The 113,655-nt window shown below is 69.5% G+C and carries 110 protein-coding genes (2 of these 110 cut by a window edge); 60 read left to right on the top strand and 50 right to left on the bottom strand.

The genetic code is table 11. From position 1 onward, the window contains the following. From IG75_RS0101150 to IG75_RS0101135, 4 genes are all read right to left on the bottom strand, one after another. A protein-coding gene (locus tag IG75_RS0101150) for an ABC transporter ATP-binding protein (protein ID WP_030519238.1) crosses the window boundary here: on the bottom strand, window positions 1-570 show its 5' portion. It extends 186 nt beyond the left edge of the window; only the first 570 of its 756 coding nucleotides appear in the window; it begins with the start codon at window positions 568-570; its stop codon lies off the left edge, out of view. After that, a complete protein-coding gene (locus IG75_RS0101145) occupies window positions 557-1,651 on the bottom strand; it encodes a FecCD family ABC transporter permease (protein WP_030519237.1) in 1,095 nt (364 codons plus the stop codon). Before IG75_RS0101145 ends, IG75_RS0101150 begins: the two co-directional genes overlap by 14 nt. Continuing rightward, window positions 1,632-2,702: an ABC transporter substrate-binding protein gene (locus IG75_RS0101140; RefSeq protein WP_162183758.1), complete on the bottom strand. Its 1,071-nt coding sequence runs from the start codon at window positions 2,700-2,702 to the stop codon at window positions 1,632-1,634. The genes IG75_RS0101145 and IG75_RS0101140 overlap by 20 nt, the downstream gene beginning before the upstream one ends. A 180-nt stretch (window positions 2,703-2,882) precedes the next feature. Continuing rightward, complete coding sequence (locus IG75_RS0101135) at window positions 2,883-4,964, bottom strand: MMPL family transporter (protein WP_081876560.1); 2,082 nt, start codon at window positions 4,962-4,964, stop codon at window positions 2,883-2,885. 92 nt (window positions 4,965-5,056) lie between these two features. On the opposite strand from IG75_RS0101135, the gene IG75_RS0101130 reads away from it, so the two are divergent. The 3 genes from IG75_RS0101130 (at window position 5,057) to IG75_RS0101120 (ending at window position 6,706) form a co-directional block, all read left to right on the top strand. Then, window positions 5,057-5,569 carry a MarR family winged helix-turn-helix transcriptional regulator gene (locus IG75_RS0101130; RefSeq protein ID WP_030519234.1) on the top strand — a complete coding sequence of 171 codons (513 nt, stop codon included), beginning with the start codon at window positions 5,057-5,059 and terminating at the stop codon, window positions 5,567-5,569. 146 nt (window positions 5,570-5,715) lie between these two features. After that, the gene (locus tag IG75_RS0101125) at window positions 5,716-6,042 is read left to right on the top strand and encodes a hypothetical protein (RefSeq protein WP_030519233.1); all 327 of its coding nucleotides are present in this window, start codon (window positions 5,716-5,718) and stop codon (window positions 6,040-6,042) included. Window positions 6,043-6,049: 7 nt separating this feature from the next. Then, a complete protein-coding gene (locus IG75_RS0101120; protein ID WP_030519232.1) occupies window positions 6,050-6,706 on the top strand; it encodes a UdgX family uracil-DNA binding protein in 657 nt (218 codons plus the stop codon). A gap of 15 nt (window positions 6,707-6,721) precedes the next feature. Here the strand turns inward: IG75_RS0101120 and IG75_RS0101115 are convergent, their stop codons facing one another. Continuing rightward, window positions 6,722-8,323: a Na+/H+ antiporter gene (locus tag IG75_RS0101115; protein WP_245713130.1), complete on the bottom strand. Its 1,602-nt coding sequence runs from the start codon at window positions 8,321-8,323 to the stop codon at window positions 6,722-6,724. Window positions 8,324-8,577: 254 nt separating this feature from the next. Here IG75_RS0101115 and IG75_RS0101110 point away from each other — a divergent pair, with 254 nt between their 5' ends. Genes IG75_RS0101110 through IG75_RS0101095 form a run of 4 tightly spaced genes read left to right on the top strand, consistent with a single transcriptional unit; the run spans window position 8,578 to window position 13,333 of the window. Beyond that, on the top strand, window positions 8,578-10,428 hold the full coding sequence (locus IG75_RS0101110) for an SCO2524 family protein (RefSeq protein WP_030519230.1): 1,851 nt from the start codon (window positions 8,578-8,580) through the stop codon (window positions 10,426-10,428). A gap of 9 nt (window positions 10,429-10,437) precedes the next feature. Further along, complete coding sequence (locus tag IG75_RS0101105; protein WP_030519229.1) at window positions 10,438-11,352, top strand: SCO2523 family variant P-loop protein; 915 nt, start codon at window positions 10,438-10,440, stop codon at window positions 11,350-11,352. Next, complete coding sequence (locus IG75_RS0101100) at window positions 11,353-12,354, top strand: SCO2522 family protein (protein WP_030519228.1); 1,002 nt, start codon at window positions 11,353-11,355, stop codon at window positions 12,352-12,354. A gap of 1 nt (window position 12,355) precedes the next feature. After that, window positions 12,356-13,333 (top strand): SCO2521 family protein, encoded by a 978-nt coding sequence (locus tag IG75_RS0101095; protein ID WP_030519227.1) that lies wholly within the window; start codon window positions 12,356-12,358, stop codon window positions 13,331-13,333. Window positions 13,334-13,355: 22 nt separating this feature from the next. Here the strand turns inward: IG75_RS0101095 and IG75_RS37120 are convergent, their stop codons facing one another. Next, complete coding sequence (locus tag IG75_RS37120; RefSeq protein WP_051714068.1) at window positions 13,356-14,177, bottom strand: hypothetical protein; 822 nt, start codon at window positions 14,175-14,177, stop codon at window positions 13,356-13,358. A 17-nt stretch (window positions 14,178-14,194) separates the two neighbouring features. Further along, complete coding sequence (locus IG75_RS0101080; RefSeq protein WP_030519225.1) at window positions 14,195-14,656, bottom strand: GNAT family N-acetyltransferase; 462 nt, start codon at window positions 14,654-14,656, stop codon at window positions 14,195-14,197. A 242-nt stretch (window positions 14,657-14,898) separates the two neighbouring features. Here IG75_RS0101080 and IG75_RS0101075 point away from each other — a divergent pair, with 242 nt between their 5' ends. The 3 genes from IG75_RS0101075 (at window position 14,899) to IG75_RS40570 (ending at window position 17,044) form a co-directional block, all read left to right on the top strand. After that, window positions 14,899-15,492, top strand: a complete 594-nt coding sequence (locus IG75_RS0101075; protein WP_030519224.1) for an NADPH-dependent FMN reductase — start codon at window positions 14,899-14,901, stop codon at window positions 15,490-15,492. Between the two features lie 159 nt (window positions 15,493-15,651). Then, window positions 15,652-16,296 carry a transcriptional repressor LexA gene (lexA, locus tag IG75_RS0101070; RefSeq protein ID WP_030519223.1) on the top strand — a complete coding sequence of 215 codons (645 nt, stop codon included), beginning with the start codon at window positions 15,652-15,654 and terminating at the stop codon, window positions 16,294-16,296. A gap of 52 nt (window positions 16,297-16,348) precedes the next feature. Continuing rightward, a complete protein-coding gene (locus IG75_RS40570) occupies window positions 16,349-17,044 on the top strand; it encodes an NUDIX hydrolase (RefSeq protein WP_030519222.1) in 696 nt (231 codons plus the stop codon). Window positions 17,045-17,345: 301 nt separating this feature from the next. On the opposite strand, the gene IG75_RS0101060 is transcribed toward IG75_RS40570, so the two are convergent. The 7 genes from IG75_RS0101060 to IG75_RS0101030 all read right to left on the bottom strand — a co-directional run bounded on the left by IG75_RS0101060 (window position 17,346) and on the right by IG75_RS0101030 (window position 22,692). Next, window positions 17,346-17,633, bottom strand: coding sequence for a hypothetical protein (locus IG75_RS0101060; RefSeq protein WP_051714353.1), 288 nt, complete (start codon window positions 17,631-17,633; stop codon window positions 17,346-17,348). 64 nt (window positions 17,634-17,697) lie between these two features. Continuing rightward, complete coding sequence (locus tag IG75_RS0101055; protein ID WP_051714067.1) at window positions 17,698-18,426, bottom strand: hypothetical protein; 729 nt, start codon at window positions 18,424-18,426, stop codon at window positions 17,698-17,700. Beyond that, window positions 18,426-19,265 carry an SDR family oxidoreductase gene (locus IG75_RS0101050; protein ID WP_051714065.1) on the bottom strand — a complete coding sequence of 280 codons (840 nt, stop codon included), beginning with the start codon at window positions 19,263-19,265 and terminating at the stop codon, window positions 18,426-18,428. Before IG75_RS0101050 ends, IG75_RS0101055 begins: the two co-directional genes overlap by 1 nt. 9 nt (window positions 19,266-19,274) lie before the next feature. Next, complete coding sequence (locus IG75_RS0101045) at window positions 19,275-20,363, bottom strand: NAD-dependent epimerase/dehydratase family protein (protein ID WP_036512039.1); 1,089 nt, start codon at window positions 20,361-20,363, stop codon at window positions 19,275-19,277. 101 nt (window positions 20,364-20,464) lie between these two features. Next, entirely contained in the window at window positions 20,465-20,944 is a 480-nt protein-coding gene (locus IG75_RS0101040; protein WP_030519217.1) for a hypothetical protein, read from the bottom strand. Window positions 20,945-21,100: 156 nt separating this feature from the next. Beyond that, a complete protein-coding gene (locus tag IG75_RS0101035; RefSeq protein ID WP_036512036.1) occupies window positions 21,101-21,616 on the bottom strand; it encodes a carboxymuconolactone decarboxylase family protein in 516 nt (171 codons plus the stop codon). Further along, window positions 21,613-22,692: an NAD(P)H-dependent amine dehydrogenase family protein gene (locus tag IG75_RS0101030; RefSeq protein ID WP_030519215.1), complete on the bottom strand. Its 1,080-nt coding sequence runs from the start codon at window positions 22,690-22,692 to the stop codon at window positions 21,613-21,615. Before IG75_RS0101030 ends, IG75_RS0101035 begins: the two co-directional genes overlap by 4 nt. A gap of 217 nt (window positions 22,693-22,909) precedes the next feature. Between IG75_RS0101030 and IG75_RS0101025 the strand changes: the two genes are divergently transcribed. Then, entirely contained in the window at window positions 22,910-23,365 is a 456-nt protein-coding gene (locus tag IG75_RS0101025) for a hypothetical protein (RefSeq protein ID WP_162183757.1), read from the top strand. Continuing rightward, complete coding sequence (locus IG75_RS0101020; RefSeq protein ID WP_030519213.1) at window positions 23,362-24,579, top strand: flavin-dependent oxidoreductase; 1,218 nt, start codon at window positions 23,362-23,364, stop codon at window positions 24,577-24,579. Before IG75_RS0101025 ends, IG75_RS0101020 begins: the two co-directional genes overlap by 4 nt. Window positions 24,580-24,614: 35 nt before the next feature. On the opposite strand, the gene IG75_RS0101015 is transcribed toward IG75_RS0101020, so the two are convergent. Beyond that, the gene (locus tag IG75_RS0101015) at window positions 24,615-25,439 is read right to left on the bottom strand and encodes a YceI family protein (RefSeq protein ID WP_030519212.1); all 825 of its coding nucleotides are present in this window, start codon (window positions 25,437-25,439) and stop codon (window positions 24,615-24,617) included. 101 nt (window positions 25,440-25,540) lie between these two features. Next, window positions 25,541-26,317 carry an AraC family transcriptional regulator gene (locus IG75_RS0101010; RefSeq protein WP_030519211.1) on the bottom strand — a complete coding sequence of 259 codons (777 nt, stop codon included), beginning with the start codon at window positions 26,315-26,317 and terminating at the stop codon, window positions 25,541-25,543. A gap of 71 nt (window positions 26,318-26,388) precedes the next feature. Between IG75_RS0101010 and IG75_RS0101005 the strand changes: the two genes are divergently transcribed. The 6 genes from IG75_RS0101005 (at window position 26,389) to IG75_RS0100975 (ending at window position 32,252) form a co-directional block, all read left to right on the top strand. Next, window positions 26,389-27,264, top strand: a complete 876-nt coding sequence (locus IG75_RS0101005) for an alpha/beta fold hydrolase (protein WP_030519210.1) — start codon at window positions 26,389-26,391, stop codon at window positions 27,262-27,264. A gap of 461 nt (window positions 27,265-27,725) precedes the next feature. Continuing rightward, on the top strand, window positions 27,726-28,505 hold the full coding sequence (locus tag IG75_RS0101000; RefSeq protein WP_030519209.1) for a DUF72 domain-containing protein: 780 nt from the start codon (window positions 27,726-27,728) through the stop codon (window positions 28,503-28,505). 140 nt (window positions 28,506-28,645) lie between these two features. Next, window positions 28,646-29,620 carry a TIGR03557 family F420-dependent LLM class oxidoreductase gene (locus IG75_RS0100995; RefSeq protein ID WP_030519208.1) on the top strand — a complete coding sequence of 325 codons (975 nt, stop codon included), beginning with the start codon at window positions 28,646-28,648 and terminating at the stop codon, window positions 29,618-29,620. A gap of 107 nt (window positions 29,621-29,727) precedes the next feature. Further along, window positions 29,728-30,810 carry an Rv2629 family ribosome hibernation factor gene (locus tag IG75_RS0100985; protein WP_030519207.1) on the top strand — a complete coding sequence of 361 codons (1,083 nt, stop codon included), beginning with the start codon at window positions 29,728-29,730 and terminating at the stop codon, window positions 30,808-30,810. 44 nt (window positions 30,811-30,854) lie between these two features. Next, the gene (locus IG75_RS0100980; protein WP_030519206.1) at window positions 30,855-31,043 is read left to right on the top strand and encodes a hypothetical protein; all 189 of its coding nucleotides are present in this window, start codon (window positions 30,855-30,857) and stop codon (window positions 31,041-31,043) included. Between the two features lie 78 nt (window positions 31,044-31,121). Beyond that, window positions 31,122-32,252 (top strand): serine hydrolase domain-containing protein, encoded by a 1,131-nt coding sequence (locus IG75_RS0100975; protein WP_036512031.1) that lies wholly within the window; start codon window positions 31,122-31,124, stop codon window positions 32,250-32,252. Between the two features lie 57 nt (window positions 32,253-32,309). Here IG75_RS0100975 and IG75_RS0100970 read toward each other — a convergent pair whose 3' ends face one another. Next, a complete protein-coding gene (locus tag IG75_RS0100970; RefSeq protein WP_036512030.1) occupies window positions 32,310-33,107 on the bottom strand; it encodes a VOC family protein in 798 nt (265 codons plus the stop codon). 322 nt (window positions 33,108-33,429) lie between these two features. On the opposite strand from IG75_RS0100970, the gene IG75_RS0100965 reads away from it, so the two are divergent. From IG75_RS0100965 to IG75_RS0100950, 4 genes are read left to right on the top strand one after another with little or no spacing between them, the layout of a single operon-like run. Next, a complete protein-coding gene (locus IG75_RS0100965) occupies window positions 33,430-34,908 on the top strand; it encodes a GntP family permease (RefSeq protein WP_030519203.1) in 1,479 nt (492 codons plus the stop codon). Window positions 34,909-34,931: 23 nt separating this feature from the next. Continuing rightward, a complete protein-coding gene (locus tag IG75_RS0100960; RefSeq protein ID WP_030519202.1) occupies window positions 34,932-36,173 on the top strand; it encodes a CaiB/BaiF CoA transferase family protein in 1,242 nt (413 codons plus the stop codon). Beyond that, window positions 36,170-37,108 carry a hydroxymethylglutaryl-CoA lyase gene (locus IG75_RS0100955; protein WP_030519201.1) on the top strand — a complete coding sequence of 313 codons (939 nt, stop codon included), beginning with the start codon at window positions 36,170-36,172 and terminating at the stop codon, window positions 37,106-37,108. Before IG75_RS0100960 ends, IG75_RS0100955 begins: the two co-directional genes overlap by 4 nt. 44 nt (window positions 37,109-37,152) lie before the next feature. Continuing rightward, the gene (locus IG75_RS0100950; protein WP_051714352.1) at window positions 37,153-38,100 is read left to right on the top strand and encodes a 2-hydroxyacid dehydrogenase; all 948 of its coding nucleotides are present in this window, start codon (window positions 37,153-37,155) and stop codon (window positions 38,098-38,100) included. On the opposite strand, the gene IG75_RS0100945 is transcribed toward IG75_RS0100950, so the two are convergent. The 3 genes from IG75_RS0100945 to trpB form a co-directional block, all read right to left on the bottom strand. After that, window positions 38,075-38,905, bottom strand: a complete 831-nt coding sequence (locus IG75_RS0100945) for an IclR family transcriptional regulator (protein WP_051714060.1) — start codon at window positions 38,903-38,905, stop codon at window positions 38,075-38,077. The genes IG75_RS0100950 and IG75_RS0100945 overlap by 26 nt on opposite strands. A gap of 154 nt (window positions 38,906-39,059) precedes the next feature. Continuing rightward, window positions 39,060-40,523 (bottom strand): MDR family MFS transporter, encoded by a 1,464-nt coding sequence (locus IG75_RS0100940; protein WP_030519198.1) that lies wholly within the window; start codon window positions 40,521-40,523, stop codon window positions 39,060-39,062. 288 nt (window positions 40,524-40,811) lie between these two features. Next, a complete protein-coding gene (trpB, locus tag IG75_RS0100935; RefSeq protein WP_030519197.1) occupies window positions 40,812-42,053 on the bottom strand; it encodes a tryptophan synthase subunit beta in 1,242 nt (413 codons plus the stop codon). A gap of 339 nt (window positions 42,054-42,392) precedes the next feature. On the opposite strand from trpB, the gene IG75_RS0100930 reads away from it, so the two are divergent. The 4 genes from IG75_RS0100930 (at window position 42,393) to IG75_RS0100910 (ending at window position 46,603) form a co-directional block, all read left to right on the top strand. Next, complete coding sequence (locus IG75_RS0100930; RefSeq protein WP_081876705.1) at window positions 42,393-43,763, top strand: NAD-dependent succinate-semialdehyde dehydrogenase; 1,371 nt, start codon at window positions 42,393-42,395, stop codon at window positions 43,761-43,763. Then, complete coding sequence (locus tag IG75_RS0100925; RefSeq protein WP_030519195.1) at window positions 43,760-44,821, top strand: tartrate dehydrogenase; 1,062 nt, start codon at window positions 43,760-43,762, stop codon at window positions 44,819-44,821. Before IG75_RS0100930 ends, IG75_RS0100925 begins: the two co-directional genes overlap by 4 nt. A 157-nt stretch (window positions 44,822-44,978) precedes the next feature. After that, a complete protein-coding gene (locus tag IG75_RS0100920; RefSeq protein WP_030519194.1) occupies window positions 44,979-45,185 on the top strand; it encodes a hypothetical protein in 207 nt (68 codons plus the stop codon). 452 nt (window positions 45,186-45,637) lie between these two features. Next, complete coding sequence (locus IG75_RS0100910; RefSeq protein WP_030519193.1) at window positions 45,638-46,603, top strand: glycerate kinase family protein; 966 nt, start codon at window positions 45,638-45,640, stop codon at window positions 46,601-46,603. Between the two features lie 146 nt (window positions 46,604-46,749). Here the strand turns inward: IG75_RS0100910 and IG75_RS0100905 are convergent, their stop codons facing one another. Then, window positions 46,750-47,217, bottom strand: a complete 468-nt coding sequence (locus IG75_RS0100905) for a PPOX class F420-dependent oxidoreductase (protein WP_030519192.1) — start codon at window positions 47,215-47,217, stop codon at window positions 46,750-46,752. Window positions 47,218-47,970: 753 nt separating this feature from the next. On the opposite strand from IG75_RS0100905, the gene IG75_RS0100900 reads away from it, so the two are divergent. Genes IG75_RS0100900 through IG75_RS38835 form a run of 4 tightly spaced genes read left to right on the top strand, consistent with a single transcriptional unit; the run spans window position 47,971 to window position 50,191 of the window. Beyond that, window positions 47,971-48,300: a membrane protein gene (locus IG75_RS0100900; protein WP_030519191.1), complete on the top strand. Its 330-nt coding sequence runs from the start codon at window positions 47,971-47,973 to the stop codon at window positions 48,298-48,300. Window positions 48,301-48,307: 7 nt separating this feature from the next. Next, window positions 48,308-49,768: an aminotransferase class I/II-fold pyridoxal phosphate-dependent enzyme gene (locus IG75_RS0100895; protein WP_030519190.1), complete on the top strand. Its 1,461-nt coding sequence runs from the start codon at window positions 48,308-48,310 to the stop codon at window positions 49,766-49,768. Window positions 49,769-49,828: 60 nt separating this feature from the next. Then, window positions 49,829-49,963, top strand: coding sequence for a hypothetical protein (locus IG75_RS40565; protein WP_281181592.1), 135 nt, complete (start codon window positions 49,829-49,831; stop codon window positions 49,961-49,963). A 42-nt stretch (window positions 49,964-50,005) separates the two neighbouring features. Further along, entirely contained in the window at window positions 50,006-50,191 is a 186-nt protein-coding gene (locus IG75_RS38835) for a hypothetical protein (protein ID WP_063045257.1), read from the top strand. Between the two features lie 247 nt (window positions 50,192-50,438). Here IG75_RS38835 and IG75_RS35895 read toward each other — a convergent pair whose 3' ends face one another. Beyond that, window positions 50,439-51,959 (bottom strand): serine/threonine-protein kinase, encoded by a 1,521-nt coding sequence (locus IG75_RS35895; RefSeq protein WP_156511109.1) that lies wholly within the window; start codon window positions 51,957-51,959, stop codon window positions 50,439-50,441. 65 nt (window positions 51,960-52,024) lie between these two features. Continuing rightward, window positions 52,025-52,726, bottom strand: a complete 702-nt coding sequence (locus tag IG75_RS0100875) for a methionyl-tRNA formyltransferase (protein ID WP_210436749.1) — start codon at window positions 52,724-52,726, stop codon at window positions 52,025-52,027. 275 nt (window positions 52,727-53,001) lie between these two features. Between IG75_RS0100875 and IG75_RS0100870 the strand changes: the two genes are divergently transcribed. Continuing rightward, window positions 53,002-53,820 (top strand): APH(3'') family aminoglycoside O-phosphotransferase, encoded by an 819-nt coding sequence (locus IG75_RS0100870; protein WP_051714056.1) that lies wholly within the window; start codon window positions 53,002-53,004, stop codon window positions 53,818-53,820. 52 nt (window positions 53,821-53,872) lie between these two features. On the opposite strand, the gene IG75_RS0100865 is transcribed toward IG75_RS0100870, so the two are convergent. Then, entirely contained in the window at window positions 53,873-54,679 is an 807-nt protein-coding gene (locus IG75_RS0100865) for an aminoglycoside 3'-phosphotransferase (RefSeq protein WP_030519186.1), read from the bottom strand. Window positions 54,680-54,915: 236 nt separating this feature from the next. Between IG75_RS0100865 and IG75_RS0100860 the strand changes: the two genes are divergently transcribed. Next, window positions 54,916-55,806, top strand: coding sequence for an IclR family transcriptional regulator (locus tag IG75_RS0100860; protein WP_081876556.1), 891 nt, complete (start codon window positions 54,916-54,918; stop codon window positions 55,804-55,806). Continuing rightward, window positions 55,803-56,585, top strand: coding sequence for an IclR family transcriptional regulator (locus IG75_RS0100855; RefSeq protein WP_030519184.1), 783 nt, complete (start codon window positions 55,803-55,805; stop codon window positions 56,583-56,585). Before IG75_RS0100860 ends, IG75_RS0100855 begins: the two co-directional genes overlap by 4 nt. 14 nt (window positions 56,586-56,599) lie before the next feature. On the opposite strand, the gene IG75_RS0100850 is transcribed toward IG75_RS0100855, so the two are convergent. From IG75_RS0100850 to IG75_RS0100795, 12 genes are all read right to left on the bottom strand, one after another. Beyond that, the gene (locus tag IG75_RS0100850; protein ID WP_030519183.1) at window positions 56,600-57,340 is read right to left on the bottom strand and encodes an SDR family oxidoreductase; all 741 of its coding nucleotides are present in this window, start codon (window positions 57,338-57,340) and stop codon (window positions 56,600-56,602) included. A 32-nt stretch (window positions 57,341-57,372) separates the two neighbouring features. Then, entirely contained in the window at window positions 57,373-59,094 is a 1,722-nt protein-coding gene (locus tag IG75_RS0100845; protein ID WP_030519182.1) for an IlvD/Edd family dehydratase, read from the bottom strand. Next, window positions 59,084-59,983, bottom strand: a complete 900-nt coding sequence (locus IG75_RS0100840; RefSeq protein WP_030519181.1) for a beta-keto acid cleavage family enzyme — start codon at window positions 59,981-59,983, stop codon at window positions 59,084-59,086. Before IG75_RS0100840 ends, IG75_RS0100845 begins: the two co-directional genes overlap by 11 nt. Beyond that, complete coding sequence (locus IG75_RS40030; protein ID WP_030519180.1) at window positions 59,980-60,609, bottom strand: DAK2 domain-containing protein; 630 nt, start codon at window positions 60,607-60,609, stop codon at window positions 59,980-59,982. Before IG75_RS40030 ends, IG75_RS0100840 begins: the two co-directional genes overlap by 4 nt. 32 nt (window positions 60,610-60,641) lie before the next feature. Next, window positions 60,642-61,640, bottom strand: coding sequence for a dihydroxyacetone kinase subunit DhaK (locus IG75_RS40025; RefSeq protein WP_030519179.1), 999 nt, complete (start codon window positions 61,638-61,640; stop codon window positions 60,642-60,644). Then, window positions 61,637-62,071: a hypothetical protein gene (locus IG75_RS0100825; protein ID WP_030519178.1), complete on the bottom strand. Its 435-nt coding sequence runs from the start codon at window positions 62,069-62,071 to the stop codon at window positions 61,637-61,639. The genes IG75_RS40025 and IG75_RS0100825 overlap by 4 nt, the downstream gene beginning before the upstream one ends. After that, entirely contained in the window at window positions 62,071-62,499 is a 429-nt protein-coding gene (locus IG75_RS0100820; RefSeq protein ID WP_156058543.1) for a hypothetical protein, read from the bottom strand. Before IG75_RS0100820 ends, IG75_RS0100825 begins: the two co-directional genes overlap by 1 nt. Next, entirely contained in the window at window positions 62,496-63,386 is an 891-nt protein-coding gene (locus IG75_RS0100815; protein WP_030519176.1) for a 3-keto-5-aminohexanoate cleavage protein, read from the bottom strand. The genes IG75_RS0100820 and IG75_RS0100815 overlap by 4 nt, the downstream gene beginning before the upstream one ends. Continuing rightward, window positions 63,379-64,134, bottom strand: coding sequence for an SDR family NAD(P)-dependent oxidoreductase (locus IG75_RS0100810; protein WP_030519175.1), 756 nt, complete (start codon window positions 64,132-64,134; stop codon window positions 63,379-63,381). Before IG75_RS0100810 ends, IG75_RS0100815 begins: the two co-directional genes overlap by 8 nt. Further along, window positions 64,131-64,679, bottom strand: a complete 549-nt coding sequence (locus IG75_RS0100805) for a VOC family protein (protein WP_030519174.1) — start codon at window positions 64,677-64,679, stop codon at window positions 64,131-64,133. The genes IG75_RS0100810 and IG75_RS0100805 overlap by 4 nt, the downstream gene beginning before the upstream one ends. A 134-nt stretch (window positions 64,680-64,813) precedes the next feature. After that, on the bottom strand, window positions 64,814-66,166 hold the full coding sequence (locus tag IG75_RS0100800; RefSeq protein ID WP_036512383.1) for an MFS transporter: 1,353 nt from the start codon (window positions 66,164-66,166) through the stop codon (window positions 64,814-64,816). A 291-nt stretch (window positions 66,167-66,457) separates the two neighbouring features. After that, a complete protein-coding gene (locus tag IG75_RS0100795; protein WP_030519172.1) occupies window positions 66,458-67,366 on the bottom strand; it encodes an MBL fold metallo-hydrolase in 909 nt (302 codons plus the stop codon). Between the two features lie 337 nt (window positions 67,367-67,703). Here IG75_RS0100795 and IG75_RS0100790 point away from each other — a divergent pair, with 337 nt between their 5' ends. Then, window positions 67,704-68,582, top strand: a complete 879-nt coding sequence (locus tag IG75_RS0100790) for an acetaldehyde dehydrogenase (acetylating) (protein WP_030519171.1) — start codon at window positions 67,704-67,706, stop codon at window positions 68,580-68,582. Further along, complete coding sequence (dmpG, locus tag IG75_RS0100785) at window positions 68,579-69,628, top strand: 4-hydroxy-2-oxovalerate aldolase (protein ID WP_030519170.1); 1,050 nt, start codon at window positions 68,579-68,581, stop codon at window positions 69,626-69,628. Before IG75_RS0100790 ends, dmpG begins: the two co-directional genes overlap by 4 nt. Here dmpG and IG75_RS0100780 read toward each other — a convergent pair. Together IG75_RS0100780 and IG75_RS38830 are read right to left on the bottom strand one after the other, a co-directional pair. Then, entirely contained in the window at window positions 69,598-70,812 is a 1,215-nt protein-coding gene (locus tag IG75_RS0100780; RefSeq protein WP_210436748.1) for an FAD-dependent monooxygenase, read from the bottom strand. The genes dmpG and IG75_RS0100780 overlap by 31 nt on opposite strands. Before the next feature lie 637 nt (window positions 70,813-71,449). Continuing rightward, the gene (locus tag IG75_RS38830; protein WP_156058541.1) at window positions 71,450-71,731 is read right to left on the bottom strand and encodes a hypothetical protein; all 282 of its coding nucleotides are present in this window, start codon (window positions 71,729-71,731) and stop codon (window positions 71,450-71,452) included. 277 nt (window positions 71,732-72,008) lie between these two features. Between IG75_RS38830 and IG75_RS0100770 the strand changes: the two genes are divergently transcribed. The 6 genes from IG75_RS0100770 (at window position 72,009) to IG75_RS0100745 (ending at window position 79,720) form a co-directional block, all read left to right on the top strand. Continuing rightward, window positions 72,009-74,174, top strand: a complete 2,166-nt coding sequence (locus IG75_RS0100770; protein WP_081876703.1) for an acyltransferase family protein — start codon at window positions 72,009-72,011, stop codon at window positions 74,172-74,174. Between the two features lie 178 nt (window positions 74,175-74,352). After that, window positions 74,353-75,003: an ABC transporter permease gene (locus IG75_RS0100765; RefSeq protein WP_030519166.1), complete on the top strand. Its 651-nt coding sequence runs from the start codon at window positions 74,353-74,355 to the stop codon at window positions 75,001-75,003. Next, a complete protein-coding gene (locus tag IG75_RS0100760; protein ID WP_051714052.1) occupies window positions 74,996-76,171 on the top strand; it encodes an ABC transporter ATP-binding protein in 1,176 nt (391 codons plus the stop codon). Before IG75_RS0100765 ends, IG75_RS0100760 begins: the two co-directional genes overlap by 8 nt. Continuing rightward, window positions 76,168-76,947, top strand: coding sequence for an ABC transporter permease (locus IG75_RS0100755; protein WP_030519164.1), 780 nt, complete (start codon window positions 76,168-76,170; stop codon window positions 76,945-76,947). The genes IG75_RS0100760 and IG75_RS0100755 overlap by 4 nt, the downstream gene beginning before the upstream one ends. Next, the gene (locus tag IG75_RS0100750; RefSeq protein ID WP_030519163.1) at window positions 76,944-77,921 is read left to right on the top strand and encodes a glycine betaine ABC transporter substrate-binding protein; all 978 of its coding nucleotides are present in this window, start codon (window positions 76,944-76,946) and stop codon (window positions 77,919-77,921) included. The genes IG75_RS0100755 and IG75_RS0100750 overlap by 4 nt, the downstream gene beginning before the upstream one ends. A 23-nt stretch (window positions 77,922-77,944) precedes the next feature. Further along, window positions 77,945-79,720, top strand: coding sequence for an FUSC family protein (locus IG75_RS0100745; RefSeq protein ID WP_030519162.1), 1,776 nt, complete (start codon window positions 77,945-77,947; stop codon window positions 79,718-79,720). Window positions 79,721-79,765: 45 nt separating this feature from the next. Here the strand turns inward: IG75_RS0100745 and IG75_RS0100740 are convergent, their stop codons facing one another. The 3 genes from IG75_RS0100740 to IG75_RS0100725 form a co-directional block, all read right to left on the bottom strand. Beyond that, the gene (locus IG75_RS0100740) at window positions 79,766-80,500 is read right to left on the bottom strand and encodes a maleylpyruvate isomerase N-terminal domain-containing protein (RefSeq protein WP_036512028.1); all 735 of its coding nucleotides are present in this window, start codon (window positions 80,498-80,500) and stop codon (window positions 79,766-79,768) included. A 61-nt stretch (window positions 80,501-80,561) separates the two neighbouring features. Continuing rightward, on the bottom strand, window positions 80,562-81,167 hold the full coding sequence (locus IG75_RS0100735; protein ID WP_030519160.1) for a TetR/AcrR family transcriptional regulator: 606 nt from the start codon (window positions 81,165-81,167) through the stop codon (window positions 80,562-80,564). Window positions 81,168-81,276: 109 nt separating this feature from the next. Beyond that, window positions 81,277-82,500, bottom strand: a complete 1,224-nt coding sequence (locus IG75_RS0100725; RefSeq protein ID WP_030519159.1) for a cytochrome P450 — start codon at window positions 82,498-82,500, stop codon at window positions 81,277-81,279. Window positions 82,501-82,607: 107 nt separating this feature from the next. On the opposite strand from IG75_RS0100725, the gene IG75_RS0100720 reads away from it, so the two are divergent. The 9 genes from IG75_RS0100720 to IG75_RS0100670 all read left to right on the top strand — a co-directional run bounded on the left by IG75_RS0100720 (window position 82,608) and on the right by IG75_RS0100670 (window position 93,961). After that, window positions 82,608-82,952 (top strand): YnfA family protein, encoded by a 345-nt coding sequence (locus IG75_RS0100720; RefSeq protein ID WP_030519158.1) that lies wholly within the window; start codon window positions 82,608-82,610, stop codon window positions 82,950-82,952. Window positions 82,953-83,178: 226 nt separating this feature from the next. Further along, window positions 83,179-84,504, top strand: coding sequence for a bifunctional o-acetylhomoserine/o-acetylserine sulfhydrylase (locus IG75_RS0100715; RefSeq protein WP_030519157.1), 1,326 nt, complete (start codon window positions 83,179-83,181; stop codon window positions 84,502-84,504). A 173-nt stretch (window positions 84,505-84,677) separates the two neighbouring features. Further along, window positions 84,678-85,109, top strand: coding sequence for a hypothetical protein (locus IG75_RS0100710; protein WP_030519156.1), 432 nt, complete (start codon window positions 84,678-84,680; stop codon window positions 85,107-85,109). Between the two features lie 707 nt (window positions 85,110-85,816). After that, window positions 85,817-85,906: a potassium-transporting ATPase subunit F gene (locus tag IG75_RS37810; RefSeq protein WP_063045258.1), complete on the top strand. Its 90-nt coding sequence runs from the start codon at window positions 85,817-85,819 to the stop codon at window positions 85,904-85,906. After that, window positions 85,907-87,577, top strand: a complete 1,671-nt coding sequence (kdpA, locus tag IG75_RS0100690) for a potassium-transporting ATPase subunit KdpA (RefSeq protein WP_030519155.1) — start codon at window positions 85,907-85,909, stop codon at window positions 87,575-87,577. It abuts the gene before it with no gap. After that, entirely contained in the window at window positions 87,577-89,724 is a 2,148-nt protein-coding gene (kdpB, locus tag IG75_RS0100685) for a potassium-transporting ATPase subunit KdpB (RefSeq protein ID WP_030519154.1), read from the top strand. Before kdpA ends, kdpB begins: the two co-directional genes overlap by 1 nt. Before the next feature lies 1 nt (window position 89,725). Further along, window positions 89,726-90,664, top strand: coding sequence for a potassium-transporting ATPase subunit C (locus IG75_RS0100680; RefSeq protein WP_030519153.1), 939 nt, complete (start codon window positions 89,726-89,728; stop codon window positions 90,662-90,664). 28 nt (window positions 90,665-90,692) lie between these two features. After that, the gene (locus IG75_RS0100675; RefSeq protein WP_030519152.1) at window positions 90,693-93,242 is read left to right on the top strand and encodes a sensor histidine kinase; all 2,550 of its coding nucleotides are present in this window, start codon (window positions 90,693-90,695) and stop codon (window positions 93,240-93,242) included. Beyond that, on the top strand, window positions 93,242-93,961 hold the full coding sequence (locus IG75_RS0100670; protein WP_051714051.1) for a response regulator: 720 nt from the start codon (window positions 93,242-93,244) through the stop codon (window positions 93,959-93,961). The genes IG75_RS0100675 and IG75_RS0100670 overlap by 1 nt, the downstream gene beginning before the upstream one ends. A 185-nt stretch (window positions 93,962-94,146) precedes the next feature. Here IG75_RS0100670 and IG75_RS0100665 read toward each other — a convergent pair whose 3' ends face one another. Further along, window positions 94,147-95,970 (bottom strand): alkyl/aryl-sulfatase, encoded by a 1,824-nt coding sequence (locus IG75_RS0100665; RefSeq protein ID WP_030519150.1) that lies wholly within the window; start codon window positions 95,968-95,970, stop codon window positions 94,147-94,149. 481 nt (window positions 95,971-96,451) lie between these two features. Here IG75_RS0100665 and IG75_RS0100660 point away from each other — a divergent pair, with 481 nt between their 5' ends. Continuing rightward, window positions 96,452-96,682 (top strand): lipopolysaccharide assembly protein LapA domain-containing protein, encoded by a 231-nt coding sequence (locus IG75_RS0100660; RefSeq protein ID WP_030519149.1) that lies wholly within the window; start codon window positions 96,452-96,454, stop codon window positions 96,680-96,682. 58 nt (window positions 96,683-96,740) lie between these two features. Here IG75_RS0100660 and IG75_RS0100655 read toward each other — a convergent pair whose 3' ends face one another. The 4 genes from IG75_RS0100655 to IG75_RS0100640 all read right to left on the bottom strand — a co-directional run bounded on the left by IG75_RS0100655 (window position 96,741) and on the right by IG75_RS0100640 (window position 99,525). Continuing rightward, on the bottom strand, window positions 96,741-97,397 hold the full coding sequence (locus IG75_RS0100655) for a GAP family protein (RefSeq protein ID WP_030519148.1): 657 nt from the start codon (window positions 97,395-97,397) through the stop codon (window positions 96,741-96,743). A gap of 9 nt (window positions 97,398-97,406) precedes the next feature. Then, the gene (locus tag IG75_RS0100650) at window positions 97,407-97,832 is read right to left on the bottom strand and encodes a DUF7144 family membrane protein (RefSeq protein WP_036512373.1); all 426 of its coding nucleotides are present in this window, start codon (window positions 97,830-97,832) and stop codon (window positions 97,407-97,409) included. Window positions 97,833-97,915: 83 nt separating this feature from the next. Further along, window positions 97,916-99,043: an AI-2E family transporter gene (locus IG75_RS0100645; RefSeq protein WP_036512370.1), complete on the bottom strand. Its 1,128-nt coding sequence runs from the start codon at window positions 99,041-99,043 to the stop codon at window positions 97,916-97,918. A gap of 107 nt (window positions 99,044-99,150) precedes the next feature. Then, a complete protein-coding gene (locus IG75_RS0100640) occupies window positions 99,151-99,525 on the bottom strand; it encodes an SHOCT domain-containing protein (protein WP_030519145.1) in 375 nt (124 codons plus the stop codon). Between the two features lie 221 nt (window positions 99,526-99,746). On the opposite strand from IG75_RS0100640, the gene IG75_RS0100635 reads away from it, so the two are divergent. The 3 genes from IG75_RS0100635 (at window position 99,747) to IG75_RS0100625 (ending at window position 103,750) form a co-directional block, all read left to right on the top strand. Continuing rightward, the gene (locus IG75_RS0100635; protein ID WP_030519144.1) at window positions 99,747-102,380 is read left to right on the top strand and encodes a winged helix-turn-helix domain-containing protein; all 2,634 of its coding nucleotides are present in this window, start codon (window positions 99,747-99,749) and stop codon (window positions 102,378-102,380) included. A gap of 113 nt (window positions 102,381-102,493) precedes the next feature. Further along, a complete protein-coding gene (locus tag IG75_RS0100630; protein ID WP_030519143.1) occupies window positions 102,494-102,691 on the top strand; it encodes a hypothetical protein in 198 nt (65 codons plus the stop codon). A gap of 186 nt (window positions 102,692-102,877) precedes the next feature. Continuing rightward, window positions 102,878-103,750, top strand: coding sequence for an aldo/keto reductase family oxidoreductase (locus tag IG75_RS0100625; protein WP_030519142.1), 873 nt, complete (start codon window positions 102,878-102,880; stop codon window positions 103,748-103,750). Between the two features lie 7 nt (window positions 103,751-103,757). On the opposite strand, the gene IG75_RS0100620 is transcribed toward IG75_RS0100625, so the two are convergent. Next, the gene (locus tag IG75_RS0100620) at window positions 103,758-104,777 is read right to left on the bottom strand and encodes a polysaccharide deacetylase family protein (protein WP_036512023.1); all 1,020 of its coding nucleotides are present in this window, start codon (window positions 104,775-104,777) and stop codon (window positions 103,758-103,760) included. 118 nt (window positions 104,778-104,895) lie between these two features. Here IG75_RS0100620 and IG75_RS0100615 point away from each other — a divergent pair, with 118 nt between their 5' ends. The 3 genes from IG75_RS0100615 (at window position 104,896) to IG75_RS0100605 (ending at window position 109,134) form a co-directional block, all read left to right on the top strand. After that, entirely contained in the window at window positions 104,896-106,488 is a 1,593-nt protein-coding gene (locus tag IG75_RS0100615; RefSeq protein ID WP_030519140.1) for a putative glycoside hydrolase, read from the top strand. Window positions 106,489-106,590: 102 nt separating this feature from the next. Next, complete coding sequence (locus tag IG75_RS0100610; RefSeq protein WP_051714049.1) at window positions 106,591-108,366, top strand: cutinase family protein; 1,776 nt, start codon at window positions 106,591-106,593, stop codon at window positions 108,364-108,366. A gap of 270 nt (window positions 108,367-108,636) precedes the next feature. Continuing rightward, entirely contained in the window at window positions 108,637-109,134 is a 498-nt protein-coding gene (locus IG75_RS0100605; protein ID WP_030519138.1) for a nucleoside deaminase, read from the top strand. 13 nt (window positions 109,135-109,147) lie between these two features. Here IG75_RS0100605 and IG75_RS0100600 read toward each other — a convergent pair whose 3' ends face one another. The 3 genes from IG75_RS0100600 to IG75_RS0100590 all read right to left on the bottom strand — a co-directional run bounded on the left by IG75_RS0100600 (window position 109,148) and on the right by IG75_RS0100590 (window position 111,191). Then, on the bottom strand, window positions 109,148-109,792 hold the full coding sequence (locus tag IG75_RS0100600; protein WP_030519137.1) for a methyltransferase domain-containing protein: 645 nt from the start codon (window positions 109,790-109,792) through the stop codon (window positions 109,148-109,150). Next, window positions 109,789-110,457, bottom strand: a complete 669-nt coding sequence (locus IG75_RS0100595; protein WP_030519136.1) for a TIGR04282 family arsenosugar biosynthesis glycosyltransferase — start codon at window positions 110,455-110,457, stop codon at window positions 109,789-109,791. Before IG75_RS0100595 ends, IG75_RS0100600 begins: the two co-directional genes overlap by 4 nt. A gap of 62 nt (window positions 110,458-110,519) precedes the next feature. Beyond that, window positions 110,520-111,191, bottom strand: coding sequence for a glycosyltransferase family 2 protein (locus tag IG75_RS0100590; protein ID WP_030519135.1), 672 nt, complete (start codon window positions 111,189-111,191; stop codon window positions 110,520-110,522). A gap of 114 nt (window positions 111,192-111,305) precedes the next feature. Between IG75_RS0100590 and IG75_RS0100585 the strand changes: the two genes are divergently transcribed. The 3 genes in view from IG75_RS0100585 to IG75_RS0100575 are tightly spaced (at most 7 nt apart) and all read left to right on the top strand, a layout consistent with a single transcriptional unit that may run on beyond the window. Beyond that, window positions 111,306-112,712 (top strand): hypothetical protein, encoded by a 1,407-nt coding sequence (locus tag IG75_RS0100585; protein ID WP_030519134.1) that lies wholly within the window; start codon window positions 111,306-111,308, stop codon window positions 112,710-112,712. Window positions 112,713-112,719: 7 nt separating this feature from the next. Further along, window positions 112,720-113,469 (top strand): histidine kinase dimerization/phospho-acceptor domain-containing protein, encoded by a 750-nt coding sequence (locus tag IG75_RS0100580; RefSeq protein WP_051714046.1) that lies wholly within the window; start codon window positions 112,720-112,722, stop codon window positions 113,467-113,469. 4 nt (window positions 113,470-113,473) lie between these two features. Further along, window positions 113,474-113,655, top strand: partial view of a polysaccharide deacetylase family protein gene (locus IG75_RS0100575; protein WP_030519132.1) — the start only. The gene runs 727 nt beyond the window's last position; only the first 182 of its 909 coding nucleotides appear in the window; its start codon is at window positions 113,474-113,476; its stop codon lies beyond the right edge, outside the window.

Below are 113,655 nucleotides of genomic sequence, written 5' to 3'. Positions count from 1 at the left end.
CAGGGCGTGGTCGGGATGGTGGGTGGTCATGACGACCGCCATCCCCTCGTCGGCCAGCGCGCGGAGCACGGTCAGCACCTGGGCCTGGTTGCGCAGGTCCAGGGCGGCCGCCGGTTCGTCGAGCACGATGGTGTCGCAGTCGGAGACGAGCGCCCGGGCGATGAGCACCAGCTGACGCTCGCCCCCGCTCAACGCGGTGTAGTCGCGGTCGGCGAGGTGCGGTATGCCCACCCGGCGCAGCGCCTCCCGGGCGGCAGCGCGATCGACGGCCGTGGGCGTGCTGTAGATCTTCACCGTGCGGGCCCGGCCCATGAGGACGATATCGAGCACCGAGAACGAGAACACGACCGAATGGCTCTGCGGGACGTACCCGACCGGGCCGGAGGATTCGACCGAACCGGAGACCGGCCGGAGGAGACCCGCCAGGCATTTGAGCATGGTGGTTTTGCCGCGTGCGTTCGGCCCGAGCACGGCGAACACCTCGCCCGCGGCGGCGCGGACCGATACGTCACGAAAGATCCACGGCCCCTTGGCCGAATAGCGGTAACAGAGCGAACTAGCCTCGAGCATCGGCACCCCACAGGCGGGAACGGTTGCGGATCAGCAGCACCACGAAGAACGGGGCGCCGATGATGGCGGTGAGGATCCCGATCGGGATCTCGGCGGTGCTCAGGGTGCGCGAAAGGGTATCGATCGCGGTCAGATAGGCGGCCCCGAGCAGCGCGCTGACCGGCAGCACCATCCGGTTGTCGGTACCGACCATCATGCGCACCAGATGCGGGACCACCAGGCCCACCCAGCCGATCACCCCGGCCACCGAGACCGAACCCGCGGTGATCAGCGCGACGCACAGCAGCAGGAAATTGCGCAGCCGCGCGGGATTCAGGCCCAGTGCGGTGGCGTCCCCGTCGCCCATGGCGAGGATGTTCAGCCGCCAGCGCAGGGCGAGCACCACCAGACCGGCCGCCAGGATCGGGATCGCGGCGGTGAGCACCTTGGTGTAGGTCGCCGTCGCCAGCGAACCCATGAGCCAGAACACGATCGAGGGCAGTTCGCTGTAGGGGTCGGCGATATAGGTGATGAACGAGACCATCGCCTGGAACATCGCGCCCACCACGGTGCCACCGAGCACGATCATCAGCAGCGGCGCGCCGGGTACCGCCCGGGCGATCGCCACCACCAGCACCAGCGCCAGCACGCCACCCAGGAAGGCGCCGCCGACCAGTGCGGCGCCGCCGAAACCGGCGAGCAGGATCAGCACACCGCCGAAGGACGCGCCGGAGGACACCCCCAGCACCTGTGCGCTGGCCAGCGGATTACGGAACACGGCCTGCATGACCGCGCCGGTGAGCGCCAGGCCGGCGCCGAGCAGGATCGACAGCAGCACCCGGGGCAGCCGCACATCGAGCACCACGGTGCGTTCCTGCGCGTACCAGGTCTGTTCCAGCGGAAAGACCTGGCCCAGCAGGATTCGCACGATTTCGTTCGGCGGCACGGTGTAGCGGCCCACCGCGAGCGCGGCGAGGGCCACCACGATCAGCAGGACCAGGAATCCCGGGATGGCGAGGAGGCGACGGTCGAAGCGCGCGCGGCGCGGCGCCGGAGCCTCCGGCGCCGCGACCGCCGCCGGGTCAGCGGAGGAACTGGTCATAACCCGCGGCGTCCTTGTTCAGGTCCAGGCGCAGCACCTGATCGATCTCCTCGTCGGAGATGCGGTACGCGAACAGGTCGTCGAAGGCGGCGCGGATATCGGCGCGGAACTGCCCGTCGCGCGCGGCCGGGTACAGGACCTGGTGCATCCACTGCCACATCAGCGGTGATTCCGCGCTCGGCACCTGCCACCGGTAACCGCCGAGCGGGGTCTTGTAGACGCGTTTGTTCTGCACCGCGCTGACGCCGGCCAACCTCGGGTCGGCGTAGATATCGGCGGGTGTGCTCTGGTCGAATCCGCTGAGCATGATGACCTCGGGGTTCCAGGCCAGGATCTGCTCGGGGCTCACCTGCCCGGACTCGGAGACGAAACCCTTGGTCACCAGATCGGCGCCCACGAGATCGAATTGGAAACCGTCGTAGCCCTTGGCACTGGTGGTGCTGTAGGTGTCACCGGTCCGGGACAGGATCATCGCCCGGGGCCGCGGTGCCGTCTGCGCGGCCACCTGCGCGCGCATCTCGGACTGTTCGGTGCGCTGCCAGTCGATGAGTTCCTGGCCGCGTTCGGGTTTACCCGCGATCTGCGCGAACAGGGTGATCCACTGCTCGAGATCGTCCTGGGTGCCGTACTTCAGGCCCACGACGGGGAATCCGGCCGCCTCGATCGGCGCCGTGACCTCGGATCCCCGGTCGCCCCACTGAACCACCACATCGGGATCGAGTTGCAGCAGGGTTTCCACGTTGGGCACGAAATCGTTGCCCGCGACCACGGCCGAATCGGCCGAGCCGGGGAACATGGTGGCGAACATGCCGCCCCGGTTCGCCACCAGGGTCGACTGATTGATGCCGACGATGCGGTCGTAGCCGCGGTCGACGGCGGCGAAGATCGACGGCGCCGGCATCACGGTGAACGCCACCTTGTCCGCCGGACCGGCCAAAGTGACGGTCTCACCCCGCTGATCGACGATGGACAGCGCGCCGGTGGCGGCCGTTTCCTCGGTCTGCGCTTCCCGGGTCGAGCACCCGGCGGTCAGCGCGAGGGCCCCGATCATGCCGGCGACCATCCATTGCCGTGGCGGCAAGCTCCGCTTCCACCGCCGTGCACGCTGCATATTCGATGCCATGCGCTCTACCGTCCTGCCTCTGAATCGTACAAACAGGATTCAGGTTAGCCTTACCTATCAGGACGGTGTGAATCAGGGGTGGCTCACTTATCGGCGGCCGATCCTCCGCTACTGCCGCTGTTCCACGAGTTCGGTGACGGGCGCCGGATGGCCGTTGCCGCCGAAACCGCTGGGCCACCACACCTTCGGACCCACCAGGGCGAACAGCGCGGGAATGACGACGGTGCGCACCAGGAAGGTGTCGAGCACGATGCCGATGCCGACGATGATGCCGAGCTGGGTGAGCGTGATCAGCGGCAGCACACCCAGGACGCAGAACACCGCGGCCAGGACGATTCCGGCACTGGTGATCACCGCGCCGGTCGCCGAGACCGCGCGCACCATACCGTCGACGGTGCCGTGGCCCGGGGTTTCCTCCCGGGCCCGGGTCACCAGGAAGATGGTGTAGTCGATACCGAGTGCCACCAGGAAGAGGAATGCGAACAGCGGCACCGTGGTATCCAGCGCGGGGAAGCCGAAGAGATGCGTACTCACCAGGCTGCCCAGCCCCAGCGCGGCCAAGGCGCTCAGCACGGTGACGCCGATCAGCAGGACCGCGGCGGGCAGCGCTCGCAGCAGGATGAGCAGCACCGCGAAGACCACCACCAGGATCAGCGGGATCACCAGTAGCTGGTCGTGCCGGGCGGCGTCGCGGGTGTCGAGCGCTTTCGCGTCGCTCCCGCCGACCATGGCCTCGGCGCCGGGTATCGCGGCCAGGGTGCCGCGCAATTGTTCGATCGTCGTATAGGCCGCCTCGGATTCGGGAGCGGCCTCGAGGGTGACCATCCACCGGTCCGAGCCCTCGTGGCCACCCGCGGGCACCACAGCGGAGACGCCCGGGGCGGCCTCCAGCACCGGACGGACCGCCGCGGCGGCGTCGTGCCGGGTGAGCACGACGGTCGGATCGGAAGCGCCCGAGGGGAAATGAGCGGCAAGGGTATCCAGGCCATCCACCGATTCGGCCCGGACCCGGAACTGTTCGGTCTGCGACAGCCCGATATCCGCGCCGGTCAGACCCGCCGCACACACGACCAGCAGCGCGATCGCCCCGCCGGCGACCACGGCCGGCCGGGCCACCACCCTGGTGGCGATCCCATGCCAGACACCGTGCGCCGCGGTCCCGTCGGCACTCGCGTGCGGAACGAAGGGCCAGAAGATCTTCCGGCCACACAGAGCCAAGGCGGGCGGCAGCGCCAGCAGGACGAAGACCACCGCGACCAGCAGGCCGGCGGCCGCCATCAGGCCGAGCGAACGAGTGTTGGGCAGTGTCGCGAGCAGCAGCGTGCACAGGGCGAGCACCACAGTCACATTGCTGGCGAGAATCGCCGGCCCGGCGCGGCGAACAGCCTCATGCAGCGCGGCGCGGTGGTCGCGGTTCCCGTGCAGTTCGTCGCGATAGCGGGATACCAGCAGGAGCGCGTAATTGGTGCCCGCGCCGAACACCAGCACGCTGGTGATGCCCGCGGTGGAGCCGTCGAAGGAGAGGTCGGTGACGCGGGCGAGCGCCGTGCCGATGCTCGTGGCGGTCCGGTCGGCGAGACCGATCACCAGCAGCGGTACCAGCCACAGCACCGGCGAGCGGTAGGTGACGATGAGCAGTAGCGCGACCACCAGCGCGGTGACGGCCAGCAAGGTCACGTCCGCACCGGCGAAGGAGTCGGCGATATCGGCGCCGAACGCCGGGCCGCCGGTGACCTGCACGGTCAGGCCGGGGGGCGCGTGCTCGGCGGCCACCTGGCGCAGCCGGTCGATCTCGGTGGCCAGGTCCGCTCCGTTCAGGTCGGCGGACACCGTCGCGCGCCCCAGTGCCGCCTTCCCGTCCGGCGCGACCACGAGCGCGTCCGCGCCGGTACCGGAGACCTCCTGAACCGTCTTCGTGGCGGCGGCGCGGTCGGCATCGGTCAGTTCCGCGCCGTCGGGCCGGGTGATCACGAGGATCGCCGGTGCGTCCCGGCCGCCCGGGAATTCCGCCACCGCGGCGTCGACCCGCGCGGCTTCGGAATCCCGCGGCAGCGAGGTCGGCGCCTGACCCGCGTCGTCGTTTCCACCGACGCCCACGATCACCGCGCAGGCGGCGGCGAGGACGGCGAGGAGCAGGACCCACGAGCGGCGGCCGGTGACCACGGTGGCGAATCGTTCCCAGGCATTCACCCGGCAACTATTTCAGAAACTGAAATAATCGGCAAGGCCGGCGCCCGCGGCACCTACACTCTTGCGAGCGGGATCAGGAAAGGACGGCGTAGGTGAGAGACGAACCCTCGGCGAAAACGGACAGCGCGCCCCGGGAGCACGCCGAAACCGAGATCGCCACCGATATCCGCGCGCTGACCGCGGTATCCGAGCAGATCGGGCATCTGTTCGCCCATTCGCATTCCCTGCGCAGCACCGATTTCCGTGCGCTCATGCACGTCGCCACCGCCGAAGCCGAGGGCCGGCCGCTCACCGCCGGACAACTGCGCGAACTCATGGGCCTGTCCCCGGCCGCGATCACCTACCTGGTCGAACGGATGATCGCCTCCGGTCATATCCACCGCGAAACCGATCCCGGCGACCGCCGGCGGGTGCTGCTGCACTACTCCGATCACGGCATGTCGGTGGCCGGCGAATTCTTCCACCCACTGGGCAGGCGCACCCGTTCGGCGCTCGCCGGCCTGCCCACCACCGATCTCGCCGCCGCCCACCGGGTGCTCTCCGCGGTCATCTCCGCCATGCGGGACCACCATGCCGCACTGACCCGGGAGCCGGGCGGGCGGTAATCGGGACACCGACACGCCGAAGGCTCGGACATACTCTGCATACTGCCGCGCGGCCTGGGTAGGACGCCCCACGACCCGCGGACGACCCGCATGCTGATTGCCCCGGCTGTACGCGGGTACACGGCCGGGCAGACAGGAGGTGTGTCATGCCGAAGGAATGGACCGACAAACAAGAACGGCAGTACGAGCACATCAAGGATTCCGCCGAGGATCGCGGGGCGAGCACCAAGCGTGCGAAGGAAATCGGTGCGCGGACGGTCAACAAGAACCGCGCCCAGGCCGGTCAGACGAAGACCGCGAGCCGCTCCTCGACCCGCGATATGTCACCGCAGCGGCGCGGCGGCCTGCGCTCGGGCACCGACAAGCCCAAGGGCCGGACCCGCGACCAGCTGTACAACGAAGCCAAGAGCCGCAATATCAAGGGCCGCTCCAAGATGACCAAGAACGAATTGGCCGAAGCCCTGGGCAAGTAGACCGCCGATGAGCCCCGCCGCCCGCGCGGCCACGAACAGCCGCCGGGCACCGAAACCGGTCGGCGCCGCCGAGTTCGTTCCCGGCGGCGCCGACCTCGGGCGGGTCCGCGCGGCGGCGGCGGAGTGCCGCGGCTGCGGCCTCTACCGCGACGCCACCCAGACGGTGTTCGGCGCCGGACCGGCGCACGCGCCTGTCGTGATGGTCGGCGAACAGCCCGGCGACCAGGAGGATCTGCGCGGGGAACCGTTCGTGGGACCCGCCGGGCGGCTGCTGGACCGCGCGCTGGAAGAAGCCGGATTCCAGCGCGAGGAGCTCTACCTCACCAATGCGGTGAAACATTTCAAGTTCACCGAACGCGGCAAGCGCCGGATCCACAAACAGCCCAGCCGGACCGAGGTCGTCGCATGCTCGGCCTGGCTGGCCACCGAACTGGATCTGATCGGCCCGGATCTGGTGGTCTGCCTGGGCGCGGTGGCGGCGAAAGCGGTACTGGGCCCCTCGGCCACCGTCGGCCCGCTGCGCGGACGCACCGTCGAACGCCCGGACTTCCGGGTGACCGGTACGGTGCATCCCTCGTCGGTGCTGCGCGCCCCGGATCGCGAGGCGGCGTATACCGAGTTCTTGGCAGACCTCACCTACGTCCACGACTCCGCGCGGCGGTGACCCCCGGCGCGCGGATCACCGGCCCGGCCCCAGATCGAGACGCCGGGTCACCCGGTCGACCAGGTCCGGGGGCATACCTGGTTCACGGCGGGCGGCCTGCGCTTCCCGCCGACCTGCCTCGGTGACCTCGGCGCGGATACGCCTGACGGCGACGGTCATCCGTGCCTCCCGCTCGGCGCGGGCGCGCGCGTCCTCGTCGGCCGCTTCCGGGTCGGCCCGGGCCAGCCGGCGACGGATACCTTCCCGCAGCCGCTCATGGAGTTCCTCGGGTACCTGCTCGGCGTCGGCCAGTTCCTCGAGGCGGGCCAGTTCGGCCCGGACCACCCGCTCCCACAGTTGCCGTTCGAGCCGGCGTTCGGCGAGGGTGTCGGCGCGGACACCGGTGAGCCGGACGACCAGCGGCAACGTCGGGCCCTGCACGAGCAGAGTGAACAGGACCACCGCGAACGCCGTGAACAGGATCTCGGTGCGTCCCGGAAAATCCGCGCCCGCCTCGGTCGACAGCGGTATGGCCAGCGCCAGCGCCACCGTGGCCACCCCGCGCATACCGGTCCACCACGTCACCACCGTTTCCCGCCAGGTGTAGGGCTCGTCGGCGTCCTCGTCGTGCCACCACTTCCCGCGCAGCCACCAGGTCGTCATCAGCCAGGCGAGCCGCAGCCCCACCACGACGGCCAGTACCGCGCCCGCGCCCCCGAGCAGTTGCGGCCAGCTGTTCCCGGTGGCCGCGAGCACCGCACTCAGCTCCAAACCGATCAGCCCGAAGGCGAAACCGCTGATCAGCAGCTCGGTGATCTCCCAGAACGAGTTGCCGACCACACGGTAATCGGCGTCGGCGAATTCGGTGACCGCGTCGGTCAGGTACAGCGCGCACACCAGCACCGCCAGCACTCCCGAACCACCCCAGGACTCCGCGAGACCGTAGGCCGCGAAGGGCAGCAGCAGGCTGAGCGCGACCTGCGCGCTCGCTTCGGCCAGATAACGGGTGAGTCTGCTTCCCGCCATACCCAGCGCCAGGCCGACCGCCAGGGCGACCACGGCCGACACCACGAACTCGCCCGCCGCACGCGGCCCCGAAAAATGTCCGGTGAGCACCGCGTCGACCGCGACCGAGTAGACGACGATCGCGGTGACGTCGTTGAAAAGTCCCTCGCCGCCGAGTACGACCACGAGCCGGCGTGGCAGTCCGAGACGACCGGCCAGCGCGGTCGCCGCCACCGGGTCCGGCGGTGCGACGATCGCCCCGAGCACGACGGCCGCAGCCACCGGCAGGCCCGGATACCAGGCGTGGAACACCGCCGCCACCGCCGCCACCGTGGCCAGGACCAGTCCGACGGCCCGTAATACGATGGGCTCCCAGCTCTCCGCGAACTGCCGCCACGAAGTACGCCGGGCCGCGGCGTAGAGCAGCGGGGGCAGGACCAGCGGCAGGATGAGGTGCGGGGGTATCGCGATCTGCGGTACGAACGGCAGCAGCGCGAGCACCACACCGAACAGTGTCATCAGGACCGCCGAGGCGACACCGATCCGCCGCCCGATCGCCTCGGCGAGCACCGCGGCGAACAGGATCACGAATGTCAGCACCAACTGGTCCATGACATACCAGTCTGCTGCCACCCACGCGTTCTGGACCCGCGCAATGCCGAGCGCGGACCGATCGAGCCGGGGAACCCGGGGTGGCGAGGCGACGGGGCCGGCCGCGGACCGCGCGCCGGATCTCCGGCGGGGACGATCGGAAGCGATTGCCGCGCAAGTTATCCCGCGGCAAACGTGGAACCGGCCGAATAGTTGTCCCGGCGAACGAATTCGGGGCACACTCTAGGTGACGACGTTCGACGCGCCGATCGAACGCGGGGGCGAGGACACGGAATATGAGAATTAGGCCGCGGCAACAGCTGCTGGACCTGTGGCGGGCCGTGCTCGCCTGTTCCTATCGGGGTGGCACCTGGACCTGGGGCGGCCGCGACGGCAGCAATTCGATCAGCGACGCCGAACAGTTGCTGTGCCTGCTGTACCCGGCGACCGAACTCGAGGCCTTCGCCCTGGACCAGCCCGACGATATGGCGGCCGACGCCCGCCGGGCATTGGACCCCTTCGGCGAGGAGACCCGCATCGGCGGCGCACTGGTCGGCCTGCTCGAGGACTACCTGCGGCGCTACACCGGCCCCGACGGGCAACCGGTCTTCGCGGCCGGCTCCTACCTGCGCGCGGCCGGTGATCGCCCGCTCACCGAGGAACAGCTCGCCCTGGGGATCGTCGACTCCTATTCCATGTCGCTCAGCCTGTGTATCGCGGCGCTGCGTTTCCTGCGCGGATTCCAGCGTTTCGTCGGCGGTGAGGTGCGGCGCGAGGCACGGCAGTTGAGCGAACGCATTCCGCTGGTGATCGATGCGGTCGGGATCCGGCTCACCGCCGCGATGGCCGGTCTGGTGCGCAGTTTCGTCATCCACACGCCCGAGCCGAAATCCGAGGCGGGGCAGGCGATCCTGCATATGATCAACCAGAACCACGCCCCCGCCGACGAGGTGATCCGGCGCCTGTCGGCACGGCTGGAACGGCTGCGGGTCCAGGCGGCCAACGAGGTCCGGCTCAGCCAGACCGCCGAGGTGGACGTCGCCGACGACGAGCGACTCTTCGAATGCGGCTGGGGCTGGGGCATCGTGCGCACCGCCGAACCCATCGAGTTCGTCCCCGGCGAGGTCGGCCACGCGGCCGGGCACGCCGAACCCCGTCCCTACCTGTACTTCACCGCCGTCGCCCTCGACGGCATCATCGATTTGTCCTCCCAGCGCATCCGGGAGCTGGACCTGCTGACCGACGAGCAGCGCAAACTCGCCGACGCCCTGCAGTTGCGGTTCGAACTGGCCCGCAACTACTGGTCCACGGTGGCCCGGTTCGGCGGCGGCCGCTGGCCGCTGGAGGACATTCCCTGGCGCACCTCCGACGGCGAGGAATCGGACTACTTCAGTCTCACCGTCACCGCCATCCTCATCCAGGACCTGGTCTACCGGGACAGCACCGAGGACCTGGCCCGGACGGTGGCGGTGTTCGATCAGCTGGCCCGCCGGGGCCGGATCACCAGCCGTCTCACCGCCGGGGACGCGGCCGCGGTCCTGCACTTCCCGGGTGTCCGGCTGGGTCTGGCCGGGAGCGAGGACATCGGCGGCGGCTCCGTACTCGAATGGTATGTCCCGGATTTCGTGACCATGATGCTCAAACGCTGCCTGCAGGCGGCGCGCCTGCGCACCGATGTGGACACCCGGGATCAATTGATGGCGCTGGCCGAGGCGGCGATGGACCATCTCGACGGGCGAATTCAGCGCGACGGCCCGGCGGCCGGTCTGTGGGATGATCCGGCGGCCCTGCTCGGCCCGGAGTTCGCGGTCCCGGCCGGCCCGTCCTGGTTCGTCACCGAGCGCGTCATGGAATGTCTGGTGATCGCCTACGACACCTTCCGCGAACCCCCGCTGGCCCCGGCGACCATGGTCGCCCGCGCCGTCGATCTGCTGAGCGAGGCGGAACATCTGCTCAATCAGGAGGAGCTCGAGGTCGAAGGCGATGACCTGACCCCGAAGCAGGCGGCGGTGAACCGTATCCGGCAATCACTGGACCGGGCCCGCGGGGTGCTGCACGAGCGTCCGGGCACCGCCTACAGTCTGGCCACCCAGGCGCTGATCCAGCTCGACGAACTGGCGTACGCGCGCCAGGACGCGACGCGGTAGGGGGTCCGGGTGCTCGTATTCTCCACCTCCGACAAGGGCGGCACCGGGCGTTCGGTGACCAGCTGCAATATCGCGTACCGGTTGTGTATGTCGGGCCGGAACGTCGCCTATGTGGATTTCGACTTCGGGTCACCGACCGCAGGCGCGCTGTTCGAGATCGGCACGGTCGAGCGGGGCGTCGCCGACGGCGGGGTGCACTCCTATCTGCTCGGACAGACCGGGACGGCGGCCCGGGTCGATGTCGGCACCGCCACCGATCGCTCCGAACTCAAACGGGTCGCTCCCCGCTCCGGACGGCTGGTCCTGTTCCCGGGCGACGAGGGCGGCGCCGAATTCCTCACCGCCGACGACGCGGTGGTGACCCGCTGCGCCGAACTGCTGGTGGCGCTGGAACAGGAGTTCCGGGTGGTGTTCGTCGATCTGAGCGCGGGCCGGTCGGTCGCGCTGGAGATCGCCCTGCAGGCGACCGCGCTTCCGCAGTTGCGCCGCCGGACGGCGCGCTGGCTGATCTTCCACCGCTGGACCCGCCAGCACATCCTGGCGGCAGCCGGGTTGGTCTACGGTCCGCACGGGCTGCTGCAGACCGGCGCCGCCTGCGGGCACGATCCCGACGAACTGCTGGGCTCGACCCGCTATATCCGCACCGCCGTACCCGCCGCCAACTCGCATCTCACCGCGCAGCGCGCGGCGCAGGCGGCCTGGCTGCAGGAACAGGATGTCGCGCTGCGCCGGCTGGCCACCGCCAACCGGCTGGGCGCGACCGCGGTACTCGGCGCCACGCCGATGGAACCGGTATTGCAATGGCGGGAGCAGCTGATCCTCGACAGCGATGTCAACGCCCATATCGCCAACCACGAAACGGCACAGGCCTACACCGAACTCGCGCGGCGCCTGATGGACGTCGCCAGCTGGGAGAGGCTCTAGATGCGGGACAGGCAGGTCTACACCGAGGCCACCGAACAGCCCTGGGTCGCCCCGGTTCCGCTCTCGCATCTGTCCATCGAGGTCGGGCACTTCTATCTCAACGACCTCCTCGGCGATCTCGGACGGGTGACAGAGGAATTCCGCCGGATAGTGCCGCTGGTCGCGGCGTTCACCGAATCCGCCCGCGTCCGGTTCGGCCCCGACGTCCGGGTCAGCACGTGCTACCTGATCGACGACTACTTCCAGCCCGATACCGATCCCGCGGAAATCCTCGGCAAACTCCTCACCGCCGCCGACGCGGCCGGGCTCACCATCGACTATCTGGCCCGCGAGTCGGGCTGCTGGCAGACCTCGCAGTTCATGGACGGCGTGCCGCTGGGTGAGCCGATACCGGTGGCCGAGATGGTGGCTGCGCGGATCGTCGCCGAACCGGCGCCGCCCGATACCGGGCGCCGGCCGCCGACCGCGCAATCCGGGTGGCTGTGCAACGGCCGCCGGTCCTCCGAACACGAACCGGCCCAGGCCATGCGCGGGCGGACCTACGAACCGCCCGAGGAGTTCGGCCGCCGCGAGCATTCCATCTTCCTGGACGTGCAGTTGTGGAGCACCCAGCTCGTCGACGGCGTCACGGTGACCCGCTGGTCCTGCCCGTTCCTGGCCGCGGTCTGGCATCTGCTGCGGCTGGGCATGCTGCGGTATCACGGGGCTGCGGTGGTGGATCCGCAGCAGTGGCACGGGGAGCCGTGGCCGCGCCGCTGGCACGAGGTGCCGCCGGTCGTGCAGCTCACCCCGGACGCGGCGCCGTTCGCGGCGTACCAGACCCTGTCGATGCTGCCCAAACGCTATCTCGGTATCGAACACGCGGTACGGCTGGTGCTCGACCATCTCGACCTGGACGAGGACGTACTCGCGCAGGTCATCGCGACCGGTGCGGCCGAGGACGTGATGGTCTCGCGCAAGATCAGCGAGCGGCTGTCCCACCTGCTACTCGACGGGTCCTGAGATGGCCGCGACCGCGCCCCTGGTCGTCCTCGGTGAGGTACGCACCTGCCTGCTGCCCTCGGCCACCGCGCTGACCCGAGCCGAGGCCGGGGAACTGCTGGCCCTGCTACCCGGCTGCGGCGTGCGCTGGCGGGAGCGACCGGGCACGCTGGGCCTGTCCCCGACCACGGCGGTGGGGGTCGATTGCGATCTCCGGCTGGGTGAGCAGCCCGCCCGGATCGTCGGCACCGTGGCCACCAGTCTCGCGCTGGCCGGCGGGCGGGTACTGCAGTCCTCGGCGCGCACCCGGGTGGTGCGGGCCGCGGAACGCCGCCGCCAGACCTGGTCCCACTACATCAGTCAGAAGGGGGTCACCGAGGTCGTCACCCGGATTCCCGAGCGGATGGCGGCCGGGAACGTCCTGGCCGACAGCTATCTCGCCGCCGACCCACTGCCGGGGACGGCCCCGCTGGACCTGGCGTCGATCAGCGAACGGCTGCTGGCCCGGGTCCGCGCCGACTCCCGGCTGGACCAGAACCCACCGGTGCAGGCCGGGACGACCCGGCTGCGCTGGACGGCCCGGGTCGGCGGCAGCAGCGGTCCGGCCGCGACCCTGCACCTCGACGACGACACCGTCCGCTCGGTGCGGCTGATCGTGCGCGACGAAACCGATCTGGAGGCGGCGCAACGATTCTGCGAGGATCTGGCCGCGCACGACTGGCTGCTGACCGTACTGGCCGACGCGCTCGACGAAGCCGACCGGTTCGCCCCGCACAGCCGCGAACGGATCGATATTCTCGCGCCCGCCCTCGAACATCTGGCCGGGCTGTGGATGCCGGGCGCGCATACGCCGCCGGTGCTGCGCGCGCTGTGGAAGGACCTGCAGAACGATCCGGGCTTCTCCCGGCAGTGGAACACACTGGTGGGCCGGTTACGCGACAATATCGCGGTCGCCACGCTGTCGGCGTTGCGGCACAAGATCTTCGACGCGGAATGGTGACCGCCCGTACCTGTCGCTCCGGCTACATCCGGAACCATTTCCGGACCAGCAGCGCGAAGAACACCGACATCGATACCGCGCCGGTCCACGCCTCGACGACGAAGAGCGTCCGTACGGCTCCGGGCAGGTCCTGCGTATCACCGGGGCCCGGCGGATTCAGGAAACCGGTGACGCCCATATAGATCGTGTCGTCGACCGCTTGACCACCCACCAGCAAGGCCACCCCGGTGAACAGCAGCATCTGCAAGATCACCCAGCCCAGCAACCACGAGGGCCGGTACCCGTGGCCACACAGGAGATAGGACCCCTGGCCGGCCCAGCGCCGCAGCCCGTGCGGTAGTCCGCGAGTGTTCGCACGCGCCAGGTGCAGGCCGCAGCGGTCCTCGGCCTCGTCGTCCTCGTTCACCCGGTACAGCGCCATGGCGCGGCGGAACGCCAGGGCCGCGTGGGTGGCCAGGCCCACCGCCGACAGTTGCGCACCGATCGCCTCGTATTCCTCGGCCAGCAGCGTGTTCTGCCGGGCGCTGAGTCGCAGCGGGCCGCGGAACTCGACCTCGGCGGCCATGAGCGCGGCCGGTACCGCGCTGGGCACCCGCCAGCCCTCCTCGTCGGGGCGGGGATCGCGGGCCGCACCGTAGAGGTGCGGGAAGACCAGCGTGTCGGAGTGCCGGCGGCGCGCGCTGGGGGGATCGTAATCGTCGAGAACGGCTTCGACGTGCACAGCGAAAGTGTTCAGTGACATCCGCTCGGGATGCGCGGCGGCATCCAGCTCGGCGGTGTAAGCCGCTGCGTGCCGGGCGATCCGGGTGGAGACCGACGCCACGAACGGCGAGATCTCGCCCATACGAACCAGTTTAGCGTTCAGGGATGGAGGCGGAATTCGTAGAGATCGCGGGGCTCCCCGGGCCCGAAATAGCGCTCGTCGTGTTCGACGAACTCGAAACCGGCCTGCTTGAACAGATTCCCGGCGGGATGATTGTCGGGCCGGACCGTGAGGTACACCGTGTCGGTGCCCAGTTCTCGGCATACGCGCAGGGTCTGGTTCAGCAGCGCGCGGCCGAAACCGGCGCCCTGATACCGCTTGGCCACCGCGAAGGTGAACAGCAGCGCCCGCCCGGACTTCTCCAGGGTGAGCGCGTACCCGATGACCGTGCCCGCGACCTCGGCGACCAGCCATTCCTTACCGTGCAGATCATAGAGCTGGCGCAGCATCAGGTACAGGTACGGTTCACCGAACACCTCGGCCTCGATGGCCGCGATGTCCTCGAGATCGGCAAAGCGGGCCTGCCGGTACACCGGCTGTGGCGCCTCCGCGATATCCATGTGCTCCCTCGTGCCAGGGCATACGCCGTCCGGTACCAGCCTAGAACGTCGACTCGCCGACCGCGTCAGTGTAGAGCTCACGCAACCGTTCCGTGATGCGCCACGTTCTATCGTCGGCATACCCGCCGGCGAACGTCTGTCACAGGGGGGCCGGGATCCGGACTTGACCTAAACAATAGTTGAGGATTCAGAGTGGTTGGCGGAGCGGCGCAACCGCCGCCCGGCACACCCCTGGAGGAAATATGGATATCGCCGCCGCATCCGGCACCGGCACACCCCTGCGCGTCGCGGTCATCATCGGCAGCAGCCGCGACGGCCGCTTCGCACCCGCCGTCGGCAGTTGGTTCCTGACCAGGGCATCGCTGCGCGCCGACCTGGCACCCACCACCGTAGATATCGCGGATACCGAACTACCGCACACCTTCGGCGCGCCCTCCGACGGCCTCGCCGGGACCCGGGAGACACTCGCCGCCGCCGACGCCTTCGTCGTGATCACACCGGAGTACAACCACAGCTATCCCGGCACCCTGAAGAACTTCATCGACCTGCACCACGCGGAATGGCAGGCCAAACCCGTGGGTTTCGTGAGCTACGGCGGTATCTCGGGCGGCCTGCGCGCGACCGAGCACCTGCGCACGGTGTTCGCCGAACTGCACGCCGTCACCGTCCGCGACACCGTCAGCTTCCACAACCCCTGGGGGCAGCGGGACGAGACCGGCGCGCTGGCACCCGGCTCCGGCGCCGAGACCGCGGCCACCACGCTGCTCGACCAGCTCGTCTGGTGGGGCGAGGCGCTGCGTACCGCCCGCGCGGCACGGCCCTACGCAGCGAGCTGAGCCCGGCCCCGCACCCCGGCGGCCCCGCGGTTCTGGAACCCCGGCGGCCCGGAAGGCCCGCGGCCCGGCACCCAGGCGACCCGGCAGCACCGTAGCCCGGCAAGGCGGCAAGGCGGATACCCCGTAAGCGGCTGTCACGCCTGGTCATACGATGTCGCGGTGACCGAATACGACCACCTCGACACCTCGACCCTGCCGGAACGCCAGCGCCGCATCCTCGCGGCGATACGGGAATGGGTGGTGCGGCACGGTTACCCGCCGAATACCCGGCAGCTCGGTGACGCCGTCGGGCTGCGTTCCTCGTCGTCGGTGTCGAAGCATCTGAAGAGCCTGGAGGAGAAGGGATTCCTGCGCCGCGGTGACGGGGTCTCCCGGCCGATGGATGTGCGGCTGTTCCTGAACGCCGGTGCCGAGGCGGAACCCGCCCGGGACGCCGTCGCGGTCCCCGTCGTCGGCGATATCGCGGCGGGTACGCCGATCCTCGCCGACGAGCACACCGACGAGGTGCTCACGCTGCCACGGGAACTGGTGGGCCGCGGGACCGTGTTCGGGGTGCGGGTGCGCGGCGATTCGATGGTGGACGCGGCCATCTGCGACGGGGATATCGTGGTGGTGCGCCGGCAGCCCGACGCGCAGACCGGGGAGATCGTCGCCGCGATGCTGGACGGGGAGGCGACGGTCAAGGTGTTCCGCCGCCGCGCCGGTCACGTGTACCTGGAACCGCGCAACCCTGCCTATCAGGTGATCGACGGCGACCACGCGGTGGTACTGGGCAAGGTCGTCTCGGTGATGCGGCGGATGTGAACGCCGCGCCCACCACCCGGCGGCCGCCGGTCGATGGTGCATGATCGAACGTATGGGAACAGACCCGGGACCGCGGGTCCCCGACAATCTCCACGATTTCCGCACCCTCGCCCGGGCCCGGCTGGCAGTGTTCCCGCGGATCGCGGTACCCGATACCGACGGATTGCGCCGGGCCGCCGTGGTGCTGTGCGTGGTCGATACCGGCGGATCGCTGTCGGTGCTGGTCATCAAACGTGCCTATCGCGGCCGCAATGCCGGGCAGTGGGCGCTGCCCGGCGGCCGCGTCGAACCGGGCGAGACCACACAGCAGGCCGCCCTGCGCGAACTGCACGAAGAACTCGGGCTCACGACCGGCCCCGAGGACGTACTCGGCACCCTCGACGATTTTCCGGCCAGCTCCGGGTTCGCGATCACTCCCCTGGTGGCGACGCTGTCCGATATCACGCGCCTGCAGCCGAACGCGGCCGAAGTCCATTCGGTGCACCGGGCCGCCTTCGACCGGCTCGCCGCCGACGACACACCGCACTGGGTGTTGCCGGACTCCGCCCGGATGCACGACGGCGCCCCGGCGGTCGACGCCCCGCCCGGTGAACCCGGACTGCTGCAGATGCGCCTGGGCCCGAATATGACGATCCACGCCCCGACCGGCGCCATGCTCTGGCAGTTCCGCGAGGTGGTGCTGCTGGGCAGCGAACCGAAGGAGGCCCGGGTCGCGGATTTCGCTCAGCCCACCTGGACGCGGCACTGAGCACTCGCGCCCTGGACCCGGTGCCCGCCCGACTCGCGTGTGACACGGCCGAAGAAGCTCGGACCGCGCCGTTGCCCGCCCGGTTACGAGCACCGGGCGAGACAACCACCGCACTGAACTCGTACCGAGCAGACCCGTGGTCCCGGGCCTCGACCCGCGCCGCCGTGACGAGTGGTAGCACCGGGCACTGCACACAGCGTCCGCCGCCGCGCAGCAGCGTCGGTGCCCGACCATGAACTGCCGAATTGCCGACCGGTCCGCCGCCGGTCGCGTCACCGGCGTCGTCCCGCCCTCGAACTGCTCAGGGTCGCTGCGCGTCGGGCCGGCCGGCCGAACGCTGTCCCTCCGGCACGATATCGGGCTCTTCCTCCGCCAGCCGGCGCTCCATCGGTTCACCTTCCCGCTGCTCCCGCGGCGTAGTGGCGTACCGGTCCGCGGCCGACCAGTGGTCGGGCGGATCCATGCCCTCCTCGAGCGGGTCGGCGGCCAGTTCGTCTTCGTCCAGTTGTTCGCCGGTCGACGGAATCGAACTGCTCGCCCACTCGGCGATCTCGGGGGATTCCGTGCCGGGGTCCTCGGTTTCGTTCATGGTCGCGTGTTTTCCCGGACGCCGCCGCGCAAACAGCTCGCCGCCGATTTCCTCGCGCCCGCCGTCACCGGTGCGGATCCACCTCGACCCGGCCGGTTTCCCGGTCCTCGACGCCGCGACCACGGCGGCTGCCGTCGTAGGCCGATTCCCGCAGTCGCTGCACCGCGCGGGGCAGCAGGGCTACATCGGCGGGATGGTTGAGCACGGGATCGTAGAAATCGGTGCGATGCTCACCCGGGTCCGCGGCGCGCAGCGCCAAGTGGCCGACGGTCTGGCGCGCGGGCCCGTAGCCGGCGACCGAGATCGTGTACCCGATCTGGTGCTCGTGCACATGCCGGGTCAGGGTCGACAGCGAGGTGCCGGTGGGCAGCCCCGGGTCCGGCTCGGCGAGCACCCAGAGCGGAGCGGAATCGTCCCACTGGTAGGGCAGCAGACTACCGAACCGGGCGCTGTCCCAGCCGCGTGCGACGGTCAGGGACAGCCGGGCGACCGGGCGCTGTCCGGTGGTCGCCAGTGCGAAATCCCAGGGTTTCTCGTTGATGTCGAGCACCCGGAAGGCGAGGCCGAGGATATCCGGGACGCCGCCGGGAGTGCCCACACCTTTGGAGAGGCGCCCGATGGTCGCGCGGTCGCCGTCGCCGAACAGCCGGGTGAATTCGGGTTCGGCGCGGAACCGGCCGGAGAGCCGGACGCCGCGTGGATGGAAGAAACGGGCGTGCCGGAGATGGGCACCGGCGTCGAACGCGCCGCGCACCAGCGCCGACACCGGAGCGAGTGTGAGTCGATCGGTCATCATGAGTCTCCCTTCGGATCACGCCAGCCCTCGTCCCCGACGAGCTGGCTGGACTGCGGGCCCATCAGCAGCATGCCGCCGTCGACGACATAGGACGCTCCGGTCACATATCCCGCGGCGGGGGTTGCCAGGAAAGCCACCACGGAGGCGACTTCCTCGGCGTGGCCGGGCCGGCCCAGCGGCAGCCCCGGCCGGGGCTGTTCGCGTGGATCGGCGTCCTCCTGCCCGGTCATCGGGGTGGCGATCTCCCCGGGGGCCACCGAGTTCACGGTGATGTCGTGTTCGGCCAGTTCCAGCGCCAGCACTTTGGTCAGGGCGCCGAGGCCCGCCTTGGCCGCACAGTAGGGCGCCGCCCCGACCTTGGGCGCGTGCTCGTGCACGCTGGTGATATTGATGATCCGCCCGCCACGGCCGGCCTCCGTCATATGCCGGACAGCGCGTTGTGTACAGAGGAAGGCGCCGTCCAGGTCGACCGACAGCACATGCCGCCAGGTGTCGAAGTCCATATCCATCGCCTTCTGCGCGGAGCCGGTACCGGCGCAGTTCACCAGCACATCCACGCCGCCGAGTTCGTCGGCGAGTTCGTCCACGGCGGCGGTACTCGTGGGCAGATCGTCCAGATCCATCTGCCGGACAGCGGCGCGCGCGCCCCGGTCGCGGGCCAGTCCCGCGGTGTGCCGGGCACCGGCCTCGTCCGAGTGATAGGTGATCCCCACATCGACACCGCCGCCGGCCAGCGCCACCGCGATCGCCCGGCCGATCCCCGAATCGGAGCCGGTCACCACGGCCCGTAGCGGCGCGCCAATACGTTCTTTCGGTAATGGAGCGATAGTTGCCATAGGGCGCGGCTACCCGGACGGATCGCGATCACACAACCGGTCGTCGACCGGATCGCGACCACCGACGCCGGAGGTGAACTCACGGTGCCGCGCTACTCCCCCGGCATCGGGGGCCAGCGGCGGGGTGTCGCCACCCCGGTGTTCGCGCAGGGCGTCGAGGAACTCACGCAATGCGTCGGTCGCGCTGACCCGCGGCTGCCAGCCGAGTTCCGTCCGGGCCCGGGTGGTGTCCATGATCGGCAACTGCATCATCGCGTCGAACAGGCCGGGCGTGGCGGGCACCAGGCGTAGGTGCCAGGCGCCGGCCAGCGCGGTCCGGACCGGCCACGGGGGCACTTCGACCGTACGCACACCCAGCAGCCGCGCGAGCTCGGCACGGTCGAGGACCGGATCGGCCGCGATATTGAACGCGCCCCGCGCGTCGGAGAGCACCGCCGCCGCATAGGCGCGGCCCGCGTCGGCACTGTGTAATGCCTGGAAGCGCAGTCCGCGCGGATAGGGCAACAGCGGTAGCAGTCCCGGCCGGACCAGCCGGTCGGGGAGCAGCGGTCCGGCGAACAGCCGGCGCTGCTGTGCGGCCGAGGCGCGCTGGAAGGTGAACGCCGGGCGCATCCGGACCAGGCGGCAGTCCGGATGTTCGTATTCGAAGAGGTCGAGCAGCCGCTCCACATAGGCTTTCTCGACCGCGTAGGACGCCCCCGGCCAGCCCTCGGTCGGCCAGCTCTCGTCGACCGGCTCGTCACCGGTCGCGGGCGAGTAGGCCGCGACCGAGGAAGCGTGTATGAGGGCGGGCACCCCGGCCGCGGCCACCGCAGCGAGCACCCGGCCGGTCCCCCCGACATTGGTCCGCCAGGTGTCGCCGGGCCGGCGGGTGGGCTGGAACACCCAGGCCAGGTCGACCACCGCGTCGGCGCCGCGGAACAGCGACACCAGATCCGCGGAGCGGATATCGGCCGCCGCCCATTCGACCCCCGGATGCGCATGCTCCGGTTTCCGCCGGGCCACGCCCACGATCGAATCCACCGTCCCGGTACCGCTCAGCTGTTCGAGCACCGCGGTACCCACATTTCCCGTGGCCCCCGTGACGATCACCCGCATCCGTTCACCTCACTGTCCGTCGGGGTGTGCGGCATACCCGGGTTCGCGGAGCCGACACAGCCGGCCGGGCACCGGTTCGGCCGCTCGCCACCGACCGCGACTCAGCCCGCGAGGATCTGGGGTGAGAGCACCTTGAGCATGGCGTTGGTCCAGCGCAGCTGGCGCAGCGTACCCGGATGGCATTGCGCGGCAAGGTCCAGCAGTTCCGGTTCCCGGGCCGCCTGCGCGCCCTGGGCGAGCAGCTCCCAATCCACCGACACACCCGCCGCGAGCTGATGCAACCGGCGCAGATCCCGCAGGAGCCGCAGCCCCGGGTCCGGCGGCCGGCCGACCGTTCCGCGCAGCCGGCGCGCGCGGGGCAGCCGGACCCGCAGGTGGCGCCGGCCGTGACCTTTCGCCGCCCCGAACCGGGGGGCGAGCGCGTCCAATTCGCGGAGATGGTCCTGCGATGAGCCGGCCAGATCCCGGGCGGTCTGGTGGATCTCGTACTCGGCCCGGTGCCGGACCGCCACGGCCGCCAGTGCCCCGGCGAGTTCCCGCTCCGAGAACTGCAGTTCCTCGATGACAATATGCAGTTTCACCGGCCACCTCGGTCCTCGGCGCGGAGTTCGTACAGCCCCGGACCGTAGCGGGTGCGCGCTCCCCAGGGTTCGGCGATACGGTCTCGAGTCTTCATACCCCGCAGTTACCCAGGACGCCGCGCGTTCATCGCACCGGTCCCGGGGGCGGGAACCGGCTCAGGCTCCGGGACGGGCGCCGGAGGCACTCGGCGCCGAATGTCCGGGGAGCACACACACCGCGTCGAGTCCGAGGACATGGTTGAGCCGGCCGAAGGCGAGCCAGGAGCCCAGGCACATGCTGAGCTCCACGATCTCGGCCTGGCTGTACTGCGCGGTCATCCGGGACCAGAAATCCTCGCCGAGGTTGTGGTGGTCCAGGGCGTAGCGTTCGGCGTATTCGGCGGCCAGCCGGGCCCGGTCGTCTAGCACCTCGGTGCCGCGCCAGTCGGCGACAGCGGCGTCGAAACCCTCTTCTACTTTCTGTCCGTCGCGTTCGGTCCGCCAATCCAGGCAGAACACGCAGCCGTTGATCTGGGCGATCCGCAGCCGCGCGGCCTCGAATTCGCGCAGGCCCAGCGTGGTGTGCGCGTATACCGCCAGCGAGAAGTTCGAGGCGGCGACACCGATGCCGGGCACCATCTCGCCCCAGACGTAGCCGATGGGATCCTTGCCTTCGGGAATGTCAACTCTCATGAGGCGTTCCTTCCGAGCTTTCCGGCCGCCGGGCGCAGCGGGACATCGAGGGCGTCGTAGAGGCCGGGCCCGGCCGCGACCAGCCAGTCGATCGCACCGACCAGCCGCCCCACAGCGGTGGCGTTACCACCGGCCGCGTAGTTTCCGCCCTCGTCGGTCGCCTCGACGGTGACCTCGATGCGCGGACGGCCTTCGATGATCACTCGGTGCGCCCCTTCACCGTTGGGCGGAGCGGGCCATTCGGGTGCGCACGACGGGTGGATCCGGGTGATGTGCTCCACCACGATCCGGGGCGTACCGGCCACGATGCCCTGCACTTCGAAACGCATGGCGCCCTGGGTGCCGGCCTCGAACTTGCCCATGGTCGCGGTCTCGACGGTGGTTTCCAGGGGTAGCCGCTGGACGGACTCGCGGACCTCGTCGAGTTCGACGCCGAGCGCCCGGGCCATGAGCCGCACCTGCCCGCCCCACACCATGGTCGGGACCGTGGGTGCCACCATGGGCGGTACCTGGTCCATGGGTTGCCCCATACCCACCAGGTAACGCACGGAGTCGGGCTGGTCGTAGGTGGAGTAGTCGAAGATCTCCTGGCAGCGGACCACCTCGACGACGCTGCCCAGACCGCTGACGAGTAGCGGCAGCACATCGTTGCCCCAGCCGGGATCGATTCCGGAGACGAACAGGGAACCCCCGCCGGATTCGATCGCGGCCAGGACCGGTTCCCGGACCTCGGGCGGGGCGCCGCGCTGGTCGTAGAGGGCGTAGAGCGCCGGGGTCACCACCACCGCGCCGATACCGATCGCGCGGACGATATCGGCGAGGGCGTCGTCGGGGCGGATTTCCCCCGACGCGGCGTACACCACCGCCCCGGGCCGGGCCGCCAGCACCGCGTCCACATCGGTGGTGGCCGCTACGCCCAGCGACCGGTCGAGCCCGGCCAGGTCGCCCGCGTCCCGGCCCGCCTTGGCCGGGTCGTGCACGAGGACAGCGGTGAGTTCGAGTTCGGGGTGGGCGTCGACCGCCCGTACGGCGGCGCGGCCCACATTGCCGGTCCCCCAGACGACCGTCGAGATCATCGCCGGATTCTAACAAGCGCTTGGTTGCGAAAGGGGCGAATCGGCAGCTTCTCCGGCGATACCACCCCGGCCCTTCGCGTGGCCGATATCTCCGCCGCCGGGAATGCCGCCCCGGCGCCGCCGCCGTATCGTTGACCCGGTGACGGAATTCCTCACGGAGACAACGGAATCCGATTTACCCTCGGTTACCCGGATGTTACTGCGCGCTGACGGATCGATGACCAGACTGCTGGAGGCGCTGATCGGCCGCCCGCTGGCACTCGACCTCACCGATCAGCACACCACCACGGGACGTGACCTCGACCCCGCGGTACGCACGGCGCTCGGCTGTGCCGATACCGATCCCGTGGTCGTGCGCCACTCGACCCTCGTCACCACCGGCGGCGCGGCCGTCTCGTGGAACTGTGTGGCCGTGGTGGCCACCGACGACGAACTCACCGCCCTGCTCACCGACGAACGGCTGCCCATCGGCCACAGCCTGGCCGGCGCCCGCCGCCACCTCGCGCGCACGGTCCTGGGCGCGGGCGTCACGCGCTGGCCCGCCGCCGGTGACGGGGAAGGCCTGCCCTGCGCGTACAAGGAGAGCGTGCTGTCCGACCACCGGTCCGCCGTGGTGGCGCATCTGCACGAACGGTTCAACCCCGCCTACGTGCCGCTGGCGGCGGCCCGATGAGGGTGCTGGTCGTCGGCGCCGGGATCGGTGGGCTGACGACGGCGCTGAGCCTGCACGCGGCCGGTATCGAGGTCCAGGTGATCGACCGGGTTCCGCGGCTGCGCCCGCTCGGCGTCGGCATCAATCTGCTGCCGCACGCGACCGGGATCCTCGCCGACCTCGGGCTGCACGACGCGCTCGCCGCGCGGGCGATCGCCACCTCCGAACTGGTGCACTACGACCGGTTCGGCAACGAGATCTGGCGGGAGCCGCGCGGCGTGGCGGCCGGACACCCGTGGCCGCAGTATTCGATCCACCGCGGCCGGCTGCAGTCGTTGCTGCTGGATACGGTGTACGACAGGCTCGGCCCCGGCGCGGTACGGACCGGGTCCCGTTTCGTCGCCGCGACCGAAGCAGACCGGCAGGTCCGCGTCACGATCGACGAGCACGGCGGCGACACCGCGAGCGAGCTCACCGCGGACGCGGTGATCGGCGCCGACGGGCTGCACTCCGCGGTACGGGCACACCTGTACCCGGACGAGGGCCCGCCGCGCTGGAACGGAATCCGGATGTGGCGCGGCGTCGCGACCGCGGCGCGCTTCCTCACCGGCACCTCGATGCTGATGGCCGGCAGCAATCACGCCGCCAAACTCGTCGCCTATCCGCTCGGCCCCGCCGCGCCGGGCAGCGACGAGGTCCTCGTCAACTGGGTCGCCGAGGTGCGGATGCCGCAGGACAGCCAGGGCGAGGCCGAGTGGACGTACACCGGGCGGCTCGGCGATGTCGCACCGCACTACCGCGGCTGGCGGATCGCCGGTCTGGACGTGGCGGCGTTGCTCGCCGCGAGCGAGACCGTCCTGGAGTACCCGATGGTCGACCGGGATCCGCTGCCGCGCTGGAGCTTCGGCCGGATCACCCTGCTCGGTGACGCCGCGCACCCCATGTACCCGGTCGGCTCCAACGGCGGCTCGCAGGCGATTCTCGACGCCCGGTCGGTGGCCGCCGAACTGGCCGGCGCGGGCGATCCGGTCGCCGGATTGGCGGCCTACGAATCGGCACGCCGCGACACGGCGAACTCCATCGTTCTCGCCAACCGGGACATTCCGATGGATCGAGCCCTGCGGATGGTCGCGGAGCGGGCACCCGAGGGTTTCGACCGTATCGAGGATGTGCTGACCGCCGAGGAACTCCGCGCCATCACCGACGGGTACCGGCGCACCAGCGCTGTCCGGTAGCCGGCCGGTACCGCCGGCTACCGCCGCACTCCCCGCTAGGCCGATTCGGGAAGCTGGTCGCCCTGTACCACCTGGATGTCCAGATCGATCTTGACCGTGGTGCCGATCGCCGCCACTCCGGCACGGACCACCGCGTTGTAGTCGATGGCGAAATCGTCACGCCGCAGCGTGGTCTCGGCATGGAAGGCGGCCCGGACCCCGCCCCACGGGTCCGGACCGAACCCGCCGTAGGTCAGCGCGAGATCGACCGGCCGGCGCTGTCCGTGCAGGGAGAGCTCACCCGACATCACCCAGGTGTCGCCGCCGGTGCGGCTGAGCCCGTTGCTGGTGAAGGAGATCAGCGGGTAGTTCTCGACGTCGAGGAAATCGCTGGACCGCAGGTGGGTGTCGCGCATCTCGATACCGGTGTCGATGGTGGCGGCCTTGATCTCGGCGTAGCCGGAGGTCTGTTCGAACCGGTCGGCGATATCGAGCCGTCCGCTCACCTCGGCGAATCGCGCCTTGATACTGGAAATGCCCAGGTGACGGGCGGTGGCGATCACCGAGGAGTGCACCGGGTCGATGGTCCACGGGCCGGCCGGCGGAAGGGCGACGGCGTCGACCACCGGGGCCAGCGCCACCTCACCCAGCGTGCCCGACCCCGAGGACGAGATCTGCACCGCCCGGGCGGCGGGCTGGTAACCGGCGGCGGTCAGCACCGCGGTGTGCACGCCCGGACGCAGCGGTTCGGTGGACACCGCGCCGTTCTCGTCGGATACCGCGCGGCAGATCTGCCGACCACGCATATCCGTCACGGTCAGCACCGCGTCGGGTACGGGCCAGCCGTCGGCGCCGTGGATGCGGCCGGTCAAACCGGGCATGGGCATCACCTTTTCACCACTCAGAGTTGATTAGCACAAGCAACTAGTTGCCGATGCCGAATATACCCACGTCATCTCCCCGCCGACAGGGGCGCCTGCCTTCACCGCTCGATGACCGACAGTTGGCCGCCGATTCGGACGAAGGCCGTGGGCGTGAGCCCGAACATCGCCCGGAAAGTATCGCTGAAATGCGACGGCGAGGCGAACCCCGCGTCCGCGGCCGCCCGGGTCAGATCGTGCCCCGCCGCGTGGGAACGCGCGATGTGCACCATCCGCGCCCACTGGACATAACGCCGGAAGCTGGTGCCGGTCTGCCCGGCGAAGGTGCGCAGGAAGTGGGAGGTCGACAGTCCGGCCGCGCGGGCGCAGTCGGCGGCGCGATAGGGGTGGGCGGGATCGGCCCGGATCGTGGCCGTCGCCGCGGCGATCCGCGTATCCCGTATCACCGGCAGCGGGACACTGGCCAGTTCGAGTAGCCGCTCGATATCGGGTTCCGGGTGCCGGCACAGTGCGACGAGTTCGTTCTCGTCCCGGTGGGCGTACGCGAAATCGCCGGTCGTCCGGGTCATTCCGCCCAGACAGCGGGTCAGCCGCGCACTCGTCGGGTCGAAGAAGCAGAACAGCATCCGGCCCTGTGTACCGGTCACATGGTGGACCACCCGCGCCCGGAACAGGAAACTGCGCGCGGTGATATCCGCCGCTTCCCCGGCGCGTACCCGGAACGGCGCGTCCACCCCCACCCCGAGCGAGGGAAGGGCGGTGGAATGCGGGGCCAGGCCCAATCCCGGGCCCAGGTAGACGGCGTGCCCGGAGCGCACCCACAGCCGCGCCGCCGTCGCGGAAGCGGCGCACGTTTCCGGAAGTGCCGAGGTGGTCATACGGGCGACGATACCGGCGTGTGCTCGACGGTTCCGGAGCGGAAACCATCACCAACCGAAGGAGGCAACCGATGACGACCGATCGGATCGACCCCGCCGCGCGCCGGACGCCGGCGTGGCACGAGGCCATTGTGGACGGTGCCCGGTTGTGTTACGCCGCAGCGGGTTCCGGCGACCCGCTGGTGCTGTTACACGGCTGGCCGCAGTCCCATGCGGCCTGGCGGGAGCAGATCGGGCCGCTGTCCGAGAGCCGTCGGGTGATCGCGCCGGACTGGCTCGGCTGGGGTGCCTCCGCACGCGATACGGCCCTGCCCTGCGATTACGACAGCGAGGTCGACCGGCTCGCGCGCATGCTGGACGCGCTGGAACTCGACCGCGTCGACCTGGCATGTCACGACTACGGCGGCTTCCTGGGGCTCGGCCTCGCCCTGCGCCATCCGGACCGGGTCCGGCGGCTGGCGATTCTCAACTCGCGGGCCCACGGGACATTCGTCGCGCGCTACGCACTGCTGTTCGGCGCGTTCACCACCGCCGCCCGGCACGGACTCGGCCGGCGCCTGATCGCGGCACCCCCGATCCACGCCGTGCACCGCTGGGGCCTGCACCGGTATGTACGCAACGGCACCTTCGCGCCCGAGCGGCTCGAGCAGTATCTCGGCATGCTGCGCACTCCCGAGGGACGCCGCTGGTACGCCCATTTCTGGGCCGGGTACCAGGTCCGGGTCCGCCCGGACCTGGGTGCGCGGCTGGGCGAGATCGACTGCCCCACCACTGTCGTCTGGGGCATCCGGGACCCCGCGATCCCGATGGCCACCGCCGAAGAACTCGCGCGCGAGATACCGAACGCCGAACTGGTGCGTATCGACGCCGATCATTTCCTGATGGAACAACGACCGGAGGAGGTCACCGAGGCACTGCGGCACTGGCTGCGGCGACCCGCCCGGTGACGGCGGGGCAGCGCGACCATTCGGGAAGCCGATCTCCGGACGCTCCAGCGGGTCCGGAATCAGCAGTGGGGCCGGGACACGGTGGTCACCAGTGCGCGGTGACAGGCCGGGCCAGTTGACAGCCAGGGCCCGGCCGACAGCACAGGCACGGTGACAGCCGGGGCCCGGCGACAGCCCAGGCGCGGTAGCGGTCGCGACCCGGCGACAGCCACAGGCTCTGTGATAACCGGGGGCTACCGGTTCGCTGCGCGCCCCGGGGCGGTACCGCCGAGGGCATGGGCGCAGGCCGCCGGGGTAGCCGCTACTCATGAACCCATGCAGGCGACCGGACCGTCCCGGGGCGTGGACGCGTCACCGCCCGGCCCCGGGGCGGAGGCCGCGAGGGCCCGGTCTCCGGATCGTGCAGCACCACGTCACCCCGACGGTCCCGGGCCTCGCCGCGAAAAGCCGGTGATCCGGCGATGACGCTGCACATCGGCACCTCCGGCTGGCAGTACCGGGACTGGCGCGGTGTCCTCTATCCGGACCGGTGCCCGCAACGGCTGTGGTTGGAACACTATGCCGCGGGTTTCGCGACCGTCGAGAACAACAATGCCTTCTACCGGCTGCCCACCCGGGAGACCTTCGAGGCCTGGCGCGAGCGGACACCCGCCGACTTCGTCGTGGCGGTCAAGGCCAGCCGTTTTCTGACCCATATGAAACGCCTGCGCGACCCCGAGGAACCGGTCGCCCGGTTGCTGCGCCACGCGGGCGGTCTGGGACCGCGGCTCGGACCGGTGCTGCTGCAACTTCCGGGAACGCTGCGCGCCGACCCGGGCCTGCTCGACACCTGCCTGCGCTGTTTTCCCCGTGATATCCGGGTCGCGGTGGAGCCCCGGCACGATTCGTGGTGGTCGCCGCGCATCCGCGGTGTGCTCGAGGACCACGGCGCCGCGCTCTGCTGGGCCGACGCCGGCTCGCACCCGGTGACCCCGCGCTGGCGGACCACCGATTGGGGCTACCTTCGACTGCATCGAGGGCGGGCGGCACCCGCGCCCCGCTATGGGGCGCGCGCCCTGCGCACCTGGGCCGAGCGTCTCACCGGGACCTGGTCCGATGCCGAGGACGTCTTCGTCTATTTCAACAACGATCCCGGGGGCGCGGCCGTGCGGGACGCCGTCGCGTTCGCGGCGCTCGCCCCACGGGCCGGCGCCACCGTGACACGCACCCCCACCGGCGTTCCCCCCTATCGCTCGGCCTGACCGCTCGTTGCGCCGACCGGCGCGGGGAGCCGTTTCCGTTTCCCGCGCGTCCCACCGGGTACCGCGCCTGCGTCCGACGCCGCCCCGCCGCGAGACCCGACTCGCGGTGGCCATCGACGACTACAGCGTTCGGAGGAACCATGCAGATCGGCTACAAACTCGCCGCCGAGGGCTTCGGCCCGGCCGAACTGGTCCGGCAGGCCGTCCGCGCCGAAGCCGCGGGATTCGATTTCGTCGAGATCAGTGACCATTTCCACCCGTGGCTGGACAACCAGGGCCACTCCCCCTTCGCCTGGACCGTACTGGGCGCCATCGCCGCGGAAACCGACCGGATCGGTCTCGCCACCGGCGTCACCTGTCCGACCGTGCGGTACCACCCCGCGATCATCGCGCAGGCGGCCGCTACGCTCGCGATCCTGTCCGAGAACCGGTTCACCTTGGGGCTCGGCGCCGGGGAGCGGCTCAACGAACATATCGTGGGCGAAGGGTTCCCGGTCGATGTCGCGGGGCGCCACCAGCTGCTGCGAGAGGCGGTCGAAATCATCCGGTCGCTGTGGGAGGGCGGTTACCGCTCCTACGACGGCAAGTTCCTGAAACTGTCCGATGCCCGCGTGTTCGACCTGCCCGACGAGTTGCCGGTGATCGCGGTCGCGGCCGGTGGCAGCCACGCCGCCGAGATCGCGGGCGAACTGGGTGACGGGCTCTTCGCCACCGAACCGAAACCGCATCTGGTCTCGGACTACAAGGCAGCGGGCGGCACCGGCCCCCGCTACGCCGAAGTGCCGATGGCGTGGGCGCCCGACGAGCACACCGCGGCCCGGGCCGCCCTGGACACCTCGCGCTGGGCGCTCACCGGCTGGAAGGTGATGAGCGAACTGCCGAACCCGGTGAATTTCGCGGCGGCCTCGGCGACGGTCCGCGAGGACGACATTCTGGAGAAGTTCGCCTGTGGGCCGGACCCGCAGCGCTACGTCGACGTCGCGCAGCCGTTCGTGGACGCCGGGTTCGATCATCTGGTGATGCAGAACGCCGGGCCGGACCCGGACGGGTTCATCGATTTCTACCGCGCGGAACTGGACGAACCGCTGCGCAAACTGAGTCCGCAGCCGGCGTGACCGGTGGCGGGGCCGGGCCGCCCGGCCGCCGGTCGGACCGGTCCCGGTGATTTCGCCGGAGCCGGATTCGATCCGCTGTGGCCGGGTACGCGCCCGCCGTGACTGGCATGAGTATCAGAGAAGTAGCGCAACGGCCCGGACCGTTCGCCTCGCTGTACATCGACGCCGAACACGACACCGAGGATGCCGAACAGCAACGCGTTCTGCACTGGCGGGCACTCGCCGAGCGACTGACCTCCGAGGGGGCATCGGAGCAGATGATCACGATGCTCGGCGCCGCGGTCACCGGCGGTCCGCCCGAGCCGGGCCGGGCCGGCCGGTTCCTCGTCGCCGACGCCGAGTCGGTCCTCATCGACCGGCGGTTACCCGGGCGTCCGCAGCCGGAGATCGTGCGGGTGTCCCCGCTGCCGTACCTGTTGCCGCTCATCGAACACGAGGCCGGCGAGGTACCGCACGCGGTGGCGGTCGTCGACCGGGTCGGCTCGGATATGTACGGCGTGGACGAGCACGGCGAGGTCGTCGAGGAATCGGTCGAGGGCACCGGGCATCCGGTGCACAAGGTGCGCCACGGTGGCGGCTGGTCGCATCGTTCGATGCAGCGCCGGGTGGAGGAAACGGCCCGGCGTAACGCGGGCGAGGTCGCCGAGGAACTCACCCGGGTCGCCCAGCGCGTCCACGCGCAGGTGGTGGTGCTGGCCGGGGAGGTCGACGCCCGGTCCGCGGTCCACAGTGCGCTGGGTTCCACCGGCGCGCGAGTGGTGGAGGTCGAGGCCGGCGGCCGCGCCGAGGGCTCCGGCGACAGCGAACTCGACGATGCGGTCCGCGAAGTCGTCACCGAACAGGCCGACCGGCAACGCGCGGAGATCACGGCGCGCTTCGACAAGGCCCACGGCCGCGACGAGGGCCTGGCCGTCACGGGACTGTCCGAAACGGTCTGCGCCCTGCTGGCCGCCAACGCGGAGAACGTGCTGATCAATGCCGCCGCACTCGGTGATCGCACCATCCGCATGGATCCCGTACCGCTACGCGACCCGGCCGCGCTCGGCGCCCCGGGCACGGCCACCGGCACGACCTGCCGCGCGGACGAGGCGCTGCCGGTGGCGGCGCTGGTGCGCGGTGGCACGGTGACCCCGATCGGCGCGGAGACCGCGCCGCGGGAGGGAGTGGGGGCGCTGCTGCGCTACGCCTGAACCCACCCCCGGAACGAGGTAGGAGAACGATGTAGGAGAACGCTATGGAGCGAGGAAGCAGCAAACACGGACCGGCCCGCGACGACGAGCTGGCCCACCAACTACAGGGCACCCTGCGGGGTAACCGGTCGAGCCGGGCCGAGGAATGGCACGACCCGGAACCCCCGGCCGACGACGACAATCTGGCGAACGAACGCGTGGACCGGACCGAACGCCGCGACCGCGGCACCTGACCGGCTCCGTCGGCACCGCGCGACGCCGATCGCGGGCGCACGGTGCCGCCGGCGCGCACAGCCCGTAACTACCGGATCATGGGTTTCCGAGCCATCGTCCTACCGCTCTGCACAGTGGCGGTGCTGCTGTCTGCCTGCACGACGAGCTCGGTCGAGCCCGCCCCGGCACCTTCGGTTGCCGCCGCCCGCACGGACAGAGTGCAAGGCGACCTCGACGCGGTGGTCCGCGCGGGTGCTGTCGGGGCCATTGCCACGCTCACCGAGAACGACGCGACCGTCGTCGCCACCTCCGGCCTCTCCGATATCGCCGCCGGGACCCCGATCCCTACCGATCGTCCCCAGCATGTCCGGGTCGGTAGCGTGACCAAGGCCTTCACCGCCGCGATCGTGCTGCAACTGGTCGCCCAACACCGGATCGACCTCGACCGGTCGATCGACACGTACCTGCCCGGTCTGCTCATCGGTGCCGGAGCGGACGAGCAGGCTCCCACCGTCCGCCAGATCCTGGGCCATCGAAGCGGACTGCCCGAACTGCCCGGAACCGCGGAGACGAACGAGTACGAGGCGGCACAGGACGGCCGCACCTACACCCCCGCACAGGAGGTCGCCGCCGCCCTGCGGCAACCCGCGCAGTTCGCCCCCGGCACTCGATTCGAGTACACGAATACCAACTACATCGTCGCCGGCATGCTGATCGAGGCGGTGACCGGGCACCGCTACACCGATGAGCTGCGCGACCGTATTCTCACACCGCTGGCACTGCGGGACACCTATCTTCCGGCCACCGGAGAAACCGGTCTGCGCGACCCGCATCCGACCGGCTACGCCACCATCGACGGCACCGTTACCGATGTGACGCGGGTGGAGCCGTCACTGCCGTGGGCGGCCGGCGCGCTGGTCAGCACCGGCGCCGACCTGAACCGGTTCTTCCTCGCGCTGCTGTCCGGCCGGGTGGTGCCGCAGGACCTACTGCCACAGATGCTCGACGGGAGCGATATGGGCCGCGGTGACGGCATGTCCTACGGGCTCGGCATTGCGTACACCCAGCTGCCGTGCGGCCGGCAATATGTCGGCCACCTCGGTAGCATTTACGGCTTTTCCGCCATCGCCGGCGCCGCCGCCCCGGGGCTCGCGGTCACCTTCTCCTTTACCGGCACGCTTTCCACCGTGGATGTCGGCGATTTGCTCACCGACGCACTGTGTGGGTGAACCAGGCCCGTCCCACCACCCCGCCCGGCCGCCCAGGACGGCGGCCGGGCGGGCCGGTCAGGACGGCATCTCGGTGGCCTGCGCGGTATCGATCACGCCGAAGGTTTCGCCCTGTGGCGCGGTGAGCACGCCCATCCGTCCGAAGGGGCTGTCGTCGGGACCCATCAGCAAGGTCGCGCCCAGGCCGGTCGCCGAGGCGAGGATCGCGTCGGTGTCCTCGACCTGAAACCAGCTCAGCCAGTACGACGGCCCGGCCCCCGGGTTCTTGGTGGAGTCGTTCAGACCGCCGACCGGTTCCCCGTCGGGAGCAAGGGCGAAGGTCGCGTAGTCGACGTTCACCCCGTCACCGATCTCGGTGAACGTCCAGCCGAACACCTGGGCGTAGAACTCCTGCGCGCGCCGATAGCCGTCGGTGTGCAGTTCGTTCCAGCAGTAGGCGCCCGGCTCGTTGTAGACTGCCGCGCCGAAATGCTGCTTCGGCTGCCACGCCGCGAACGCCGCCCCGGTGGGATCGGTGGCCACCAGCATCCGCCCCACATCCAGCACATCGAACGGTGCCATGACCACGGTGCCGCCGGCCGCCGCGATCGCGGCGGAGGTGTCGTCGGCATTGTCGGTGGCGATATAGGTGGTCCATGCCGAGGGCATCGGTTGCCCGGGCGGTTTGGGGCCGATTCCGGCGACCGGGCGACCGTTGCGCAGCGCCATCAGGTAACCCCCGGCTTCCGGCGCGTTGTCGGCGATCTCCCAGCCGAACAGGTCGCGGTAGAACTCACGGGCGCGGTTCGTATCGTCGACCTGGCAGTCGGTCCAGCACGGGGTGCCGGCCGGCCAGGGAGTTTCACGTATCGGCATTGCGTGTCCTCCGTGTTCCGTTTCGGGTTCGCACGAGTCGAGCGATAACAGGCCGAGGTGGCCGGATGGGACAGACCCGGATGAGACAGACGCCGCACGGCCACGTCATCGCGCCGCGGGCCGTGGCGAGCCCACCGTATCCACCGGGCGGCAGGCGGGCAACAACCGCGCAGCACACGCGGCTCCTACGGCACGCCGGTTGCCTATATCGTGAGTATGTGCTCATAATGTGAATCCGCTGTGGCCTGCGTCACGAGAGGCCTTCCGTGCCGCCAGCGCGGGAGCAACGCCCGGCCCGGTGCGACTCGATGGGAATATGCACATGTCAGACCTTGCAACGATGGTCAACACGGGCGCCGCGATCCTCGCGGTGGTCGTGCTCATCATCCGATTCAAAATCAACCCGGCGGTAGCGCTGGTCCTCGGTTCGGCCTATCTCGGTCTCACCGCGGGTCTGGGTACCGAGAAGACCGTCGAAACAATCGCCACCGGTTTCGGCGACATCATGGCCGAGGTCGGGTTGCTGATCGCCTTCGGCGTGCTGACCGGCGTGATGCTGCAGGAGACCGGGGCCATCGAACGCCTCGTGCGCGCCTTGATCCGGATCTTCGGTGTCAACCGGATGCCGTACGCGCTCTCGCTCACCATCGCCACCGCGCTGCAGTCCATCTACCTCGACGTACTGCTGGTCATCTCGGCACCGCTGGCCCGGACCGCCGCCGCCAAGATGGACAGGAAGGGCACCGCCCGGATGGCCACGGCGCTGGCGATCGGCGGTGAATGCGGCATCGTGCTCATGGTGCCCGGCGTCGGCGCGCTGGCCCTGGCCGGACTGCTCGGTGTGCCGCTCGGCAAGATGCTGCTGTTCGGCCTGGTGCTCGTGATCCCCACGGTCACCATCGCGGTCGCTGTCATGTCCTTTCTCTTCGACCGCGGCTGGTGGAACTCCGAACGCGACGAACAGCCCTACCCCGCCGACGACCGGACTGCCGGTGACGTGCAAGTACGCTCCGGCGGCACGCAGCCCGATACGGGCGACCCGGAACTTCGCTCCGGCGACGAACAGCCCACTACCGGCGATGGGGCAACCGGTGCCGCCGGCAAGCCGGCCGGTTCCGGCGGGGTGGCCGTCGCGGCGCCCGCGCGGACCCGGCCCGACACCCCGCTTCCGTTGCTGATGGCACCGCTGATCACCGCCCTGCTGCTCATCGCCGTCGGCGCCGTCCTGGATGTCGCCGAGATCCACAACCCGGTGATCGAATTCCTGGCCACCCCGGTCATCGCCCTGCTGATCGGACTCGTCGGCACCAGCATCGTGGGCCGCCGCAGCGTCGGCATCGACCGCATCCAGCGCTGCCTCACCACCGGCTTCCAGGAGAGCGGGCAGATCCTCATCCTGACCGGGGTCGGCGGGTCGCTGGCCGCCACCATCACGGCCACCGGCGTCGGCGATATCCTCGGCGACTATTTCACCGCGAGCACCGCGGCACCACTGCTGATGGTGTGGGCGATCGCGGCGGTCCTGCACATCGCGGTCGGGTCGGTGACGCTCTCGGCGATCACCGCGGCGGGCATCCTCGCGCCGGTGGCCCCGGCGCTCGGAATCGACCCCGTGCTGATCGCCCTGGCCGCAGGCGCCGGATCGCTGTTCGCCGTGCACGTCACGAGCAATACCTTCTGGCTGTTGCAGTCGCTGATGGGGCAGACCACCCGCGGCACGCTGAAAACGTGCTCGGTGGGGGTATCCGTCGCCTCGGTGGTGGCGATTGTGCTCATCATGCCGCTGAGCCTGGTCCTGTGAACACCGGAAACGATAGGGAAGATATGCGCAACGAGCCCGTCCGGCCGCTCGCCGGTATCCGGGTCCTGGAACTCGGCAACTACATCGCCGCCCCGACCGCAGGCCGGATGCTCGCCGATTTCGGCGCCGAGGTGATCAAAGTCGAACGTCCGGTGACCGGTGACGAACTGCGCCGCTGGCGCCTCTACGGCGGCGAGACCTCCATGCTGTACCGCACGGTGAACCGCAACAAGAAGTCCATCGTGGTGGATCTGCGAACCGAGTCGGGTCGCGCCCTGATCCTGGACCTCGTCCGCGAATGCGATGTACTGCTGGAGAACTTCCGGCCGGGGACGCTGGAGAAATGGGGGCTCGGCCCCGAAGCACTGCAGGAGGCCAATCCGGATGTGGTGATCACCCGGATCTCCGCGTACGGGCAGACCGGGCCGCAGGCCGCCCGGCCCGGTTTCGCGGCGGTGGCCGAAGCGGTCGGCGGGCTGCGCGAGCTCATCGGCGATCCGGACCGGCCGCCGGTGCGCACCGGTGTATCCATCGGCGATTCCATCGCGGGTATCTACGCCGCGTTCGGCACCGTGATGGCCCTGTTCCAGCGGGCCCGCAGCGATACCCCGATCCCGTTGCCGGAACGCATCATCGATGTGGCGCTCAACGAGTCGATCCTGTCGGTGATGGAGTCGCTGATCCCCGACTATCTCGCTTACGGCGTGCGCCGCGAACGCGTCGGCGGCCGGATGGAGGGCATCGCGCCCAGTAACGCCTACCCGTGCAGCGACGGCACCAGCATCATCGTCGCGGGCAACGGCGACGCAATCTTCGGGCGCTATATGGAGACCATCGGCCGACCGGATCTCGCCGCCGACCCGGAGCTGCGCGACAACGCCGGACGCTGGGCCCGCCGCGACGAACTGGATGCCGCGATCGCCGACTGGACCGGCCGGCACACCCGCGCGGAGGCGCTGCGGCTGCTCGACGCGGCCGGCGTACCGTCCGGCCCGATCTACACCGCGGCCGATATCTGCGCCGACGAGCAGTACGCCGCCCGGAACATGATCCAGCGGTTCGAGGTGGATACGGGCGCGGACGAACCCGTCACGGTGGGCTTCCCCGGCATCGTCCCGGTGATCGGCGGGGCCTCGCTGCCGATCCGTACAATCGGCCCCGACCTGGGTGAACACACACGCGAAGTACTCGCCACGGTACTGCGCCTCACCGACGACGAGATCGACGCCGTCACAGGCGCTTCGGAAACAGGGGTTACGGTATGACCTTCGCCTATACACCGGCGGCGCAGCTGCGCGACGTGACACTGCGCGACGGGCTGCAGCTCACCGGCAAACCGCTGGATACCGAACGGAAGGTGGCGCTGGTCCGCGACCTGCTCGCGCTCGGTGTCCCCGAGCTCGAGATCGGCTCCATGGCCCGCCCGGACCTGGTGCCGCCGCTGGCCGATTCCCTCGACGTGATCGCGGCGCTGACGCCCGAGGAACTCGCGAAATGCTGGGTGTGGGTGGCCACGCCACGGCATATCGAGAAGGCGGCCGCGGCGGGTGCGCGTAATTTCCAGTACTGCCTGTCGGCGTCGGATTCGCACAACAAGGCCAATATCGGGCGCACCACCGAGGACAGCGTCGCCGCCATGCCCGCGGCGATCGAGCTGACCCGCGACTGCGGGGGCACCATCCAGCTGTGTATCGCGACCGCCTTCACCTGCCCCTTCGAAGGTGTCGTCGATCCGGCCCGGGTGCTCGGTATCGCGGCGGATCCGCGGACCGACGGCGCCGCCGATATCGTCCTCGCCGATACCCTCGGCCAGGCCGTCCCGGCCCAGGTACGGCAGCTCGTCGAGGGCGTCCGCGCGAACACCCCGCCGCGCCGCATCGTCTACCACGGTCACGACACCTGGGGCCTGGGGGTCGCGAACACGCTGGCGGCCATCGACGCGGGCGCCACGCTGGTGGACGGGTCGCTGGGCGGATTGGGCGGCTGCCCGTTCGCCCCGGGCGCGAGCGGTAACACCGCGACCGAGGATCTGCTGTTCGCCACCCGCCCCGACTGGCTCACTCCCGCGATCCTGGCGACCGTGGTCGAGACCGGGGAGTCGCTGCTCGCCGACCTGGGCGAACCGAACAGGTCCAAGACCGCGCAGGGGGCCCGCTCGAAAGCCCAGGCCTTCGACTGGGTGATCGGCGAGCAGTCGTGACGGCCGCGGATTTCCTCGTCACCACCCCACTGCCCGATCCCGGGATGCGGCTACTCGAAGCCGCCGGGTCGGTGACAGTGGCCGAGACCCGGATGAGCCGTGCGCAATTGGCCGACGCCTGCGCGTCCGGGGACTACCGGGTGGTGGTGGCGCAGTTACGCGACGAATTCGACGCGGAGCTGCTGGACCGGGCGAAGATCACCGGGATCAGCAATTTCGCGGTGGGTTACAACAATATCGATATCGCGGCGGCCACCGCGAACTCGATCGTCGTGGGCAACACCCCCGGCGTCCTGACCGATGCGACCGCCGATATCGCCCTGCTGCTGATCCTGGCGGTCGCGCGCCGGTGTGTGGAGGCCGATACCTTCGTCCGGTCCGGCGAGTTCCACGGCTGGGAACCGGAATTGCTGCTGGGCCACGATGTCAGCGGCCGGACCCTGGGCCTGGCCGGTTTCGGCCGGATCGCCCGCGCCACCGCGCGCCGCGCGCTCGCTTTCGGGATGACCGTGGTGTTCTCCCCACGCCCGCCCGGTGACCGGGTGGTGAGCGAGGAGGAATTGGGCGAGTTCGCCGGACGGGTGCGGCAGCTGCCGTGGCCCGAACTGGTCGCCACCAGCGATTACCTCTCGCTCCATGTACCGCTGAACGCCGAGACCCGCCATCTCGTGGACGAATCCGTGCTCCGGTCGATGAAACGGTCGGCGATTCTGATCAATACCGCGCGCGGACCGATCGTCGATGAGCGGGCGCTGGTTACGGCCCTGCGCGATGGGACCATCGCGGGCGCGGGATTGGATGTGTACGAGGACGAACCGCGGCTGGCGCCGGGCCTGGCCGAACTGCCCAACACGGTGCTGCTGCCGCATGTCGGGAGCGCCACGGTACCGGTACGCGCCGAGATGGCCCGCCGTTGCGCGGAGAACGCGGTGGCCATGCTCCGCGACGAACTGCCGCCGTACCCGGTCAACCCGGAGGCGCGGGCGCACTGACCACGGCGGGCCCGGGGTCGGCGGCCGGAATACGGCCGCCGAGGGTGCGGGTGACCTGTTCGGCGTAGCCGACGAGCAGGTCCACCCACGCCTCGCACTGTGTCAGCGGCATCCGCAGGGTGGGGCCGCTGATCGTCAACGCCGCCACCACCCTTCCGGCCGCGTCGAATATGGGCGCGGACAGCCCCGACGCCGAATCCTCTCGCTCTCCGGCGCTGATCGCGTAGCCGTCGGCCTTCGCCCGGGAGATGAGCGACCGCAGTTCCCGTGGGCTGGTGACGGTGCCCTCGGTCAGCGGTTCCAGTGGTGCCGCCAGTACCCGCTCGGCGAGTTCGGGATCCCAGGCCAGCAGGATCCGGCCCGCCGATCCGGCGTAGAGCGGAATGATCTTGCCCACGTACATGTCCCGGCGCAGCGCGTGCCGGGTCTCGGCGATGGCCACGCACACCCGGAAACCGTGTTCGGCGCGGAAAACACAGGCGGTCTCCCCCGTCTCGTCCCGGATCTCGCGCAGTACCGGGTCGACGATCGCCAGCAGGTCCAGTCCCTTGACCGCCGTCGCCGCCCAATAGCTCATCCGCAGCCCGACCCGGATCCGGTCCCCCGCCCGGTCCAGCAGGCCCTGCGCCACCATATTGGTGACCAGTCGCTGCACCGTGGAGGTCGGCAGTCCGGTGGCCTGCTGGATCTCGCCCAGCGTCAACGACGGCCGGGCCAGGGAGAAGGCATCGAGGATCTCGGTGATCTTCCCCAATACCAGCAGCGGCTGGTGGTTCGCGGCAGCACCGCCGTCTTGCCTCGACATATCGCCGAATCTACGCGGTGTCCGGCCCGCTCCGGTGCCGGACACCGGCCCATCGCGACCTTGCCGACCCGAACCCCGGCGGCCGCCGGCGCCGGGAGATTTCCGGACGCCGGCGGCGCGGACCACGTCGGGCACATACCCGGGACCGCGGTGGTCAGATCTTCGCGAGCTCGGGTTCGGGATGCTCGGTGTCGCCGGTTCCGCCGGGTGCGCCGGACCGGTTGGGCAGCAGGATCGCCGTCACGATCACCACCAGCGACAGCGCCGCCGACACCACGAACGCCAGCCGCATCCCGTCGAGTTGCGCGGTCAGCGTATCGATCCCCGTGGCCTGCAGCGCACTGGTGCGACTCGCCATCACGGTGACCACCAGCGCCGTCCCCAGCGCGGCGGCGACCTGCTGCAGCGTGCCCAGCATCGAGCTGCCGTGCGAATAGAGGTCCTCCGGCAACGCCCCGAGCGCGAGGGTGAACACCGGCGTGAAGGCCGCGGCGAGTGACAGCATGAGCAGGATGTGCAGGGCCAGCAGCTGCCAGTACGGCATGGTGACCGAGATCTGGGTGAAACCGGCCAGCGCGGCGGTGATCCCGATCGCCCCCGGGATCACCAGGACCCGGCCACCGAATCGGTCGAACAGGCGGCCGATCACCGGGCCGAGCACACCCATGGCCAGCCCACCGGGCATGACCAGCAGCCCGGTCTCCAACGGCGACAGACCGCGCAGGTTCTGCAGATACAACGGCAGCAGCATCATCGAGCCGAGCATGGCCAGGAACGCGACCGCCATCAGGACCAGGCCCAGGCTGTAGGTGCGCGAGCGCAGGATCCGCAGATCCAGCAGCGGGGTGCCGTGCCGCTGCAACCACAGCTGCCGGGCGACGAACAGGCCGATCAGGACGACGCCGGCGACGGTGATGAGGACCGGGGTGGCGACCGTGCCCGCTTCGAACCGGCTCAACCCGTACACCAGGCTGCCGAACCCGAGCGCGGCGAAGACCACGCTGAACCAGTCGATCGAACCGGTCTCCGGTTCCCCGATGTTCTCCAGCCGCCGCAACCCGAACCAGGTGACCGCGCCCGCGATCGGCAGCACCAGCACGAACAGCCAGCGCCACGAGGCGATCTGCAGAACCAGACCGGAGATGACCGGCCCCATGGCCGGAGCCACCGAAATGGCCAGGGTGACATTGCCCATGACCCGGCCGCGGTCCCGTTCGGGCACCACGGTCATCAGGGTCGTCATCAGCAGCGGCATCATCACCGCGGTACCACCGGCCTGGACGATCCGCCCGGCGAGCAGTACCGCGAACGAGGGCGCCACCGCCGACAGCGCCGTCCCGGCGAGGAAGACACCCATGGCCAGCGCGTAGGCGCGCCGCGTGGTGACCCGCTGCAGGAACCAGCCGGTGACCGGGATGACGGCCGCCATGGTGAGCATGAAGGAGGTCGATACCCACTGCGCGGCCCGCTCGGTGACCTCGAGGTCGTGCATCAGGCGCGGGATCGCGTTGATCATGATGGTCTCGTTCAGGATCACCACGAAGGTCGCGATCACCAGCAACCGAACGACGGCCGGGGTACCTCCTCCGGTCCGGCGATCGGATAACAGGGCGGGCATCGGCTACCTCCGGAGGTCGTGAGTGATCTGGCGTGGGCGGGGCCGCGGTCGTCGATGACCGTTGTCCGGCGTACGTCAGAACAGACGAGTGAGCGGCGCTCGGCTCATCGGTGACGCGCCAGTGTTTCTTACGGCTGTGCAGAGATCAATCGCTTTTCGGGCGGCCGTATTCCCGGTCACAGCCCGATTGCCCAGGTCGCGACGCCCCGCTCACGACCACTCCGCATGCCGGTATGAGTGAGGTCACGCGAGCCCGCGCGGCGTATCGGAGAAGGGGCTGTCGGAAAGTCAGCAGAGCCCCAGGTGCTGGGCCGCGATCTCGAGGTCCTTGTCGCCGCGCCCGGACAGACACAGCAGGACCACCGACCCGGCCGCCAGTTCACCGCGCTCGGCCAGCTCGAGCAGACAACCCACCGCGTGCGCGGATTCCAGGGCGGGAATGATGCCCTCGCTGTGCGCGAGGGCCTCCATCCCGCGCAGCGCGAGAGCATCGTCGACCGGGACGGCGGTCAGGCGGCCGCTGTCCTCGAGATGGCTGAGTTCCGGGCCCACACCCGGATAGTCCAGACCCGCGGCGACACTGTGCGTCCCGGCGATCTGGCCGTCATCGTCCTGTAGCAGGTAGCTGAAGGTGCCGTCGATCTCGCCGGGACTGCCGGCGGTCAGCGATGCCGCGTGCGCGCCGGTCTCCATTCCGCGCCCGGCGGCCTCCGCACCGAGCAACCGCACTCCCGGATCGGCCACGAAGGGACGGAAGGCGCCGAGGGCATTGCTGCCGCCGCCGACACAGGCGATGACGTAGTCGGGTAACCGGCCCTCGGCGGTCAGGATCTGGGACCGTGCCTCCGCCCCGATCGGTTGCTGGAAATCGCGCACGATCCGTGGGTAGGGGGCGGGCCCGGCCGCGCTGCCCAGCAGGTAGTGGGTGGTGTCCACCTGCGACACCCAGTCGCGGACCGATTCGGTGATCGCCTCCTTGATCCGCCGGTTCCCGGTGTCCACCGCCCGCACCTCGGCGCCGAGCAGCCGCATCCGGATCACATTCGCCCGCTGCCGTTCCATATCGACGGCGCCCATATAGATGGTGCAGCTCAAACCGAGCATCGCACCCACGGTCGCGACAGCCACTCCGTGCTGTCCCGCACCGGTTTCGGCAACGATGCGGCGTTTGCCCATGCGCCGGGCCAGCAACCCCTGCCCGAGCGCGTTGTTGATCTTGTGTGACCCGGTGTGGGCCATATCCTCCCGTTTGAGATAGACCGTCGGCGCCGGCGTACCCAGCCGCGCCGCGAACCGCGGCACCCGGTGCAGCAGGGTGGGCCGGCCGACCCGGCTGCGCAGCAGGCCGGTCAGTTCCCGGACGAACGCCGGATCGGCGCGGGCGGCATCGTATGCGCGCTCCAGGTCGAGCAGGGCGGCCATAAGACCCTCGGGGACGTATCTGCCGCCGAATCTACCGAATCGGCCGCGCTCATCCGGGAAATCCCCGGGCCGTAAGGTATTTCGCGCGACCTCGTGATCGACGACCATCCAGCACTCACATTCCCTGTTCCCGACTCCGCCACGGAAATTCTGTACGCCGGGCGCAAGCACCGGGTCACCTCTCGGCAACGGAGTAGTTAACAGTACTAAAGGGTTGGATTGTCGCCGCGGCGCCGCGTCACGCGCAATCGGAGCCTTCCCCACCACGAGAACTCGCCTCTATTGTAGGATTGTCGACAATCCGGCCAGGCTCGACCGGCCGCCGTCAGGGAGGAGCGTCCCACCGTGCTCACGGAAGCCACACTCACCGCCGCCGAACGGGAAGCCGTCGAGTCGGTACCCACCGGCCTCTTCATCGACGGCCGCACCCGCGAGACCGCGAAGACCATGCCCGTCCTGGATCCGGCGACCGGACAGCGGCTGCGCGAGGTCGCCGACGCCACCCCCGAGGACGGTCTGGCCGCACTGGACGCCGCCGCGGCCGCGCAGGCCGGCTGGGCGCGCACCGCGCCCCGTGAGCGCAGCGAGATCCTCATGCGCGCCCATCGGCTACTGCTCGACGACGCCGACCGCCTCGCCCTGATCGCGACACTCGAAATGGGTAAACCGCTCGCGGAAGCCCGCGGCGAGATCACCTACGCCGCGGAGTTCTTCCGCTGGTTCGCCGAAGAGGCCGTGCGCCTCGACGGCGGATACATGCCCGCGCCCGGCGGCGGCTCCCGGTTCCTGGTCACCAGGCAGCCCGTCGGGCCGAGCCTGCTCATCACCCCCTGGAACTTCCCGATGGCCATGGGCGCCCGCAAGATCGGCCCCGCCCTCGCCGCCGGCTGCACCAGCGTGGTCAAACCCGCCGAACAGACCCCGCTGTGCACCCTGGCGCTGGCGCGGATCCTGCACGAGGCCGGGGTGCCGGCCGGGGTGGTGAACGTGGTGACCACCTCGGACCCGGGCGCCCTCATGACACCGCTCATCCACGACCCGCGCTCGCGCAAGCTGTCCTTCACCGGCTCGACCGCGGTGGGCAAGAGACTGCTCGAGCAGTGCGCGCGCACCGTCATGCGGACCTCCATGGAACTGGGCGGCAACGCACCGTTCCTCGTCTTCGACGACGCCGACCTGGACGCGGCGGTCGACGGGGCGATAGCGGCGAAGATGCGCAATATCGGGCAGGCGTGCACCGCGGCGAACCGGTTCCTCGTCCAGCGCGGGGTGGCCGCCGAATTCGCAGAGCGGCTGGCCGCGCGCATGGGCGAACTGCCGCTGGGCCGCGGCACCGAACCCGGGGTCGTCGTGGGCCCGCTGATCGATGCCGACGCGGTGACCAAGGTGACCGAATTGGTCGCCGACGCCCGGGCACGCGGCGCCCGCGTCCTGCTGGGCGGTGACCCGCTCGACGGTCCGGGGAACTTCTACCCCGCCACCGTCCTGGTGGATGTTCCCGACGCGGCGCAGATCTGCCATACCGAGGTGTTCGGTCCGGTCGCGAGTATCGCGACCTTCGACACCGAGGACGAGGCCATCGCCCGCGCCAACGACACCCCGTACGGTCTGGTGAGCTATGTCTACACCGAAGGTCTGCGGCGCGGGCTGCGGATCAGCGAAGCGCTCGACACCGGAATGGTCGGCCTGAACCAGGGTGTCGTATCCAATCCGGCCGCGCCGTTCGGCGGGGTGAAAGAATCCGGTCTCGGCCGCGAGGGCGGCCTGGTCGGCATCGACGAATTCCTCGAGATCAAATACATCGGAGTGCCACTGTGAATTCCTATCGGATCGCGACGATCCCGGGCGACGGTATCGGCGTCGACGTGACCGCCGAGGCGACGAAAGTTCTCGACCGGGTGCTGCCCGGTATCGAATGGACCGAATTCGACTGGTCCTGCGAGAACTATCTGCGCACCGGTGCGATGATGCCCGCCGACGGACCGGAGCGGCTCGCCGGATTCGACGCGATCCTGCTCGGCGCCGTCGGTTTCCCCGGGGTGCCCGACCACATCTCGCTGTGGGGGCTGCTCATCCCGCTGCGCCGCGCCTTCGGCCAGTACGTCAACCTGCGCCCGGTGCGGTTGCTGCCCGGCACCACCTCGGCGCTGCGCGACCGCACCGCCGCCGATCTGGACCTGCTCATCGTGCGCGAGAACTCCGAGGGTGAGTACTCCGAGATCGGCGGCCGGCACAATCCCGGCCGAGCGGACGAATTCGTCCTGCAGGAATCCGTTTTCACCCGGGTGGGCTGCGAACGGATCATCCGGTACGCCTTCGACCGGGCCACCGAACGCGCGGGCCGCGTCTGCTCGGCCACGAAATCGAACGGGCTCATCCACTCCATGCCCTATTGGGACGAGATCTTCGAACGGATCGCCGCGGAATACCCGGCCGTGCAGACCCGGCAGATGCACGTCGACGCGCTGGCCGCCGAGATCGTGCTGCATCCCGACCGGCTCGATGTGATCGTCGGCTCCAACCTCTTCGGCGATATCCTCTCCGATCTCGCCGCCGCCGTCACCGGCGGACTGGGACTGGCGCCCTCGGGCAATATCAACCCCGCCCGGGACGCGCCGTCGATGTTCGAGGCGGTGCACGGTAGCGCGCCCGATATCGCGGGTCAGGGCATCGCCAACCCGGTGGCGCAGATCCTGGCGGGCGCCATGCTGCTCGATCATCTGGGCGAGCACGTCGCGGCGGCGGCGGTCGACCGGGCGGTCACCGATGTCCTCGGCAACGGCGGACCGCGCACTCCCGATCTCGGTGGCACGGCCACCACCACCGAGGTCGGTACCGAAATCGCCAACCGGGCGTCGGCGCTGCTGCACGCCTGAGCGGACGGCCGGGCCGGCGCCGTCCACACCGGCCCGGCCCGGCCGGACTGCCCTGTCCCCGCGACCGAAGGTTCCAGCTTTTCAGCGGCCGGTCGGGGGGTGTGGGAAACGACGCGCCGAGTGGAAAAAGCGCATAATTGAAAACAGAAAGGTCGTCATGCGAGCGATACAGGGCCTGCTCAATTCGGTGCTGGGGATCGTAACGGCCGTGCTCGGCACGGTGGTCGGCTTGCTCGCGGCCGTGGTGTGGATCCTCGGTGCGGTGTTGTGCGCGACGATCCTCCTGATTCCATTGGGGCTTCCCGTCATCAAGCTCGGCAAGCGTCTGTTCGGCCTTGCTCGACAGCTGATGCATCTCCCCTGACGCACCGCGCCCAGGTGCACTCCGCAGATAGTGCTGTCCGCGGCGTCCATGGTGCGCGCCGACCGGGCGAGCAACGGTTGCGCCTCAGGAGGTGCCGGAGGTGGGCGTAGCCGGCACAGCGCCACCGCGACCCGAAGAGGCGCGGACCCGAGCGCCAGGGCCCAGAGCGGCATCCCGGAACGGCGGGCACACACGCGGTGCCCTCGGTGCCCGATAGAGTCGGTCGCCATGAGCGTGTGCACGGTGCCGACCGGCCGGAGGAGGCAGCCGCCACCCAGCGGCGCAACCGGTACGGGGCGGCCGGAAATCCGCGGGGTTCGGTGCCGTTTACCGGGAAGTTCGGGTGGCGTGATGCGGACCTGCAAATTCCCGGCGGTCTTCGGGAATCCGGTTGCCGATCCGGCGCGGCCCGAATGGGCGCGGGGGTCGGTGGCGATCGGCGGGCGCGCGGCGTGACGATCCTGGTCTGTCCCGACAGTTTCAAAGGCACCTACACCGCCGCCGAGGTCGCCGACGCGATCGCCGGCGGCGCCGAGGGAACAGGCGCGACCGCGGTGCGCTTCCCGGTCGCCGACGGCGGTGAAGGCACCCTCGCCGCCCTCACCGGGCCGCTGGGGCTCCACCCGGTCACGGTCGCGGCACGCAACCCGTGGGGTGTCCCCGGCGAGGCCACCTTCGGGCTGTCCGACGACGGCGTCGCGGTGATCGAGATCGCGGCGGCCAGCGGTGTCACCACCCCGCATACCGGTCCGCGTGATCCGGTCGCCGCGAACACCTACGGCACGGGCATGCTCGTCGCGGCGGCGGTGCGGCGCGGAGCGTGGCGGATCGTGGTCGCCGCGGGCGGATCGGCCACCACCGACGGGGGCATGGGAGCGATCGCGGCCATCGAGGACGCCGGCGGTCTCGGCGGGGCCGCGATCACCGTGCTGACCGATGTCACCACCCGCTATGTGGACGCCGCCCGGGTGTTCGGACCGCAGAAGGGAGCCGACCCGGCCACCGTCGAACTGCTGACCCGGCGGCTCGCCGACACCGCGCGCACCCTGCCCCGCGATCCGTCCGGCGTGGACGCGACCGGGGCGGCCGGGGGATTCTCCGGCGGCATGTGGGCACAGTACGGAGCCGAATTGCGCTCCGGCGCGGAGTACGTGCTCGACAGCGCGGGGTTCGACGCCCTTGCCGCGCAGGCGAGCACCATCGTCGTCGGCGAAGGGCGGCTCGACGGGCAGACCCGGGCCGGCAAGATCATCTCGGCGATTCTCGGGCGGGCCGGCGACACCCCGGTGTACGCGGTGGTGGGCTCGGTCGGTGACGATCTGGGTGACTACCGGTCCCGTTTCGCCGAGGTCATCGTGGCCTCCGATACCGAGGCCATGCGGGCGGCCGGGCGGCGGATCGGTACCGCCGCGCCCTGACGGCGAGGACGAACCCAAGCCGGCCGCGGAGTCCCGCCGTCTGCATCCCGATCGCCATCCGGCTCACCCGGGACGGCTCGATATCGACGCCCTGCACACGCCGTCGACGACGGAATGGGCGGAGGTCACCGGCCCCGGACCAGCGGTCAGCCGGCGGTATCGACCTCCGGCGGAAAGCCGCCCGTGGCGATCGGCCCCCAGCCTTCGATATCGATGCGGATGAGCGATTTGCCCTGGCGCGCCATCGCGGCCCGGTATTCGTCCCAGTCCGGGTGCTCACCGGCGATACCGCGGTAGTAGTCGACCAGACCGTCGAGCGCCTCGGGCATATCGAGTATCTCGGCCCGGCCGTCCACCTGCACATAGGCGTCGTCGAACTCGTCGGAGAGGACACAGATCGACACCTGCGGTTCGCGGCGGATATTGCGGGTCTTGGCCCGGCTCGGGTAGGTGGATACGACGACGCGGCCCTGCGGATCCAGCCCACAGGTCACCGGCGACATCTGGGGGCGGCCGTCGGCGCGGGTGGTGACCAGCACGCCGTGATGGCGCGAACCCAGGAACGCCAGCAGGTCGGCCTTGTCGACGATGGTGGTGGTCGCGATACGCGGCATGGAGACCTCTCTGGACGGATCGGTACTCGGGCGGGCGGGGGACGCTTGCAGCATATTGACCTCCTCCAGGCCCTAGAGGACCGGGCATGCGCGCTACGGTTCCGGGTCACCCGTCGGGGTCACGACGTCGACCGTCGCCCGGGCAGCGGTGCACCCGGCATCACGTCCATCGTCGGCCGAGGCCGCAGCACATCACCGAGGGATCACCGAACGGGGCAGGCCGGGCCGCGTGAATTGCCGTTCCCTGCGCTGATTCGCCCCGCCCGCGGCGGGTATCGCGGTCAAGCGGCCGGATACCGCCTCGCGCCACCGGCCCCGGCACCCGCGACAGGAGCACGATCATCATGCGCGCCACCGATCCACAGCGTCCCTTTCCGGAACCGCATCCGGCGCCGGATCCCGAGCCCACGCCCCCGCTGCCCGCTCCCCCGCCCGAACCGCGGCCCCGGGAGCCGCAACCGCCGGTTCCCGGCCCCGCGCCGGAACCGCAACCGCCCATCCCGGGCCCGCCTCCGGAGCCACAGCCGCCCGTCCCGGGCCCGTCACCGGAGCCGCGGCCGGTACCACCCGAACCCGGGCCCGTACCGGGGCCGGCCCCGGATCGCCCACCCCTCCCGGACCCCGGGCATCCGGTCCCGCCGGCCCCTTTCCCGCCCGGGCGAATCGGACAGGACCGGCCCCCACTGGTGATTCAACCGCCGCCGAGCGGGTATTCGGGGCAACGTCCCTGGTCGCAGGCTCGACAGGAAGGACATGACCATGGTCGCCGGACACAACGATCCCAATAAGAGTCACCCCGCAAGTGAGCATCGTTTCCCCGACGACGCACGGACGACCCGTTCGCACGCCGGAGAAACCATCGAGGACCGACGCAACTGGCCGGGCATCATCCTCGGCGCCATCGGCATCGTCCTGGTGGCGTTGACCCTCACCGCCGCCGGTTACGGCTTCGCCGGCTGGGCGGTCATCGCCGGAATCATCGGCGTGATCTGCCTGATCGCCGGCGGGCTGATCGTGGTCGCCGAACATCGGCGCATCAAGATCAAAGAAGGCGCGACCCTGCGTGAGCCACGTGGCCACTGACCGCCGCCTGGACCACTCACGTGCGCCGTTGCTCGACGCGCTCGGCGAATATCAGCGGCTGGGCCGCTACGGCTTCACACCGCCCGGCCATCGCCAGAGCCGCGGGGTGGACGAACGGGTGGCAGCGATCATCGGCGCGGACGCGTTCCGCGCCGATGTGCTGGCCGCGCCCGGCATCGACGACCGCCTGTCCCGCGGCGGCTATCTGTCCCGGGCCGAGGAATTGATGGCCGACGCCGTGGGCGCGGATCACACCTTCTTCGCCACATGCGGCAGCTCGCTGTCGGTGAAGGCGGCCATGATGGCCGTCGCGGGCGGTAACGAGAACGGTTTGCTGGTGGCCCGCGACAGCCACAAATCGATCGTGGCCGGGCTGATCTTCTCGGGTGTGCTGCCGCGCTGGATCACCCCACGCTGGGATGCCGAACGCCACCTGTCCCATCCGCCCTCACCGGAACAGGTCCGTGCGGCGTGGGAGAAATACCCCGAGGCGGCGGGGGCGCTCATCGTCAGTCCCAGCCCGTACGGGACCTGCGCCGATATCGCGGGGATCGCCCGGGTGTGCCATGAGCGCGGCAAACCGCTCATCGTGGACGAAGCCTGGGGCGCGCATCTGCCGTTCCACCCGGACCTGCCGACCTGGGCGATGGACGTGGGCGCCGATATCTGTGTGGTGAGCGTGCACAAGATGGGCGGCGGGTTCGAACAGAGCTCGGTCTTCCACGTGCAGGGCGACCTGGTCGACCCGGTCCGCCTGCGCCACTGCGTCGACCTGCTCATGACCACGAGCCCGAATGTGCTGATCTACTCGGCACTGGATGGATGGCGCCGCCAGATGGTCGAGCGCGGCCACGATCTGCTCGATGCCGCGCTGCGCACCGCGCACCGCACCCGGAACGAGCTGAACAGTATCCCCGGCATCCAGGTCATGGAGAACGAGCTGCTCGGCGCGGAGGCCTCACACGACCTGGACCGGCTCCAGGTGCTGCTGGATGTCTCCGGGACCGGCGCCACCGGCTACGACGCCGAGGAGTGGCTGCGCCGGGAACGATTGATCGATATGGGGATGAGCGATCACCGGCGGACCCTCGCGACCATGTCCTACGCCGACGACGACGAAACGGCCGACATGCTCATCGAGGCGATCGGCGAGTGGCGGGCCCAGCTGACCGACGCGAATTCCCCGCACGACCTCTACCTACCCTCACCGCACGAACTGCAGCTGGACACCGCGATACTGCCCCGCGACGCGTTCTTCGGCGCCACCGAGATGGTGCCCGTGGCGGAGGCGGCGGGCCGGGTCGCGGCCGAACAGCTCACGCCCTATCCACCCGGTATATCCGTGGTGGTGCCCGGGGAACGCCTCGACCAGGGCGTGCTGGACTATCTGCGCACCGGTCACGAGATCGGACTGAACATCCCGGATGCGACGGACCCCGAGCTGAAAACGGTCCGCGTCGTGACATGAGCGCACCACCCCGGGACGACGCGGTGGTTGAAGTCGCCGGACGCGGGTAGGCGCGAAGGTATGGAACTACTCGTCATCCTCGCGATCGCGATACTGGTCGCCGTGGTGGTCGGGTTCCGGTGGTTGAAGGGGCAGGGTCCGAGCACCCGTGACGCTCCGGACAACGAAGGCAACCCGCACCGCGACGACAGGTGACCCGTGGGGCTCCGAAATCGCGCCACGATATACCCGGCCCCGGTGACGCCGAAGCGGGGCACCTCACTCGGCGACGCCGAACCCGCCGCCGAGTGGGGCGCCGAGGTCGGGGGCCGGTGGGCGGGTGATCGGATTCGGTTGCGCTTCGCCGCCGGCTGTGTAGAAGCTCAGCAACTGGGCGAGCACTTCCCCGTCGTCGAGGCGGCGGGAGTGGGGGAGCAGGCGTGAGGTGGCGTCGTCGCTCGGACGGTGTCGATGCTGTCTTTGGACGCTTGCCTTTACCGCCGGCGGTCGGGCTCGGTGCTGTAGCGGGCGGCGGGATGCCAGCGCATCATCGGCAGTACCGGTGATTCCGTCGGCACGGTTACCGCGCAGATCCCACCCGGGTGGTCATGGGAGCGATCCGGCGGGCAATCGACAAATCCGTCGCAACCGATCAGCCGTTCGGGACGGGAACAATCACCTCATCGCCGGGTCAGATAGGCGCGGACGCCCACCAAACACGTAGAAGCTGGTCGGCTGTCCAGCCGGAGGCGTTCACACTGAGTTGGCAACCGGATCGGTCCGGTCGGTCGAAGGTGACGTCCAAGGTGGCCGCCGGAGGTTGCGTCTCGAGATCGGAGGCGCGCAGGGTGCCGGTAGCCGACCAACGCTGCCAGGTGTTCTCGAGTCGCGCCACCGGGGCCGCGGGCGAGCCGTCGCGCGAGCATTCGATGATGAAGTGCAACCCGTCATCGTTGCAGTAGATCCGGTAGGTGCTTCGATCCTTGATCGCGGGGAGGGTGAAGCCCGACGCAGACGGGAGGTCACACGTCGACCTCCGATAGCCGACTCCATCCGGTGTGACAGGGACGAGACCCGGGAACTTGTCGGCGATGAACTGTTGAGCGCCCCATGGAGGCGGCGCGGGTGTCGATGATTCCGATGGCGCTGTCGAGGCCTCGCTGGTGCGGTCATCGGCGGTATGCGCGGTCCACGCAAGGAGGCCGATCGCCAGGACAGCGACGGCAAGCGCGGCAATACCCCATCGCCATGCGGAGGGTGCTCGTCCTGGTCGGCTGTCGGGTGCGGCGGGGTGGTTGATTTCGGTAGGTGCCACCCTCTCGGAATTGGTTGCAGCGGAGCAGATCTTGGCGGATTGCCTCGATGGAACCGTGTGGTCGTGGGCTGCCCGGGATGCGGCGGCGAGGTCGCGGCAGGTGGGGTAGCGGTCGTTGCGGTTCTTGGCCATTGCTGTGGTGATGATGTCGTCGAACGGGGCGAGTCCGGGATCGATGGCCGAGGGGCGGGGCGGGGGTTGGGTGAGGTGGGCATGGATGGCTGCCAGTGGTGTCGCGCCGAGAAACGGTGGAGCGCCGGTGAGCATGGTGTACAGGCTGGCGCCGAGTGCGTACACATCGGTGCGGGCATCGATGTCTGTGCCCTCGATCTGTTCGGGTGCGATGTAGGCGGGCGTACCCATCACAGTGCCGGTACTGGTCAGCGCTACCGAGTCCGCCAACGTGCGCGCGATTCCGAAATCGGTGACCAGAACGTATTCGTCGCCGTCGTCGTCCACGGTGTCGGCGATCAGCAGGTTGGCCGGTTTGACATCGCGGTGTAGCAACCCTTTGGCGTGTGCGTGATCCAGGCCCCGCGCGGCTTCCCGTACGATATGCACTGACCGCGGCCCAGACAATCGCCCGCCGTCTCGGTGGATCAGGCGGGCTGCATCGGTGCCTTCGATGTATTGCATCGCGATCCACAGCCGGTCGCCCTCGATACCGCGGTCGTAGACTGCGACGATATTGCGATGGGTCAAACGCGCGGCGAGCTCGGCCTCGCGGTGGAACCGCTCGGTCAGCTTGGGATCCGAAACCGAGCTGGCATCAGCGATTTTCACCGCGTCCCAGCGAGGCAGTCGCGGATGTCTGGCCAGGTACACCGCTGCCATGCCGCCGGCGCCCAGCAATCGCTCGATCCGGTAGCCGGCGAAGATGGTGCCCTGTTCCAACACCACCACACACTAACCAGTATTCACACGGATCGCTCTCGCTACGCTCTTCGCAGGATATCCGGCGTTCAGGGGCATTTCAGCACGACTCGACCGTGCGTGAGGTAGATCAGATCGGTGATCCAGAGCGATTGATCTGCACAGTTCACGCGCAGCCCGTCAGCGGGCGTCGAGCTTGTGCGTAGGACGGAGATCTGTCGACCGTTGACTTCGGCAACCGGACCTGGAGGATCGTAAACCCCGAACCGTCTCGCACGAACCTGGTTGTGCACTTCGCCGGCGTTCCGTGACCAGTCGATGGTCGACAGTTCGGAATCGATCGGTCCTTCGTAGGTCGCGTACTCTTCGTCCTGCGGCACTCCTGGAATACCGGCAGCCGCCTTGTTCACTGCGGTCGGGACAAGCTCATGCGTTATGTGGTCCAGCTCCTCGATCAGCGCGTCGGCGGCTCGGTCGTCCATCTCGTCCACCAGATCGATACCGGTCCGCTGCGCCATGATGGGGCCCGAGTCGAATCGGTCATCCATCCAGTGGATCGTCACCCCGATCTCTCGCCCGCCCATCAACAGCGCCCAATGCACCGGCATCGGGCCTCTATGGCGCGGAAGGATGGAGGTATGGATATTCAGTACAATCTCGGCTGCCGCGGCGGCTTCGGATGCCGCGACGCAGGCGACCGGGATGTGACCGGCCGAGTGACAGGCATCGGCGAGGAGCTCGAGTCCTTCGGCCCGCGTCGATGCGAGCACAACACGCAACTGCCCTGACACAATCAAGGCCTCTCCAGTGATGTAGTGGGCCCTGGAGCATTGGGAACCAACAGTATGCCGACCGGATCGAAGACGTTGCCGCACAAGGTAGTCGGACGGTGACACGCACCGGGCCGATCCGCAGTTCGTCTCCGATTCGTAGCTCGGCGCGAAATCGTCTGTAGGTCAAGTTGTTATCGCCGTCGGCAAATGCAGCGTAGCCGTGAGAGCAGCCCCGGTGACGCCTCCTGACGGCAGGCGTTCGTCGGCGGATGTGGGTGGTTAAAGTGGCCGGAATGAGCGTTGGCCACGACCCGCGAACGATTCTGGCCGGCGCGGGATACCGCATCGACGACTGGTCACCTGTCACCACCGGCGAGTCGGGCGCCACCGTCTTTCGCGACGCGGACGCCACCCGATACGCCAAATGCGTGTCGGCGGCGGAGGCCGCCGCACTGAAGGCAGAGCACGACCGGGTGGCGTGGCTGGCCGACCAGGCCGTGCCGGGCCCACGGGTGCTCGACTGGCACTCCGGCGACGCGGGGGCACTGCTGGTGACCAGCGCCGTTCCCGGCGTTTCCGCGGATTGCCTATCGGCTGCGGACCTCCGCGCGGCCTGGGAACACATCACCGACGCGGTGCGCGGGCTGCACGAACTACCGGCGCGGCGGTGCCCGTTCGACCGCCGCCTGGACACGATGGTCACCGTGGCGCGTGATGTCGTCGGCCGCAATGCCGTGAACCCGGAGTTCCTTCCCGTCGAGCAGCAGCACACGCCGCCCGATGAACTGCTGGCCCGCCTCGAACCCGAGATCGCGCGGATGCGGGCCGAGGAGGCTGTGGACACGGTCGTCTGTCACGGAGACCTGTGTATGCCCAATATCGTCGTGGACCCGGGAACACTGGAGGTGTCCGGATTCATCGACCTGGGCCGTCTCGGGTCCGCCGATCGTTACGCCGATCTGGCGCTTCTGCTCGCCAACGCGCGCGAGACCTGGGAGAGCGAGGAGCAGGCGCTGGCCGCGGACAGACTGTTCGCGGCCGGCTACGGCCTCGTCCTGGACCATGACCGCTTGGATTTCTACCTTCACCTCGACCCCCTCACCTGGGGGTGAGGAAAGGCCGGACCGGACCGTAGCGATTTCACCGGTTTCGGCGCGGGAGTTTTCAGGCCATATCCCACAGCAGGCGGTAGTAATCGATGCGCTCGGGGTCCGGCGCGATCCCGTACGCCTCGTACAGGATCCCGTCGTATCCCGGGCCGTAATTCCACTCCGTACTCCATGCCGCGACCGCGAGGTCGGCCCACCGGTCGCCCACCCCCAGCGAGCCCAGATCCACATGCGCGGCGAACCCGCCGTCGTCGTGCAACAACATGTTCGGAACGCACGCGTCACCGTGACAGACTACGAGCCGGTCGACCGCGGGCGGGTCGCCGATCCGCGCCCGGGCTTCCGCGACGGTCAGATGCCGATACTCGGGCGACCGGTCGGCCTGTCCCTGCCCTTCGGCGATACGCTCGTCGGCGCGCACGAGCCGGGTCCCGACACTCCACTCGAACGGGCAGCGGTCGACGGGTAGGCGGTCGTGCAGCCGGCGCAACCCCACGCCGATCGCGGCCGCCGCCGTCGCCGGTTCCGCGACCCACCGCGGCTCCACCGCGGAACGTCCGGCGACTTCCGCCGTGACCAACCATGCGCCGTCGTCGTCGGCCCCGAGCTCGAGGACCCGGGGAACGGTCACCCACCGCTGCGCCCAGTCCAGCCGCTCCGCCTCGCCGCGCAGGTCGATCTCCGGTGTGCCCGCGGCAACCCATTTCGCATACCTGACCACCTCGCCTTCGAGACGAAACGTCAGACCCCCGAGCTCATTACGCCACACCGGGGTTATCGTGTCGGCACCGGCGAGCGCCTCGACCGCCTCGGGCACATCCACGGGACCGATCGGAATCTCAGCGATAACAGGACGGCTCATCGGACGATCGTCCCTTCCGCTCCCCGCAGGTGACAAATCAGCCGAACGGAATAGTGAGGCGGGCCCGCGACTCGGCAAGGGCCGTTGAGAGACCGCGAGGGTGGACCGCCGCTCACCGCTGCGTGGTTGTGCCGATCATCGGTACGACAGCATGGACCGTTCCGTATCCCGACCTCCATACTCGGCCGAAGCCGGGCGGCCGCGCGATGGTGTCGCGGCCGGGAAGGAAAAATACAGTGGCGCCACTGCAGACGGTTCAGAAGATCGGTCCGGTCCTGGACCTGTTCACCGCGTCACGCCCGGAATGGCGTCCCGCCGAGATAGCGGCGGCGATCGATGCTCCGCGATCGAGCGTGCACGCCTTGTTGTCGGCCTTGGTCGATACGGGGTTACTCCAGTGCCGGGCCCGCGGACGTTACCGCCTCGGCTGGCGCGTCGTGGAGCTGAGTGAAGCGCTGAGGGCAACTGTCGATGTTCGCTCGTGCGCCGAGCCGACTCTGCAGGAACTCGCACACAGGTACGGCGAGACCGCACATCTGGCTGTGCTCGAGCGTGACAAGGTCCTATATCTGGACAAAGTGCTCGGCAACCAGATGATCAACGTTTCGGGCGCCAGAGTCGGCGCCCGTCTCGAACCTCACTGCAGTGCGGTCGGGAAGGTGCTACTCGCGCAGCGCGAGGACAAGGAACTCACACGCCGCCTCACCGGCAGGCCGCTGCGGCGCCTGACCCCGTCGACGATCATCGACCCGGCTGCGCTGACCAGAGAACTCGCATCGGTCCGTCGTGCCGGATGCGCCTTCGACGCCGGCGAGGCAGTCGTCGAGGTCCACTGCGTGGCCGCACCGGTCCGCGATGAGATGGGTGTGGTGATCGCGGCGGTCAGTATCACCGTGCCGGCGAGTCGATTCGGGACGGCGCGACAAGAATTCACACACGCCGTCATCGCCGCCGGAAACCGGATTTCGAGGGCTGTCGCACACTCCACCGAGTCGGTGTGGACCGAACGCGACGACCCCACGATCGCCGCCGGGCCCGACTCGGTGTCCTCCGGGTCGGGTACGCATCGACAGGTGGCGCGCGCGACTCGACAGCACGGCCCGGGCTTCGCCAGAATATTCGAATGAGTCCCGTTCATCGGGCCGATGGCGAGATATCCTCGATCGGCCGCACCACCGAGATACTGAAGACGTTCCGGGACAGCACCGGCGTCCTCAGCGCGGCGGCGCTGGTGCGACGCACGGGAATGGCGAAGACGACGGTGCACCGGATGCTCGACGACCTCGTACGCGTCGGACTGCTCGAACGCGAGGGCAAGGACTACCGGCTCGGTCTGCTGCTGTTCGAGATCGGTGAGTCGGTGCCGCGCCAGCGCGGCCTGCGCGAGGCCGCTCGGCGGCACCTGTCGGCATTGCGGGAAGCGACGAGACACAACGTCGGGCTCTGTGTGCTCGACGGATTCGACGTCGTGTACCTCGACGTGTTCCGCGACGACGACGGCCCGCGGCTGCCGCAGCAGATCGGCGGCCGCTGGCCCGCGCACGCGAGTTGCTCGGGGAAGGCGATCCTGGCGTACGCCGATGGGACGACGCCGCGACCCGAGACGCTGAAGGCCTGCACCGACAACACCATCACCGATATCGGCGAACTGGAGCGCGAACTCGAGCAGGTCCGCCGTCGTGGTGTGGCCTTCGACCGCCAGGAAGCGATCCGGGGCATTGTCGGGGTCGCCGCGCCCATCTTCGGTCCGGGTGACGTGGTCCTGGGCGCGGTTTCGTCGTCGGGGGTGGCCGGCCGGATCAACCTCACCCGTATCGACGCCGCGGTCCGTACCACCGCGGTGTCGATCTCCCGGGATCTGTCACGCGCCCAGTCCGTCGTCCGTCCGGTGCTGCGGCGTCACTGACGCCGTACCGCCGTTCAGCCCCGGCCGGCGAACGGCATCCGGTTGGCCATGATCGTCATGAACGGCACCGTCACGTCGAGCGGCAGCTCGGCCAGCCGGACGACTGCGTCCGCCACATACCTCGGATCGAAGGTCGGCTCGGCGCGGTGGCTCCCGTCGGGCTGCCGCGCCGATACCCCGACCCCCTCGGTCATGGCGGTGGCCGCGTTGCCGATGTCGATCTGGGTGCAGCAGATGTCGTAGTCGCGTCCGTCGAGCGCGATCGACTTCGTCAGACCCGTCACCCCGTGTTTGGTGGCGGTGTAGGCGGCGCTGGCCGGCCGCGGTGTGTGCGCCGACAGCGAGCCGTTGTTGACGATCCGCCCACCCCGGGGTGTCTGCGCCTTCATCATCCGCATCGCCTCCCGAGCGCACAGGAAGGTCCCGGTGAGATTGGCCGCGACGGTCCGCTCCCAGTCGGCCGGGTCGATCTCGTCGGCACTGCCGGCCGGCCCGAAAATTCCGGCGTTGTTGATCAGCACGTCGACCCGGCCATAATCGCCGGCCACTCGCGCGAACAGGTCCCGCACCGATTCGACGGACGATACATCGGCCGGGATCACGGTGCTTCGTTCGTATCCGCTCGCCGTCTCCTCCAGCGGCGCACGACTGCGTCCGGTCAGCACGACATGATGTCCGGCCTCGAGCAGCGCGTGAGCCATGGCGCGGCCCAATCCGGAGCCGGCCCCGGTGACGACGATGACGCGTTCGTTCACTGTGTGTGCTCCTGTTCGATGGTTGTCGGTGGTCAGTGGTTGTCGCCTCGCACGGCGGTGCCGCGTCTGCCGACGAGGAAGTCGAAGTCGACGCCGCGATCGGCCTGCAGAACATGGTCGACGAACAGCCGGCGGTAGCCGCTCGCCGGGGCATCGGTCGCGGGGGCGTGTAGTGCTTCGCGGCGGCGCAGTTCCGCGGCGTCGACGTGCAGCCGCAGGACCGAGCCCGGGATGTCGAGTTCGATGCGATCTCCGTCGCGGACCAGCGCCAGCGGTCCCCCGACGGCCGCTTCGGGCGCGACATGCAGGACGACCGTTCCGTAAGCGGTTCCGCTCATCCTGGCGTCGGAGATCCGCACCATATCGGTGACGCCACGTTCGAGCAGCCGGCGCGGCAACGGAAGGTTGCCCACCTCCGGCATACCGGGGGCGCCGATCGGCCCCACTCCGGTGAGCACGATGACATCGTCGGGTTCGATATCGAGATCCGGCGAATCCACCCGGGCACGGAAATCGTCCATGCCGTGGAACACCACGGCCCGGCCCGTGTGCCGCAGCAGGTGCCGGGACACGGCCGAAGTCTTGACGACCGCCCCGTTGGGGGCGAGATTGCCCGTCAACACGGTAATTCCGGCATCTTCCCGGAGCGGCGTAGCACGTCGGCGGATGACGTCGTCGTTCCAGATGGGCGCGGATGCCACGTTCTCGCCGAGCGTCCGGCCGGTCACGGTGCGGGCGTCGGTGTGCAACAGGTCCCCGAGTTCGGCGAGCACCGCGGGCAGGCCGCCGGCGTAGTAGAGGTCCTCCATCAGATAGCTGCCCGAGGGCATGAGGTTGACCAGAAGCGGGATATTGCGCGTCTGCTCGGCGAAGTCCGCCAGTTCCAATGGCAGTTCCAGGCGGCCGGCGAGTGCCAGCAGGTGAACCACCGCATTGGTGGACCCGCCGATCGCGGCGTTGACGCGGATCGCGTTCTCGAACGACTCACGGGTCACCACGGCGGACATCCGGAGGTCCTCCGCCACCATCTCGACGATCCGCACTCCGCTGTCGCGGGCGTGGACCCGCCGCCGGGAGTCGACCGCGGGGATCGCGGCATTGCCCGGCAGGGCGAGACCGAGGGCTTCCGCGATCGACGCCATCGTCGACGCGGTGCCCATGGTGTTGCAGTGACCGGGCGAGCGGGAGGTCGCCGATTCCGCGGCCCGGAAGGCACATTCGCTCATCGTTCCGGCGCGCACCGCCTCACTCATCGCGAATACCGAGGTGCCCGAGCCGATGACGCGGCCCTCGTGTCTGCCGCTGAGCATCGGGCCCCCGGACACCACGATTGTCGGGAGGTCGCAGCTCGCGGCGCCCATCAGCAGCGCCGGCGTGGTCTTGTCGCAGCCGCAGAGCAGGACGACCCCGTCGATCGGGTTGGCCCGGATGGATTCCTCGACATCCATGCTCACCAGGTTGCGGTAGAGCATCGTCGTCGGCCGGATGATCGTCTCACCGAGCGAGGTGACCGGGAACTCGACCGGGAAACCGCCCGCCTCGATCACGCCGAGTCGTACCTGCTCGGCCAGATCACGGAAGTGCGCGTTACACGGGGTCAGCTCCGACCAGGTGTTGCAGATACCGATCACCGGACGGCCGTCGAACATACGGTCCGGAATGCCTTGGTTCTTCATCCAGGACCGGTGGATGAAGGCATTGAGATCGTTGCCGGCGAACCACTCCTGGGACCGCAACAGGCGCTCAGTGTTCATCGGAGGGTCCTTTCAGTCCGAGGATCAGCCGGGCCTCGTCCGGACTCGCGGGTGTCAGACCCAGCCGTTCGACGATGCCGACGATGTGCTCGACGAACCGCACGTTCTCGGTGGGCTCCCCCGGCACCAGGCACGGGTTGTCCTCGATGCCGACGCGGACGTGCCCACCCAGCAACAGTGCGTGGGTGAGACCCCGCATCTGCTCGCTGCCACTGACGCTCACCGAGAACACCGAGTCCGCGGGCAGTACATCGACCATCTGTTGCAGGATCGCCGGGGTGTAGGGGAGTGCGTTCTGGAAGGTGCGGTCGAGACCGAGGACCATATTCACCAGGTGCGGGCCCGGTTCGCCGACCGTGAGCGTACTGATCTCCTGCAGCAGGTGGGAGGGACCGAACGCCTCCCATTCGGGTTTGATTCCACGGGCCCGCATGGCGGCGGCGAGTTCGGCGGCCCGGCTCGGCGGGGTGTCCATCAGGATCTCGCCGAACGGCGAGGAGACGTAGGCGGTGATCGCGTCGAGAGTGCAGGTGTCCGCGCCGCCACCGAGCCCGTCGAGACGCGCGGACCAGTCCACGACCCGGGTTCCGTCTTCACGGCTCCGCACCATGTCCCCGTTGACGCCACCACCGGTGGAGTTGTTGACCACGATGTCACAACGCTCCCGGACGAGGTCGTTGATGCGCCGGTAGATTGCCGCGTCACAGGTCGCCTCGTCGTCGGGACGGCGCGCGTGCAGTGCCGCCATCGACGCCCCGGCCGAGTGACACCGGGCGACGTCCGCGGCGATCTCCTCCGGTTGAGTGGGTACGTACGGGTGGTCGGCCTTGGTGAGGAAACCACCGGTCGGAGCCACCGTGACGATCACCTTGTCCCGCAATGTGGTCATGCGTTCGCTCCCGTCCATACCGCGGCCGCGAAGAACATCGCGATCGCGTGCGCACCCGGATCCACGACACCACGGGCGTGGTCGCCGACGTAGCTCGCCCGGCCGCGCAGGGCCGGCAACGCGCGGGTCGACTCGGCGCCCGCCACGGCGGCGTCACGCGCGGAAACCAGCGCCGCGGTGACATCGTCCGAGGTCGTAGCGGCGGCGAGCAGCGCCGCCGCGGCCGGCGCCATCGCGTCGACCATCGTCTTGTGCCCCACCTCCGCCTTACCGAGCCGTTGCACCGCGCGAGTGGCGGTATCGACCGCGGCGGCGAGGGGCGCGGCACCGACCGCGTCACCGCGGATATCGGCGATACGGCCGAACCACAGTCCGAGGAGCGGACCGCTCGTCCCCCCGGTTCCGAGAAAAGCGTCCGAGAGCCGGGTGAACACCTCACCGGGCCGGGCCGGTGGGTCGGCCTCGATTCCGGCCAGCGTGGCACGGACGGCCGAACGCAGATTGAGGCCGAAGTCGCCGTCTCCGATCAGCCGGTCCAGGTCGGTCAGCGCGTCGACCTGTGTTTCGACGTCCGAGGCGAACCTTGCGATCCAGTCACACGTCGAGTCGAGCCGCAGCGTGGTCATCCATACCTCCGAAATGCTCGTAGCGGTGCGGGTCACCATGTGAGTGCCGGTGTGCTGACCGGGTCGTTCCACAGGTCGACGAACTCGTCTGTCGCGCGCACGAGGGTGATCGACAGTCCGTGCATATCGAACGAGGTGACCAACGAGCCGGCGAGCAGGCGGGCGTACCCGATTCCCCGCTCGTCCAGCGCCCGGACGAGTTCCCTGGTGGCGATGGCGAGTTCCAGTTCGTGGGTGGCGCCGAGCCCGTTGACGATCGCGATCACCTCGTCACCGGGATCCACCCGCCCGCCGCCGATCAGTTGCTCGACGAGTTCGTCGACGAGTACCCCTACCGGCGCCGCCGGACGGGTGCCGCGGCCGCGCTCGCCGTGGATGCCGACACCGAACTCGATCTCGTCCGCGGCCAGATCGAACGACGGCCGGAGATGACCCGGCGGCGTGCCCGCGCGCAGCGCGACGCCGAGCGTGGACGACGCTGCCACCACCCTGCGGCCCAGATCCGCGACATCGGCCAGCGACCGGCCCCGTTCGGCCGCGGCGCCGCAGATCTTCTCCACCGCGACCACGCCCGCGGTACCCCGGCGGCCCGGACCACCGTCCGCGCCACCGACTGTGGCGAGATCGTCGTCCACGACGACGATCTCGGTGGTCACGGAACCGGTGAGCAACTCCGCCGCGATCGAGAAGTTCAGCATGTCGCCGGTGTAGTTCTTCACGATCAGCAGCGTGCCCTGACCGGTCTCGACAGCCTCGACCGCAGCGCGCACCTGCAGCGCGGTGGGGCTGGAGAACACCGCCCCCGGCACTGCCGCGTCGAGCATGCCGGCGCCGACGAACCGGGCGTGCAGCGGCTCGTGGCCGGCGCCACCGCCGGACACCAGGGCAACCTTCGGCCGAGGTCGCCCCGCTCGCATGACATATGCCGGATCGCGGTGGCAGACGAGTGTCCCCGGGTACAGCAACTGAAGGCCCTCGAGTGCCTCACGAGTGATGTTCTCGGGCTCGTTGATGAAGTGCCGACTGGTCATGGGTGCCCCCCGGATATGTCGTCACGTCCCACTGGGAGCCGTTGTGCGAACGCGCGAACTCCGTTGTGGACGGTGTCCCCCACTCGCAGTCCGGCCGCCCGGGCCGGACCGTTGACGTAGGAGAGGACGCCGTGGTGCCACATGTCCATCCCATTGCTGATCTCGGCGGATTCGTGGCCGACGGTCACGCCCGGGACCCCGGCCTCCCCCATCGCGACGACACCGGCGATACCGGCGTGGTCCTTGCCGATACCGGCATCGTTGAACACCGCGAGCGCGGGACCGATCTCGATGGCCAGCCGGCCCGACTCCTGACCGCCGTTGGACGCCGCGACGAGGATGCGGCCGGTGTCCTCGGTCTCCGCCTGGGACATGCTGTCCATGACGACGATCTGCCGGCCGTTCTCCGCGCCGATGATGCTGCGGAACATCAGGACTTGTTCCTTTCGATCAGGGCGAGGATCTGTGCGCGCAGTGACGCCCCCACGCGGACACCGTCCCGGCGCGCGACATCGTTGACGTAGCTGACGACACCGTGTTCCCACCCGTCGGTACCGTCCCCGATCCGGGCGCTGTCGTGCGATACCGCGATTCCCGCGATTGCCCGGTCGGCCACCGCGGCCAGTCCCGCGACGCCGGCCCGGTTCTTGCCGATGCCCGCGTCGTTGCACACCACGACCGCGACACCGAACGAGACGGCGTACTCGCCGGCGCTGGTACCGCCGTGCGACCCGGTGACGAGGATGTCGCCGCGGTGGCGCGGTCCGGCGAAGGCGATCGAGTCGGTGACCCAGACCCGCCCACCGGCGGCCCGGTACACGAGTCGCGGTTCGGTGCCTGCGATATCGACGGGCCTCACGCGGGTACTCCCAGCATTTCACGTGCCTGGTCGGGGGTGGCGGGCTCCCGGCCGTGCCGACGCGCCAGCTCGGCCACCCGGGCGACGAGTTCGGGAGTGGACGGGTAGCCGAGTTCGCCGTAGTGATGGTCTCCGGCGCCGATGGCGACGTGCCCGCCGCGGCGGATGGCCTCTTCGGCGGCTTCGAGCACATTGCCGCGGTAGGCGGAGACGATCCACTCGATCGAGAGATCTTCCGGCAGCAGATCCAGCTGCGCCCGCAAGCCCGCCGCGGTGGCCGGGTGCGCCGCGGGGAACGCGTCGCCGCCGAGGATGAACGCCACCGCCAGCGGCCCCGGCAACGGCCGGGATCTGGCGTGCGCGACGATGGCCCGGGTCCAGCTGACATTGAACGACGCCAGATACGGCGTCATCCCGAGTTCGCCGGCCCGGTCCAGCAGTTCGGCCTGGGTCCGGGTGTCGTTGAGGAACACTCGGTCGTCGGTGACGAATCGGCCCGACCCCGGATCGATCAGATCCATCGCCGCGAGGCCCATTTCGACGATCAGGAAGTCGGATCGGGTCTCCGGTCGTCCTTGATTCGGCGCGAGATTGGACAGTCGCCGGGGCACCGACCACCCCGGGACGTTGGCGGGCGCGGGTGCGAGCAGCAGGTCGGCCTCGGCACGGACCCTCTCGATGATCTCGGCGTAGGTCTGCGCCGAATGGTCCATTCCGCCGTCCGGGGTCCGTCCGTGGAAGTGCATCAGCGACGCTCCCGCGGCCCGGCTCGCGGCCGCGGTCGCGGCGATCTCGTCGGGTGTCCACGGGATATGCGGATTGGGGTCGCGCATCGTGTTCTCGTTGACGTGCACGCCGATGACGATCGGCTTCGAACCACTAGTCATTGCGGCCCCCTTTCCGCACTCGCCAGCCGGCACCGATCGACTGGCCGCCGTCGACCGTCCACGTCTGACCCGTGACGAATCCCGCTCTTGATCCGGCCAGGAACGTGATGACCTCGGCGATCTCTTCCGGTTCGGCATAGCGGCCCAATGGAATCGCCTTCAGAATCTCCTCTTTCGCGCCCTGGCCCTGTCCGGTGCGAGCCAGCGGGGTGAGGGTGGACCCCGGGGCGACACAGTTGACCCGGATATCGTCATCGGCGAGCTCGAAGGCGAGTTGGCCGGTCAGCGCGATCACCCCGCCCTTCGACGCCGAGTACGCCGCGCGATCCTGGCTGCCCCGCAGTCCGGAGACCGAGGAGATCGTCACCACCGAACCACCACCATCGGCGGCGAGCAGGTCGACGAAGGCGCGCACAACGGTGAACGTGGCGACCAGGTTGACCTCGAGCGTGCGCCGGAAGTCGTCGGGCGTGGTGTCCCGGACAGGATCATTGCGGGCGATGCCGGCGCTGGTCACCACGGCATCGACCTTTCCGAACCGGTCGGCGGTGGCCTCGACGAGTCGCACGATGTCACCCTCATCGGTGACATCGGTCTGCACGTCGAGCACCCCGTTCCGCGAATCCCGGGACCGGAGCGGTGTCCGGTCGGCCACCACCACGTTCCATCCGAGGTCGACGAACCGGTCGCATGTAGCTCGCCCGATCCCGGATGCCCCGCCGGTGACGACGGCCACCTGCGCCGTCATGAGCCGAGCACCGTTCGCATATCGCGGATCGGATCGCCGCCGTCCCAGCCGACAGCGGCGGCCGCGACGGCGCGGAAGAGTTCGCCTTTACGACCGCTCACCTCGGACAATTCGATGACGGTCCCGGGGAAGGGCCCCTCCTCGAAGTAGACGAACCGTTCGTCGGGGGCACCGCTTCCGGAGACACCGCTCTGCAATTCGGTCGCCCCACGTTCGCGGGCGGCGGCTCGGAGGCGATCGAAGTCGGTGGTCCAGTAGGCCACATGCTGCAGCCCTTCGAGGCCACGGTCGGTGAAATCCTTGAATGCGGACGGCTCGTCATTGCGCTGCTGGATCAGTTCGATCTGGGTGTCGCCGCTCTGCGCGAGGGCGACGCTGAATCGCGGCGACGCGAGCTGTCCGCGGAACCGGAAACCCGTCAGCGGTTGATCGTCGATGTAGAAGAACGGCCCCACGCCGATCACCTCTACCCAGTGCTTCATCGCACTGTCGATATCGTTCACCACGTAGCCCAGCTGTCGCAGCGGGCCGAAGTATCTGCTCATACTCACCTCGAATGTCGAACACCGCCGGACGCCGGGTCGGTGTGAAATCGTGTCGATGATGTCGGCCGACATCGCCGAGAAGAACGAACTCGTACCGATCATCGGGACTTGTTCCGCGACCGGTTCGCCGTACGTCAGCCCCGTTCGATCCCGGCTCTCATGTCGGTATCGTCCGCAGCGGAACGCGAATCCCGCGTCGCGACCTTCAGCGCGAGGACGATCGCCGCGGCAAGCGCCAGAACCAGCGCGTAGACACAGATCGCCGGCGTGAAGCTGCCGGTCGTGTCCTTGATCCAGCCGGTGACCTGCGGACCGAAGTAACCGCCGAGGTTGCCCATCCCGTTGATCACGCCGAATCCGGCGGCGAGGGCCACCCCGGTGAGGAAGCTGGACGGCATCGTCATGAAGATGCCCATCGAGCTGTAGAGACCGATACCGGCCACGCAGAAGCCGATGATCGCGACGAGCGGGGTCTGGAAGAACACCGCGGCGATCGCGAACCCGAGGGCCGCGACGCCGGCCGCGATCGCGAAGTGCACCGGCCGTTCGCCGCGGCGATCACTGTGCCGGGTCCACCAGATCATCGGGCCGATCGCCAGGAGCGCGGGCAGGGCGGCGACCCACCCGATCTGGGTGTTGGTCATACCGAACTGCCGGTAGATCTGCGGCATCCAGATCTGGAAGCCGTTCAGGCCGAAGGTGAAGCAGATGAACACCGAGATGAGGACCAGGACCCGAGGATGCACCAGGCCCTGCCAGAAGCTGTGCGAGCCCGCGGCCGACTCGGTTTCCGCGGCCTCCTCGTCGAGCTTGTTCGTAAGCCAGCCGCGCTCCTCGGCGGTGAGGAACTCCGCCTCGGCGGGGGTGTCGCGCAGCACCCGGAAGCAGACGAACGCCATGATCACCGCCGGCACACCGGTGAGGATGAAAACCCACCGCCATCCGGACAAGCCGAGGAATCCGTCCATCTCCAGCAGGTGCGTGGTGATCGGCGTGCCGAGACCCGACAGGCAGATGAATCCGACGATCCACGACATCGAACGGCCGCGGTCCTGGTTCGGGAACCAGCGGGAGACGAAGTACAGCATGCCGGGCGAGAATCCCGCCTCCGCGATGCCGAGCAGGAACCGGCACACGACCAATGTCGTCGCCCCCTGCACGAAGCCTGTCGCGATCGTGACGATGCCCCAGGTGATCATGATCCGGGCGATCCACCGCCGCGCTCCCACTTTGGTGAGGATGTAGTTGCTCGGTGGCTCGCAGACCGTGTAGCTCCAGAAGTAGATGCCCGCCGCGAAACCGAACATCGACGCGGAGATTCCGAGTTCCTCGTTCATCGTCAGGCCGGCGACACCGATGTTGAGCCGGTCCAGGTACAGGACTATGTACGCCAATCCGATGATCGGCATGAACCGCAGCATCACCTTACGGATCGTCCGAGCGCCCACCGGGTCCCGGACCTCGGCCGGAGTAGTTTTCTGGCGCATGTTCCACCTCTTGTTCTTCAGCGCATCCACTGTGATGCGCGACACGGGAACGATGCGCGCCGCACTACCGGATTCCCAATCGTAAAGTCCCGTTCATCGGAACTTGGCTCGGCGGAGGTCACGGGCCCCGCCGACACCGGCAGGAGTTTCGGCAGGCCAGGCCCATGATGCGGGTACCGACCCGGTTCGATACCGCGCTCTGCGGGCACAGTGCAGACCAGAAGGACGACCGACACGACTCATCCGCCGTACGCGATCGCGTACGGCGGATGAGTGCACCACCGGTATCGGTCAGACGAACAGAGCAGGTGCCGAAGGCCGGCCGGCGTCGTCGAGCGAGACGACCACCGGCGCGTCCATCGGGAAGTGAGCGGGCATCAGCAGCAGGCCCTCCCGAGCGCAGCGTTCGAGAAGGGCATCGCGGGTGCGGCGGGCCGCGAGCGGGTCTGCGTCTCCCCCTTGGACGAGATGAGCGCAACAGAACTGAATCGGGTGGTGGACGACGTCCCCGGAGATGACCGCGCTGCGGTCGGGGGAACGGATTTCGACGATCTGATGACCGGCGGTGTGGCCGGGCCCCGACCGGAGGACGACACTCGTACCGCCTTCCTCGGCGAGGATATGGCCGTCTTCGACCGTGATCCACGCGGCCCGCGTCAGGACCGGCCGGATGCTGTCGTGATAGGTCCGCACGAGATCCGTTACCACGGGGTCCGGCGGCGGGCTTGCCACCAGCGCCTGCAGTTCGGCCAGTTCCACAGCGCCGAACACATAGGTGGCCCGTTCGAACGTCGGCACCCATGCCCCGTCGACGAGCCGGGTGTTCCAGCCGCAGTGGTCCGGATGCAGATGGGTGCTCACCACCAGGTCCACATCGGCGGGCGTATGCCCTGTCGCGGCGAACCGCTCTTCCCAGTCGGTGTCGAACATATGGTGTGGAAGCAGATTCGGCCGCTCCTTGTGGTTGCCGTTACCGGTGTCGACCACGAGCGTCGTACCACCGATATCGATCACGTAGGTATGGATCGCAAGGATCAGATCCCCCGTCGCGGGGTCCACGAATTGCGGCGGTAAGGCGGCCGCGGCGCGCTCGGCGCGCTCGTCGGCAGCCGGGAACAGGCCCGTGACCGGGAACGGCCAGCGCGCCAGTTCGGTGAGCTGCCGGACGCGCGCTCCTCCTATATCGACGGTGAAGGTCACCGCACCACTCTCCTCCCGGTCACGGATCGGTCCCGTGGATCCTCCTTGTGGGGGTCCGGACACCGCGACCGCAACGTCCCGATCATCGGTCCCGGGTCGCCGGGTCGGCAAGGCCGGCTCCGGCTCGCGTCCGTCGAAACCGATCGCGACGGCTACGTGCTTGGAAGCTGTCCGGCTATTCCGATCATCGGCCCGATCGCCGGACTCCCGGTGGTTCCCTCTCGGGTGACCGGTTACGGGGCGACCTGCGCGGACCGTCCCGCCGATGCTTCGAACAGTGTCGGCGACGAACAAGATCTCGGCCGATGCCGAGCAGATTCCAGTGGGAGGCACCTCCATGATTCGCAAAACCGCCGCCATCGTCGGCTCCGGGAACATCGGAACCGACCTGATGTACAAGCTGCAGCGATCCGAATACATCGAACTCCAGGCCGTGGTGGGGATCGACCCGGGAAGCGAGGGACTGGCACGAGCCCGCCAGGAGGGTATCGAGACTTCCGCCGGCGGCATCGATTGGCTCCTGTCCCGGCCCGGACTGCCCGACATCGTCTTCGAAGCCACCTCGGCGACGGTTCATGCCGCCGCGGCACCCAGATACGCCGAGGCCGGTATCACCGCCATCGACCTGACTCCCGCCTCCGTGGGCCCCTACGTCGTTCCGTCGGTGAACCTCGACGAGCACCTGTCGTCGCCCAACGTGAACATGATCAGTTGTGCGGGCCAGGCCACCATCCCGATCCTGTACGCGATCAACCAGGTCGCCGACGCCTCCTACGGGGAGATCGTCGCCGCCATCGCCTCACACAGCGCCGGCCCCGGCACCCGCCAGAACCTCAGCGAGTTCAGCGAGAAGACCGGCAAGGCGCTCGTTCGGGTCGCCGGCGCCGACCGCGCCAAAGCGATCTCGGTGATCAATCCGGCCGAACCGCCGATGAACATGCGCGACACGGTCTACGCCAAGGTCCGGTATCCCGACGCCGACGCCATCGAACGAGCGGTCGTGGACATGGTGGCGGAGGTGCGGCGTTACGTCCCCGGATACTCGCTGCGACTCATCGACGTCGAGGGTGACCTGGTGACAGTGATGCTCGAGGTCGTCGGTGCCGGCGATTTCCTCCCGACCTACGCCGGGAACCTGGACATCATCACCGCCGCCGCCGCTCGGGTCGCCGAGGGCGTGGCACAGCAGAACCTCACCCACGGAGCAGCACAGTGAATACCCCTGCACAGAAGAAGGTCACGATCGTCGACACCACTCTGCGGGACGGCATGTCGTCGGTATCGCATCAATTCACCCCCCGCAATGTCGCCGACATCGCACGCGGCCTCGACAGGGCCGGTATAGCCACCATCGAGGTCGCGCACGGTATCGGATTGGGCGCCTCGTCCGTCCAGTACGGTTTCGCGGCCGCGACCGATCCCGAATACATCCGCGCCGCCGTCGACGCGGTCGACAACGCCACCATCGCAGCCCTGTACGTCCCCGGGATCGCCACGCTCGCCGAACTACAGACAGCCGCGGAGGCCGGCATCGGGACGGTCCGCGTCGCGGTGCACTGTACCGAGGCCGACTGCGCAGAGCAGCCGATCCACTGGGCCAAGGACCGCGGCCTGACCGTGATGACCTTCTTGATGATGAGCCACAAACTCGAGCCCGAACCACTCGCAGAGCAGGCAGCAGCACTCGACTCCTACGGCGCGGACGTCGTCTACGTCGTGGACTCGGCGGGCGCGATGGTCCCCCGGCACGCGGGGGCCCGCGTCGCCGCCCTACGACAGGCGATCTCCGCGGACATCGGCTTCCACGCGCACAACAACCTCGGTGTCGGGATCGCCAATGCCCTCGCCGCCGCCGAGAACGGTGCCACGTTCATCGACGGTTCCCTGCGTGGTCTCGGTGCGAGCGCCGGAAACGCACAAACCGAGGTCCTCGCAGCGGCTTTCGAACGCGCCGGGTGGGATACGGGTGTCGACCTGTACCCCTTGATCGATACCGCCGAACACGTTGTGGCACCGCTGATGAGCGAACCGCAGATCGTCGACGAGACCGCATTGGTTCTCGGCTACGCCGGCGTCTACTCGACCTTCTTCCATCCGACCAAAAGGGCGGCGAAGAAGTTCGGCGTCCCCACCCGCGACATCCTGCTGGAGCTGGGCCGACGCGGCGTCATCGGCGGCCAGGAAGACATGATCCTCGACGTCGCCTCCGAACTCGCCCGCCGCACCTCGAGTCATCCGTCCGTAGGTCCCGGCGCCGAGTGATCGGTCGGGTTCGGTTCGGGTGGGGGTCGCGGCGAGGGCGGTGCCATTGCGAGTTCTCCCCGTCGGGCAGCCCGCCACCACCGTTGTCCGGAGTCGACGGTACGCCGGACCTTGCGCACAGCGGATACCTGTGTGAGCAGGTGTAGCTGATATCGCCACGGCACTTGCGGCCCGTGCCGAGCCGCCATCGCATAAGCGAACTGTACGGCGTCACGGTCGAGATACCGGTCGGCGTGTTCGAACCAGTTCATGCTGGCACGGGCGGCGGCCTGGATCGGGCGTAGTGCGGCGCGTCGCTGCGCATCATAGTTCTCCAGCGCGTCGGCGACCTCGGCATGCTCGTACAGGTTCTGTGCGAGCGCGACGGCGTCGACGGTTGCCAACCGGGTACCCGAACCGATGGTGAAGTGCGTCGTGTGCGCTGCATCGCCGAGCAACACGACGTTGTCGTGATACCAGGTCCTGTTGGTTATCTCGGGAAAGCGGCTCCATTTCGCGAACTCGCCTCGTGTCTTGCTGATCAACGAGTGACCGCCGAGGACGCGCGTGAAGATGTTCTCCAGAACACGCAGGTTCTCCGGATTGTCCAGGGAATCGAATCCCAGGCCATGCCACGTATGCGGTTGGCACTCGACGATGCACGTGCTGACTTTCCCGGCCACCGACGGGTAGGCATGGAACCAGACCCAACCGGCCGCGGTGCGTTCGAAGGCGAAGGTGAATCGGGTGAATACCTCGTCCGTACCGAGCCAGATATATCGATTCTCGCCGAGCGTGACGGACGTGCCGAAACAATGCTCACCCAGCTGCCGTACCCGGCTGTTCGCGCCGTCGGAGGCGACGATGAGATCGGTGTCGCCGAAACCGGACAGATCGTTGACTTCTCGCCCGTGCCGGACATCGACGCCCAGATCGCTCGCCCGCCGGGAAAGTACGTCGAGCAATGCCGCGCGCCCCATGCTGAACCCGTAGCCCCCGAAATGCGCAATCCGGTCGTCGCCCACATGTATTGCCTGGTCACGCCATACGACCGACCCGGCACGCACCGCCCGGGCGCTCTCGGGGTCGTTCCGGTACAGGATGTCGAGCAGGTCGTCCCAGTACACGACGCCCCAGCCATAGGTGGCCCCGGGGGGATCGCGGTCGAGCACCGTGATGGCATGGGCCGGGTCGCGCCGCTTCATGGAAATAGCAAAGTACAACCCGCCCGGCCCGCCACCGACGCATACGATCTTCATCTCGTTACCAGCTCCAGTCCGGCTGGTCGCACCTCACTTCACATAATCGGCTTTCGATGCGACCGAGCCCGGCACGATGCGCATGTCCGGGCACGGTCACCAGCGCTAGAAACTGCCCCAGCCGCCCCCGCCGGGCCACCAATTGTTCCAGCCGCCGCCGCCCCAACCCCAGCCGCCGCCGCCCCAACCCCAGCCGTTACCCCAACCCCAGCCATTACCCCAACCCCAGCCACCGCCACGACCCCAACCGCCATTACCCCAACCCCAACCATCGCCGCGACCCCAACCGCCGCCATTACCCCAGCCAGGGCTGTCGACGAGTTGGGTTGCAGACGTGGGCGTGGATGCCTGCGCGGTAGGCGCTTGCTGCGCGGCTGCGACGACCGGAATCGCGGCAACTGCGGCTATACCGGCGGCGGCCGCCAGCCGGGCGAACTTCGTGTGTGAATTCTTTCTCGTCATGATGGGCTCCAGATAGTGTCCCGACCCGCTTGAATTCTACGCGCCGGAATCTGGAATTTTCCGCGGTTCACTCAACCACAAATCGTCGATTTCTACAGATTTTCGATCCGGTAATGCCCGACTACTCCCGGGGTTCCCGGCGATCGGCCGCGACGGCCTGTCCAGGCGAAAGGGCCGGTAGCGGAGGCCGAGGCCGCGCGAGAACCGGTTCGGCATCCGGGATCGGCGTGCGCGGCAGGTAGTCGGTCGCGACGGGCGGTCGCCAACCCTCGCGGCGGTAGGCGAGAGCGGTCGGGCCGGTGCCGGCCAAGCCCGTTCCCTCGGCCATCCGTACCAGCTCCGCCATCGCCGGCTGCGCGGCCGAAGCCTCGGCTTTCCTCCTTGCCACGACATCGAATGTCATCGGCACGGCACCTCTCCCACCGACCATCCGGTCAGCGGATCGGACCGGGAACACACTCGCGATCCACAGTCCGCAGGTGCGGTGTCGGGCGAAGGCCGGATCACTCGGACCGATAACCGACCGACAGTGGAATCGGCTCCACCGTTGATCGGACACCCCCGATTCCGTCGATTTGTGCGTGGATGGCGTCGAGCACTGCCGGGAGAACTCGAACAGGAATATCCGCACGCGGTGCGTTGTCGTGACAACGACAACAAACCCGATAACAATGCTGCCCATGACCGTAGCGGTCGGCAGCGAATTGGGTGATCGGCGTGCGGACCGCGGCGATAATGCGGTGCCGCGAAGTTACTTTCGGCCCGATATCGAAGGACTGAGAGCAGTTGCCGTGGTGGCCGTCGTCCTTTTTCACGCGGGCATTCCCGGGGTCGGTGGCGGATTCGTCGGCGTGGACATCTTTTTCGTCGTTTCCGGCTTTCTCGTCACCGGAATTCTTTATCGCGAAACGGCGGCCACCGGCACTATCGGACTGGCCCGGTTCTACGGCGCGCGGGCCCGGCGACTGCTACCCGCGGCAGGTGTTGTCCTCGTCACCACCGCGGTGGCAGCCGCCGTGCTGCTGCCACCCCTGCAGGCCCGCCGGGTACTCGGCGACGGGATCGCCAGCGCGCTGTACGCCGGGAACTACCGGTTCGCGCTGCGCGGTGCCGACTATCTTGCCGGCGATGTGCTTCCGTCACCGTTTCAACACTTCTGGTCACTCGGTGTGGAAGAGCAGTTCTATCTGCTCTGGCCGGTGCTGATCGCCGCGACGGCTTGGTTCGCGCGACGGCACCGAACCGGGGCGGCGGCACCGCGGCCGTATCTGATCGTTCTCGTGATCGTCGCCGCGTTCTCTTTCGCAACCTCACTGAGCTGGACCGGCACGCTCCCGTCGTGGGCGTTCTTCTCGCTGCCCACCCGGGCCTGGGAATTGGCCGCCGGGGGCGTGATCGCGCTGTCGGCGGCGATGTGGTCCCGACTACCGAAAATTCCGGCCGCTGTCGCCGGCTGGGCCGGGTTACTGCTGATCACCGCCGCTTGCACATGGTTCGACGAGCACACCCGGTACCCCGGAACCGCCGCGCTGCTGCCCGTCGCGGGGACCGTGCTGGTGATCATCTCCGGCTGTGCCACTCCACGGTTCGGGGTCGGACGCGGGCTGGCACTCGGCCCGATGCGGGCGATCGGCCGCGGGTCCTACTCGTGGTACCTGTGGCACTGGCCGGTGTTACTGCTTGCGCCCTGGGTGGTCGGTCATCCGCTCGGACTCGGTGGTTCGCTGGGCGCGGTCACGATCGCGGGTGGACTCGCCATGCTCACGCTGTGGCTGGTCGAGAATCCGGCCCGTTTCGCCGTTCCCTTACGGAGTTCGGCCGCGCGCAGCCTCGCCTGTGGCGGTGCGATCACGGCTGTCGCCGGCGGCGTGACGCTCGCACTGCTCGTACTCGTGCCGGTCCCGGCCGGCCGCGGTACGGCGGCCCCGGCCCTTGCCCTCACTGCACCCACCACACCGGTCACACCGACTACGGACCCCGCGGAGACAGCAGTCCGGCAGCAGGTCGGCCAAGCGCAGGCCGCTATTGCCGCATCTGCCGCAATCGGCCCCGTCCCTTCGAATCTCACCCCCTCGCTCGCCGACGCGGCCGGGAGCAAAGCGGACGTGTTCGTGAACGGCTGTGTACGGTCCTGGCGAGAAGTGGGTCAGGCCGAGTGCGCCTCCGGCGATCCGGACTCGGCCACCACGGTGGCCCTGGTCGGCGATTCCCATGCCGCGATGTGGCAGCCGGCGTTCGAGCGGATCACCGCGGCGCGGCACTGGCGGCTGGAGACCATGGCCAAGGTCACCTGTCCGCTCCTGGACCTGCCCATCACCAGCCCTTACCTGGGCCGGGAGTACACCGAATGCGAGCAGTGGCGCGGCGAGATCGTGGACCGGCTGCAGGCCGAGCGACCGCGGTTGATCGTGGTGAGCATGTCCCGGCGATATGGTGCCGACTTCGGCTTCGTGTCCTACGACCCGGCCTGGATCGACGGTCTGCATCGCATGGTCGCCCGGCTGCGAGCAACCGGTGCGGCCGTGCTCGTGCTGGGGTCGATCCCCGACCCGCACACCGATGTCCCGATATGTCTGTCCGAACATCTCGACGATGCCGCGGCCTGCGCCCCGGCACGACCGGATGCGCTCAACGATGCCGGTATCGCGGCCGAGCAGGCGGCAACCACCGGCGGTGGCGGCCGGTACGCCGACCTGACCTCGCTGTTCTGCACCCCCTCCGCTTGCCCGCTTGTCATCGGGGACAACCTGGTCTTCCGCGACGACAATCACCTCACCGTCGGGTACGCCGAAACGCTCGCCCCGATCATCGGCGCGCTCACCGACCGCGCGCTCACCCGCAACTGATCGGGGGCGGGGCGGCACTCCGTCGTTCGTCGTAGGTCGTCGTCGCCGTACCGACCGTCTCCCGCGGTGGTCGCGCGCCGCGTCGCCGTCTCGGCGGTCGCACGTCCTCCGGGAAAACCCGTCCGGGCGCGGCGAGGTCGCGATAGCCTCGCTGCAGGCCGGAACGGGAGGTCGGATCCTGGATACATGGTGGAGCTTCGTCGTGGAACGACGGCATCAGCTCTTCGTCGACTCCTGTCTGCACGTCTCGGCGGTCGTGCAGTCCCTGCTCATCGCGACGGTGGTGGCGGTGGCCGTGGGTATCGCCGTGTACCGCAGTCCGATCGGCTCGGCGGCCGCGACCGCGGCGGCCGGGACCATTCTGACGGTGCCGTCGTTCGCCCTGCTCGGCCTGCTCATTCCTCTCATGGGCCTGGGTGTCGCGCCGACGGTGACCGCGCTGGTGCTCTACGCGCTGCTGCCGATCCTGCGCAACACTCTCGTAGGTCTCTCCGCGGTGGATACCGCGGTGGTGGATGCGGCGCGCGGGGTGGGGATGAACCGGTTTCGGGTGCTCGCCGCGATCGAACTGCCGCTGGCGTGGCCGTCGATTTTGACCGGCATGCGGGTGAGCACCCAGTTGATCATGGGCATTCTGGCGCTGGCCGCCTACGCGAAGGGCCCCGGGCTGGGGAATCTGATCTTCTCCGGGCTGGCCCGGCTCGGTAGCCCCAACGCGGTACCGCAGGCGCTCACGGGCACCGTGCTGATCGTCGCACTCGCCCTGGTTCTCGACGGGATCTTCGTCCTCGTCGGACGTTTCACCATTTCGAGGGGAATTCGTGACTGATTCGGCGAACCGTACGGCGGCGGTGTCCGGGGTCGAGATCGTGCTCGACGCCGTCACCAAACAGTACCCGGGACAACAGGATCCGGCCGTGGACGCAGTCTCGATGACGATACCGGCCGGTGAGATCGTGGTACTGGTCGGGCCGTCGGGCTGCGGGAAGACCACCACCATGCGGATGATCAACCGGCTGATCGAGCCCACCTCCGGCACGGTGACCATCGACGGCCGCGACGCCGCCGAGATCGACCCCGACCGGTTGCGCCGCGGTATCGGGTACTCCATCCAGCAGGCGGGGCTGTTCCCGCATATGACCGTCGCGCGGAACATCGCGACCGTCCCGGGATTGATCGGCTGGGATCGCAAGCGCATCGCCGCCCGCACCGACGAGATGCTGGAATTGGTCGGACTGGATCCCGGGACCTACCGGCACCGGTATCCGCGACAGCTGTCCGGCGGGCAGCAACAGCGGGTGGGGGTGGCGCGGGCCCTGGCCGCGGACCCGCCGATCCTGCTGATGGACGAACCCTTCGGCGCGGTGGACCCGATCACCCGCGGCCTGCTTCAGGACGAATTGCTCCGACTGCAGGCCGAACTGGGCAAGACGATCGTCTTCGTCACCCACGATTTCAACGAGGCGGTGAAACTCGGCGACCGGATCGCGGTCCTGGGTGACCGGTCCCGGATCCTGCAATACGACCGGCCGGCCGCGATCCTGGCCGACCCGGCGGACGAGACCGTCGCCGGATTCGCCGGCTCCGACGCCGCACTCAAACAGCTGACCCTGACCCGGATCCGGGAGGTCACGCTCGAGGAATGCGCCACGGTCACCGAGGACGCTCCGGTCGACGTGGCGCGGACGGCGATCGCGGACGGAGCCCGCGCCCTGGTGCTCGACACCGCGGGGCGGCCGTTGCGCTGGCTCACCACCGCGGACCTCGCCCACGCCGACTCTGTCGGCGGGGCCGGGACCGCGGCCGAGACACTGTCTGCCGAATCGACTCTCCAGGAGGGGCTGGCCGCGCTGCTGGGTGACCGGAACGCGACCGCGGTGGTCACCGGGCCGGACGGAAAGTACGCGGGACTGGTCACGATCGACACCCTGGTCGGCCACCTGGCCGGGCTGCGGACCGAGCCCGGCACCGGCACGGCGACGGATGTGCCGGCATGACCACCCTGGTGGCACCCACCGCATCGGGGCAGCGTTCGGCGCAATGGCGGGCCGAGCGGCTCCGGTTGCTGGTCCAGCCGGTGCTCGTCGGGCTGCTCACCGCGGGAGTGCTGGTGTGGGCGTTCCGGCGCGATCTGACCGTCACCCAGCAGGCGAGCCTCAACGCCGGCAATATCGCCACCGTCACCTGGCAGCACATCCTGATCACCGCCACTGTGGTACTGCTCGTGGTGGTGGTCGCGGTCCCGCTGGGCACCCTGCTCACCAGACCCGGCTATCGCCGCGCGGCGCCGTTCGTCGTCGCTATCGCCAATATCGGCGCCTCCGCACCGGCGATCGGGCTGATCGTGCTGTTCTATCTCGCCACCCGCACCACCGGGTTCTGGATCGGGGTGGCACCGATCGCGTTCTATTCGCTGCTGCCGGTCCTGCGCAACACCATCCTGGGCTATCAGGAAGTGGATCCGATGCTGGTGGACGCCGGGCGCGGACAGGGAATGTCCGCGGCGACCGTCCTGCGCCGGATCGAATTCCCGCTCGCCGTCCCCTACATCCTGGCCGGGCTGCGCACCTCGCTGGTGCTGGCCGTCGGCACCGCCACGCTGTCGTTCCTGGTCAGCGCGGGTGGGTTGGGGATTCTGATCGACACCGGCTACAAACTGCGCGATAACGTCACGCTGGTGGTCGGCGCGGTGCTCGCGGTGGCACTGGCCCTGCTGGTGGACTGGCTGGGCGCGGTGGCGGAACGGTTCCTCGGCCCGCGGGGGCTGCGATGAGAACCGTCCGACCGGCACGGCTGCTCCTCCTGGCGGCGGTACTGCTACTGGCCGGATGCGGTCTCCAGGCCGGGAGCGCGGTCCCGCTACCGGTCGGGCCCGGCAGTATCCGCCCGGACCCGGAGCTGGCGGGTGTCACCGTCACCGTGGGCTCCAAGGATTTCACCGAACAGAACATCCTCGGCTACATCATCGAATACGCGCTGGTCGCGGCCGGGGCCGAAGTCCGGGACCTCACCAATATCCAGGGCTCCAACAGTCTGCGCGACGCCCAGGTCAACGGGCAGATCGATATCGCCTACGACTACACCGGCACCGGCTGGGTCAACTATCTCGGCAACGAGAAACCGGTCCCGGACGAACAGGGCCAGTTCGCGGCGGTACGTGACGCGGATCTGGCCGCGCACGACATGGTGTGGACGGCGATGGCGCCCATGAACAACACCTACGCGCTCGCGACCGCCCGGCGCACCGCCGAACGGACCGGCACCTGGACCCTGTCGGACTACGCGCGCCTGGTCGGCACCGACCCCGCTGCGGCGAGTATCTGCGTGGGCACCGAGTTCAATGTGCGCCAGGACGGATTCCCCGGTTTGACCCGCGCATACGGCATCGACGGCGGGCAGGTGCCCAAGCGGATCGTCCAGGACGCCGTGGTCTATCAGGCGACCGCCGACGCCGCGCAGTGCGGATTCGGATCGGTCGCGGCCACCGACGGCCGGATCCCCGGACTCGACCTGGTCCTGCTGCGCGACGACCGCTCCTTCTTCCCGAAGTACAATGCCGCTCTGGTGATGCGTGCGGATTTCGCCCGGGCGCATCCGCGGATCGCCGAGGTCATGGCACCCATCTCCCGGTTGCTGACCAACGAGTCGATCACGGAACTGAACCGGCAGGTCGATGTCGAGGGCCGGGAGCCCGCGGAGGTGGCGCGCGACTGGATGGTCGCGCAAGGATTCGTCACCGAGGAGTGAACGACCAGGTGAGGAGAGGGTGAATGGTGGCTCCGGACGGTCCGACGCTCCCCTCACCCGCTCCGGCCCGCTCGGTCCTGTTCGGTCTGCCGCCCGCCGGGCGGCGACTGCCCGGGGCGGCGCGCGCGGCCCTGGCATTCGGTGCGCCGGCGCTGGTCGCGGTGGCCCTGGGGCACGAACAACAGGGCTTGATGGCCGCGACAGGCGCGCTGGCGGTCATCTTCGGTGAAGGCCAGGTGTATCGGCGCCGCCGGCGGGTCGTCGGGGCGGCCGCGCTGGCACTCACGATCTCGGCGTTCGCCGGCGGCCTCACCGGGGAACTGATCCACCAGCGGCTCGACTCGGGCGGCACGCACTGGTGGCAGCTGCTGCTGGTGCTGCTGATGTCGGCGGTCGCGGTGACCGGCACCTTCGTGAACTCGGCGCTGCGGCTGGGTCCGCCGGGCGGGTTCTTCTTCGTCCTGGCCGCCGGGGTCGGGGCGCTGATCACCGGGCACGGCGTCCCGCCCGGGCAGGTGGCACTGTGGACGGCCCTCGGCGGGGTCAGTGCCCTGCTGGTCGGTATGTCGGCGGCGCTGACGCGGGCCCACCCGCCGGAGGAGCGGGCGGTGGCCGCCGCGATCACCGCGGTGGACGACTACACCGCCCTCGCCCCCGGGGCCGCGGGCCTGGTGGACGCGCGCTACGCGACCGCGATGAAGGTACAGACGGCGTGGGCGTTGCTCGACGACGCCCGGCGCACCGGCTCCGACGGTCTCGCCGCCACGCTGAGCGGCGCCCAGCGCACCTTCGCCGACGCTCTGCACCGCAACCGGGCCACCGACGACGAATCGGATCTGCTCTTCGATACCGGCCGGCCCGCACCGACACCGCGGCCGTCGCTGCGCTACCGGCTCCTGCGGTCGCTCTCACCGGACAGCCATGCGGTGGTCTCGGCGAACCGGATCGGGGTCGCCGCGCTACTCGCCGGCTGTTCGACCGTCGCCCTGGATCTCGGTCGCCCTGACTGGGCGGTCCTCACGGTCACGGTCCTGCTGCACCAGGGCCCGGACCGGGTACGCGGCACCTACCGCGGGGTGCACCGGATCGGCGGTACCGCGCTGGGGCTGGCGCTGTTCGCCGCGCTCTACGCACTGGAACCCCGGAACTGGGCGCTGGTGCTGATCCTGATGACCCTGCAGTTCGCGATCGAGATGTTCGTCGCCCGGAATTACGGGCTGGCGGTCGTCTTCATCACGCCGCTGGCATTGCTGATGGGTGGGGGTGGGCAGTACGGCGATATATTCCCGGTGCTGCGCGACCGCCTGCTGGAGAGCGTGATCGGTGTGGTGATCGGGCTGGCCGCGCTGTGGGCGGTCGACCGGCGGGCCCACCGGCGGGTGCTGCTGCGCAACGATCAGCGGGTACTCGAGGTCATCGGTCACCTCCTGCACCGCGTATCCCCGGGCCGGGCTCTGCGCGAAGGTCGAGCGCACTCCCCGCATACGACACCACCGGACTCGCGGCACATCGCGCCGACGGGTCCACCGCGCGGCACCCTTCCCGCGCCGCGCGAAACGGTGCCCGGGGTCCCTGCCCTGCGGCGGGAGCTGGAATTCGAACTGATGGGTTCCACCCTGGGCGCGATCGACGCCGCCCACAACGAGCCGGAATGGGCGCGGGCGCACTGGACCCGGCATCAGCGCATCCGGCGGCTCGGCCACGAGGTGCTCGCCGCGACCCGGCAGGACCCGGGGTACGAACCGGTCGATAGCGCGCGACTGGACCGCTGGTCCCGCAGTCTCGCCGAGCTGGGATAGCCGCGTTCGGTACAGGCCCGCTCGGCCATCCGGCCGTGGTGGCTGTCAGGGCACGATCGGCAGGCTCAGGATCGCCGCGACGTGATCGGTGTCGCCGGAGATATCGACGCCCGCTTCGTCCGCGCTCGCCCGGCCCCACAGCAGCAGTGCCAGTCCTTCGGCCGTCCCCGACGCGGCGCCGGCCGTGGACTCCGACTCGCCGAGCACCCACTCGGCCGGATCGGCGAGGTCGGTGGCCACCAACCGCAGTGCCGCCTCCAGCGGCTCCAGCCGGCCCATCCCCACCTGCCGCGGATAGAACAACCCCACCACCTCGTCCACCGTATCCGCCCACACCTCGGGGACCGCCCGGATCAGGCCACGGGCCGCCTTCCCCGCGATGGCCGCCCGCAGGTCGTGCCCGTGGATCAGCGTTTCGTGCACCTGCCGGCGCCGCCAGAACGATGCGGGTCCCGGCGCTGTGGGCTCGGGGTGGGCCAGGACCCGGCCCTGGGCCTGCGGGTCCAGGGCCGCCAGGGTCTCGCGGAGTTCGGTCGCGCAGGCGGCGTAGTGGGTGGCGAGGTCGAACGAGCCCTCTCCCAGCGGTTCGGCTTTCTCCGCGCGGGCGTTCGCGGCGGCCCAGTGGTGGACGGAGGCCAGATGCTCCACCAGTTCGCGGACCGTCCAGTCACCACAACCCGGGATTCGCGCCGCCGGATCGGCATCCGGAATCGACGCCAGGAATTCGCCCTGGAAATCGGCGAGCAGCAGCGGATAGTCCAGACCGGAGATCGCGTCCATGGCGCAAAGCTACCGCGCCACGCCTACGTCGGCGCGCTGGAACGGCACGGGGTGGCGCAGGTCATCCGGGCGCTGCCGGGCCGCCGGCCGCGGGAGCCGTACCCAGCAGGAACGGGAGCAGGAAATCGCGCAGCAGGGCGCGCTCCTCGTCCACGGTCGCTGGTGGCAGGGTCAGCAGGGAGATCATCACCCGGACCGCCCACCGGCCCAGCCGATCCGCTGCCGCCGCGGACAGGTCCGGGCGCAGTCGCGTAACGAAGACCGCGACGAGTTCGTCGATCACCTCCGACGAATCCGAAAGGCGCGCGACGATTCCGGCATTCGCGGGTTCGAACCAGACGGCCAGATGCGGGGTTTCGCGGGCCTCGACCAGCGTGGCGGTCATCCCGTCGAGCAAGAGTTCGGCCAGGTCCGGCCCGTCCAGCGGCCGGTCACGCCAGACCCGCGCGAGGAGCCCGGTGGCCTCCCGGCCGGCGAAGGCGACATACAGCGCCTGCCGGTTGGCGAAATAACGATAGAGGGTCGCCCGCGAGCAGCCCGCCGCCTCGGCCACCTCGGCCATACCGACCGTGCCGGCGCCCTTGTCGATGACCAGGGCACGCACCGCGTCGAGGATGCGTTCCGCGGCCAGTTCGGTCCGCCCGGCGGCCAGCCAGTCACCGGTCACCGCGCGGCTCCGGCGTGCCCGGCGCCGGTACGGGGTCTCCGGTCGCCGTTCGAGGCGCGAGAACCGGCCACGACGCCGATCCGGAGCAGCGGGTGATCGCGTCGATCGGTCACGCCACGCACCGGAAGGGAACGCTGGTCGGCCGCCGGACGTACGGCCCGGGCGCGTAGGTGACCGCGTCGATATCGACGTGGTAGTCCGGGAAACGCGCCAGCAGTTCCTCCAGCGCCACTCGTGCCTGCATACGGGCCGCGGCCGCGCCCAGGCAGTGATGCGGGCCGTGCCCGAAGGTCATGATGCGCTGTGGGTTGCGCTCGATATCGAGGTCGGCGGCATCGGCGCCGAAGACCCGTTCGTCGCGATTCGCCGAGCCGTACACGAGCAGCACCTTACGGTCCGCGGGAATCGTCACGCCGTCCAGCTCCACCGGACGGGTCGTGGTCCGGGCCAGGCCCTGGACGGGAGAGGTGAGACGGGCGAATTCCTCGATCGCGACCCGGATGTCCTCCGGATCGGCGGCCAGCGCCGCGCGCTGCTGCGGGTAGCGCTGCAACAACTGCACCGCACCGCCGAGCAGGCCGGTGGTGGTGTCGTTACCGCCGGCGACCATGGTCCAGGTGTAGGCCAGGATCTGGACCAGACCGTCCACATCGGCGTCGTCGGCGCCGATACCGGCCTGGACGAGCAGTGACACCGTATCGTCGCCCGGATCGGTACGGCGACGCGTGATGAGCTCGGCGAAATAACCCAGCATCTCCATCGACGCCGCCTGCGCGTCCGCGGTGCGCTGGGTACTGGCCGCGACCACCGCGTCGGTCCAGCCGTCGAAACGGGAACGGTCCTCCTCCGGGACGCCGAGATAGTGCGCGACCACCATGGTCGGCAGCGGTTTGAACAGATCGGCCACGATATCGCCGCCACCATGGGCGGCCAGCCGGTCCAGCCGATCCCGGACGAATCGGCGCACCACCGGCTCCACCTCGGTGACCTGACGCGGCGTGAAGCCGCGGGCGACCAGTTTGCGGAACTCGGTGTGTTCGGGCGGATCCTGCATCACCATCGGCGGGTTCCCGGTGAGCCCGATCTGTTCGAGCTCACCGTATTCCACCGTCAGCCCGGCGCCCGAGGAGAAGGTGCCGGTGTCCCGGGCGGCGGCGTACACGTGCTCGTGCCGGGTGAGCACCCAGTAGTCGTTGTCCGGGTAGTCGGCGGGAACGACGCGGTGCACCGGATCGTGGTCGCGCAGCGCGGCGTACATGGACCACGGCTCGCGCCAGGTCTCGCCGGAGCGCAATTCGAACCGGGCCCGATCTTGATACGTATCTACCACCATGTATCGACTGTAAGACATATTTCTTATTTTGTCTTGTATGGCCGAAACCGGTGTCCACCGAACCCGGCCCACCCCGCGCCACCCGGGGGTCTCGTAGGCTCGCCCGCATGAGCGTTATCCGGTCGATCCTGCTGTTCGCCCTGGCCGCCCTGGCCGAGATCGGCGGCGCCTGGCTGGTGTGGCAGGGCGTGCGCGAACATCGCGGCTGGGCCTGGATCGGCGCGGGCGTGATCGCGCTGGGGCTGTACGGATTCGTCGCCACTCTGCAACCCGACGCGAATTTCGGCCGGATCCTCGCCGCGTACGGCGGGGTGTTCGTCGCCGGCTCGCTGCTGTGGGCCATGGCGCTCGACGGATTCCGGCCGGACCGCTGGGATATCGCCGGGGCACTGTTATGCCTGGCCGGGGTCGCGATCATCATGTACGCGCCGCGCGGCGCCGCGGCCGCGTGAGCGCACCGGCCGATCGGCGGGAATGCATCGCGCGCGGCCCGCCGTCACGGCATGATTGGAATCCGCGCGAACAAAACCATGGCCATTTCCGGTCGGCCACCCCTAGCGTGAACGGGCCGCAGCGGCGCATCCGGCCGCGGCAGGCCGGAAACGCGTGCTGCCCGAGGCAAATTCGCTGTGTCCGGCGCGCTCGTCCCGTTCCTCTCACCTACAGGAGAACTCCGCGATGACCGAAACCACCCCGCCGGCCGACCCGTCCGCCGGTTGGAGCTTCGAGACCAAGCAGATCCACGTCGGCCAGGACCCCGACGCGAGCACCAACGCCCGGGCCCTCCCGATCTACCAGACCACCTCCTACACCTTCCGCGACACCGCGCACGCCGCGGCGCTGTTCGGGCTGGCGGAGCCGGGCAATATCTACACCCGGATCATGAACCCCACTCAGGACGCGGTCGAACAGCGGATCGCGGCACTCGAAGGCGGAGTCGCGGCACTGCTGGTGTCCTCGGGGCAGGCGGCAGAGACCCTGGCGATCCTGAACATCGCCGGCGCCGGTGACCACATCGTCTCCAGCCCCCGGCTCTACGGCGGCACCTACAACCTGTTCCACTACACGCTGCCCAAGCTGGGTATCGAGGTCTCCTTCGTCGAGGACCCCGACGATCTCGACCAGTGGCGGGCCGCCATCCGGCCGAACACCAAGGCCTTCTACGGCGAGACGGTGTCCAACCCGCAGAACCACATCTTCGACATCCCCGGTATCGCCGAGGTCGCGCACGGCGCGGGCCTGCCGTTGATCGTCGACAACACGGTCGCGACCCCGTATCTGATCCAGCCCCTGGCGCACGGCGCCGATATCGTCGTCCACTCGGCGACCAAGTACCTCGGTGGCCACGGCGCCGCGATCGCGGGCGTGATCGTCGACGGCGGCACCTTCGACTGGACGGTCCGCGGCGCCGACGGCCCCCGCTTCCCGGGTTTCACCGAGCCCGACCCGAGCTACCACGGCGCCGTGTTCGCCGACCTCGGCGCCCCGGCCTACGCCCTCAAGGCGCGGGTTCAGCTGCTGCGCGACCTCGGTACCGCGATCGCGCCGTTCAACGCGTTCCTGATCAGCCAGGGCCTGGAGACGCTGAGCCTGCGAGTGGAACGGCACGTCCAGAACGCGCAGGCGGTCGCCGAATTCCTCACCGAGCGGCCGGAAGTCACCTCGGTGTCCTACGCGGGGCTGCCGTCCTCCCCCTGGTACGAGCGGGGTAAGGAGTTGGCGCCCAAGGGCACCGGCGCGGTCGTCGGTTTCGAACTGGCGGGCGGTGTCGACGCGGGCAAGAAGTTCGTGGACGCGCTGACCCTGCACAGCCACGTCGCCAATATCGGCGATGTGCGTTCGCTGGTCATCCATCCCGCCTCGACCACCCACTCCCAGCTGACCCCGGACGAGCAGCTCAGCTCAGGTGTCACGCCGGGACTGGTGCGCCTGGCGGTGGGTATCGAGGGAATCGAGGATATCCTCGCCGATCTGCGTGCCGGATTCGCCGCCGCCGCAGTGTAATTCGCGGGACCCGAGCTTCCCGGGGCCGGATCCGCCACTCGGCGGGTCCGGCCCTTCCGCGCTCTCCGGCCCCATGCCCGCACCGTCGATTTCCGCCGCGGCGTAACAACTATCGATAGCCGATCGATCTGCCAGTGATCCACACCACTTCATCGAAGGTCGAGAGGATGCTCATGAAGACACTCTGCGTGTGCGTGATCGCGGCGGCCGCGGCGGTACTCGCCGCCTGTGGTTCCCCCGAACCGGATACGGAGTCGTACACGCCTGTCGCGTCGGCGGTCCCGGTCCGGATCACCACCGTCACACTCACCGCGCCCGCGCCGCAATCGTCCGGCACCGAGACGGCGCCTCCGGTCGCGGAAACCGCGAGCGCGGCAACGATGCCCGCGGTCGTCTGTATGAACCTCCAGGCGGCACAGGACCTCATCCAGACGACCGGCGTCTTCTACTCCCGGAGCGAGGACGCCACCGGCCGGGGCAGGTCGCAGGTGGTGGACCGCAACTGGGTGGTGGTCGCGCAGAGACCGGCGCCCGGCACACCGATCGGCGAAGGCGATGCGGTGCTGTCGGTGGTCAAGGTGGGCGAACCGACCGATTGCTACTGAGAAAGGCGTTCCGCGGGCCTGCCGCTTCCCGGCCGGGAGCGGCAGGCCCGTCGCGTTCCCGGCACCATCAGATGGGTACGCACGGTGTGCCCGACGAATACACGTGCAGGACGCACCGCACGGCCAGGATGACGGCCTGGACGAGTTCGAGCGGTTCATAGGCGAACGGGTGCATGAGCGATCCTCCGTTGTCCGTGCCGGGACAGATCCGATCAGACGGGCGTGGCGAACACATGCGCTTCCCCTACAGCGTGCGCCCTCGGCGCCGTGTCGCGGGCGGGTTCGCGGATACCGCTGCTCATAGACTTCACCTACCGCACTGCCCGCGATCGACCCGGCAGGAAGCACTTCTCGGTAGCGAGATCGCTCGTTCGATGACCGGCTCGCCGGTGGCGACGCACCGCACGGAACACAACAGCCCTCAGAGCGAACACGACCGGTGGCGATTCAGGTCACAACAGGCGGGTGACACGCGCAAGGAAGGCGTCAATGCGGGCACGCGGCCCGTAAAGGACCCGTCAACGGGCACGAACCCGGCACCGCACGGCTCGTAGTTTCGATCCGGTTCGGTAGCAGCGGCCGATCGGCCGCACAGCGCTGCCCCAGGTTCTCGGAACGGAGGCGAAAGTGTCGATCCTGGCCTTTCTCGTGGTCACGGTCGCGGTGTTCGGTGTGCTCGGATTCGTCCTGCGAATGGTGGAGCGCTTGTGAACATCGTCAATGCCGTGGGGCTGGTCCTGGCCGTTCTGGTGACCGTGTTCCTGGTGGCCGCCCTGCTGTTCCCCGAGAGGTTCTGAGTGAGTACCACCACCGCCGGGCTGTTGTTCGTCGCCGCCCTGGTGATCGCGCTGGCTCTGGTGCACGTCCCCCTCGGGGACTATATGTACCGCGTCTACACCCGCACCGGCCATTCCCGCGTCGAACGGGGGATCTACCGGATCATCGGCGCCGACCCCGACCGTGAGCAGACCTGGGGCGGGTACGCCCGCAGCGTCCTGGCCTTCTCCGCGATCAGCGTGATCTTCCTGTTCGTCCTGCTGCTGGTCCAGGACAAGCTGCCACTGGTCCCCGCCGACCCCGGCACCCCCATGACCGCCGCGCTGGCATGGAACACCGCCGTCAGTTTCGTCACCAACACCAACTGGCAGAACTACGCGGGCGAATCCACGCTCGGCCATCTGGTCCAGGCGGCGGGCCTGTCGGTGCAGAACTTCGTCTCGGCCGCGGTCGGCATGGCCGTCGCCATGGCATTCGTCCGCGGTTTCGCTCGCTCGCGGGCCGGTGAACTCGGTAATTTCTGGGTCGATCTGGTGCGTGGCACGCTGCGTATCCTGCTTCCGATCGCGGGTGTGGCGGCCGTGGTGCTCATCGTCGGCGGTGTCGTACAGAATTTCCACCTGCACGATCAGGTCGCGACCACCCTCGGTGGAGCCACGCAGACCCTGCCCGGCGGACCGGTCGCGGGGCAGGAGGCCATCAAGAATCTCGGCACCAACGGTGGCGGGTTCTTCAACGCCAACGCCGCGCATCCCTTCGAGAATCCGGTCGCGTGGACGAACTGGCTGGAAATCTTCCTGCTGATGGTCATCGCCTTTTCCTTACCGCGCACCTTCGGACGCATGGTGAACAGCCCGAAGCACGGGTTCGCCATCACCGCGGTCATGACCGTGCTGGCGCTGATCAGTATCGGTCTGGTGAACCTCTTCCAGCTCGGGCACCACGGCACCGTGCCGGCCGCGGTGGGGGCGGCGTCGGAGGGTGTCGAACAGCGCTTCGGGGTGGCGAATTCGGCGACCTTCGCCGCGGCCACCACACTGACCTCCACGGGCGCCGTCGATTCGGCGCACGATTCGTACACCGGCCTCGGCGGCATGGTGCTGATGTTCGATATGCAACTGGGTGAGGTCGCGCCCGGCGGCGTGGGGTCGGGCCTGTACGGAATGCTGATCCTGGCGGTGATCACGGTGTTCGCCGCCGGGCTGATGGTCGGGCGCACACCGGAGTACCTCGGTAAGAAGATCACCCCCCGCGAGATCAAACTCGCCGCCGGCTATTTCCTCGTCACCCCGGTGATCGTGCTGACCGGAACCGCCGCCGCCATGGCCCTGCCCGGGCAGCGCGCGTCCATGCTCAATTCCGGGCCACACGGGCTGTCGGAAGTGCTCTACGCCTTCACCTCGGCCGGAAACAACAACGGCTCCGCGTTCGGCGGCCTGACCGGTAACACCGAATGGTTCAACACCGCGCTCGGTCTGGCCATGCTGTTCGGCCGCTTCCTGCCGATGATCCTGGCCCTGGCCCTGGCCGGTGCACTCGCCAGGCAGGGCACCGCCCCCGTATCGGAGGGCACCCTGCCGACCCATCGACCGCAGTTCGTCGGCCTCGTCGTCGGCGTGACCGTGATCCTGGTCGCTCTCACCTTCCTGCCCGCGCTGGCGCTCGGGCCACTCGCCGAAGGGCTCCACTGATGTCCACTCCCGCTCTCGAACACGCCGGGCTCCCGGCCGGACCGCAGTCCGGGAAGAAACCGGTCCGCGGCGGACTGCTGGATCCGCAGATGCTGCTGACCTCGCTACCGCAGGCGGTGCGCAAACTGGATCCGCGGACGCTGTGGCGCAATCCGGTGATGTTCATCGTGGAGGTCGGCGCCGTCTGGGCGACCGTGCTCGCGATCGCCGAGCCCGGCTTTTTCGCCTGGGCGATCGTGGCGTGGCTGTGGCTGACCGTGGTGTTCGCCAATCTGGCCGAGGCGGTCGCCGAGGGCCGCGGAAAAGCGCAGGCCGACAGCTTGCGCAAGGCCAAAGCCGATACGGTCGCCCGGCGGCTGCCCGACTGGTCACCGGGCGCGACCGGTACCGAGGAACCGGTCCCGGCGCCGGAGCTGCGGCGCGGCGACCACGTGGTGGTGGAGGCCGGGCAGGTCATCCCGGGCGACGGTGATGTGGTCGAGGGGATCGCCTCGGTGGACGAATCGGCCATCACCGGTGAATCCGCCCCGGTCATCCGGGAATCCGGCGGCGACCGGTCGGCGGTGACCGGGGGTACCACGGTGCTGTCGGATCGGATCGTCGTCCGGATCACCCAGGAGCCCGGCCAGAGCTTCATCGACAAGATGATCGCCCTGGTGGAGGGTGCGGCCCGGCAGAAGACGCCGAACGAGATCGCGCTCAACATCCTGCTGGCGGCCCTGACCATCATCTTCGTGGTCGCGGTGGTCACCCTGCAGCCGCTGGCGATCTATTCCAGGAACAACAACCCGGGCGTGCCGGACGGCCCGACGCTGGGTAGCTACGGGATCACCGGGATAGCGCTCGTCTCGCTGCTGGTATGCCTGATCCCGACCACCATCGGCGCGCTGCTCTCGGCCATCGGGATCGCGGGAATGGACCGGCTCGTGCAGCGCAATGTGCTGGCCATGTCGGGGCGCGCGGTCGAGGCCGCCGGCGATGTGAACACACTGCTGCTGGACAAGACCGGGACCATCACGCTCGGCAACCGGCAGGCCGCGGATTTCGTCCCGCTCGCCGGGATCACGGCCGACCGGCTGGCCGACGCCGCGCAACTTTCCAGTCTCGCCGACGAGACCCCGGAGGGCCGGTCGATCGTGGTGTTCGCCAAACAGGCGTACGGACTGCGGGAACGCACCGCCGGTGAACTCACCCACGCACAGTGGGTCGCGTTCAGCGCCGCGACCCGGATGTCCGGAGTGGATGTGGACGGACACCGGTTGCGCAAGGGCGCGGCCAATTCGGTCGCCGAATGGATCCGCGGCCACGGCGGCACGGTGCCCACCGAACTGGGCACCCTCGTGGACGGGATCTCGGCCGCGGGCGGCACTCCCCTGGTGGTCGGCGAGATCGTCGACGGCGACGCCCGGGTGCTCGGCGTCGTCCACCTCAAGGATGTGGTGAAGCAGGGCATGCGGGAGCGTTTCGCCGAGATGCGCCGGATGGGTATCCGCACCGTCATGATCACCGGCGACAACCCGCGCACCGCCAAGGCGATCGCGGACGAGGCCGGGGTGGACGATTTCCTGGCCGAGGCCACCCCGGAGGACAAACTCGAGCTGATCAAACGTGAGCAGGCCGGCGGTCGGCTGGTCGCCATGACCGGTGACGGGACCAACGACGCACCGGCCCTGGCCCAGGCCGATGTCGGGGTCGCCATGAACACCGGCACCTCGGCCGCCAAAGAGGCCGGGAACATGGTGGACCTGGATTCCGATCCGACGAAGCTGATCGAGATCGTGGAGATCGGCAAACAGCTGCTCATCACCCGCGGGGCACTGACGACCTTCTCGATCGCCAACGATATCGCCAAATATTTCGCGATCATCCCGGCGCTGTTCGTCGGCCTCTTCCCCGGACTCGACCTGCTGAACATCATGCGGCTGGCCAGTCCGCAGTCGGCGATCCTGTCGGCGGTGATCTTCAACGCCCTCGTCATCGTGGCACTCATCCCGCTGGCGTTGCGCGGTGTCCGGTACACACCCGGCAGCGCGGCCGGCCTGCTGAGCCGCAATCTGTCGATCTACGGGCTCGGCGGGATCATCGCGCCGTTCGCCGGGATCGCAATCATCGACCTCTTCGTCCGATACCTCCCCGGGATGTCCTGATATGTCTCTTTCCGATCTGATCCGGCAGCATCTGGCGGCACTGCGCGCGCTGCTGGTGCTGACCCTGGTGACCGGTCTGCTCTATCCGGCCGGCGTCTGGGCGGTGGGCCGGCTTCCCGGGCTGAGCGACAAGGCCGACGGTTCGCTCATCGAAACCGACGGCCGTATCGCCGGCAGTTCGCTGATCGGCCAGTCGTTCACCGATGCGGACGGAACGCCGATCGCCTGGTACTTCCAGAGCCGGCCCTCCGCCGCCGGCTACGACGGGCTGGCCTCCGGACCGGGCAACCTCGGCCCGGAGGACGTCGTCGACACGCCTGCCGATCCGGCGTCGCTCGCCGCCGGCGCCGATCCGGAAACAGCCGGTTTCGCGCCGAGCCTGCTGACGCAGGTATGCACCCGTAGCCGGGAGGTCGGCGCGCGGGAGGACGTGGACGGGGCACGGCCGTTCTGTACCCCGGAAGGTGTCGGGGCGGTACTGGCCGTGCTGGGAACCTTTCACCACGACGGCACGGTGACACCCGAACGAGTGGTCAGCGTGAACGAACCCTGCCCCACCCGCCGGGGTGCGGCACCCGTGGTGTTCGTGGCCGAATACCAGGGCGTCCAGGTCGAATGTGCCCGCTACGGCGAGGACTACTCGGCCGGGCGCATCGTGCCGATCGCCGGGAACGCCCCCGCGGAACCGGCGGTCCCCGCCGACGCGGTGACCGGCAGCGGTAGCGGCCTGGACCCGCACATCTCCCCCGCCTATGCCGATATCCAGGTCCGCCGGGTCGCCGCGGCGCGCGGCGTCGATCCGGCCGCGGTGCGCGAGGTCGTGGCGGCGCATACCGACGGCCGCACACTGGGATTCCTCGGCGAACCCCGGGTGAACGTGCTCGAACTCAACCTCGACCTGGACCGCCGCTATCCCGCTCCCGCCGCGGGCGGCGCGTGATGCGGGCGCGGGATGACATGATGCCGACGTGAGCACGACACACGACCGCACCCCAGGTGAGCTGCGCATCTATCTCGGCGCCGCCCCCGGGGTCGGGAAAACGTATGCGATGCTCGGCGAGGCGCATCGCCGACTCGGCCGCGGCCAGGACGTGGTGGCCGCGATCGTCGAGACACACGGCCGCGCGCAGACCGCGGAACTGCTCGAGGGCCTCGAGCAACTGCCCCGCATCGCGATCCCCTATCGCGGGACGGTGCAGTACGAGCTGGATGTGGACGCGGTGCTGCGGCGGCAACCGGAACTGGTGCTGGTGGACGAACTGGCCCACACCAACACCCCGGGCAGCCGGAATCGTAAGCGCTACGAGGATGTCCAGGAGTTGCTGGCCGCCGGGATCGATGTCGTCTCGACGGTGAACATCCAGCACCTGGAGGGCCTCAACGATGTGGTCGAGCAGATCACCGGCGTCGTCCAGCGCGAGACCGTACCGGACTCGGTGGTCCGGGCCGCCGACCAGATCGAACTGGTCGATATCGCCCCGGAAGCACTGCAGCGGCGGATAGGTCTCGGCAATGTCTACGCACCCGACAAGGCCGATGCCGCACTCGCCCACTATTTCCGGCGCGGCAACCTCACCGCGCTGCGCGAACTGGCGCTGCTCTGGCTGGCCGATCAAGTGGACGCGGCCCTCGCCAAATACCGTGCCGACCACCGGATCACCGACACCTGGGAGGCCCGGGAGCGAGTGGTCGTGGCGGTCACCGGGGGCCGGGAATCGGAGACGCTGGTGCGGCGGGCCGCGCGGATCGCGGCCAAATCCAGTGCCGAACTCCTCGTGCTGCATGTGGTCCGCGGCGACGGGCTGACCGGTGTGGCGGCGCCGCAGATGGCGGCGGTCCGGGAACTCGCCGCTCATCTGGGAGCCGAACTGCACACGGTGGTCGGTGACGAGGTCCCCGCCGCCCTCCTCGATTTCGCGCGCACCGTCAACGCGACCCAGCTGGTACTGGGCACCTCCCGGCGCTCCCGCTGGGCGCGGATGGTGGACGAGGGCATCGGCGCGGAGGTGGTGCAGCGCTCCGGCAAGATCGATGTGCACATGGTGACCCACGAGGCGGCGGGCCGGCGGCGGCGCCGCCGGCGGCGGCCGCGGCCCCGGTCGCGGCGCACGGCGGCCTGGATCGCCGCGTTCGTGGTGCCCTCGGCGATCTCGGCACTGCTCGCGGCCTGGCTCGACCGCTACCTGGATCTGGTGAGCGAGAGCGCGCTGTACTTCGTCGCGGTGCTGGCGGTCGCCCTGTTCGGCGGCGTCCTGCCGGCGATCGCCGCCGCGCTGCTCGCCGGGCTGCTGCTCAACGTCCTGTTCACCGATCCCCGCTACAGCGTCACCATCCAGGAACCGAACAGTTTTCTGCCCGCGGTGCTGCTGCTGGTCGTCGCGGTCGCGGTGGCGGTCCTCGTCGATACCGCCGCCCGGCGGGCCGAACAGGCCGGTCAGGCGTCCCGGGAAGCCGAATTGCTGACACTGTTCGCGGGTTCGGTCCTGCGCGGCGCCGATCTGACCGCGCTGCTGGACCGCCTGCGCCGGACCTACGCCCAGCGGGCGGTGAGCCTGCGGCACCACACCGACGGGGTGATCGCCACGGTCGGCACCGATCCACCCGAACGCGCCGATACCGCCGACACCGCGGTGGAGGTGAGCGACGGCGACTACTGGCTGCTCCTGGGCGGACCGACCCTGCGCGCCCGGGACCGGCGCGTCCTGGAGGCGGTCGCCAACCAGGCCGTGGGGCTGGTGCAGCGGCAGCAGCTCGCCGCGGAGGCCAATCAGGCGGCCGCGCTCGCGGAGGCCGACCGGCTACGGCGTGACCTCCTCTCCGCGGTGAGCCACGATCTGCGCACGCCGCTGGCCGCGGTCAAGGCCGCCGTGTCGAGCCTGCGCTCCGACGATGTCGAGTTCTCCCCCGAGGACCGTGCCGAACTCCTGGCGACGGTGGAGGAATCGGCGGATCAACTCACCTCGCTGGTCGGCAATCTCCTCGATTCGTCGCGGCTGGCCGCCGGAGTGGTGCGGCCGCGGATGCGGCCGGTCTACCTGGACGAGGTCGCGCACCGGGCACTGGTCAGCGTGGGGGTCAGTCCGCGCGGGGCCCGGCGCAGTTCCCTCGACCGGGTGACGGTCCAGGTGGGATCGATGGCGGTCCGGGCCGACGCCGACCTGCTGGAGCGCATCCTGGCCAATCTGGTCGACAACGCGCTCCGCTACGGCGCGGAGTCCCCGGTGAAAGTGGACGCCACCACGGCCGACGGGCGGGTGATCATCCGGGTGGTCGACCACGGGCCCGGTCTGCCGGGCATCGATACCGAGCGGGTGTTCGATCGGTTCCAGCAGCTGGGCGACCGGGACAACACCAGCGGTCTGGGGCTCGGGCTCTCGGTGGTGCGCGGATTCGCGGTCGCCATGGGCGGTGTCGTCACCGCCACCGACACCCCCGGAGGTGGACTGACGGTCACCGTCGACCTGGCGGTCGCGCCCGGTACCGTCGACGAGGACATACCGGCGACGGAGGTGCGGTGATGAAGACTCCCCCCGAGCAGGATGCCGGAGCGGGAGCGGATGCGACCGTCCTCGTGGTGGACGACGAACCGCAGATCCTGCGCGCCATGCGGATCAACCTGTCGGTGCGCGGATACGAGGTGATCACCGCGTCCACCGGCGCGGGCGCGCTCCGTGCGGCCACCGAACGCCGGCCCGACGCGGTGGTCCTGGATCTGGGACTGCCCGATATCGACGGTATCGAGGTGCTGGCCGGGTTGCGTGGCTGGTCCCGGGTGCCGGTGATCGTGCTCTCCGCCCGCACCGATTCGGCCGACAAGGTGGACGCGCTCGACGCCGGCGCCGACGACTACATCACCAAACCGTTCGGCATGGACGAGTTCCTGGCCCGCTTGCGTGCCGCCCTGCGGCGGGCGGCGGCCTCGGCGGAAACCGACGAACCGGTGGTGGTGACCGATTCGTTCACCGTCGACCTGTCGGCGAAGAAGGTCGTGAAGGGCGGCGCCGAGGTGCATCTGACGCCCACCGAGTGGGGGGTTCTGGAAATGCTGGTGCGCAACCGCGGCAAATTGGTCGGCCGGACGGAGCTGTTACGCGAGGTGTGGGGGCCCGCGTATCAGACCGAAACCCACTATCTCCGCGTCTATATGGCCCAGCTACGGCGCAAACTCGAAGACGACCCGTCCCATCCACGGCATCTGCTGACCGAACCGGGTATGGGCCACCGCTTCCGCCAGTAGTGGCGCGCCGCGCCGGCCCGGCCGGTGCCCACGCGCACCGGAAGGATCACCGCGCCCGGGCGGGCGTGGTGGCCACCGGAAGATTTTCACCCTGGCCCGGGTGGGGGGCGGCAACCGGAAGCCGGCGACCACGGTCGGTACCCGGGGCGCCGGCCGTGGTCCGGTCGGTCCCGAAGTGCCGACGCTCAGGGCGTGACGATCGGGAACTGCGGATCCGGAGCGTCCAGCAACCCGATGAACGTGTCGAGCAGGCTCCGGTCCCCGGTCATCGTCACACCGTCGAATCCCTTACCACTCACCGCGTGCAGCAACTGTTCCTTGGTGAGCGTCAGCGTGAGATCCGCGGGTCCGACGGCGGGTGCGTCGGGTGTGGGGGCGCGATGGGTGAGCGCGCCGTGGGACAGGGTGATGCGATGGACGGTGTCCTCGTCGGTCAATTCCCAGTCCATGGTGAATCCGGCCGCGGCGGCGCGCAGGCCGTCGATCCGGACCGCGAGGGAGTCGATGATCATCTCCAGTGTCAGCGCGGTCATCATCTCGGGGCTCGCCGATTGGATCGGAGTCGGAGTCGGGCCCTTACGCAGTTCCTGGGCGCCCGTCAGGTAGAAGTTGCGCCAGGTGCCGTTCTCGGCGCCGTGGCCGAGCCGGTCGTAGACCTGTGCCAGGGTCTCCTTGGCACCCTCGTGGCCGGGCTCGGCGAACACCGCATGGTTGAGCAGGGTCGCCGCGAACCGGAGATCACCGGCGTCCGCGTATTCCCGCCCCTTGGCGACGAGCGCCTCGATGCCGCCGTAGTCGGCCACGTACCGCTGCGCCAGCGCGACCGGCGGATGCTCCCACAGATGCGCGGGATTACCGTCGTACCAGCCCATGTATCGCTGATAGATGGCTTTGACGTTGTGGCTGGTGGAGCCGTAGTACCCGCGGTTCGACCAGACCTTGTCGAGCTCGGGCGGGAATTCGAACCGTTCGGCGATCTCCGGCCCGGTGTAGCCCGCGTTGGTCAGGCGCAGCGTCTGATCGTGGAGATAGGCGTACATATCACGCTGGTTCGCCAGCCACGTGGTCCAGTGCTCCCGGCCCCAGGTGGGCCAGTGGTGCGAGGCGAACGCCACATCGGCCTTGTCGCCGAACCGGGCGATGGCCTCGTCGAGATACTGTGCCCAGACCCGGGAATCGCGGACCACCGCGCCGCGCAGGGTCAGCACATTGTGCATATTGTGCGTCGCGTTCTCGGCCATACAGAGCGCGCGCCGATCGGGGAACAGGAAGTTCATCTCGGCCGGGGCCTCGGTGCCCGGGGTCAGCTGGAACACCATCCGGACGCCGTCGATCTCCTCTTCCTGCCCGGTGCGCGTGATATCGACGGTGGGCGGTAGCAGGGTGATGGTTCCGGTGGAGGTCGTCATCCCCAGTCCGGCCCCGATCTGACCGTCGGGCGCCTTCGGGAGCACCGCGCCATACATGAAGACGGCCCGGCGGTTCATGGCATTGCCGGCGTACACGTTCTCGCTCACCGCGTGTTCCAGGAATCCGGCGGGCGCCAGGATGGGCACCGGCGGATGACCGGCCGGCACCGCCGCCCGCGCCCCCGCGAAATGGTCCGCGTGCGAATGGGTGTAGATCATGCCGGTGACCGGCCGGTCACCGCGTTGCGCGCGGTACAGGGCCAGGCCCGCGGCCGCGGTCTCCTCCGACAGCAAGGGATCGATCACGATGACACCGTCGCGTCCTTCGACCAGCGTCATATTCGACAGGTCCAGATTACGGACCTGGTAGATGCCTTCGGTCACCTCGAACAGCCCCTGTTTGCTGCACAGCTGACCCTGCCGCCACAGACTGGGGTGCGCGGTGTCCGGGCAGTCGCCGTCGAGGAATTCGTAGGCGCCGATGTCGTAGACCACCGAGCCGTCCGCGGCCGTCACCACCGGCGGATCGAGTTCGGCCATGAACCCGCGCGTCGCGTTGCCGAAATCGGCGGTGTCGTCGAAGTCCAGTTCCGTGGTCATCGTTACCTCGCGATCTGTCGGCCGGCTCTCGGTTTCCGGCGCGGCCGAGTTCCGCCGGGCCGCCGCGCGGGTCCGCGCTCGAACGGCGGTGTCGGCGCACCGGAATACCCACGCTAGGCACCCGTGGCCACCCGCTGTATCACCTACGACGGGTGAACTGCCCGCTCGGCGCACAGGAGGACCGCGGGATCCGCGGCGCGGGCGCGGGCGTGGGCGTGGGCGTGGGCGTGGGAAGTCGGCGCGCAGGCCCGACGGTCGCACTCGACGCACCGGGCCGGAAAGCGAGCGGGTGCATTCGCCGCGCCACGCCTCGTGCTGCCGTCCAGCGCACCGCCCGCGTGTGCTGCGGTCTCCGCGCCGCCCCGGGTCGGATGAACGTCGATCGACGCCGACCCCGGGTCATCCCCGGCGGGTGATGCCCGCGGCCCGGCCACGGCGGAGACTGCACAGTGTCGCGACCGACTGCCCACCGGAGGATGTGATGACCGACCGCGAACCCAAGCCGTCGCTGCTGTCCCGGATCACCGTGAACCAGTGGCTGGCCCTGGCTCTGACCGTCATCGCCGTGATCTTCGTCGTCGAGAACCGCGACCATGTGGAGATACAGTTCCTGCCCATCACCGTGAGTTCGCCGATGTGGCTGATCCTGCTGGTCATGTTCCTGATCGGACTGGTGACGGGGCTGCTGATCCGCCGGCGCGGCCGACGCTGACACCTGGCGGCGGCTGCCCCGGAGTGCCCGGATCCCGGCATCGCCGCGTCCGAGTCCGTCACAGGCCCCCGATCCCCTTGCCCAGCACGACGGCGCCCATCACCAGCAGCATCATCGCCATGACCACATGGTTGTTGGCCTCGAGCCAGGCCCGGCTGCGGTCCAGCACGCCGCGCAGCCGATCCGCCGCGACGGCGTACGCGACCACGACGCCGAGGACACTGGTCGCGGCGAGCACCGTGAACACGACCACGGCCACGATCTGGGCTTCCACCGCCGTCCCGCTCGCCCCCACCACCACTCCCGCCGACGCGCACAGCAGCAGATTCTTCGGGTTGACCGCCGCGAGAGCGGCGCCGAGCAGTACGGCCTTCCCGGCGGTCAGGGAATCGATACTCCGCATCCATCCGGGTGCGGCGGTATCGGCACGGCGACGCCACTGCACGAGAGCCACCGCCAGCAACAGCAGCCCCAGCACGATCTTCACCCACGCCGCGGCCGCCCCGGGTTCGGAGTCGGCGGACAGCCCGATCGCGGCGGCGAGCACGGCGAAGACGACGGTGGCGAGCAGGATGCCCGCGGTCCAGCCGGTGGCGAAACCGCCCGCCGCCGCGGACGCGTTCTTCGACAGGATCATCAGGATGGCGACCACGATCGGAATCGGTGAGATCGCCACTCCCACCGCCAACGGAAGCAGATCACCCAGGACAACCACGCGCTGGGCTCAGGTCTGCGGCCGCCAGGTCGCGATCGCCCAGATCACGACGATGTTCAGGGCGATGATCAGAACCGACCACCACGGGTAATAGGGCAGCCACAGGAAATTCGCCAGAATCGACAGCGCGGCGATACCGATCGCCAGGCCGCGACCCCAGGCTGTGCCCGTGAGCAGGCCGAGCGCGCTGATGATCAGCACGATCCCGAGGACGAGATGGATCCAGCCCCAGGTCGTGATATCGAATTCGTAGGCGTAGTTCACGCCGACGACGAACAGTTCGTCCTCGGCGACGGCGGCGATTCCTTCCAGTACCGACAGCGCGCCGACGGTCAACAGCAGAATCGCCGCGGCGATCGAGGTGCCGGCCGCCACGCCCTGCCGTACCGGGGACGGGCCGGAGGTGCTCGTCATCGGCTCCCGTGCAGTTGTCATCTCCACTCCTTCCGAGCGCAGGTGTGCGTCGACTCTCGCGTGGGCGCGCCGGGTTCACCTCACCCGTCGCGGGTGAAACGGGGTCACGCCGCCGGGCCGACGGCCGGTGCCTCGTCGTCCGGCTCGGTGTCGGGCGGCGCCCGGTCACTGATGAGTACATCCATCCACCGGGTCGACGGGTCGATATCGAACAGCAGCGCCTTGGCCAGCAGCGTGAGCGGAATGGCCAGCAGCGCCCCGAGCGCGCCCAGCACCCAGGACCAGAACACCAGGGAGAGGAAGGTGACCGTGACACTCAGACCGACCGCGTCACCCACGAATTTCGGCTGGATCACCGACTGCACCACCACGTTGAACACGCAGTAGAGCACGATCACCCACACCATCCGCGAGAAACCACCGTCGAGCAGTGCCAGCAGCGCGGGCGGGATCAGCCCGATCACGAATCCGATATTCGGAATGTAGTTGGTGATGAACGACAACAATCCCCACAGCACCGGGAACGGGACCGCGAGCAACCACAGCGCCACACCGTCGAGTACCGCCACGATGAGCCCGAACACCGTCGAGACGATCAGGTATTTACGGGTACCGGCGGCGAAGGTGCTCAGCGCGTGCGAGATATCGGGCCGCATGCCGGCCACCACGGTCATCCGGCGGCCGATGGTCATCCCGTCGAATGCCATGAACAGCAGCAGGGCCAGCACGAACAGCAGGTTGGAGAAAACGCCGGCGAGTTCGCGCAGCGCGCCCTCGAGCACCTCGACCAGTTTGCCGAAGTCGAAACCGCTCAACGCCTGCTGGATCCGGTCCTGGTCCACGTCGAACCGTTCCAGCAGCGAGCGGAGCTGATCGAACAGGGCGGAGAACTGGTCGGAGTAGTCCGGGAGCGCGGTCGCCAGCTGCGCGGCCGACAATGCCATCGCCCCCACCAGGCCCAGGAGCACCAGATACACCACCGCCAGGGCCGCGATCATCCCCATCCAGGCCGGTTTGCCGCGGCGCTGCAGCCGGGTCTGGATGGGCTGCGCCGCAATAGCGAACATCAGCGCCAGGAATACCGGGCCGAGCACACCGGAGAACGCTTTCGCTCCGGTGACGGCCACCACCGTGGCCGCCGCGACGAGCAGCACGATCAGGCCACGGGGGATCGCCCACTGCGCCGGGCGGGGGTTCTCCGGTGCCCGCGCGGCGCCGTCCGATCCCGGCACCGCGCCCTCCGGCGCCGGCTCCGGGCGCTCGGGTTCCGAGCCCGCATCCTCCGGGCCCGGCCCGGAGTCCTTCGATACGGGATCGCCGGAGCCCGGAGCGGGTCCGGTCACGACATGGCCTTGGCCTTGAGCCGTTCGAATTCGCTCTCGGTGATCGTGCCCTCGGCCAGCAGCCGCTTCGCCTCGGAGATCTGGGCGGCCGGACTGGTACCGGCAGTCTGCTGGATGTACTTCCGCTGCGCTGCCTCGACCTGCTCGGCTTCCACCGCCGTGCGTTCGGTCATCCCCCGGCCGCGCACGATCAAGTACACCAGGGAGGTCAGCAGCGGCAGCACGATCAGCAGCACCACCCAGATCGCCTTGACCCAACCCGAGGTCTGCTTGTCCCGGAACAGATCACCGATGATGTAGAAGAGCAGCAGCAGATAGGCGACGAACGCGAAACTCACCACGATCAGCCAGAGCACTTCCCAGAAGGACATGGCCCACCTCGCTCGCTTTCGGATACAGGGTCCCCGGTGCCGGCGACCTGTCCACGCTATGGCCGTCGCCGGGCCGACCGGCTCACCCGCTGCGGATGATTTCGACCGGATACGCCCTGGTAACAGGTTGGTTCACGACCCGCTGGGAGCCCTCGCAGCTCCGGTAGGCTGCGGCCGAGTGCGTGCTAGTGCTGTTTCGGACGACGTCTTCGGGAGGCACCGTGACCACTTCGCCAACACTGGATCTGACGGGTCGCCCGGTATCGCGGGCCCGGGCCCGCTCGCCCATCCCGGTGCTGCCCTTCACACCGGTGTCCCGGCCACGATTGCACTCGGTGCTGGACGCCGTGGCCGGCAGCGGCAACGGCGGGATCCTGTTGATCTGCGGCGCGGTGGGGATCGGCAAAACCGTGGCCGTCGCGGACTGGGCAGCGCGCCGGCTGCCCCGCTCCCCTCACGACACGCGGATCGCCTGGGTCACGATCCGTGAGCAGACCGCGCTGTGGGGGGAGTTGCGCGCCCGGCTGGGCAGTTCCGGGCCGGGCGCCGGACAGCCCGCGGCCGGCGTCGGTGAGGCCGAGGCGGTGATCGCCGCGCTCGCCGACGAGGGCGCGCCCACCGTCCTGGTGATCGACGACGCCCACCTGATCACCGACCCGCTCGCGCTGGCCGGGCTCGAATACTTCCTGCAGTACGCGCCGCCGACGGTGACGACCGTGGTGTGCGCCCGGTTCGAGCCCCCGATCCGGTGGCATCTGCTGGAACTGCACTCCCGGCTGACCCGGTGGGCCGGTCCGGATCTGGCGTTGTCGCCGGAGGAGGCCGCCGGCCTGTGCGCCGAACACGGTTGCGCGCTGGACCCGGAGTCGCTGGGCACATTGATGTCGCTCACGCAGGGCTGGGCCGCGCTGGTCCGGATCGCGGCGATCTACCTCGCCGCCCACGACGGCGCGCATCGCGACGCCCTGACCGCACTCGCCCGGCCGCCGCACGCGTTCACCGACCTGCTGGTGGGCGAACTCATCGACACCCTCTCCCCGGCGCTGCGCCAGTTCTTGACCTGCACCAGCATCGCGGAGGAGTTCACCGAGGAACTCGCCGACGCCATGGTGGGCGGCGGGTCGGCGCACCGGCTCTACGAACTGAACCGGATCAACTTCCCGATGACCTCGCTGACGCGGGGCGGCAAGGTCTGGCACACCTACCATCCGATGTTGCGCGCGTACTTCCGCGCCGAAGCGAACCGGCTCGGCACCGACCTGTGCTCGGATCTACGGCTGCGCGCCGCGCGGCAGCTGATGTCGGCCGGGGAACTGCGCGCCGCGCTGCCCCATCTGCTCACGGTGGCCGATCACCGGCCGCTGGCGGGCTTCCTCGCCGAGCACGCGCTGGCCCTGGTGTTCGCCGGCGACGGTGCGGCACTGTTCGATTCGCTGGCCGATACCGCCCCCGATGTCCTGGCCGACCCGTATCTGCGATTGCTGCAGGTCACCGATGCGCTGCTGCACGGGGACAGCGGTTCGGCGCAGGCCTACCGCGACAGTGCCCGGCTACTCGCCGACGACGACCCGCTCTCGCTGGCGGGACCGCACCGCCTCGAGGCGCTGACCACCGCGGTGGACGCGGAACTGGCGGTGGCGACGGGAAGCGCCACCGAAACCGGTGTGTTCCCCGACCGGATGCCGCCCGCCGACCGGCCCGATCTGGACGGCTACCTCGCGGTGACCACCGGGACGGCGCTGGCATTGCGCGGCGAGCTGGCCCGCGGCGAGGAACGACTACGGATCGCGCTGAGCCGCACCCGGTCCCGCTGCCATCCCCGGCTCCGGCTCATCGCGGTGACCCGGCTCGCGGTCACCGCGGGTCTGGCCGGATCGATCACGACCATGCGCCAGCGCGCCGAACGGGCCTGCGCCATCGCCCGCGACCACGATCTGCTGGACCTGCCGGAAACCGTGCACGCCACCGCCCTGGAGGCCTACGGCGCCTATCTGCAGGGCATCGAACCACAGCCCGGGCACATCCGGATCCTGTGTGCCGAGCACATCCGGCGCGACGGTACGCCGGGGCCGGTGGCCGGCTGGCTCCCCCATGTGGTGGGCAGTCTGCTGGACTGCCGGCATTCGGCCGACCGGGGCGCCGCCGCGGAACGGCTGCGCCGCAGTATCGGCCGGCTGCTGGACGCCGATCCGCCACCCGCGCTCAGCGGGGGCCTGGTCGGCGCCGCGGTATGGGCCCTGCTGGAGGCGGGGGAAACCGCTACCGCGCAGCATCTCACCGAACGCGCCCGCGCCGTGCTGGGCCGCACCCCCGATACCGTGCTGTCCGGCGCCGCCCTCACCGCGGCCTCCGGTAACCATCACGGTGTCGTACTGCAGGTGGAACCGCTGCTGACGGCCACCCCGAACCTGCACCCGGTCACCCAGCTCACCGGCTGGCTGCTCTACGCCCGCGCCCACCACCAGCTGGGCAATGACTCCAAGACCCGCGAAGCCGTGGACAACGGCCTGTGCATCGCCGCCACCCACCGGATCACCCGGCCGTTCTTCGACGTTCCGGGCACCATCGAACTGCTCGACTACTACGCGGGCTGCTTCGGGCATCGCAGCGCGTTCGCCGATTCGGTGCGCGCCGGGCATCAGGCCCGCCGGCGGGCCGACCATCCCGCGCTCACCGCGACGGAGCTGACGATCCTGCGGCAGCTGCCCTCCGGCCGGACCACCCAGCACATCGCCGACGACCTCGGCGTATCCATCAACACCGTGAAAACCCATCTGCGCGGAATCTACGCGAAACTCGGCACCAGCTCCCGGATGGAAACCCTGCAGGAGGCGCGCCGCACCGGTCTGCTCTGACGCGGGCCGGGTTCACCCGGTGCGGACGATGTGCCACACCACGCGACCGGCGCACACTCGAATCCGCTGCGACGGCACCGCGGTCGAACCGGTCCGGAAGTCAGGAGACGGCGATGCGATACCAGTTCACCATCGACGGCGAACTCTCCGAACGCGCGCTGGCCGCCTTCCCTGAACTCGACGGCGACCGAGACCACGGCACCACGGTGCTGTCGGGCGCGGTCACCGATCCGACCGGGGTCCGCGCCGTCCTGGCCCGGATCGACAATCTCGGGCTCACCGTGCTGGAGATGCGCCGGCTCCCCGACTGAGGGGCCGACCGGAATCCGTCTTCGCCCGCGTCCCCCGGCGTCCTCGGTCGTCGGCACCGATCCCCTATCGCACCTGTAGGTGGCTTACGCACTTTCTGGTGCCTACTCCCCAAAAGGAAGTAGCTTTCCGATAATCATGCGGGGAGGCCGGAAGCGCCACCCCGCTACACGAGGAAAGGCACCACCGTGAACACACCCACCACCTCACTCCCCGGCGGTACCCGGGCTCTGGGCGACTCCACCGTCACCCGGTTCGGTTACGGCGCAATGCAACTCGCGGGGCCCTGGGTGATGGGACCGCCCGCCGACCACGACGAGGCCCTGGCCGTGCTGCGCGAGGCCGTCGACCTCGGCATCACCCATATCGACACCAGCGACGCCTATGGGCCGTACATCACCAACGAACTGATCCGCGAGGCACTGCACCCCTACCCGGAGTCGCTGTTCATCGCCACCAAGGTCGGCGCGAACCGGGACACCCGGGGCGGCTGGCCACCGGCACGGCGACCCGAGGACCTACGCAAGCAGGTGCAGGAAAACCTCCAGCGCCTCGGTGTCGAAGTGCTCGACCTGGTCAACCTGCGCATGGGCGACGCCGAAGGACCCCGGCCCGGGTCGCTCGCCGAAGCATTCGGAACACTCGTCGAACTCCAGCGAGAGGGCCTGATCCGTCACCTCGGGGTCAGCAACGTGACCGAGGAGCAGGTCGCCGAGGCACGGACCATCGCTCCGATCGTCTGCGTGCAGAACATGTACAACCTCGCCCACCGCCACGACGACGACCTCATCGACCACCTCGCCGCCGACAACATCGCCTACGTGCCGTTCTTCCCGCTCGGCGGCTTCACACCACTACAGTCGGAAACGCTCTCGAAGGTCGCCGCCCGACTGGGCGCCACACCGATGTCCGTCGCGCTGGCCTGGTTGCTGCAGCGCTCACCGAACCTCCTGCTCATCCCCGGCACCTCATCGACAGCGCATCTGCGCGAGAACATCACCAGCGCAGGGCTCGTCCTCTCCGATGACGACGTGGCCGAACTGAACAGCATCGGCCGCTGAACGACCCTCAGTACGGGGCGGCCCGCCCGGCCCAGCGCGGGGCGAGATCACCGGCCGCGGCACGGGGAAACGAGATCCGCTGCGGGTCGCCGTCGGAGGTGAAGCGTGACTCCGGATTCGCCGCGAGTTCGTCGAGCCAGTGGGCGGAATCGAACGGCACCCGCCCGAGACCGGACCGGATCCGCGGCACCGCGGCGGGGTCCACCGCGCCGAACGGGGAGGGGGCGGGGTTCGCCCCGACCAGCATCGCGGCCTCGAACCGGTAGCCGGTGCCGTCCCAGCTCCCGGCGAGAGCGAGAGCGGGGTCGGCCGGGGCCGAGCCCAGCGGCAGGGCCATGGTGCGCACCTCGGTGCCCGGGGCGGCGGCCCCGATCGCCCGCACATTCTGCGCCAGTTCCCGCTGCACACCCGCGGCATCCAGCGAGCCGAGGTCCGGGTGGGTCGCGGTGTGCGCGCCGATCTCGTAGCCGTGGCGGGCCAGCCACGGCAGGGCGCGTGGATCACCCCCGAAGGCATCGTCGGTGACGTAGAAAGTGGCCCGGGCGGGGAAGTCCGGATGCCGGGCCGCGAATTCCTCCAGGACGGCCACCGCGCAATCCGGAGCGGGCACGCCGTCGGCGGTGAATCGCAGCTGGCTGGTGGTGGAGTCGTCGAAGGTGAGCACCACGGGATGGGTCCCCGCCGGGATGTCCACTGTTCCCGCGGCGTACTGCGCGGCGGTGATCGGCCGGTATCCCTCCCGGTGGAGCCGGTCGAGTTCGGCGCGGAACTCGGCGGGCGTCTGGTCGTATTCGCCGGCCGGCCGCGGCGAGAGCTGGTGATACATCAGTATCGGGACCACACCGAGTTCGTCGGCGCCCACGGCCGCCGGGTCCGGCGGGGGTGGGGTGGTCACCGCCGGCGGCGCCGGGACCGCCGGGGTGGTCTGCGGCGGTTGCGCACCGGGTGTTCCCCCGCAGGCCGTGGCCGCCGCGCACACCACCGCCGCCACCACTGCCCGTACGACTGCTCCCGGGGACCGCACCATCGCCCGAATGTTACGTGCCGACAACGATTTACGTTCCGTCTCCGGGAAAGCGATTGAGCGGGGCGCGTTCTGTCCATATTGACGGGACAGTGTTCGTGGGAGTTGATGCGTTGTGCTCATGCGGTTCCGGGGCGCCGATCGTAAACGGTTGGTGGTCTCGGCCTTCGGTGTTGTCCTGGCGGTCGTGCTGGTCGCGGTCGGTGTCGGAGCCGGCCGGTCCCCGGCACCCGCGCTACCCCTGAGCGGCCTACCGCCGGGGCCGGTCGGTGCCGCCGCCCTGAAAGATCTGGTGCTGCGGGTGGATGCTGCCGGACACGACCCGCGGGCGGTGGAACTCGCTGTGGACGGCGGCGCGGTCACCGGCCGGGTGGAGGGCGAGACGGTGCTCTACCGCCCGGAGGGTCTGACCGACGGCGAGCACACCGTCACCGCGCGGATCCCGGCCGGTGGGGCGCTCGGGTGGTTACGCGACGAACCCACCGCGTCGGCGACCTTCACCGTCGACACCACCGCCCCGGCGCTGGACGTGACGCCACCGCCGGCCGTGGGCTCCTACCGGGACCCCGTCACGGTGCGCGGGCGGGCGCCCGACGCGGTGCACGTCTCGATCGGCACGCAGCAGGTCACTCCCGCACCCGACGGCAGCTTCGAGACCGAGCTGCCGCGTCATCCCTCCGGTGCCGCGGTGGTCGCCGTCGACGCGGCGGGTAATGAGACGAGCCGGCCGCTGGCCGCGGGGATCGAGCTGCCGCGGATGCGCGCGGTGCACGTCACCGCCCATGCCTGGTCGCACGACGGGATGCGTGAATCGGTGCTGGATATGGCCCGGCAGGGCCGGATCGATACGGTCCAGCTCGATATCAAGGACGAGGACGGCGTCGTCGGCTACGACTCGCAGGTCCCGCTGGCCCGCAGCACCGGCGCCGCCACCCCGATCTACCGGGCCCGCGACGCGCTGCGGCAGCTGCACGACATGGGGGTGCAGGTGGTCGGCCGGATCGTGGCCTTCCGAGACCCCACCCTGGCCGGCTGGGCCTGGCACAACAAGCGGCCCGACTGGGTGGTGCAGAACCCGGCCGGTCAACCCTATTCCAGCCACTACGGCGCCATCGCGTTCACCAATTTCGCCCATCCCGAGGTGCGTGCCTACAACATCGCGCTCGCCGTCGAGGCCGCCGAACTGGGCTTCGACGGAGTCATGTACGACTACGTCCGCCGGCCCGACGGCAGCCTCTCGAGTATGAAGTTCCCCGGGCTCACCGGACCGGCGACCCGCGCCGTCGCCGGATTCCTGGGGCAGGCCCGGGAACCGGTACACACCGCCGGCGCCCATCTCAGCGCGGCGGTCTACGGTATCGCCGCCTCCCGGCCCGACCAGATCGCCCAGGACATCCCGCTCATCGCGGAACAGGTGGATTTCGTGGCGCCGATGATCTACCCCTCGCACTGGAACACCGGGGAGTACGGAGTCGCCGATCCGAACAACCAGCCCTACGACATCGTGGCGGCCGCACTCCGCGACTTCCGGACCGCGACCTTGGGCACGAACGCGAAGGTGATCCCGTGGCTGCAGGATTTCAGCCTCGGGGCGGACTACGGAGATGCCCAGGTCAGAGCTCAGATCGACGCGACCTACCGGACCGGTATCGACAGTTTCTTCCTGTGGAATCCGTCGGTGTCCTATCACCAGGGGGCACTGGACCCGAAGTGAACCCGTAACGCCGCGCACCCGGGCCGCGACTTCTCCGGTGACGCAATGGCCCGTCGGGGGGCCTGTCCGTCCATTTACCAGTAGTCGAATGGAGCTCGGGACATGGCTTTCCGCAGTGATCACCTGGTGCGCGCCCGCACCTACCTGACGCAGCACCGACTCGCCGCGGCGATCGCGGCCCCCGCCACGCTCGGCGTGGTGGCGGCGGTGGCCGCGACCTACTCGGTGACCACACCGGCCCAGCAGGCCGAGACGCAGCTCAAGGCGTCGGTCACCGAATGCCACGATATGGTCACCATCTCGGTCGCCGGCCGCGGCGACACACCGGCCCAGGGCACCACGAAACTGCTGGTGGACGCCAACGGCAACCCGCTGCCCGCGGCGCTGTCCGGCGATCACAGCAGCGAATGGGTCGACCCGGTGGTCAACGCGCCCGCCGATGATGTGGACCCCGGCTCGTATGCCGCCGTCTACATCGCCTACCCCGCGAACATGGCCACCTACGAGGACGCCGTCACCACCGGTGTCGCCAACACCCAGCAGGTGATGCGGGAGATCGCGCAGGCCTGCCCGGACACCCGGTTCGCGATCGTGGGGTACAGCGAAGGCGCCGATGTGGTCCGGCGGGTGGCCATGGAGGTCGGGCACCAGGAGCAGCAGGACGGCGGCTATGCCATCGTCGATCCCGCCAAGGTCACCGGTGTGGTCATTCTCGCCGACTCCGGCCGCTCGGCGGGCGACGGCCCCTTCCCCGGCGCCCAGAACCCGAACGGCAACCCGGACAATTTCGATCAGCTCTACCAGAACGGCGGCAAACCCGTCCCCGGGCAGGGCGCGGTGGCCGGGACCAGCGGCGATTTCGGCGCGCTGAACGGCAAGATCGCCTCCTTCTGCTCCGACGGCGACCTCACCTGCGCGGCGCCGGACAATATCGCGCTGCTGCAACTGGTGGTCAATGTGGCGCGGCAGATGAACGTCGACGCCCTCGAACGCGAGGGCCTCAACCCTGCCACCGGCCAGGATGTCGCGGTGGTCCTCAGCCGGGTCGCGCTGCTGGCGCTGGCCGATATCCAGTCGCAGCCCAACTGGATGGCCAGTGACGAAACCTTCCTCGAGGTGCTGCTGCGGGTCTCGGATCCGGCCTACGAACCCGGCGCGCCGGCCGCACCCGGGACCCCCGCCGATTCCATCTCGACCGATCAGATGTCCCCGCTGGCCTATCTGCCGCAGAAGGTCCTCAACGAGATCGTGGGCCTGATCGTCACGAACCAGAACACGATCCCGGTGATCCTGTCCGACCCCTACCAGCTCACGCTCGGCCCCAACGCCACCGGTCACCACTTCGACTACTGGCGCGACGCCGACCCGGGGAACGGCAAAACACTGACCTCCGCCGAATACGCGGCGGCCTGGCTCACCCATCTGGCGAAGCAGGCGCAGGCCGGCGAACCGGTGGACACCGAGTCGGCCCCGACAGCCGCGGACCTCGACGACGCCTACCGGGCGGCAGCGGAGACCACGACCGAGCCCACGACCAGCGCGGCGGCGACCAGCACCACGGCCGCGCCGACGACCAGCGGGACCGCCCCGGTGACCACGCGACCGGCGACCGGTACCCCGACCACCACCGGCCCGGCCACCACCGGTTCCACGACCACGACCACGGCGCCGCCGACCACGGAAACCACCACCGAGCCGCCGGCCACCACGCCGGAGGCGACGGAGACCGGCACTGTCGTCGCCACCCGCGAAGCGACGACTCCGCCGGTGACGACCCGGCCCACGCCCCCGCAGGTCGCGGTGAACAGCAGCTCGGAAGCGCCCGTCCCGAGTACGACCCCGCAGGGGACCACCACCGCGGCCGTACCAGCGCCCTGATTCGTCGGCGCACCGGCCGGGCCCACGGTGGATGCCGTCCGGCACCGGACAGCCGGCCGTCACGATGCGCTGAACCGGGCAGGGACGTCGGCTCCGGACGACGGCCCACGGCCGGGCACGCTCCGGGCAGGTCGCCGTTCGGTGGTCGAGATATGCCGCACGGTCATCGGGCACAGTGCCCAGGCGGCCGAACGGATAGTGGTGGGCCGGATCCTGGTATCCGGCCCACCACCCCGGCCCTGGCCTGCCGTCATCGGCGAGGATGGGGCCATGACGATTTCCGCGCACGATCGGGAGCACCTGCGCCGCTGTGTCGAACTCGCCCGTGAGGCGCTGGCCGCCGGGGACGAGCCGTTCGGATCGCTCCTGGTCGCCGCCACCGGCGAGGTGCTGTTCGAGGACCGCAATCGCGTGGCCGGCGGTGACAACACCCGGCATCCGGAATTCGAGATCTGCCGCTGGGCGGCCACCCACCTCACCCCGGCCGACCGCGCGGCGGCCACGGTCTACACCTCGGGAGAACACTGCCCGATGTGTTCGGCCGCCCACGGCTGGGTCGGGCTCGGCCGCATCGTGTTCGCCACCTCGAGCGGTCGGCTCGCCGAATGGTTGCGCGAGTGGGGTGCTCCGGTGGCACCGGTGGCCGCTCTGCCGATCACGCAGGTAGCGCCCGGTGTGGTCGCCGAGGGTCCGGCGCCCGAGTTCGAGCCGGAGATGCGCGCTCTCTATCAGAGGTGCTTCGCCCCGGACGGGCCCGCCGCGCAGTGACCCGCCGTCGGGCTCAGCGGCGTGTGCCGCTGCGCAGCCAGGCGATATGACGTCCCGCGATATCGGCCGTGGTGAGCAGATCGAACCCGGTCTCCCCCGCCAGCCCGGCGGCGTGATCGATACCCGCCTCGGCCCAGGGAAACCAGTCCCCGGCCTCGGTGCGGGTTTCCAGCCGGATCTGCCGGACACCGATACCGGTGCCGGGACCGGAGAATTCGACAACGGCCAGGCCGCCCGGCCGGAGTAGGCCGTCGACACGACGCAGGACGCGATGCGGGTCGCCGCCGATACCGATGTTCCCGTCGGCCAGTAGCGCGTAGTGCCACCGGCCGTCGCCGGGCAGCGGCCCGAAGATATCGCGGGCCACGGCCGGGGCGCCCCGGTGGCGGGTGACCGCGACGGCGGTGGGCGAGATATCGACGCCGAGCGCGATCACACCGCGACGGCACAGGGCCTCCACCAACCGCCCCGGCCCGCAGCCCAGATCGACCGTCGGTCCGTCACAACACCCGACCAGGGCCGCGTCCACATGCCGGTCGGCGGCGGTGATCCGGGCACCGCCGAGCCAGCGGCGGGTCGGCAGCCGGGTGCGCGCGCCGTCGGTGGAGCGGATCCAGCAGTCGTGGCCGGTCAGGGCCGGATCGAAGCGGCCGATCACCGGGCGGCCCGCGTGGCGCCGAGTGCCGTCACCTCCGCGGCGAACCGCCCGGAACAGCCGGCGGCGACCCGCAGGGCGTCGGCGTAGTGGTCGACATCGGTGAGGGCGGGCAGCAACCCGACCCGATATCCGTGGGCGCCCAGGACGCCCCGAGTGCGGTCGCCGGTGGCCGCCGTGGACATGGGCACCTCCGCGAGCAGCCGGGCCGCCCGCGGATCGGACAGCCCCAGCCCCCACCAGCCGCCGTCGGTGGCGGGGCCCAGCAACGCGTCGGCCCCGGAGGCCAGGGTGCGGGCCGCGTGGGTGAGCACTCGCGGGCCGAGCTGGGGAGTGTCCATCCCGATCTGCAATACCGGCAGCCCCGCCCGCGCGGTATCGGCGTGAGCGTTGGCCAGCCGCACCGCGAAACCCGGGCCGCGCTGCGGAACCACCTCGAAATCGGCCAGGCTCCGCGCTATCTCGCCGCCGAACTCCGCGGCGTCCAGATCGCCGGTGAACGCGACCACCCGGTGGGCGACCGGGCAGGCGCGCACCGCGTCGAGGGTGTCCAGCAGTGCGGCGGCCGCCAACCGGGCGGCCTGCACCGGCGTCAGTGGCGGGGTCAGCCGGGTCTTGGCGTATCCGGCGACCGGCGCCTTGGCCACCACCAGCACTGCCACCGGCACCGGCGCGCCACCGGGGCGGCCGTCGCCGTCCGGTCCCGGAGCGGGCGACCCGGCGACCCGGTTCACCGCAGGACCGTCAGGAAATCACGGGTCGCCCGCAGTGATCCCCGTGCCGTCCCCGATATCTTCGACCGCCCACCGGCGCGCGCCCGGTAGCTGATATCGACCTCGCGCACATCCCACTGCGCCGCGGCGGCGCGGACGAGCAGTTCCAGGGGATACCCGAAGCGATCGTGCAATCGGCCCAGCGATTCCAGCCGCTCCCGGCCCGCGACCCGCATGGCGCCTATATCGTGCACCGGCAGTCCGTAGCGGCGGCGCAGCCGACCGGCGACGACACGGTTGCCGAGCCGGGTATGCCACGGCCAGACCCCGCCGCTCACCGGCCGGCGGCGGCCCACCGCGAGATCGGCGCCGGCGCGGATTTCGGCCACCAGCCGGGGTAGCTCCCCGGGGTCCATCGATCCGTCGCCGTCGAGGACGGCGACCAGTTCGGTGCGGGCCGCGGCGATACCGGCCTGTACCGCGGCCCCGTAACCGGGGCGCGGTTCGGTGATCACCCGGGCGCCGTATCCGATCGCGACGGCGGCGGTGTCGTCGGTCGACCCGTTGTCGACGACGATCGCCTGATATCCGGCGGGAAGCGCGGCCAGCACCGCCGGCAACGCCTCGGCTTCGTTGCGGCACGGGATCACCACGGTGACACCTGCCGGTTCGCGGTGCTCTGTCGGCATGGGTGCCACGCTAAGCCCACAGCGGCGGAAATCCGGTGACAAAACCATGACGTCGTGTCCGAATTTGCTGGTGAATGCGCTGCCACCGGGCCGGACCGGCCTAGGGTGGCCTCTGTGCCGGAGCTGATCGAGATCGCCGACCCCCGCACCCGGTTCCGGGGCGAGCTGCTCGGGGCGGTGGGCGCGGCGCTGTTGGTGGCGGCCGCGTTCACCGTTCCGCAACTGGCCGGCGAATCGTGGCGGCGCAGTCTGTTCGCCGCCGCCGCGCCCATTTTCGGCCACTGGTCGCCGCATATCGGCTGGGGCTCCCTCCCGGCACTGGCGCTGTCGGCGGCCGTGGTCGCCCGGGGCCCGGCACTGACCGACCGGCTCCCCTGGCGACGACTGCTCACCGTCGGTTATCTCACCGCGGTGGTATGGGCGTTCGCACTCGCCCTGGTGGACGGGTGGCGGCGGGGTTTCACCGCGCGGCTGGCCGACGGCCACGAATATCCGGCCGAGGTGCCCGGAGTCACCGATATCCCGGCGATGCTGGACTCGTTCGCCGGCCGGATCGTCGACGGACAACCGGATTCCTGGACCACGCACGTTTCCGGCCATCCGCCCGGCGCGCTGCTGTTCTTCGTTGTGCTAGACCGGATAGGCCTGGGTGGATCCACCTGGGCGGGGATCATCTGCGTCCTGGCGGGCTGCAGCGCGCCGATCGCGGTGGCGGTCGCGTTGCGCGCTCTGGGCGCCGAGGACCGGGCCCGCCGGGCATTGCCGTTTCTGGTGCTCGCGCCGGCGGCCATCTGGATCGCGGTATCCGCCGACGCTCTCTTCGCCGGGGTCACGGCGTGGGCCGTGGCGCTGCTGGCCGTCGCCGCGGGCGCGCGATCCGCCCACCTCGCCGGGAGCGACCGGCCGCCCGTTCCGGGACCCGATTCCCCCATGGCCCGCCGGACCGCGATACCGGCCGCTTCGGCGGCCGGAGTGCTGTTCGGCTTCGGGATCTACCTGAACTACGGCCTGATCCTGATGGGCCTGCTCGCCGTCGCGGTGCTGCTCGGCGCCCGCACGGTGCGGCCGCTGCTGCCCGCCGTGCTGGGCGCGCTGGTCGTGGTGGCCGGTTTCACGGCCGCCGGATTCTGGTGGCTCGACGGCTATCACCTGGTGGTCGAACGCTACTACCAGGGGATCGCCACCACTCGCCCGTTCGGGTACTGGTGGTGGGGCAATCTCGCCGCCACGGTCTGCGCGGTCGGGCTCGCGACGGCGGCGGCGCTCACCCGGGCACTGGCGCCGTCCCGGCTACGGACCCTCGATCCGGCCGCGCTGCTGGTCGCCGCCGCCGTCTGCGCTGTCGCCGCCGCCGACCTCAGCGGGTTGAGCAAGGCGGAGACCGAACGGATCTGGCTGCCGTTCGATATGTGGTTGCTCGCGGCGACGGCGTTCCTGCCGCGTGGGCACGTTCGCCCCTGGCTCGCCGTCCAGGCCACCGGGGCCCTGCTGCTGGTCCATCTGCTGCTGACGAATTGGTGAGGCATCCATGTGCATACTCGTGCTCGATGACCTGCCGGAGCTCATCGGCTACACACTGGCCTGCGCACTGCCGGTGGTGGCAGCGGGCGCCCTGGTGCTGCGCGCGCTCCGCGATCGTTCGCTCACCGCGAGTGCGGTGGTACTGGTGCTCCTCCCGACCCTGGCCGCGCTGGCCGGTATCACCGGGGCGAGCGGGCCGAGGGGCACCGCCGAGTTCGGGCGCATCTTCATCGTAGTGATGCTGGTCGGCGCGGTCACCGTACCGGCCGCGGTACTACTCGGCCGGGAATGTTCCCGGAAGAGGGCGCGGGAGGATCGGATTCGCGAACAAGCACATGCCGCCGAACAGTCGCGGCGCGCACTGGTGGCCTGGGTGAGCCACGATCTGCGGACCCCGCTCGGCGGGATCCGGGCCGTGACCGAGGCCCTCGACCACGGGGCGCCGGCCGACCCGGCCGATATCGCCCGGTACACCGAGCGCATCGGCCGGGAGACCCGGCGGCTGTCCCGGATGGTCGACGATCTGTGCGAGATATCGAAGAGTTCGTCGGGCGCCCCGCGGCTCGACCTCGAACCGCGGGACCTGCACGAACTCATCGACGAAATCTACGCCGCCCATCGCGCCGGAATCGGTTCCCCCGCGAGCAGGCCGGCCCCGCCACGGCCCGGCGCCGCCGCCGACCCCGTCCCGGGAGGCAACCTGCGGGTCCGGCCGGAGCCCTACGACGGCGTGGCACCGACCACCGGAAGGAATTGAACGGATGGACAGAAAGATTCAGGTGGCCCTCGGCATCGACGTCGATTCCTGCGCCGGCTGGCTCGGTTCCTACGGAGGCCAGGATTCGCCCAACGATATGCAACGGGGCGTGTTCGCCGGCGAGGTCGGTGTACCGCGCCTGCTGCGGCTGTTCGAGCGCCGCGGTATCCGGACCACCTGGTTCTG

The organism is Nocardia rhamnosiphila NBRC 108938, from assembly GCF_000720425.1.
Lineage (GTDB): Bacteria > Actinomycetota > Actinomycetes > Mycobacteriales > Mycobacteriaceae > Nocardia > Nocardia rhamnosiphila.
This window is presented reverse-complemented; position numbering and strand designations above follow the sequence as displayed.

Bases quoted from the DNA above. Each gene is read 5' to 3' on its own strand.
- IG75_RS0101075 (WP_030519224.1), top strand. From the start codon at position 14,899: ATGGATATCGCCGCCGCATCCGGCACCGGCACACCCCTGCGCGTCGCG.
- IG75_RS0100590 (WP_030519135.1), bottom strand. From the start codon at position 111,191: ATGCCGACAGAGCACCGCGAACCGGCAGGTGTCACCGTGGTGATCCCG.
- IG75_RS40570 (WP_030519222.1), top strand. From the start codon at position 16,349: ATGGGAACAGACCCGGGACCGCGGGTCCCCGACAATCTCCACGATTTC.
- trpB (WP_030519197.1), bottom strand. From the start codon at position 42,053: ATGGTCGTCGATCACGAGGTCGCGCGAAATACCTTACGGCCCGGGGAT.
- IG75_RS0100670 (WP_051714051.1), top strand. From the start codon at position 93,242: ATGAAGACTCCCCCCGAGCAGGATGCCGGAGCGGGAGCGGATGCGACC.
- IG75_RS0101050 (WP_051714065.1), bottom strand. From the start codon at position 19,265: ATGGCAACTATCGCTCCATTACCGAAAGAACGTATTGGCGCGCCGCTA.
- IG75_RS0100610 (WP_051714049.1), top strand. From the start codon at position 106,591: ATGGCTTTCCGCAGTGATCACCTGGTGCGCGCCCGCACCTACCTGACG.
- IG75_RS0101035 (WP_036512036.1), bottom strand. From the start codon at position 21,616: ATGAGAGTTGACATTCCCGAAGGCAAGGATCCCATCGGCTACGTCTGG.
- IG75_RS0100960 (WP_030519202.1), top strand. From the start codon at position 34,932: ATGCGCAACGAGCCCGTCCGGCCGCTCGCCGGTATCCGGGTCCTGGAA.
- IG75_RS0100660 (WP_030519149.1), top strand. From the start codon at position 96,452: ATGACCGACCGCGAACCCAAGCCGTCGCTGCTGTCCCGGATCACCGTG.
- IG75_RS0100720 (WP_030519158.1), top strand. From the start codon at position 82,608: ATGAGCGTTATCCGGTCGATCCTGCTGTTCGCCCTGGCCGCCCTGGCC.
- IG75_RS0100980 (WP_030519206.1), top strand. From the start codon at position 30,855: ATGGAGCGAGGAAGCAGCAAACACGGACCGGCCCGCGACGACGAGCTG.
- IG75_RS0100725 (WP_030519159.1), bottom strand. From the start codon at position 82,500: ATGGTGGTAGATACGTATCAAGATCGGGCCCGGTTCGAATTGCGCTCC.
- IG75_RS0100995 (WP_030519208.1), top strand. From the start codon at position 28,646: ATGCAGATCGGCTACAAACTCGCCGCCGAGGGCTTCGGCCCGGCCGAA.
- IG75_RS0101080 (WP_030519225.1), bottom strand. From the start codon at position 14,656: ATGGATATCGCGGAGGCGCCACAGCCGGTGTACCGGCAGGCCCGCTTT.
- IG75_RS40565 (WP_281181592.1), top strand. From the start codon at position 49,829: ATGGAACTACTCGTCATCCTCGCGATCGCGATACTGGTCGCCGTGGTG.
- IG75_RS0100790 (WP_030519171.1), top strand. From the start codon at position 67,704: ATGATTCGCAAAACCGCCGCCATCGTCGGCTCCGGGAACATCGGAACC.
- IG75_RS0100865 (WP_030519186.1), bottom strand. From the start codon at position 54,679: ATGAGCCGTCCTGTTATCGCTGAGATTCCGATCGGTCCCGTGGATGTG.
- IG75_RS0100715 (WP_030519157.1), top strand. From the start codon at position 83,179: ATGACCGAAACCACCCCGCCGGCCGACCCGTCCGCCGGTTGGAGCTTC.
- IG75_RS0100640 (WP_030519145.1), bottom strand. From the start codon at position 99,525: ATGTCCTTCTGGGAAGTGCTCTGGCTGATCGTGGTGAGTTTCGCGTTC.
- IG75_RS0100800 (WP_036512383.1), bottom strand. From the start codon at position 66,166: ATGCGCCAGAAAACTACTCCGGCCGAGGTCCGGGACCCGGTGGGCGCT.
- IG75_RS0100665 (WP_030519150.1), bottom strand. From the start codon at position 95,970: ATGACCACGGAACTGGACTTCGACGACACCGCCGATTTCGGCAACGCG.
- IG75_RS0100650 (WP_036512373.1), bottom strand. From the start codon at position 97,832: ATGACAACTGCACGGGAGCCGATGACGAGCACCTCCGGCCCGTCCCCG.
- IG75_RS0100940 (WP_030519198.1), bottom strand. From the start codon at position 40,523: ATGCCCGCCCTGTTATCCGATCGCCGGACCGGAGGAGGTACCCCGGCC.
- IG75_RS40030 (WP_030519180.1), bottom strand. From the start codon at position 60,609: ATGACCACGCTGCGGCTCGACTCGACGTGTGACTGGATCGCAAGGTTC.
- IG75_RS0101140 (WP_162183758.1), bottom strand. From the start codon at position 2,702: ATGATCGGGGCCCTCGCGCTGACCGCCGGGTGCTCGACCCGGGAAGCG.
- IG75_RS0100680 (WP_030519153.1), top strand. From the start codon at position 89,726: ATGTCTCTTTCCGATCTGATCCGGCAGCATCTGGCGGCACTGCGCGCG.
- IG75_RS0101020 (WP_030519213.1), top strand. From the start codon at position 23,362: ATGAGGGTGCTGGTCGTCGGCGCCGGGATCGGTGGGCTGACGACGGCG.
- IG75_RS0101045 (WP_036512039.1), bottom strand. From the start codon at position 20,363: ATGCGGGTGATCGTCACGGGGGCCACGGGAAATGTGGGTACCGCGGTG.
- IG75_RS0100905 (WP_030519192.1), bottom strand. From the start codon at position 47,217: ATGCCGCGTATCGCGACCACCACCATCGTCGACAAGGCCGACCTGCTG.
- IG75_RS0101145 (WP_030519237.1), bottom strand. From the start codon at position 1,651: ATGACCAGTTCCTCCGCTGACCCGGCGGCGGTCGCGGCGCCGGAGGCT.
- IG75_RS0101055 (WP_051714067.1), bottom strand. From the start codon at position 18,426: ATGACCGATCGACTCACACTCGCTCCGGTGTCGGCGCTGGTGCGCGGC.
- IG75_RS0100740 (WP_036512028.1), bottom strand. From the start codon at position 80,500: ATGGACGCGATCTCCGGTCTGGACTATCCGCTGCTGCTCGCCGATTTC.
- IG75_RS0100870 (WP_051714056.1), top strand. From the start codon at position 53,002: ATGAGCGTTGGCCACGACCCGCGAACGATTCTGGCCGGCGCGGGATAC.
- IG75_RS0100985 (WP_030519207.1), top strand. From the start codon at position 29,728: ATGAGTATCAGAGAAGTAGCGCAACGGCCCGGACCGTTCGCCTCGCTG.
- IG75_RS0100845 (WP_030519182.1), bottom strand. From the start codon at position 59,094: ATGAACACTGAGCGCCTGTTGCGGTCCCAGGAGTGGTTCGCCGGCAAC.
- IG75_RS0101005 (WP_030519210.1), top strand. From the start codon at position 26,389: ATGACGACCGATCGGATCGACCCCGCCGCGCGCCGGACGCCGGCGTGG.
- IG75_RS0100780 (WP_210436748.1), bottom strand. From the start codon at position 70,812: ATGAAGCGGCGCGACCCGGCCCATGCCATCACGGTGCTCGACCGCGAT.
- IG75_RS0101010 (WP_030519211.1), bottom strand. From the start codon at position 26,317: ATGACCACCTCGGCACTTCCGGAAACGTGCGCCGCTTCCGCGACGGCG.
- IG75_RS0100620 (WP_036512023.1), bottom strand. From the start codon at position 104,777: ATGGTGCGGTCCCCGGGAGCAGTCGTACGGGCAGTGGTGGCGGCGGTG.
- IG75_RS0100930 (WP_081876705.1), top strand. From the start codon at position 42,393: ATGCCCGTCCTGGATCCGGCGACCGGACAGCGGCTGCGCGAGGTCGCC.
- IG75_RS0100900 (WP_030519191.1), top strand. From the start codon at position 47,971: ATGACCATGGTCGCCGGACACAACGATCCCAATAAGAGTCACCCCGCA.
- IG75_RS0100805 (WP_030519174.1), bottom strand. From the start codon at position 64,679: ATGAGCAGATACTTCGGCCCGCTGCGACAGCTGGGCTACGTGGTGAAC.
- IG75_RS0100605 (WP_030519138.1), top strand. From the start codon at position 108,637: ATGACGATTTCCGCGCACGATCGGGAGCACCTGCGCCGCTGTGTCGAA.
- IG75_RS0101095 (WP_030519227.1), top strand. From the start codon at position 12,356: ATGGCCGCGACCGCGCCCCTGGTCGTCCTCGGTGAGGTACGCACCTGC.
- IG75_RS0100745 (WP_030519162.1), top strand. From the start codon at position 77,945: ATGGTGGCTCCGGACGGTCCGACGCTCCCCTCACCCGCTCCGGCCCGC.
- IG75_RS0100965 (WP_030519203.1), top strand. From the start codon at position 33,430: ATGTCAGACCTTGCAACGATGGTCAACACGGGCGCCGCGATCCTCGCG.
- IG75_RS0100950 (WP_051714352.1), top strand. From the start codon at position 37,153: ATGCGGCTACTCGAAGCCGCCGGGTCGGTGACAGTGGCCGAGACCCGG.
- IG75_RS38830 (WP_156058541.1), bottom strand. From the start codon at position 71,731: ATGACATTCGATGTCGTGGCAAGGAGGAAAGCCGAGGCTTCGGCCGCG.
- IG75_RS0100810 (WP_030519175.1), bottom strand. From the start codon at position 64,134: ATGACGGCGCAGGTGGCCGTCGTCACCGGCGGGGCATCCGGGATCGGG.
- IG75_RS0100955 (WP_030519201.1), top strand. From the start codon at position 36,170: ATGACCTTCGCCTATACACCGGCGGCGCAGCTGCGCGACGTGACACTG.
- IG75_RS0101030 (WP_030519215.1), bottom strand. From the start codon at position 22,692: ATGATCTCGACGGTCGTCTGGGGGACCGGCAATGTGGGCCGCGCCGCC.
- IG75_RS0101125 (WP_030519233.1), top strand. From the start codon at position 5,716: ATGCCGAAGGAATGGACCGACAAACAAGAACGGCAGTACGAGCACATC.
- IG75_RS0100975 (WP_036512031.1), top strand. From the start codon at position 31,122: ATGGGTTTCCGAGCCATCGTCCTACCGCTCTGCACAGTGGCGGTGCTG.
- IG75_RS0101000 (WP_030519209.1), top strand. From the start codon at position 27,726: ATGACGCTGCACATCGGCACCTCCGGCTGGCAGTACCGGGACTGGCGC.
- IG75_RS0100855 (WP_030519184.1), top strand. From the start codon at position 55,803: ATGAGTCCCGTTCATCGGGCCGATGGCGAGATATCCTCGATCGGCCGC.
- IG75_RS0101100 (WP_030519228.1), top strand. From the start codon at position 11,353: ATGCGGGACAGGCAGGTCTACACCGAGGCCACCGAACAGCCCTGGGTC.
- IG75_RS0100755 (WP_030519164.1), top strand. From the start codon at position 76,168: ATGACCACCCTGGTGGCACCCACCGCATCGGGGCAGCGTTCGGCGCAA.
- kdpB (WP_030519154.1), top strand. From the start codon at position 87,577: ATGTCCACTCCCGCTCTCGAACACGCCGGGCTCCCGGCCGGACCGCAG.
- IG75_RS0100750 (WP_030519163.1), top strand. From the start codon at position 76,944: ATGAGAACCGTCCGACCGGCACGGCTGCTCCTCCTGGCGGCGGTACTG.
- IG75_RS0100945 (WP_051714060.1), bottom strand. From the start codon at position 38,905: ATGTCGAGGCAAGACGGCGGTGCTGCCGCGAACCACCAGCCGCTGCTG.
- IG75_RS0101025 (WP_162183757.1), top strand. From the start codon at position 22,910: ATGACCAGACTGCTGGAGGCGCTGATCGGCCGCCCGCTGGCACTCGAC.
- IG75_RS0100630 (WP_030519143.1), top strand. From the start codon at position 102,494: ATGCGATACCAGTTCACCATCGACGGCGAACTCTCCGAACGCGCGCTG.
- IG75_RS0100815 (WP_030519176.1), bottom strand. From the start codon at position 63,386: ATGACTAGTGGTTCGAAGCCGATCGTCATCGGCGTGCACGTCAACGAG.
- IG75_RS0100710 (WP_030519156.1), top strand. From the start codon at position 84,678: ATGAAGACACTCTGCGTGTGCGTGATCGCGGCGGCCGCGGCGGTACTC.
- IG75_RS0101110 (WP_030519230.1), top strand. From the start codon at position 8,578: ATGAGAATTAGGCCGCGGCAACAGCTGCTGGACCTGTGGCGGGCCGTG.
- IG75_RS0100840 (WP_030519181.1), bottom strand. From the start codon at position 59,983: ATGACCACATTGCGGGACAAGGTGATCGTCACGGTGGCTCCGACCGGT.
- IG75_RS37120 (WP_051714068.1), bottom strand. From the start codon at position 14,177: ATGGGCGAGATCTCGCCGTTCGTGGCGTCGGTCTCCACCCGGATCGCC.
- IG75_RS0100970 (WP_036512030.1), bottom strand. From the start codon at position 33,107: ATGCCGATACGTGAAACTCCCTGGCCGGCCGGCACCCCGTGCTGGACC.
- IG75_RS40025 (WP_030519179.1), bottom strand. From the start codon at position 61,640: ATGACCAGTCGGCACTTCATCAACGAGCCCGAGAACATCACTCGTGAG.
- IG75_RS0101060 (WP_051714353.1), bottom strand. From the start codon at position 17,633: ATGAACGAAACCGAGGACCCCGGCACGGAATCCCCCGAGATCGCCGAG.
- IG75_RS0100920 (WP_030519194.1), top strand. From the start codon at position 44,979: ATGCGAGCGATACAGGGCCTGCTCAATTCGGTGCTGGGGATCGTAACG.
- IG75_RS0101120 (WP_030519232.1), top strand. From the start codon at position 6,050: ATGAGCCCCGCCGCCCGCGCGGCCACGAACAGCCGCCGGGCACCGAAA.
- IG75_RS0100770 (WP_081876703.1), top strand. From the start codon at position 72,009: ATGACCGTAGCGGTCGGCAGCGAATTGGGTGATCGGCGTGCGGACCGC.
- IG75_RS0101015 (WP_030519212.1), bottom strand. From the start codon at position 25,439: ATGCCCGGTTTGACCGGCCGCATCCACGGCGCCGACGGCTGGCCCGTA.
- IG75_RS0100825 (WP_030519178.1), bottom strand. From the start codon at position 62,071: ATGTTCCGCAGCATCATCGGCGCGGAGAACGGCCGGCAGATCGTCGTC.
- IG75_RS0100580 (WP_051714046.1), top strand. From the start codon at position 112,720: ATGTGCATACTCGTGCTCGATGACCTGCCGGAGCTCATCGGCTACACA.
- IG75_RS0100615 (WP_030519140.1), top strand. From the start codon at position 104,896: ATGCGGTTCCGGGGCGCCGATCGTAAACGGTTGGTGGTCTCGGCCTTC.